The 114,843-nt window shown below is 60.5% G+C and carries 99 protein-coding genes and 1 pseudogene (2 of these 100 only partly in view); 55 read left to right on the top strand and 45 right to left on the bottom strand.

Going from position 1 to position 114,843, the window contains the following annotated elements:
- The 3 genes in view from ACU680_RS22765 to ACU680_RS22755 are tightly spaced (at most 12 nt apart) and all read right to left on the bottom strand, a layout consistent with a single transcriptional unit that may run on beyond the window.
- On the bottom strand, positions 1 to 599 hold the 5' portion of the coding sequence (locus tag ACU680_RS22765; RefSeq protein WP_448180569.1) for a GNAT family N-acetyltransferase. 73 nt of this gene lie to the left of the window's left edge; 599 of the gene's 672 nt are visible here — the first part of the coding sequence; its start codon is at positions 597 to 599; its stop codon lies beyond the left edge, outside the window.
- A 12-nt stretch (positions 600 to 611) separates the two neighbouring features.
- Positions 612 to 1,058: a GNAT family N-acetyltransferase gene (locus ACU680_RS22760; protein WP_367082125.1), complete on the bottom strand. Its 447-nt coding sequence runs from the start codon at positions 1,056 to 1,058 to the stop codon at positions 612 to 614.
- Between the two features lie 10 nt (positions 1,059 to 1,068).
- Positions 1,069 to 1,692, bottom strand: a complete 624-nt coding sequence (locus ACU680_RS22755; protein WP_367082124.1) for an FMN-binding negative transcriptional regulator — start codon at positions 1,690 to 1,692, stop codon at positions 1,069 to 1,071.
- A gap of 92 nt (positions 1,693 to 1,784) precedes the next feature.
- Between ACU680_RS22755 and pdxR the strand changes: the two genes are divergently transcribed.
- On the top strand, positions 1,785 to 3,338 hold the full coding sequence (gene pdxR, locus ACU680_RS22750; RefSeq protein ID WP_448180568.1) for a MocR-like pyridoxine biosynthesis transcription factor PdxR: 1,554 nt from the start codon (positions 1,785 to 1,787) through the stop codon (positions 3,336 to 3,338).
- Positions 3,339 to 3,341: 3 nt separating this feature from the next.
- Here the strand turns inward: pdxR and ACU680_RS22745 are convergent, their stop codons facing one another.
- The 9 genes from ACU680_RS22745 to aspA form a co-directional block, all read right to left on the bottom strand.
- Entirely contained in the window at positions 3,342 to 7,931 is a 4,590-nt protein-coding gene (locus ACU680_RS22745) for a hypothetical protein (RefSeq protein ID WP_448180567.1), read from the bottom strand.
- Between the two features lie 144 nt (positions 7,932 to 8,075).
- Positions 8,076 to 12,641, bottom strand: a complete 4,566-nt coding sequence (locus ACU680_RS22740) for a dermonecrotic toxin domain-containing protein (RefSeq protein ID WP_448180566.1) — start codon at positions 12,639 to 12,641, stop codon at positions 8,076 to 8,078.
- A gap of 147 nt (positions 12,642 to 12,788) precedes the next feature.
- Entirely contained in the window at positions 12,789 to 13,889 is a 1,101-nt protein-coding gene (locus ACU680_RS22735) for a polyamine ABC transporter substrate-binding protein (protein ID WP_448180565.1), read from the bottom strand.
- Positions 13,886 to 14,911: a histone deacetylase family protein gene (locus ACU680_RS22730; protein ID WP_448180564.1), complete on the bottom strand. Its 1,026-nt coding sequence runs from the start codon at positions 14,909 to 14,911 to the stop codon at positions 13,886 to 13,888. Before ACU680_RS22730 ends, ACU680_RS22735 begins: the two co-directional genes overlap by 4 nt.
- A 271-nt stretch (positions 14,912 to 15,182) precedes the next feature.
- The gene (locus ACU680_RS22725; RefSeq protein WP_367082118.1) at positions 15,183 to 16,178 is read right to left on the bottom strand and encodes an AraC family transcriptional regulator; all 996 of its coding nucleotides are present in this window, start codon (positions 16,176 to 16,178) and stop codon (positions 15,183 to 15,185) included.
- 103 nt (positions 16,179 to 16,281) lie between these two features.
- On the bottom strand, positions 16,282 to 20,904 hold the full coding sequence (locus tag ACU680_RS22720) for a hypothetical protein (RefSeq protein ID WP_448180563.1): 4,623 nt from the start codon (positions 20,902 to 20,904) through the stop codon (positions 16,282 to 16,284).
- 135 nt (positions 20,905 to 21,039) lie between these two features.
- Positions 21,040 to 22,044: an asparaginase gene (locus ACU680_RS22715; protein ID WP_448180562.1), complete on the bottom strand. Its 1,005-nt coding sequence runs from the start codon at positions 22,042 to 22,044 to the stop codon at positions 21,040 to 21,042.
- A 170-nt stretch (positions 22,045 to 22,214) separates the two neighbouring features.
- Complete coding sequence (locus ACU680_RS22710) at positions 22,215 to 23,660, bottom strand: alanine/glycine:cation symporter family protein (RefSeq protein WP_007962272.1); 1,446 nt, start codon at positions 23,658 to 23,660, stop codon at positions 22,215 to 22,217.
- A 606-nt stretch (positions 23,661 to 24,266) separates the two neighbouring features.
- Positions 24,267 to 25,691, bottom strand: coding sequence for an aspartate ammonia-lyase (gene aspA / locus ACU680_RS22705; protein ID WP_027610364.1), 1,425 nt, complete (start codon positions 25,689 to 25,691; stop codon positions 24,267 to 24,269).
- A gap of 180 nt (positions 25,692 to 25,871) precedes the next feature.
- Here aspA and ACU680_RS22700 point away from each other — a divergent pair, with 180 nt between their 5' ends.
- From ACU680_RS22700 to ACU680_RS22680, 5 genes are all read left to right on the top strand, one after another.
- Complete coding sequence (locus ACU680_RS22700; protein ID WP_007962273.1) at positions 25,872 to 26,780, top strand: LysR substrate-binding domain-containing protein; 909 nt, start codon at positions 25,872 to 25,874, stop codon at positions 26,778 to 26,780.
- 331 nt (positions 26,781 to 27,111) lie between these two features.
- Positions 27,112 to 27,603, top strand: a complete 492-nt coding sequence (gene purE, locus ACU680_RS22695) for a 5-(carboxyamino)imidazole ribonucleotide mutase (protein ID WP_003229641.1) — start codon at positions 27,112 to 27,114, stop codon at positions 27,601 to 27,603.
- A gap of 10 nt (positions 27,604 to 27,613) precedes the next feature.
- Positions 27,614 to 28,696: a 5-(carboxyamino)imidazole ribonucleotide synthase gene (locus tag ACU680_RS22690; protein ID WP_201236259.1), complete on the top strand. Its 1,083-nt coding sequence runs from the start codon at positions 27,614 to 27,616 to the stop codon at positions 28,694 to 28,696.
- A 114-nt stretch (positions 28,697 to 28,810) separates the two neighbouring features.
- Positions 28,811 to 29,056, top strand: coding sequence for a GlsB/YeaQ/YmgE family stress response membrane protein (locus ACU680_RS22685; protein WP_003229635.1), 246 nt, complete (start codon positions 28,811 to 28,813; stop codon positions 29,054 to 29,056).
- 102 nt (positions 29,057 to 29,158) lie between these two features.
- Positions 29,159 to 29,695, top strand: a complete 537-nt coding sequence (locus tag ACU680_RS22680) for a DUF3299 domain-containing protein (protein WP_448180561.1) — start codon at positions 29,159 to 29,161, stop codon at positions 29,693 to 29,695.
- A gap of 83 nt (positions 29,696 to 29,778) precedes the next feature.
- Here the strand turns inward: ACU680_RS22680 and ACU680_RS22675 are convergent, their stop codons facing one another.
- Both ACU680_RS22675 and ACU680_RS22670 read right to left on the bottom strand, forming a co-directional pair.
- Positions 29,779 to 30,678 (bottom strand): D-hexose-6-phosphate mutarotase, encoded by a 900-nt coding sequence (locus ACU680_RS22675; protein WP_448180560.1) that lies wholly within the window; start codon positions 30,676 to 30,678, stop codon positions 29,779 to 29,781.
- A gap of 58 nt (positions 30,679 to 30,736) precedes the next feature.
- Positions 30,737 to 31,141 carry an acyl-CoA thioesterase gene (locus ACU680_RS22670; protein WP_003229628.1) on the bottom strand — a complete coding sequence of 135 codons (405 nt, stop codon included), beginning with the start codon at positions 31,139 to 31,141 and terminating at the stop codon, positions 30,737 to 30,739.
- A gap of 377 nt (positions 31,142 to 31,518) precedes the next feature.
- Between ACU680_RS22670 and ACU680_RS22665 the strand changes: the two genes are divergently transcribed.
- A complete protein-coding gene (locus ACU680_RS22665) occupies positions 31,519 to 32,817 on the top strand; it encodes an MFS transporter (RefSeq protein ID WP_448180559.1) in 1,299 nt (432 codons plus the stop codon).
- A 14-nt stretch (positions 32,818 to 32,831) separates the two neighbouring features.
- Here the strand turns inward: ACU680_RS22665 and ACU680_RS22660 are convergent, their stop codons facing one another.
- Both ACU680_RS22660 and ACU680_RS22655 read right to left on the bottom strand, forming a co-directional pair.
- Positions 32,832 to 33,323, bottom strand: a complete 492-nt coding sequence (locus ACU680_RS22660) for a PIN domain-containing protein (protein WP_448180558.1) — start codon at positions 33,321 to 33,323, stop codon at positions 32,832 to 32,834.
- Positions 33,320 to 34,378, bottom strand: coding sequence for a helix-turn-helix domain-containing protein (locus ACU680_RS22655; protein ID WP_039765108.1), 1,059 nt, complete (start codon positions 34,376 to 34,378; stop codon positions 33,320 to 33,322). The genes ACU680_RS22660 and ACU680_RS22655 overlap by 4 nt, the downstream gene beginning before the upstream one ends.
- Positions 34,379 to 34,565: 187 nt before the next feature.
- Here ACU680_RS22655 and ACU680_RS22650 point away from each other — a divergent pair, with 187 nt between their 5' ends.
- From ACU680_RS22650 to ACU680_RS22620, 7 genes are all read left to right on the top strand, one after another.
- Positions 34,566 to 35,570: a phosphate ABC transporter substrate-binding protein PstS gene (locus ACU680_RS22650; RefSeq protein WP_086792482.1), complete on the top strand. Its 1,005-nt coding sequence runs from the start codon at positions 34,566 to 34,568 to the stop codon at positions 35,568 to 35,570.
- Between the two features lie 426 nt (positions 35,571 to 35,996).
- Positions 35,997 to 38,030 (top strand): ABC transporter permease subunit, encoded by a 2,034-nt coding sequence (locus ACU680_RS22645; protein WP_448180586.1) that lies wholly within the window; start codon positions 35,997 to 35,999, stop codon positions 38,028 to 38,030.
- A 15-nt stretch (positions 38,031 to 38,045) separates the two neighbouring features.
- Complete coding sequence (gene pstA, locus ACU680_RS22640) at positions 38,046 to 39,716, top strand: phosphate ABC transporter permease PstA (RefSeq protein WP_367082110.1); 1,671 nt, start codon at positions 38,046 to 38,048, stop codon at positions 39,714 to 39,716.
- Between the two features lie 184 nt (positions 39,717 to 39,900).
- Positions 39,901 to 40,734, top strand: a complete 834-nt coding sequence (gene pstB / locus ACU680_RS22635) for a phosphate ABC transporter ATP-binding protein PstB (RefSeq protein WP_007962289.1) — start codon at positions 39,901 to 39,903, stop codon at positions 40,732 to 40,734.
- Positions 40,735 to 40,804: 70 nt separating this feature from the next.
- Positions 40,805 to 41,566: a phosphate signaling complex protein PhoU gene (gene phoU / locus ACU680_RS22630; RefSeq protein ID WP_007962290.1), complete on the top strand. Its 762-nt coding sequence runs from the start codon at positions 40,805 to 40,807 to the stop codon at positions 41,564 to 41,566.
- A gap of 178 nt (positions 41,567 to 41,744) precedes the next feature.
- The gene (locus ACU680_RS22625) at positions 41,745 to 42,689 is read left to right on the top strand and encodes a response regulator (RefSeq protein ID WP_448180557.1); all 945 of its coding nucleotides are present in this window, start codon (positions 41,745 to 41,747) and stop codon (positions 42,687 to 42,689) included.
- Positions 42,690 to 42,873: 184 nt separating this feature from the next.
- On the top strand, positions 42,874 to 43,770 hold the full coding sequence (locus ACU680_RS22620; RefSeq protein WP_448180556.1) for a peptidoglycan DD-metalloendopeptidase family protein: 897 nt from the start codon (positions 42,874 to 42,876) through the stop codon (positions 43,768 to 43,770).
- Between the two features lie 171 nt (positions 43,771 to 43,941).
- Here ACU680_RS22620 and ACU680_RS22615 read toward each other — a convergent pair whose 3' ends face one another.
- The 3 genes from ACU680_RS22615 to phoB form a co-directional block, all read right to left on the bottom strand.
- Positions 43,942 to 45,282 carry a hemolysin family protein gene (locus ACU680_RS22615; protein ID WP_007962298.1) on the bottom strand — a complete coding sequence of 447 codons (1,341 nt, stop codon included), beginning with the start codon at positions 45,280 to 45,282 and terminating at the stop codon, positions 43,942 to 43,944.
- Between the two features lie 123 nt (positions 45,283 to 45,405).
- Complete coding sequence (gene phoR, locus ACU680_RS22610; protein WP_448180585.1) at positions 45,406 to 46,692, bottom strand: phosphate regulon sensor histidine kinase PhoR; 1,287 nt, start codon at positions 46,690 to 46,692, stop codon at positions 45,406 to 45,408.
- 74 nt (positions 46,693 to 46,766) lie between these two features.
- Positions 46,767 to 47,456, bottom strand: a complete 690-nt coding sequence (gene phoB, locus ACU680_RS22605) for a phosphate regulon transcriptional regulator PhoB (protein ID WP_003229608.1) — start codon at positions 47,454 to 47,456, stop codon at positions 46,767 to 46,769.
- Positions 47,457 to 47,607: 151 nt separating this feature from the next.
- Between phoB and ACU680_RS22600 the strand changes: the two genes are divergently transcribed.
- Positions 47,608 to 47,991, top strand: coding sequence for a COG4315 family predicted lipoprotein (locus ACU680_RS22600; RefSeq protein ID WP_108589142.1), 384 nt, complete (start codon positions 47,608 to 47,610; stop codon positions 47,989 to 47,991).
- Between the two features lie 83 nt (positions 47,992 to 48,074).
- Here ACU680_RS22600 and ubiA read toward each other — a convergent pair whose 3' ends face one another.
- Complete coding sequence (ubiA, locus tag ACU680_RS22595) at positions 48,075 to 48,965, bottom strand: 4-hydroxybenzoate octaprenyltransferase (RefSeq protein ID WP_007962302.1); 891 nt, start codon at positions 48,963 to 48,965, stop codon at positions 48,075 to 48,077.
- Entirely contained in the window at positions 48,965 to 49,525 is a 561-nt protein-coding gene (locus tag ACU680_RS22590; RefSeq protein WP_448180555.1) for a chorismate--pyruvate lyase family protein, read from the bottom strand. Before ACU680_RS22590 ends, ubiA begins: the two co-directional genes overlap by 1 nt.
- Positions 49,526 to 49,725: 200 nt before the next feature.
- On the opposite strand from ACU680_RS22590, the gene ACU680_RS22585 reads away from it, so the two are divergent.
- The 3 genes from ACU680_RS22585 to ACU680_RS22575 all read left to right on the top strand — a co-directional run bounded on the left by ACU680_RS22585 (position 49,726) and on the right by ACU680_RS22575 (position 51,528).
- A complete protein-coding gene (locus ACU680_RS22585) occupies positions 49,726 to 49,893 on the top strand; it encodes a rubredoxin (RefSeq protein ID WP_329696937.1) in 168 nt (55 codons plus the stop codon).
- A gap of 20 nt (positions 49,894 to 49,913) precedes the next feature.
- Entirely contained in the window at positions 49,914 to 51,062 is a 1,149-nt protein-coding gene (locus tag ACU680_RS22580) for an NAD(P)/FAD-dependent oxidoreductase (RefSeq protein WP_007962310.1), read from the top strand.
- Positions 51,063 to 51,252: 190 nt separating this feature from the next.
- Entirely contained in the window at positions 51,253 to 51,528 is a 276-nt protein-coding gene (locus ACU680_RS22575) for an HU family DNA-binding protein (RefSeq protein WP_003213368.1), read from the top strand.
- A 99-nt stretch (positions 51,529 to 51,627) separates the two neighbouring features.
- Here the strand turns inward: ACU680_RS22575 and ACU680_RS22570 are convergent, their stop codons facing one another.
- Positions 51,628 to 51,981 (bottom strand): hypothetical protein, encoded by a 354-nt coding sequence (locus ACU680_RS22570; RefSeq protein ID WP_448180554.1) that lies wholly within the window; start codon positions 51,979 to 51,981, stop codon positions 51,628 to 51,630.
- Between the two features lie 743 nt (positions 51,982 to 52,724).
- Between ACU680_RS22570 and tssA the strand changes: the two genes are divergently transcribed.
- The 27 genes from tssA (at position 52,725) to ACU680_RS22435 (ending at position 84,215) form a co-directional block, all read left to right on the top strand.
- Positions 52,725 to 54,287, top strand: a complete 1,563-nt coding sequence (gene tssA / locus ACU680_RS22565) for a type VI secretion system protein TssA (RefSeq protein WP_103368526.1) — start codon at positions 52,725 to 52,727, stop codon at positions 54,285 to 54,287.
- Positions 54,288 to 54,319: 32 nt separating this feature from the next.
- Positions 54,320 to 54,823 carry a type VI secretion system contractile sheath small subunit gene (gene tssB, locus ACU680_RS22560; protein ID WP_003229587.1) on the top strand — a complete coding sequence of 168 codons (504 nt, stop codon included), beginning with the start codon at positions 54,320 to 54,322 and terminating at the stop codon, positions 54,821 to 54,823.
- 25 nt (positions 54,824 to 54,848) lie between these two features.
- Entirely contained in the window at positions 54,849 to 56,324 is a 1,476-nt protein-coding gene (tssC, locus tag ACU680_RS22555) for a type VI secretion system contractile sheath large subunit (protein ID WP_003229584.1), read from the top strand.
- A gap of 9 nt (positions 56,325 to 56,333) precedes the next feature.
- A complete protein-coding gene (tssE, locus tag ACU680_RS22550; RefSeq protein ID WP_007920274.1) occupies positions 56,334 to 56,741 on the top strand; it encodes a type VI secretion system baseplate subunit TssE in 408 nt (135 codons plus the stop codon).
- Positions 56,742 to 56,752: 11 nt separating this feature from the next.
- Complete coding sequence (locus ACU680_RS22545) at positions 56,753 to 57,259, top strand: PAAR domain-containing protein (RefSeq protein ID WP_367082098.1); 507 nt, start codon at positions 56,753 to 56,755, stop codon at positions 57,257 to 57,259.
- A gap of 4 nt (positions 57,260 to 57,263) precedes the next feature.
- The gene (locus tag ACU680_RS22540) at positions 57,264 to 58,115 is read left to right on the top strand and encodes a hypothetical protein (protein ID WP_367082097.1); all 852 of its coding nucleotides are present in this window, start codon (positions 57,264 to 57,266) and stop codon (positions 58,113 to 58,115) included.
- Positions 58,112 to 58,489, top strand: a complete 378-nt coding sequence (locus ACU680_RS22535; protein ID WP_367086201.1) for a hypothetical protein — start codon at positions 58,112 to 58,114, stop codon at positions 58,487 to 58,489. Before ACU680_RS22540 ends, ACU680_RS22535 begins: the two co-directional genes overlap by 4 nt.
- Complete coding sequence (locus ACU680_RS22530; RefSeq protein ID WP_007962318.1) at positions 58,486 to 58,890, top strand: hypothetical protein; 405 nt, start codon at positions 58,486 to 58,488, stop codon at positions 58,888 to 58,890. The genes ACU680_RS22535 and ACU680_RS22530 overlap by 4 nt, the downstream gene beginning before the upstream one ends.
- A gap of 144 nt (positions 58,891 to 59,034) precedes the next feature.
- Entirely contained in the window at positions 59,035 to 60,822 is a 1,788-nt protein-coding gene (tssF, locus tag ACU680_RS22525; RefSeq protein WP_448180553.1) for a type VI secretion system baseplate subunit TssF, read from the top strand.
- Positions 60,786 to 61,793, top strand: coding sequence for a type VI secretion system baseplate subunit TssG (gene tssG, locus ACU680_RS22520; RefSeq protein ID WP_041071592.1), 1,008 nt, complete (start codon positions 60,786 to 60,788; stop codon positions 61,791 to 61,793). The genes tssF and tssG overlap by 37 nt, the downstream gene beginning before the upstream one ends.
- An 11-nt stretch (positions 61,794 to 61,804) precedes the next feature.
- Complete coding sequence (gene tssH / locus ACU680_RS22515; RefSeq protein ID WP_367082095.1) at positions 61,805 to 64,462, top strand: type VI secretion system ATPase TssH; 2,658 nt, start codon at positions 61,805 to 61,807, stop codon at positions 64,460 to 64,462.
- A 10-nt stretch (positions 64,463 to 64,472) separates the two neighbouring features.
- Positions 64,473 to 65,993, top strand: coding sequence for a sigma-54 interaction domain-containing protein (locus tag ACU680_RS22510; protein ID WP_448180552.1), 1,521 nt, complete (start codon positions 64,473 to 64,475; stop codon positions 65,991 to 65,993).
- 351 nt (positions 65,994 to 66,344) lie between these two features.
- Complete coding sequence (locus ACU680_RS22505; protein ID WP_003229566.1) at positions 66,345 to 66,485, top strand: hypothetical protein; 141 nt, start codon at positions 66,345 to 66,347, stop codon at positions 66,483 to 66,485.
- 18 nt (positions 66,486 to 66,503) lie between these two features.
- The gene (gene tagH, locus ACU680_RS22500) at positions 66,504 to 67,697 is read left to right on the top strand and encodes a type VI secretion system-associated FHA domain protein TagH (protein WP_448180551.1); all 1,194 of its coding nucleotides are present in this window, start codon (positions 66,504 to 66,506) and stop codon (positions 67,695 to 67,697) included.
- A gap of 5 nt (positions 67,698 to 67,702) precedes the next feature.
- On the top strand, positions 67,703 to 68,203 hold the full coding sequence (tssJ, locus tag ACU680_RS22495; RefSeq protein WP_007962325.1) for a type VI secretion system lipoprotein TssJ: 501 nt from the start codon (positions 67,703 to 67,705) through the stop codon (positions 68,201 to 68,203).
- A gap of 2 nt (positions 68,204 to 68,205) precedes the next feature.
- Positions 68,206 to 69,537, top strand: a complete 1,332-nt coding sequence (gene tssK / locus ACU680_RS22490) for a type VI secretion system baseplate subunit TssK (RefSeq protein ID WP_007962327.1) — start codon at positions 68,206 to 68,208, stop codon at positions 69,535 to 69,537.
- A gap of 5 nt (positions 69,538 to 69,542) precedes the next feature.
- The gene (icmH, locus tag ACU680_RS22485) at positions 69,543 to 70,418 is read left to right on the top strand and encodes a type IVB secretion system protein IcmH/DotU (RefSeq protein WP_003229559.1); all 876 of its coding nucleotides are present in this window, start codon (positions 69,543 to 69,545) and stop codon (positions 70,416 to 70,418) included.
- Between the two features lie 12 nt (positions 70,419 to 70,430).
- Complete coding sequence (gene tssM, locus ACU680_RS22480; RefSeq protein ID WP_097089475.1) at positions 70,431 to 73,970, top strand: type VI secretion system membrane subunit TssM; 3,540 nt, start codon at positions 70,431 to 70,433, stop codon at positions 73,968 to 73,970.
- Positions 73,970 to 74,698 (top strand): PP2C family protein-serine/threonine phosphatase, encoded by a 729-nt coding sequence (locus tag ACU680_RS22475; RefSeq protein WP_448180550.1) that lies wholly within the window; start codon positions 73,970 to 73,972, stop codon positions 74,696 to 74,698. Before tssM ends, ACU680_RS22475 begins: the two co-directional genes overlap by 1 nt.
- The gene (locus ACU680_RS22470) at positions 74,695 to 75,696 is read left to right on the top strand and encodes a serine/threonine-protein kinase (protein ID WP_448180549.1); all 1,002 of its coding nucleotides are present in this window, start codon (positions 74,695 to 74,697) and stop codon (positions 75,694 to 75,696) included. Before ACU680_RS22475 ends, ACU680_RS22470 begins: the two co-directional genes overlap by 4 nt.
- A gap of 28 nt (positions 75,697 to 75,724) precedes the next feature.
- The gene (locus ACU680_RS22465; RefSeq protein ID WP_448180548.1) at positions 75,725 to 77,767 is read left to right on the top strand and encodes a type VI secretion system Vgr family protein; all 2,043 of its coding nucleotides are present in this window, start codon (positions 75,725 to 75,727) and stop codon (positions 77,765 to 77,767) included.
- A gap of 51 nt (positions 77,768 to 77,818) precedes the next feature.
- Entirely contained in the window at positions 77,819 to 80,527 is a 2,709-nt protein-coding gene (locus ACU680_RS22460) for a hypothetical protein (protein WP_448180547.1), read from the top strand.
- A gap of 13 nt (positions 80,528 to 80,540) precedes the next feature.
- Positions 80,541 to 81,077 (top strand): hypothetical protein, encoded by a 537-nt coding sequence (locus ACU680_RS22455; protein WP_103521970.1) that lies wholly within the window; start codon positions 80,541 to 80,543, stop codon positions 81,075 to 81,077.
- A gap of 114 nt (positions 81,078 to 81,191) precedes the next feature.
- Positions 81,192 to 82,550, top strand: coding sequence for a lysozyme inhibitor LprI family protein (locus ACU680_RS22450; RefSeq protein ID WP_448180584.1), 1,359 nt, complete (start codon positions 81,192 to 81,194; stop codon positions 82,548 to 82,550).
- Between the two features lie 138 nt (positions 82,551 to 82,688).
- Positions 82,689 to 83,147 carry a cell division protein gene (locus ACU680_RS22445; protein ID WP_400764587.1) on the top strand — a complete coding sequence of 153 codons (459 nt, stop codon included), beginning with the start codon at positions 82,689 to 82,691 and terminating at the stop codon, positions 83,145 to 83,147.
- A gap of 38 nt (positions 83,148 to 83,185) precedes the next feature.
- On the top strand, positions 83,186 to 83,773 hold the full coding sequence (locus tag ACU680_RS22440) for a lysozyme inhibitor LprI family protein (RefSeq protein WP_400764586.1): 588 nt from the start codon (positions 83,186 to 83,188) through the stop codon (positions 83,771 to 83,773).
- Between the two features lie 13 nt (positions 83,774 to 83,786).
- Entirely contained in the window at positions 83,787 to 84,215 is a 429-nt protein-coding gene (locus tag ACU680_RS22435) for a hypothetical protein (RefSeq protein ID WP_400764585.1), read from the top strand.
- 57 nt (positions 84,216 to 84,272) lie between these two features.
- On the opposite strand, the gene ACU680_RS22430 is transcribed toward ACU680_RS22435, so the two are convergent.
- The gene (locus tag ACU680_RS22430) at positions 84,273 to 84,644 is read right to left on the bottom strand and encodes a DUF6124 family protein (protein ID WP_448180546.1); all 372 of its coding nucleotides are present in this window, start codon (positions 84,642 to 84,644) and stop codon (positions 84,273 to 84,275) included.
- Between the two features lie 520 nt (positions 84,645 to 85,164).
- Here ACU680_RS22430 and ACU680_RS22425 point away from each other — a divergent pair.
- A complete protein-coding gene (locus ACU680_RS22425) occupies positions 85,165 to 85,548 on the top strand; it encodes a helicase (protein WP_003229522.1) in 384 nt (127 codons plus the stop codon).
- A 261-nt stretch (positions 85,549 to 85,809) separates the two neighbouring features.
- On the opposite strand, the gene ACU680_RS22420 is transcribed toward ACU680_RS22425, so the two are convergent.
- From ACU680_RS22420 to exbB, 6 genes are all read right to left on the bottom strand, one after another.
- Complete coding sequence (locus tag ACU680_RS22420) at positions 85,810 to 87,210, bottom strand: aminoacyl-tRNA deacylase and HDOD domain-containing protein (RefSeq protein WP_007962347.1); 1,401 nt, start codon at positions 87,208 to 87,210, stop codon at positions 85,810 to 85,812.
- 79 nt (positions 87,211 to 87,289) lie between these two features.
- A complete protein-coding gene (recG, locus tag ACU680_RS22415; RefSeq protein WP_041071570.1) occupies positions 87,290 to 89,365 on the bottom strand; it encodes an ATP-dependent DNA helicase RecG in 2,076 nt (691 codons plus the stop codon).
- Positions 89,366 to 89,374: 9 nt separating this feature from the next.
- The gene (locus ACU680_RS22410; protein WP_007962352.1) at positions 89,375 to 90,304 is read right to left on the bottom strand and encodes a hydrogen peroxide-inducible genes activator; all 930 of its coding nucleotides are present in this window, start codon (positions 90,302 to 90,304) and stop codon (positions 89,375 to 89,377) included.
- Between the two features lie 212 nt (positions 90,305 to 90,516).
- Positions 90,517 to 91,263 (bottom strand): energy transducer TonB family protein, encoded by a 747-nt coding sequence (locus ACU680_RS22405; protein ID WP_448180545.1) that lies wholly within the window; start codon positions 91,261 to 91,263, stop codon positions 90,517 to 90,519.
- Positions 91,260 to 91,688 carry a TonB system transport protein ExbD gene (exbD, locus tag ACU680_RS22400; protein ID WP_448180544.1) on the bottom strand — a complete coding sequence of 143 codons (429 nt, stop codon included), beginning with the start codon at positions 91,686 to 91,688 and terminating at the stop codon, positions 91,260 to 91,262. The genes ACU680_RS22405 and exbD overlap by 4 nt, the downstream gene beginning before the upstream one ends.
- Positions 91,689 to 91,694: 6 nt before the next feature.
- Positions 91,695 to 92,648, bottom strand: a complete 954-nt coding sequence (gene exbB / locus ACU680_RS22395) for a tonB-system energizer ExbB (protein ID WP_448180543.1) — start codon at positions 92,646 to 92,648, stop codon at positions 91,695 to 91,697.
- A 188-nt stretch (positions 92,649 to 92,836) separates the two neighbouring features.
- Here exbB and ACU680_RS22390 point away from each other — a divergent pair, with 188 nt between their 5' ends.
- A complete protein-coding gene (locus ACU680_RS22390; protein ID WP_448180542.1) occupies positions 92,837 to 93,694 on the top strand; it encodes an SDR family oxidoreductase in 858 nt (285 codons plus the stop codon).
- Positions 93,695 to 93,831: 137 nt separating this feature from the next.
- Here ACU680_RS22390 and ACU680_RS22385 read toward each other — a convergent pair whose 3' ends face one another.
- The 6 genes from ACU680_RS22385 to ACU680_RS22360 form a co-directional block, all read right to left on the bottom strand.
- Positions 93,832 to 94,572, bottom strand: a complete 741-nt coding sequence (locus tag ACU680_RS22385) for a putative periplasmic lipoprotein (RefSeq protein WP_007962358.1) — start codon at positions 94,570 to 94,572, stop codon at positions 93,832 to 93,834.
- A 73-nt stretch (positions 94,573 to 94,645) separates the two neighbouring features.
- On the bottom strand, positions 94,646 to 95,026 hold the full coding sequence (locus ACU680_RS22380; protein WP_003229509.1) for a RidA family protein: 381 nt from the start codon (positions 95,024 to 95,026) through the stop codon (positions 94,646 to 94,648).
- Positions 95,027 to 95,050: 24 nt separating this feature from the next.
- Positions 95,051 to 97,156 carry a bifunctional GTP diphosphokinase/guanosine-3',5'-bis pyrophosphate 3'-pyrophosphohydrolase gene (spoT, locus tag ACU680_RS22375; RefSeq protein ID WP_025112705.1) on the bottom strand — a complete coding sequence of 702 codons (2,106 nt, stop codon included), beginning with the start codon at positions 97,154 to 97,156 and terminating at the stop codon, positions 95,051 to 95,053.
- 57 nt (positions 97,157 to 97,213) lie between these two features.
- Positions 97,214 to 97,477 (bottom strand): DNA-directed RNA polymerase subunit omega, encoded by a 264-nt coding sequence (gene rpoZ, locus ACU680_RS22370; RefSeq protein ID WP_003229503.1) that lies wholly within the window; start codon positions 97,475 to 97,477, stop codon positions 97,214 to 97,216.
- Positions 97,478 to 97,644: 167 nt separating this feature from the next.
- Positions 97,645 to 98,265 carry a guanylate kinase gene (gene gmk / locus ACU680_RS22365; RefSeq protein ID WP_003229498.1) on the bottom strand — a complete coding sequence of 207 codons (621 nt, stop codon included), beginning with the start codon at positions 98,263 to 98,265 and terminating at the stop codon, positions 97,645 to 97,647.
- A 10-nt stretch (positions 98,266 to 98,275) separates the two neighbouring features.
- A complete protein-coding gene (locus tag ACU680_RS22360; protein ID WP_448180541.1) occupies positions 98,276 to 99,139 on the bottom strand; it encodes a YicC/YloC family endoribonuclease in 864 nt (287 codons plus the stop codon).
- Between the two features lie 270 nt (positions 99,140 to 99,409).
- Between ACU680_RS22360 and rph the strand changes: the two genes are divergently transcribed.
- The 3 genes from rph to gltS all read left to right on the top strand — a co-directional run bounded on the left by rph (position 99,410) and on the right by gltS (position 102,129).
- Positions 99,410 to 100,132: a ribonuclease PH gene (gene rph, locus ACU680_RS22355; RefSeq protein WP_027610407.1), complete on the top strand. Its 723-nt coding sequence runs from the start codon at positions 99,410 to 99,412 to the stop codon at positions 100,130 to 100,132.
- Between the two features lie 29 nt (positions 100,133 to 100,161).
- Complete coding sequence (locus tag ACU680_RS22350) at positions 100,162 to 100,530, top strand: DUF4870 domain-containing protein (protein ID WP_003229492.1); 369 nt, start codon at positions 100,162 to 100,164, stop codon at positions 100,528 to 100,530.
- A gap of 390 nt (positions 100,531 to 100,920) precedes the next feature.
- Positions 100,921 to 102,129 (top strand): sodium/glutamate symporter, encoded by a 1,209-nt coding sequence (gene gltS, locus ACU680_RS22345; protein WP_448180540.1) that lies wholly within the window; start codon positions 100,921 to 100,923, stop codon positions 102,127 to 102,129.
- Positions 102,130 to 102,207: 78 nt separating this feature from the next.
- On the opposite strand, the gene crc is transcribed toward gltS, so the two are convergent.
- Positions 102,208 to 102,987, bottom strand: a complete 780-nt coding sequence (crc, locus tag ACU680_RS22340) for a catabolite repression control protein Crc (protein ID WP_003229491.1) — start codon at positions 102,985 to 102,987, stop codon at positions 102,208 to 102,210.
- A gap of 82 nt (positions 102,988 to 103,069) precedes the next feature.
- Between crc and pyrE the strand changes: the two genes are divergently transcribed.
- On the top strand, positions 103,070 to 103,714 hold the full coding sequence (gene pyrE, locus ACU680_RS22335; RefSeq protein WP_008078597.1) for an orotate phosphoribosyltransferase: 645 nt from the start codon (positions 103,070 to 103,072) through the stop codon (positions 103,712 to 103,714).
- Positions 103,715 to 103,882: 168 nt separating this feature from the next.
- On the opposite strand, the gene ACU680_RS22330 is transcribed toward pyrE, so the two are convergent.
- The 7 genes and pseudogenes from ACU680_RS22330 to coaBC all read right to left on the bottom strand — a co-directional run bounded on the left by ACU680_RS22330 (position 103,883) and on the right by coaBC (position 109,558).
- Positions 103,883 to 104,266, bottom strand: a complete 384-nt coding sequence (locus ACU680_RS22330) for a hypothetical protein (protein WP_448180539.1) — start codon at positions 104,264 to 104,266, stop codon at positions 103,883 to 103,885.
- Positions 104,253 to 104,912: a hypothetical protein gene (locus ACU680_RS22325; RefSeq protein WP_367082057.1), complete on the bottom strand. Its 660-nt coding sequence runs from the start codon at positions 104,910 to 104,912 to the stop codon at positions 104,253 to 104,255. The genes ACU680_RS22330 and ACU680_RS22325 overlap by 14 nt, the downstream gene beginning before the upstream one ends.
- Entirely contained in the window at positions 104,842 to 105,054 is a 213-nt protein-coding gene (locus ACU680_RS22320) for a hypothetical protein (protein WP_367082056.1), read from the bottom strand. Before ACU680_RS22320 ends, ACU680_RS22325 begins: the two co-directional genes overlap by 71 nt.
- A gap of 204 nt (positions 105,055 to 105,258) precedes the next feature.
- Positions 105,259 to 106,164, bottom strand: a complete 906-nt coding sequence (gene argB / locus ACU680_RS22315) for an acetylglutamate kinase (RefSeq protein ID WP_007962366.1) — start codon at positions 106,162 to 106,164, stop codon at positions 105,259 to 105,261.
- Between the two features lie 17 nt (positions 106,165 to 106,181).
- Positions 106,182 to 107,558 (bottom strand): annotated as a pseudogene (locus ACU680_RS22310) (phosphomannomutase/phosphoglucomutase); the annotation flags it as partial.
- 330 nt (positions 107,559 to 107,888) lie between these two features.
- Positions 107,889 to 108,344, bottom strand: coding sequence for a dUTP diphosphatase (dut, locus tag ACU680_RS22305; protein ID WP_047596787.1), 456 nt, complete (start codon positions 108,342 to 108,344; stop codon positions 107,889 to 107,891).
- 5 nt (positions 108,345 to 108,349) lie between these two features.
- Positions 108,350 to 109,558 (bottom strand): bifunctional phosphopantothenoylcysteine decarboxylase/phosphopantothenate--cysteine ligase CoaBC, encoded by a 1,209-nt coding sequence (gene coaBC / locus ACU680_RS22300; RefSeq protein ID WP_003229480.1) that lies wholly within the window; start codon positions 109,556 to 109,558, stop codon positions 108,350 to 108,352.
- A 135-nt stretch (positions 109,559 to 109,693) separates the two neighbouring features.
- On the opposite strand from coaBC, the gene radC reads away from it, so the two are divergent.
- A complete protein-coding gene (gene radC / locus ACU680_RS22295; RefSeq protein WP_367082053.1) occupies positions 109,694 to 110,368 on the top strand; it encodes a RadC family protein in 675 nt (224 codons plus the stop codon).
- 138 nt (positions 110,369 to 110,506) lie between these two features.
- On the opposite strand, the gene ACU680_RS22290 is transcribed toward radC, so the two are convergent.
- Positions 110,507 to 112,093, bottom strand: coding sequence for an ABC transporter substrate-binding protein (locus ACU680_RS22290; protein ID WP_448180538.1), 1,587 nt, complete (start codon positions 112,091 to 112,093; stop codon positions 110,507 to 110,509).
- Between the two features lie 445 nt (positions 112,094 to 112,538).
- Between ACU680_RS22290 and rpmB the strand changes: the two genes are divergently transcribed.
- Entirely contained in the window at positions 112,539 to 112,772 is a 234-nt protein-coding gene (gene rpmB, locus ACU680_RS22285) for a 50S ribosomal protein L28 (protein ID WP_003229474.1), read from the top strand.
- A gap of 11 nt (positions 112,773 to 112,783) precedes the next feature.
- Positions 112,784 to 112,939: a 50S ribosomal protein L33 gene (rpmG, locus tag ACU680_RS22280; RefSeq protein ID WP_003177274.1), complete on the top strand. Its 156-nt coding sequence runs from the start codon at positions 112,784 to 112,786 to the stop codon at positions 112,937 to 112,939.
- Positions 112,940 to 113,145: 206 nt separating this feature from the next.
- Here the strand turns inward: rpmG and ACU680_RS22275 are convergent, their stop codons facing one another.
- Positions 113,146 to 113,508 carry a cupin domain-containing protein gene (locus ACU680_RS22275; RefSeq protein ID WP_097089496.1) on the bottom strand — a complete coding sequence of 121 codons (363 nt, stop codon included), beginning with the start codon at positions 113,506 to 113,508 and terminating at the stop codon, positions 113,146 to 113,148.
- 234 nt (positions 113,509 to 113,742) lie between these two features.
- Here ACU680_RS22275 and ACU680_RS22270 point away from each other — a divergent pair, with 234 nt between their 5' ends.
- Positions 113,743 to 114,843, top strand: the 5' portion of a protein-coding gene (locus ACU680_RS22270; RefSeq protein WP_448180537.1) for an aldehyde dehydrogenase. 393 nt of this gene lie beyond the right edge of the window; only the first 1,101 of its 1,494 coding nucleotides appear in the window; it begins with the start codon at positions 113,743 to 113,745; the stop codon falls past the right edge of the window.

Genomic DNA, 114,843 nt, shown 5'->3' with positions numbered 1-114,843 from the left:
AACCCTACCGCAATCGCCGGCCACTCCGAATCCAGGATCGAATACCACGCGGTATCGCGGTTCTGCCCTTTGACCACCATGTGCTGGCGGAACACGCCTTCGAAGCTGAAGCCCAGGCGTTCGGCGGCGTATTTGGAGCGGGCGTTGCCGTTGTTGCACTTCCACTCCAGGCGCCGGTAGCCCAGCTCGAAAGCGTGTTTAGCCAGTAGATAAACGGCTTCGGTGCTCTTCGGCGAGCGTTGCATCGACGCGCCGAAGGTCACGTGGCCGATCTCGATGCGGCCTTGCGCCGGGATGATCGACATCAGGCTGAGGATGCCTTGCACCTGGCCTGTGGCGCGGTCGATCACGCTGAAGAAATATGGATCGCTGCTGGCCGCATGATTGTTCAGCCAGTCATTGAAAACGCTGCGCTCGGGGAACGGCCCATAGGGCAAGTAATCCCAGAGCTTCGGGTCGGCGCCGGGGCCTTCGAGGGCATTGAACAGATCGTCGCCGTGGCGTGCCGGATCGAGTCGTTCCAGACGGATGAAACGGCCTTCGAGCAAGGTCGCGGTGGGGGCGGGGACGCCTTTCCAGTCGGCAAGTGAAGTGGTCATGTACGCGGTTCCTTAAATGGCTTTGCGAAACTGGATGAATCCCGGGCGCTCGGCGATGCGCTCGTAGAGCTGGATCGCGGTGGCATTGGTTTCGTGAGTCAGCCAATGCACCTTGCAGCAACCATCGGCCTTGGCGGTGGCGTAGACGTGTTCGATCAGCAGGCGACCGACGCCAGTGCCGCGCGCGTGCTCCTCGACCAGCAAGTCTTGCAGGTAGCAGGAGTTTTCGATGCTCCAGTTCGAGCGGTGGTAGATGAAATGCACCATGCCCACTGCCTTGCCATCGGCCCAGGCGAGGGCGGCGTGGGTCGGTTCGCTCGGGTCGAGGAAGCGCTGCCAGGTACTGTGGGTCACTGCGTCTGGCAGTTCGCCTTTGTAGAAGCCCAGATAGGCTTGCCACAAAGGTAGCCAGGCGGCGTGGTCGCCGGCGGTGACAGGGCGGATGTCGATCTGACTCATGCTGATTTCCTTAACGCATCAAGTGGGCGAGGGTCTGGTCATTGATGTCGGGGCTGGCAGTCAGGCCTTCGCGCACGCCGGCAATGTCTTCGGCGCTGCGGTTCTGGCTGAGCTTGCGTTTGCCTTCGAGGCGGTCGATCGGGATGGCGAAACCGACGATGGCCTTGAGCATGCCGTCGATATAGTCGGCCGGCGCGTCGTCGACGTTCCACGGTTGCGCGCGACCGGCTTCATGGCGATCAGTCAGCGTGCTGACGATGTCGAGCAGGCGCCCGCCGTCGCTGAAGGTTTCGGCGTGACCGTAGGCGTGCACGGCGACGTAGTTCCAGGTCGGCACGACTTTGCCGTGCTCGGCCTTGCTCGGGTAAAACCCCGGGCTGACATAGGCGTCGGGGCCGGCAAATATCAGCATCGCTTCAGCGCCATCGCGCAGGTCTTTCCATTGCGGATTGGCTTTGGCCAAGTGCCCGTACAGCGTGCCGTTCGGGCCTTGTTCGCGGTGCAGCAGCACCGGCACATGGCTGGCTTGCAGACCGTTTTCACCGTTACTCACCAGAATCGCGAGACGGCTGGCGAGGATCAGTTCGTGCAGTTGCGACAGTTCGTCGATGGCAAAGGCGCGGGGCGTGTACATGGAGAGATTTTCCTTGGCGAATGCCTGCATCCTAGGCAGGCTATTGGTCTGTTGTAAGAGCCATTGATGACTAATTTCATAGGTCCATTGTCATGCCCGAATCGCCCACGCTGTCCATGCCATTCAATCCGGCCGGTATCGAACTCGACCGCCGTCAGGGTTTGAGCCGCCAGCTCTATCAGGCGCTGCGTCTGCGCGTGCTGGACGGGCGTCTGGCCAGTGGCACGCGGCTGCCGGCCAGCCGTGATCTGGCGGCGGCGTTGGCGATTTCCCGCAACAGCGTGGTGCGCGCCTACGATCAGTTGTACGCCGAAGGCTTCATCGAAGGCCGGGTCGGGGACGGCACGTACGTCGCCCAATTGCCGCAAAGCGCATTGCCCACGAAAAAACTGTCCACAAAAGTATCCACAGGGTTTTCAACAGGCTTACCCACAGCCTTATCCACAAATTGGCTGGATTTACCTGTGATTTCATCCAGTAAAGTTATCCACAGCTGTGCTGTGCAGCGCCTGGAAAACAACCATTTATCGTTGCCCCCCAGTGGTCCGCCGAAGGCATTTCGGGTCGGTGTTCCGGCCTTCGATCTGTTCCCGTTCGAGGTCTGGGCCAAGCTCAACGCGGCTTTCTGGCGCAAACCCGATCTGCAGCAATTGTGTTACGGCGATCCGGCCGGAGATCAGCGCCTGCGTGGATTGATCGCTGCGTATTTGCGCAGCTCACGCGGCATGCAATGCACCGCTGAGCAAATTGTGATCACCAGTGGCGCGCAGCAGGGCATCAGCCTTTGTGCACAGCTGCTGGTGGAGCCGGGCGATGCGGTGGGCATCGAGAATCCGGGCTACCGCGCGGCTGGCCATGCTTTTGCGGTGGCCGGCGGCCGGTTGCACGGGGTACCTGTGGATCAGGACGGCATTGATTGCACAGCGCTGGGGCAAATTGCCGACTGCCGCCTGGCCTATGTCACACCTTCCCACCAGTACCCGACCGGCGTGGTCATGAGCCTCGCCCGTCGGCTTGAGCTGCTGGCCTGGGCCGAGCGCAGCCAGGGCTGGATCATCGAAGACGATTACGACGGCGAGTACCGTTACAGCGGCGCACCGCTGGCTCCGTTGGCAGCGCTGGATCGTCAGGGCCGGGTGCTCTACGTCGGGACGTTCGGCAAGGTCGCTTTTCCGGCGTTGCGTCTGGGCTATCTGGTATTGCCGACGGGACTGGTGCAAGCCTTCGCGCGGCGCCGTGCGGTGGACGTGCGGCATTCGGAAGTCAGTACCCAGGCAGTGATGGCCGAATTCATGGCGGCCGGACATTTTCAACGGCATATCCGGCGCATGCGGCGCGCCGCCCTGAGTCGGCGCAACTGCCTGCTGGCGCATTGGCCGGACAACGTCGAGGGCGTCGCAGGCCTGCCCGCCGTGGCTGCCGGGTTGCACCTGACGGTCGCAGTGGACAACGTTGCCCGCGAGCGTGAGCTGATCGCCAAAGCCGAAAGTGTCGGGGTCGAGGTCAATGGCCTGAGCAGCTATTGGCTACCCGACTCCCAAACCCCGGCGGATCAGCGCGCCGGTCTGGTGCTGGGATTTGCCGCCGTGCCGGAGGTCGATATCCAGGGCGCTCTGGCACGGCTCCGCAGCGTCTGGTGCGACTGAGCGTCAGCTTTCGTCGGCTCCCGCATGGCGTGGGTGAAGGAACAGATCCCGCACCGCCGGACGAGTGATCCGGCGCAGCACGTTATCCACGGCATCGAAGCTGTCCAGTTCCTGGCGCACTTTCGCTGGCAGCTCCTGCAAAAAGCCATCGGCAACCTTTAGGTGAGCAGCCGTGAAGCGGTCGCTCGGATCGGTCAGCGTGTCGTAATGAAAGTGCGCGACCCACAACGGTTGGTCGTTGCGCGTCTTGTCGAGGATCCGGTACTCCTGAAAGAAGTCCTTGCGCTGCCGGGTGCGGATGCGTCCGCGCGGGTCTTTGACGATTTGCACCAGATGGTGTTCGTGCAGCCATTTCAGATAGCTCTCCCGGGGTTTGCGCGCGGTGAGCATGCTGCCGTAGACGTTGATGCCTTCACGACGCAGGCGGGCAGCGGCTTCTCGCAAGTCGGTCGTCAGTCTGCCGACTGGAAATTCAGCGCTTTTTCGGACAAGTATTGCCTGAACGTTTACCGCTGCCTGATCGAAACGGGTTGCCTGTTGATCGAACAGATCCTGCATGTCGGCCGGGATGCGCGAAGGCCGCTGCGCATCGGTGCGCAGGCGTTTGATGAAGGCGTCCAGTTCCGCGACCAGGGTCATCGCATTGCCGATCATCTGCGCATCGTCCAGCGTCGGGACGACGGCGGGGCGCTTGATGACGGAGCGGATCACCGGCATGTCTTCCGTCGCCTGGGGTTTGTCAGGGGACGCTGCCCGTGGTGTTTCGATGATGCGCGGCCGTGACTTGCTCACCTTGCCGATCCCGCGCGATGTCGACGGTGCCGGATCGAGCCTGGCCATGGCTGCGGTGGGAACCTCTTCCGGTTCCGGCAGAGCGATCAGCAGACGCTTGCGGGCCAACTGGTGAAAGTCTTCGACCAATTGCTGAACCCGCTGGAAGCGGTTCACTTCAAGTTGCGCGGAGGCGCTGGCCAACACCTCCTGCAAGCGGCGCTGGGCATCGGCCAGACGGTCGACCACGGCGCTCAGTTGCTCGACATCCAGTGCCCGGCTGTTGCGCCGCTCCACCAGCAGATGGCCGGCCTCGGCAGCCCCCTCGAACACCGGAACGATCAGTTGCCGCAGTGGATCGAGGACGCTGTCCGGTGCGTCGCTCAGCGACAGCTCGGTGGACATGCCGATTTCATTGGCGTGCAAATCGCGACGGGTGAACGAGGGCATCAGTCTGCGCAGCTCAGTCGCCACTTTGCGGGTTGCGCCGGTATGTTGGTCGAGTCTTTCCAGCGAGGTGTGCAACTGCGCAAGGCGCTCGACCATCTCGTCACTGACGGCGATGGCTTGGCGTGCGGCCTGCATCTGAGTCGCCCGCGAGCGGGTTTCTGGTGGTTCCGAGGTGCTCAGCTGCGGCGCGACGATGCGCGCGTATTCGCGCAACTTCATGCGCATCCAGCCGCTGAGATAGCGATGCTGTTCGACCGAGAAACGCATCAGTTGCGACTGGTAGAACACCCCGGCACCACCGGCCTCCCGCCACTTTTCCAGATCCTGCAGAGCCTGACCGTAGGCACTGGCCAGTTCGTCGGCCTTGGCGATGTACGCGATCACGGCAGCTTCGGACATAGGCTCCGCCGGATCGCTGTTCTCCAATGGTTGCAAGGCTTCGTCGAGGCTGGCCTTGCGCCGGGCTTCCTGTTCGATGAACCGGTGCAATGCCGCCCATGCCTCATCCTTGCGGGTGGCGCGCTCACGCCGCAGGGCCTCGATCCTTCCGGTCGGGCCGCCACCGCGCAGGCGCAGCTTGAGATCCCAGTTCCACAGAGCGGTCTCGGGATCGAAACGAATGCACAGACCGGAATGCCCCGCGTTGTGCGGATCGACGATCAGCACCGGTTCGTCGCCCTCGGCGCTGACTTGAAACCAGCGTGTTCCGACCCGCGCATAGAGTTTCCCCGAGGCCTCATACAGGTGGGCGGCATTGACGCGTGCATTTTCCGGCAGCGCCGGCCGTGGGACTTCCAAGCGGTCAAGGCGTTGCACAAAACTTGCGTGTGCATCAAACCGTACTGGCGCGGAGTGTGCGAGCAAGGACCGATGCGCCTCGGGCGGGCTGGCGCCCCACGCCGCGGTGTCCTGCGTGATAGTCGGCGTGTTGCCGGGGAGCAGCGGCGCTTTGGCGGGTTCTGCATAGTGTGTGCGAGTCGTCTGTGGAATTTCGTTGAGCGGCCCCGAGAGTCGAATGCGCCGTACTGACGCTTTCTGCGCGAGCAGGATGCCCAGTGCCAGCAGCACATCGCCGATCGAAGACCACTCGACCGCAGTATTGCCACGCTCATGGGCATCCAGTGCCTGCTGGACCTGGCTGACGGTCTGCCAGACCCAGACAGCCGTGCCCGCCGGTCCGCCGAGAAAGTTGCTGGCCACACCGAAGATGGTCCAGCCGCTGTCAGCCAACAGCGTCCAGCGCCGCTCGGCATTGGACGTCGATTGGCGATCGGCGAGGTCGGCCATGGCCTGGCTGTTGCTGGCGAACAGCTGCGAAAACACATCGCCGCTCAGGGGCGAATTCGCCAGGTCGACGGCGGAGGTCAGGTCAAGGTGCAGAAAGGGTTCGAACGCCAGTTCGGTAATCGTCCATGGCGAGGGCAGCCCGGCGGAAAACACATACTGGGCGTACTCGAAACTCAATGCCGGAGTGGGCAGCCAGGCCAGCACCGAATCGCGCAATTCACCCGCCTGGTAAAACGCGTACAGCATGTTCTGTTCCGAGGGGAACTGACGCAGCGATTGCTCAAGCAACGGTCGGTAAAGCAGGCATGGGCCACTGGCGCCGGCGCGCGGCCCGATGATGTACATGTTCGCCACCGTGTCCGGCGTACTGCCCAGGCGAAAGCGCGGGACGAAGGCCAGGGGCCGGATCTGCACCGGCCATTCGGAGGCGGGGGATTTGGCGGCGATGCAGTCGATCAATTGGCGAACCAGACGATAACCCTGTTCGTCGACATCACCCTTGCGCTTGAGCTTGCACTCCAGCGCCAGCATCGGCAGCAGCTGCGGCAACTGTCGGCTGTAACGGATCCTGTGGCGCCCGGCCTGCACCGGGTCGTCGATCAGGGTACGCTTGATCAGCGTTGGATAACGCTCGCCAATGTTGACCGCGCTGGCCATGCGTGACAGCAGTTTTACCGTCAGCCAGTCCGGCGTGGCGCTGCCGTCGGCGTAGGCGACCGTGGCGAGGTAAGGACGGGTGTTATGCAAGGCGAATTCGCCGAGGGTCTGGACACTGACGCTGGTCGGATCAGGCAGGGTCAGACCGCCGGCTTCGAAGCTTTGGGTCAGGGTGATCCGTACATCATCGAGGCGCAGTTGCAGGGTGTCGGCAGCGGGTCGCTCGGCAACGATGGCGGCGCGCATCTGTTGCTGGGCGTAGTCCAGAATCAACGGGACCTCGCGGTATTCGAAGCACTGGCTGTCGGGCTCGCCACGCAGGCTGCCCAGGTCGCTCAGATAACCGCTGTAGGTCTGGATGTCGTCCAGCGATCCTGCCAGCAGCCATTGCGGAATCGCCCTGTCCAGTTGCTCGATGCGCGCGTCGTCATCTGTCCTGGAGTCGGTATCCCCTTCGCGCGGGTGTGAAAAGAATTTGGCCAGGGGCGAGCGACTGCCCGGATCGAGGGCATCGATCGAGTCGATCTGACAGCTCACCAGCGCCTGGACCATGGCATCGAAAATATTCCCGTCGGGTTCATAGAGCCGCCATTTCAGACCCTGACCGCGCAAGTCGATGTCGATGCGCTCGGGCAGGGTGGCGCCCAATTGCGCCATGGAACCGAACGATTCATAGCCTTCTTCGATGGTGAACAGCGCAAGCAACTCGCGACCGCCCAGCGTTGCGCTGAGCACCAGCGCGCCGGCCAGCATCAAGTGCTGCGTCTGGCTGCTCTCGGCCTGATCAAACACCAGGTCGAGATCGATCAGGCGGGCGCGCACGTTCGTCAGTTCGGCGCTGGTCGAAGCGCGCGATGTGTTGTCCGGGTGTTGTGCGACGAGGCGGGCGAGGCGGCACTCGTGCGCATCCCAGCCATTTACCGATTGTACGTTCAGCGCCTGTTGCAGGGTGTCAGCCAGTTGTTGCCAGCGCGGTTTCTGCTCGATGGTTTGATTCCAGTAATCGAGTTGGCTCTGCGCGAAGCCGGTGAACAGTACCGGGGCATTTTCGTTGAGCAACGTCGTCAGTGCGTCCATGCCGGCCGGCAAATGCACCGGCTCGTCGGTCTGTGATGACAAGGTCAGGAAATGCTCACCTTCAATGCAGTTGGCCTTGGTCTGGGTGAACGCCAGGCGCGCCAGCATGTGAGTCAGCGATTCGTAACGACAGCTATGGCTGACCAGACTTTCGCCCTGTACCTGCCAGACCGGGGTCGCCAGCAAGGCGGTGCCGGGATCGATCTGCAGATCGGGAAACTGCGTAGTCAACGCCTTGCGCAAAAGTTGTGCTGCGGCGTCGTGCAAGACCGGTCCGCCGCTGGTCTGTTCGACCAGGCGGCTTTTGTTCAAGAGTTGGGGAGCAATGTTCGTGCGGATTGTTTCACTCATGGGATCGCAACCGTTGGGCAGGTGGAGAGTGCGGCAATTGCCGTGTGCAACCGACAGTAGCGAGCGGTCCAGCCCCTCGGGTGGTAGATATGTATAGGTTGAAACAAGCCCGCGCGTGGCGGGCTTGCGTCGAGGAACCGGCGATCAAGAAAAGAACAGCGCTTCAGCCTGTGAGCGGCTGATGCTGCTGCGATGGATCGCGATCAGCTCCTGGTTACTGCGATTCTCGCGCTCGACAAAGGCGCCGCCCAGGCGCCGTTGTTCAACGGTTTTCAGATGCGCGGCAGTGAAGGATGGCAACGGATCCGCCGGGTTGGTGTAGTGAAAATGGGCGTACCACAGGGCTTTTCCGCTCTTGCGGTCGAGTATCGGATATTCCAGCAGATAATCCTTGCGCGGGCCTTTGAGTCGGCGGCGCTCGGTGGTTTTACTGATCGTCACTTCGCCTTTGGCGAACAGCCATTGGACACGTGCAGCAGTGGGCGGCTGCTGTTTGGTGATGTCGATTCTGGCGGCGCGACCTTCGGCATAAAGGGCAGTGGCTTCGTTGTCGAGTTGCTGACGCAGGCTGCTGGCCGTGGACGTTTTGCCGTCGGTGTGATTGCCGGCGGTCAAGGCCTGATCGATTTTCTCCATGGCCTCGCGCAGTCGCGTGGCATGTATGTAGTAAATTTCCTCGATCTCCGTCGGATTGCGTTGCGCCCGGGCAATGTGCGCCTGAGTGCGTTTTCTGAAGTCTGCCAGACCATTGAGCAACACCTGTGCAGCCTGCGTGCTTTTCGGCAGGTCGGGGCCGGGACGTGGTGATACCGAAGGTTTGGCCGGCACCCGTTCCACCCAGTTGCCCGGGGATTTCTCGTGGAAGGTGGCAATCACTTTTCCGGTCAACGGGGCGATCACATCCACCAGGTCACCGTCCTGTCCGCCGGCACTGCGACGGGGTTGCCCGACCAGTGTGCCCTTGTAACGGGTCTTGATGATTTTGCGCGCCGGTGTGACCGGTGACCTGGACGGCCCGGCGACCGGTTCCACCAGGCGCTGCTCGCGCAGCAGGGTCGACAAATGTTGCATCGCGTCCTGATGGAATTCGGCAACGTGGCGCTTCACGCTTTCAAGACGCTCGGCATTCAGGTGCTGCGGATACTCGGCGACGAGGTCGACAAATCGCTGGTCGATGACGTCGAATTGTTCCACCAGATTATTCATCGCCTCGACGCGTTCGCCGAGTTGCTCCAGGCCCTGTTCGGCGCTCAGATCCAGAGCGCTCTGAATGTTCAGCGATGCGTCTTCAATCAGGGTTTCCAGCGCGACGCGGGCGCCTTCGCGAAACTCACCCGCTTGTTCATTGAGGCACAGCTCCTGGCCAAGAGTGATTTGCAGCAGCTTCAGGTCCTCCAGCGAGAACGTTGGCAGCCGGGCCTTGTACTGGCGAGTCACCTCTACGGCCTCTTTGCCCAGCAGGCTCAGTTCGGCAAAACGGGTGTGGGCGAATTCGATCTTGTCGATGATCCCTCGGGTCAGGTCGGACATTTTATCGAAGGGCTCCGAACGCGCGGTATCCGTTTCATTGCCCGGCGCATCGAGCAGCACCAGGGTCACTTCCAGGCTTTGGCGAAATGCCGAGTAGGTTTCATCGATCCAGGCCTGCATGAGGAACAGTTGCAGGGAGATCCGGTCGAGCATCGCGGTGCGGTAGTTGGGCACCGCTTCGAGGATGTTCAGGGCCTTCAGGCTATCGATGTGGGCGGTATATTCCTTGACCTGTGAGTCGAGCGTATCGAGAAACTGCTGCCGGGCGCTTGCTGCAGTTTCCGGCGTGGCTTCCAGCATGGCGCGGCGTACCGCGACCAACTGGCTGCGTTTGTCTGCCAGCCCGGCGTCGAATGCTGCGATTTCCTGCTTTTTCTGGCGTAACGATTCGGCGTTCTGTTGCTGCAACGCTTTGCGCCGACTTTTCAGCCCTCCGCCGCGCAGGCGCAAGCGCAGATCGACAAACCACTGTCCCCGCGCATTGGCGATCAGCAGCGGCCCGCGGCGTGGCGGTTGCTGACGGGTATCGATGATCTGCACGTCGTCATTATCGTTGAGCGCGACTTCGAACCAGCGCGCGCCGACCTCGGCGTACCACTTTCCCCCCGCCGTGCGCAGGTGACGGTACGCGCCGTCGGCAGCGGCCGTACTCAGGCCTTCGGGTTGGCTGATCTTGAGGCTGTCGAGCAACAGGCCCAGGCTGGAAGGAGAGGCGGCCGACAATGCGCCCTGGGTGTGCAGCGCCGGCGTGTGATGGTCCGGCAGTTCATGCCCGACAATATCGGGTAACCGCGCGACGCGAAGGGCGTCTGGCTTGGGCGGCTTGCTGACTTCTCGGGTTGGCTGGGTAATCGTGGAGGCACTGCGTTGCGGTTTTTTGCGCGTGGCCGCGCGGTGGGCGAGCGCCATGCCCAGCGACAGCAGGAGGTCGGTCAGTGCAGTCCAGTCCAGAGCCTGCTGTTGTTCTTGAACGTCGCTGACTTCTTGCAGGTCATCCATGATCTGCCAGATCCACGCTGCAGTGCCGACCCCGCGTCCGAGAAACGGCAGTGCGGCATTGAACAATGCCCAGCCGCCACGTTTGAGCGTGGCCCAACGCGCTTGAGCATTGGACACCGAGCTGCGATCAGCCTGCGCGATCAGCGCGTCGGCATTGGCCTTGTACAGGGTCGCCAGCAGATCCTGCTCGATGACCCGGCTGCCTAGCGTCAGGGTGGCGGCCGGTGCCGGTGCCGACGTCGGGTCGACCAGCAGCTGCGGTATCGTCCATACCGAAGGCAGTGCACCGGGAAATACATATTGCGAGTAATTGAAACGCACGCGGTCCGGCAGCCAGGCGAGGACCGACTGGCGCAGGGTGCGTGAATGGCGGATGGCATACAGCAGGTTCGCGGTTGACGGGAATTGCAGCAGTGGTGCGTCGAGCAGTGGCCGGTAGAGCAGGCAGGGGCCCTTGCTCATGTCGCGCGGGCCGATCATGAACATGTTGAGCACTTCGTCGGTCTGCCCGCCGGTGACGAACCCCAGCGGGCGAATCACGATGTCCTGACCGTCGACGCGCCTGTCCACCGGCGCGCTGGCCAAGGCTGCCAGGACATACCGATAGCCGAGCTCATCAAGCCCGGCCTGACCGCGGATTTTGTACTGCAACGCCAGCAGCGGCAGCTCGAGGGGCAATTGGCGGCTGTAGAGTTGTCGCAGGCGCAAAGACCGGGACGGGTCATCAACCAGCCTGTTTTTGAGCTCATCCGGATAGGTTTTGCCGATATCGACCGTGGTCACCAGGTTTTCCAGATAGGTCGGGGTCATCCAGGCCGGTACTGCGCTCGCCCCCTCGCGGTAGCGCACCGCAATGTTGCCCAGCGGCAGGCCGGCCAGATTCTGCAAGGCCAGTTCGACCAGTGACAGGGTCAGGGTCTGCTCCTGTTCGGGCGGAACGAAGGTACCCCAGACCACCACGCTGGTGACGGTGATTTCCACGTCTTGCAACCTGAAGTTCTGCGCCGGGGTCTGGCGGATGGCGCTGTTCAGTTTGCCCAGAGTGAAGGCCTGGATGCCGGGGAGCTCTTTTTGAAAGGTGCTTCCCTCGTTCTGCTGTTGCATGGCGACCAGATCCAGCAAGTGACGGCTGTAACGGGTCTGGTCGGCGGGTGCGGCGTTATCGAGCCATGGCGGCAACGAATGCTGGGTAACCGTAAACCGCGCAGGAGCTTGCTGCGCGCCAACGTCTGAATCGTCGGGCGCGCCATGGCGCGGAAGAAACACGGCGTCGGCAGGTCGCCGGAAAAAATCGATATCGCCAATTGCCTGGGCTTCCAGCGCAATCATCGCGCAGGCTTGCTGATCGAAAAAGTTGCCCGGCGGCTCGAACAATCGCCACCTGATGTCGATTCCGTCGACACCTGTCTCGACCGGCCATTGCAGTGACTTTTGCAGTTCCTCGAAGCTGTTGAAACGCTGAAAACCCTGAGTGATCGAGTGGCTGAGGATCAGCGTGCGTTCACCGACGGTGCCGACCAGCACGGCGGTGTCGAGGATGCTCAGATGGCTGCGCTGATTGCTCTCATCCAGATCCAGATCAATCAGACAGGCGCGGGTCTGGTAGGTGTCGGCAGGCAAGCGCAGGGTTTTCTCCGGCTGGTTGAACACGGCGCGGGTCATTGCCCGTTGATCCGCATCCCAGCCGTTGTCAGCGCTGACATTCCATACCTGCTGCAAGGTGCGTGACAGCTGGTGCCAGCGGGGTACGGCGGGGCTGACGGTTTCGTTCCAGTAATCGATCTGTTGTTCTTGCAGAGACTTGAACAGCAAGGGGGCGAGTTCGTTGAGCAGCGCACCCACGGTTTCCATTTTCACCGGCAGCTGGATTGCAGTCTCGACGCCGGGTTGTTCGGTGAGGAAGTGTTCGCCATCGATGAGCGTGACCGTCGTGCCGGACAGGGCCAGCCTGACCAGGATATCGGTCAGCGATTCGAACTGGCAGGGGCCGACATCGATCCGTTGTTTTTTGATCACCCAGGTCGGCGTACCGACCACGACCCGTTCCGGGTCGATCGCTTGCTGCGGGTACAGCCGCGTAAGGGCGGGCTTCAAGGCATTGGAAGCGACTTCGGTGAGGGAGGGGCCACTCACCAGTTGGGTGAGTATGTCGACAGCGCTGGGCGCGGTACTTTCGGGCATGACCATATCCTTGTCTGACGTTGGCGGCCTGCGGGCGCAGGGCCGGATGCAGCCAAGGTAGGACTGGGTTGCTGGCCTCGGGTGGTAGATAGATATCGCAGACAAAAAAAGACCCGCACGGCGGCGGGTCTTGTCGTCAGCGTCGGCTCAGGTGCCGGACTTGATCTTGGTCCAGGCCCGGGTGCGTGCCCGCTCGGCATCCCGCGGCAGCGGTTGCAGGGTGTAGAGCGTGCCCATTGCCGCATCGGTCGGGTACAGGTTGGTGTTGTTGCGGATCGCCGGATCGACCCGTTGCGTGGCGTCCTTGTTCGGGTTCGGGTACCCGACGAAGTCACTGACCGGCGCGATCACTGCCGGTTGCAGCAGGTAGTTGATGAAGGTGTAGGCGTCCTCCGAGTTCTTCGCGCCCTTGGGAATGGCAAGCATGTCGAACCAGATCGGTGCGCCTTCCTTGGGCAGACGCATGTCGACCACCACACCGTTCTTCGCTTCCTTGGCGCGGTTGGCCGCCTGCGAGAAACTGCCGGAATAACCGACCGCGACGCAGATGTCACCGTTGGCGATGTCGGCCATGTACTTGGAGGAGTGGAAGTAGGTGATGTACGGCCGGATCTTCATCAGCAGCGCTTCCGCCTTGGCATAGTCCGCCGGGTTTTTGCTGTTGGGATCCAGACCGAGGTGTTGCAGGGCCAGCGGCAGGATCTCCGACGGCGAGTCGAGCAGGGCGACGCCGCACTGCTTGAGCTTGCTGATGTTCTCCTCCTTGAAGATCAGGTCCCAGCTGTCCACCGGCGCATTCTCGCCCAGCGCGGCCTTGACCTTGGCCGGGTTGAAGCCGATCAGGATGGTGCCGTACATGTACGGCACGGCGAACTTGTTGCCCGGATCGTTGGCCTCGATCAGCTTCATCAGTTTCGGATCGAGGTGATTCCAGTTCGGCAGCTTGCTGCGATCCAGCGGCTGGAACACCCCGGCCTCGATCTGCTTGGCGAGGAATACATTGGACGGCACCACCACGTCATAGCCGGAGTTGCCGGTCAGCAGCTTGGCTTCCAGCGCTTCGTTGGTGTCGAAGATGTCGTAGACCAGTCTGGTCTGGGTGTTTTGCGCCTTGAAGTCTTCCAGCGCCTTGGGCGTGATGTAGTCGAACCAGTTGTAGACGCGCAGGGTGCGTTCTTCGGCGTGGACGGCGGCGCTGAGCAACGCCGCGCACAGGGCTGGCGCAATGCAGTGCTTGAGTCGGTTCATTGTTCGAACCCTTCGAGCACGTTCACTGCGTTGATGCCGATTTCCTCCACCGCGTAACCACCCTCCATGACGAACAGCGTCGGTTTGCCGAGGGCGGCGATGCGTTTGCCCATGGCCAGGTAATCCGGGCTGTCGAGCTTGAACTGCGAGATCGGATCGTCCTTGAAGGTGTCGACGCCCAGCGACACGACGATGATATCGGCGCCGTAGCTGTCGATCTCGTTGCAGGCCTGTTCCAGTGCCGCGCTCCACACACCCCAGCCGGAGCCGGCCGCTAGCGGATAGTTGAAATTGAAGCCTTCACCGGCGCCTTCGCCACGTTCATCTTCGTAGCCGAGGAAGAACGGAAACTCGGCTTCCGGGTGGCCGTGGATCGAGGTGAACAGCACGTCGCTGCGCTCATAGAAAATCGACTGGGTGCCGTTGCCGTGGTGGTAATCGACGTCGAGGATCGCGACCTTCTTGTGGCCCGCATCGAGGAATGCCTGGGCGGCGATGGCGGCGTTGTTGAGGTAGCAATAACCGCCCATCAAGTCGCTGGCGGCGTGGTGTCCCGGTGGTCGGCACAGGGCGAACGCACTGTGTGCGCCACGCTGGATTTCCGCCTGGGCAGTCAGCGCCACTTGCGCTGCACTGTAGGCTGCTTGCCAGGTGCCGGCGGTGATCGGCGCGCCGCCGTCGAAGCTGTAGTAGCCGAGCTGGCCGTGCAGGCTGGTCGGTTTGATCTGCCGCAGCGTGCGGGCGGGCCAGGTGTAGGGCAGCAGGTCGCCGTCGGTGTTGAATTCGGTCCAGCGCGCCCACGCACCCTTGAAGAAGTCGAGGTAGTCACGGCTGTGGATACGCGCGATCGGCTCCAGGCCGAAATCCTTCGGTGCTTCCACCGGACCGAGATTCCGGTGCTGTACTCGTTGCAGCACGTGGTCGGCGCGCGACGGCATCTCGAAGCACGGCTTGAGCTGGCCGTCGATGAGTTCGCAGCGGCCGTGGTGCAGGTGGTGATCGTCCGAGTAGATCGTCAGCATTTGTTGTTCTCCGCAGGGGGCTGATTCGGTTACCCCCAGTGTTGCGGCGCGCGGCGAATCGGAGAACGGCAGGAAAGGCCAAAAGGGGATCGATATGGCCAAAAACTCTGACCGCAATTCGCCCCTTGCTGGCGCAGGTTTGCACCTGCCATGGGCAGGCAATACACAATCCTTGTAGGAGTGAGCCTGCTCGCGATGGCGGTCTGTCAGCCAATATAAATGTTGAATGCTGGATGGCAATCGCGAGCAGGCTCACTCCTACAGGAGGTTCTCAGTGCGGGCGAAACTGACTCGGCGCCACGCCGCTCCAGCGCACGAACGCATGGCGGAAACTCGCGGTCTCGCTGAAGCCCAGGGTCTCGGCGATGCGGTAGATCGGCAACTGATCTTCACACAGCATCTGCTTGGCCCGCTCGAAGCGTAGTTCGTCGAGCAGCTCCTGATAACTACTGCCCATGTCCTTCAGGTGCCGGCGCAAGGTGCGCGGCGAACATTTCATCTGCTGGGCCAGCCCCTCCAGGCCCGGCGCGGCGTTGAGCTGCGCACTGAGCAGCTGACGAATCCGCCCCAGCCACGCCTGCCGCCCGGTGAACTCGATGTTCTGTTTGCGGCAGCGGTCGGCCATGGCCTGATGGGTGATGCTGTCGGCCAATGGCAACGGTTGATCGAGCCAGCGCCGGTCGAAGGCGAAGGCGTTGTCCTTGGCGGCGAAGTGCAGCGGGCTGTCGAAGTGTTCGGCGTAGCTGTCGCGATAATCCGGCGCGGCATGTTCAAAGCGTGTCGCCAGCAACGGCAGCGGATGCCCGAGCAGGTCGTCACAGATGACTTTCAACGACACCAGGCAGAATTCCGCGTTGAACACCGCCATTGACGGACTCTCGCGGTAATCGGCGGCGACGAACCAGACCTGCTCGCCATCGTCTTCCAGGCGCAGTTCGAAAAGTGTTCCCAGCAGCGCCGGATAGCGAATCGCCAGGCGCAAAGCGTCACCTAAGGTGGCACTGGTGAGCAGGGCGTAACCGAGGATGCCGTAGCAGGAAACGTGCATCCGCCGGCCCAGTTCCAGGCCAATGTCATGCTTGAGCGCGACCGCGTTGGCGCAGACCTGCATTTCCTGATTGGTGGTGATACGCGTATCGGCACGGGCCAGATCCGCCGCACTGATGCCGCTGCCGGCCAGCAGCGCGTCGCTCGACAAGCCTTCGGCCTTGAAGGTGTTGAGCACCAGAGAGACGGCGTTGAGCGTCGTCAGATGGGAGTGGAGCATGGGCGGCATCCGCTGGCTTTTGGCAAAAGTGCCAGCAAGTAGCGTGCCGCGCATGACGTCCCATACGCTGGCGAGACGTCATGCACGGTCATCGTCGGGTGCCTCAGCCTGCGCTGAAAAACAGCTGCCGGGCCTGCTCCACGCCGATCATGCTGCGGTAATAGGCCAGTCGTTGGGCGCGGCTCAGCCCGCGAGTGCTGTCGGCTTCGGATCCCAGTTGCTGCTCTTGCGGGGTTTTCAGGCGGGCAGAAAGAAAGGCTTTGTCCGGCACCCACGAGGTCGAATACAGAAAGTGCGCGTACCACAGCACTTTGCGGGTGGTCTGATCAGTGATGGTGTATTCGTCCAGGTAGAGCGCCTTGCCGCCCTTGAGGCGGCGCCGCCTGACGGTTTGCGCAATACGGATGCTGTCATTGGCTTGAAGCCAGGCGACAGCCGATGGCGTGGGTGATTGTGCCCGGGTCATCAGCGACATCGCGGTTTTGGCTTGCTGATACAGGCTGTCGACGGCATCGCTCAGCGCCTTGTTCAGCACCGCAGCCGAGCGCTGGCTGCTGTCGGTGGCGTTACTGTCGGTCAGGGCCTGTTCAACGGCCGCGCTGACGTGTTCCAGTTGCAGGGCGTGCTGGTGAAACAGGTACTCGATCCCGACCGCTGAGCGCCCGTCCCGGGTCATGAGTTCGTTCATGCGCAGGGTGAACGCCGGCAGGCCGTCGAGCAGGTTCTGCCCCTTGTTCAAACTGATTTCGAGCGCTGGCGTCGGCGTCGGCAAGGCAGCGCTGACACGTTCGACCCACACCCCGGGGGTTTTTTGATGAAAGGTCGAGATGACCTTGTCCGTGAGCGGTGACTTGATATCGACCAGGTCGGTTTCCAGGCCCTGTGCCGTCAGGCGCGGCTCGCCGATCAGCACGCCGTTGTAGCGGGTGCGGATGAACTTCTTTTTCGGCCTTGGCGGTTGCACGGGAGGCGCCGGGCGGCTGCGCAGGGTGTCGCGCTCTTCGAGCAACAGCACCAGGTTATGGCGGGCGCTGCGGTTGAATTGCTCAAGCTGTTGGCGCAGATTTGCCAGCGGCGCCTCTTGCACACTTTCAGCGTACGCGGACTTGAAGTCCGCCAGGCGCTCGTCGAGTACGTTGAATTGTTCGATCAGATCGTTGAGGCAGTCGATGCGTTCATCGAGCCGGGAAACGCTGCGCTCTTCCAGAGTGTCACGCAGTGCCTGAACGGCGATATCGGCGGTATCGACAATCTGGTCGAGACTGAGCCAGGCATCCGCGGCGGTCGCTACCGAGTGTTCGGGCAGGCAGACATTGCGCGCGAGTGTCACTTGCAGTGCCTTGAGATCGTCGATCGAGTACGCCGGGAGTGCCTTGCGGGTCAGTTGAATCAGGCGCAAGCCGTCTCTCTCGAACTCTTTGAGTTGCTCCAGTTGTGCCTGGATCTGCTCCAGACGCGTGATCATGTCCAGGTTGAGTTCAAGCATCTGCTGCGTCTCGGCAATATGCCGGTTCTGGGGCTGTTCAGCCTGGCCTTCGAGATGATTGAGCACGCTGCGCAATGTCGGCGTGAACAGGGTCAGCGCTTCGCGAATCCCCGCATGGATCAGTTCGAGCTGCGCCTTGAGGTAGCCCAGGGATCTCTGTTGGTAGTCAGCCGTTGGCGAGAATACATGCAACGCCTTGAGATCGCTCAGCGCCTGGGCATAAGCGACGCGTTGCCTGTCCAGAGACTGGAGAAAGAGCTGGCGATGGGCCGCAGCGGTCTGAGCGGTGGCGGCGTTCATTGCCTGGCGGACCTGTTCCAACTCGCCTTGCGCTGCCGCTTTACGGCTTTCAAAGGCGGTCAGGCGGGTGCGCAGGTTTTCCGCTTCGATCCGGCGTTGTGCGTCAGCCAGCTGGGTCAGGCCGGTCGAGCCGCCACCGCGCAGACGCAGTCGGCTATCGACGAACCATTCGCCACGCAGATTGCCGATCAGGGCTGGGCCGGTATGGGCTGGATCCTGCGGATCGATGATCATGACGGTGCCGTTTTCGTCCACCGCGACCTCGAACCAGTCACGGCCCACCGGGGCGTACCATTTGCTGTTGTAGCTGTAGAGATGGCGATAGGGCCCTGGCGTGGTGTTGGCGCTGGCCAGATGTTGCGGGCGAAGGATTTTGAAGCGCGCCAGCACGGTGCCCAGACTTGCCGGCGTGCGATTCGCGGCGCCGCTGATATTCAGGGTCTGCTGCAGGTCCGCGGTTTCATGGGGAGCGCTTTTTTCCAGTTGCTGCACGGTGATTTCCGTGGTCGTGGGTTCAGGGCTTTTCGGTGTTTCGCTTGCCGCTGCCTCATGGGCCAGTCGTGGTCGGGAGCGACCTGCGATGTGCAACGTGATTGCCATCCCCAGATTGAGCAGCACCTCGGTGAACGCTGACCATTGCGCGGAAGAGTCATCCTGCTCGCGGGCTTCCTTCAGGGCTTGCAGTTGCTCCATCACCTGCCAGATCCACGTCGCGACCCCCACCGTGCGTCCGAGGAACGGCAGGACGGCATTGAACAGGGTCCATCCGGCCCGTTTGAAACTGGCCCAGCGACTTTCCGCATTTGACACCGACTGGCGGTCGGCCAGCTCGACCAGCGCCGACGCATTGGCTTTGAACAGCGCGCCTGGCAGGTCGCCCTCCACGGTCTTTCTACCGAGACTGATCGGCCCGCTCATGACCCTCATTTTTTCCGCATCCACCAGAAATTCGGTGACGGCCCAGGGGGAAGGCAACGTGCCTGGAAACACATAGTTGGCGTAGTCGCTGCGCACGCGGTCCGGGAGCCAGGCGAGCACCGAGTCACGCAGGCTGGCGGATTGCTGGATGGCGTACAGCAAGTTGCTGGGGGAAGGGTATTGGGTCAACGGCTGGTCGAGCATCGGTCGATACAGCAGACACGGTCCGGCGCTCGGGTCTTCAGGACCGATCACGAACATGTTGGCGACTTCGTCATGGCTGCCGTCTGTTCTGCGTTGAGGAACGAAAGCCAGAGGCCGCATGACGATGGTCTGGTCCTCGACCATGCGATGGTTGCGGTCGGGGTCCAGCACCGCGACGACATAGCGGTAACCGCGTGCGTCGATACCGGCCTTGCCGCGAATTTTCGATTGCAGGGCCAGCAGCGGCAACTGGATGCGCAAGTGCTGTGTGAACAGTGCCTGTCGCCCGGCGGATGCTGGCGTGGTGTCGACCAACTGGCTCTTGATCAGCGCCGGGTAGGTCGTACCGATATCCGCGCGGGTTACCAGGTCTTCCAGATAGCTTACGGTCAGCCATGTCGGCAATGGCTTGCCACGGGTGGAGTGCAGGGTCTTGTTGCCTATCGGCACTGCAATCAGATTCTGCAAGGCCAGATCGGTGACGCTGAAATTGTAAGTCTCGATTTTTCCCGGAACAGTAAAGGTGCCCCAGATCACCGGACTTTTGACCCGCAACTGGATCGACTCCAGGGCTGTCTCCAGGTCGGCACGCTGCGCATCGGCGTGCTCGTGAAGGGTCTCGGCATGCAGGATGTTCATTTCGCTCAGCGCGTATTCGCTGATTGGCAGGATGCCATCCAGATAGGACTTGCCGGTGTTCTGGCTATGCAGCGCAGCCAGATCCTTCAAGTGCCGGGAATAGTTGTTCAGATCCGGCAGTGATGCAGCGCTGAGCCAGTCAGGCAGGGCATCCTGGAACCAGCTCAATGGCGGGCCGGGCTTTTTCGCCGCTGCGTCGACTTGCGGGGTGGCCGTGGACAATGGCTTGTCGAGTGGCGCAGGTGTGGCAGGAGAAAAATCCAGCGCGCCGATCACATCGATCTGAATCGAGACCAGTGCGCACGCCTGATAATCGAAAATGCTGCCGGAGGGTTCCAGTAATCGCCATTTCAGTTGCTGGTATGGCTGAAGGTTGCTGACATGCTCAGGCAAGGATTTGCCCAGTTCATCAAGAGCGTCGAACTTCTGGTAGCCCTTGAGCAGCGAGTGGGCGAGGATCACTGTTTTTCCCTGCTGTGTGCCGATCAGCACCGCCATCGATACTTCGTTCAAGTGCTTCACGGTTCCGTCATCGACCAGGTCAATGGCGATCAGGCAGGCGCTGCTCTGGTAGGGATCATCGATTTTCCTGCTGGCCAGATCCGCATTGCGATACAGCGCGCGGGCCATTGCGCAGTCACTCTCGCTCCAGCCCTGCACCTGATCGACGTTCCAGACCTCGCGCAGGGTGTCCGACAGCGCATGCCAGCGCGGGCCGCTGCTGTCGTCGGCGCTGTTCCAGTACGCCAGTTGTTGCTCCTGAAACGCCGTGAGCATGACCGGAGCCAGCAGGTTGAGCAGGCTGGCGATTTCGTCGATGCGTACCGGCAGGTGGACGGCCGGCTCGCTGATCGGTTGTTGCGTCAGAAAGTGTTCACCTTCGATACACAGCGTCGGTGTGCCCTGCACGACCTGGTTGGCGAGGATTTCGGTCAAGGCCTGGTAGGTCGGATTTCCGGCAACGATCTGTTCGTCAACGATGGACCATTGCGGCTTGCCGATCATGGTAATGCTCGGCTCCAGATCAAGCGTGGGGTACAGCTTGCGCAAATGCTCGCGCAACAGCACGCCGGCCACGTCGCGCAAGTCGGGGCCGACACTCAATTGAGTGATCAGGGCTTCGGTGGGATTGGTGCCGGCGGCCGTCTGCCGGGTGGAGCTTGTGGTTGCTGAACTCATCGTGCGTCCCTGCGTTCTGGTGATGGAGGCGATCCCGAGGTCAAGCTTTCGGGGTCGCTCCATGCTAGGGAGGCACGATGCAGCATGGGTGGTAGATATGTAGGGCGCCGGATTATTGCCGGCGCCGGACACGGCTCAGCGCAACTCACCACACAGGTCGAGTTCGATCAGACGTCGCACTTCGGTGTTGTCCAGGCCGGCACCGAGCAAGCCGTGCAGCTTGCCGAACGCCGCCTCGCGGGTCATGCCGCCACCGGACAGCACACCGACGCCACGCAGACGGCTGCCAGCTTCATACACATCCAGCTCGACCCCGCCTTCATGGCACTGCGTGACCGCGACCACTACCACACCGTTGTCCCGGGCGCGACCGAGGCTGGCGAGGAACTCGGGATTGTCGCTCGGCCCGGTGCCGCTGCCGTAGCACTCCAGCACCAGACCTTTGATACCGCTGGCCAGCAGGCCATCAACCACCTCGGCGTCGATGCCGGGGAACAGTGGCAGCACAGCAACCTTGGCCAGTTGTTTCGGCTGGTTGTAGTTCAGCGCGGCCGGAATCGACGGCGCTTTCATCCCGCCGCCCTGACGCTCCAGGCGCTTGAACGGATGACGGCCGAAGCTGCGCACTTTCGCGCAGCGCGTCGGCGCCAGCAGCTCGCCATGGAAATACAGGTGCACGCCCGGCGCCAGACCCTGACCCAGAGCAACCAGCGCGCCACCGAGGTTTTCCCAGGCATCGCTGTCGGTGACGCCGGCCGGCAGCATCGAGCCGGTGAAACACACACGGGCATGCAGGCCGAGCAACTGAAAACTCATCGCCGCGGCGCTGTAGGCCAGGGTGTCGGTGCCGTGCAGGATCAGCACGCTGTCGCAGCCTTGCACGTCCACCGCATCGACCACCGCTTCGCGCAGTTGCTGCCAGTAGGTCGGGGTCATGTTGGCGCTGTCGATCAGCGGCGACATTTCCCGAAAACGCCATTGCGGCAACACCAGCTCGGGCTGGCTGTGCAGATAGTCGCGCATGCGGGCTTCGAAACCGGACGCTGGGGCCAGACCGTTGGCACTGGCCTGCATGCCGATGGTGCCACCGGTGTAGAGCACCATGACGTGTTGGGCGGCGGGGAAGGTGTTGGCAATCATCTGAGGGTCTCCACAAGAGATGACATTGTAGGAGTGAGCCTGCTCGCGATAGCGGTTCATCATTCAACATTAATGTTGGCTGAAAGACAGCTATCGCGAGCAGGCTCGCTCCTACAGGTATTGCATCACAATAACCGACGGGCGCAGGGGATGCGCCCGTCATTCACCTGTCAGCGTTGCGCTGCAGGCACGCCTTGCGGCTCGGCTGCGGTCTTGCCCGCGGCTGGCGCGTCGACTGGCCAGGCCTTCAGGTCCAGATCCAGATCGGCAAATTTGCTGGCGTCGAACACTGGCTGCTTGATGCCGGCGCGGCGCTGCTCGTCGTAGTCACGCAGCACACGCATGCCGACCTTGAACAGCATCGCCAGGGCGATCAGGTTGACGAAGGCCAGGCAGGTCATGGTGATGTCGGCGAAGGCGAACACGGTCGACAGGTCCTGCATCGAGCCCCAGACCACCAGCGCCAGGACCAGGCCGCGGAAAATCATCAGCACAGCGCGGTTGCGGCTGAGGAACTGCAGGCTGTTCTCGCCCAGGTAGTAGTTGTAGAGGATGCAAGTGAAGACGAACAGCGACAGCGCGACGCTGACGAAGATGCGGCCCCAGTCACCGACCACGGCGGCCAGCGAGTTCTGGGTCAGGACGATGCCGTCACCTTCGAAGCCCGGGGTGTAGAAGCCCGACAACAGGATCAGCAGCGCGGTGCAGGTGCAGATCACGAAAGTGTCGAGAAACACGCTGAAGGCCTGAACCACGCCCTGAGCGCCCGGGTGTTTCACCGAGGCCACGGCGGCGACGTTCGGCGCACTGCCCAGGCCCGCTTCGTTGGCGAACACGCCACGCTTCACGCCCATGACGATGGCGCTGCCGAGCAGGCCGCCGAATGCCGGGTCGAGACCGAAGGCGCTTTTGAAGATGGTTTCCAGCATGGCGGGTACGTGTTCGATCTGGGTGCCGATCACGTACAGGGTCACGCCGATGTAGGCCAGGGTCTTGACCGGTACCAGCAGGTCGGACACCGCGGCGATGCGCTTGATGCCGCCGATGAAGGTGATGGCCAGCAGCACCGCCAGGACGATCCCGGTGTGGCTTGGGTCGAAGGCGAAGGCGTTTTGCAGCGAGTGGGTCACGGTGTAGGACTGCAGACCGATGAAGGCGAAGCCGTAGGTCACCAGCAGCAGGATCGAGAACACCACCGCCATGCCTTTGAGTTTCAGGCCGTGCTGGATGTAGTAGGCCGGGCCACCACGGTACAGACCGTCACCTTCGGCGCGCTTGTAGACCTGCGCCAGGGTGCATTCGAAGAAGCTGCTGGACATGCCGACCAGTGCGGTCACCCACATCCAGAACACCGCACCCGGCCCGCCGAGGGTCACGGCGATGCCGACACCGGCGATGTTGCCTGCACCGACACGGCCGGCAAGGCTGAGCATCAGGGCCTGGAACGAGCTGAGTTGCCCGCCGCTGCTTTTCAGGCTGTCGCGGAACACCGCGAACATGTGGAAGAAGTGGCGCAATTGAACGAAACGCGAGCGAATCGTGAAGTAGCTACCGAGCCCGACAATGAGCACGATCAGTACTTTCCCTGAGAGGAAGTCGTTGATGACTTCGAGCATGGATTTTTCCTCGCTGTTTTTTGTGTAAGCAAATGCCGGATGTTCAGAAACATCGCGTTACACCGGTTTGCGCGCGGCACAACAGGTGAGGCGAAGGTTTCGTCCCGGTCCATTTCGCGGGTTTGTTATTAGTTCGGGTTTCGCATGGGTTATGGCCTCGTTACCGACGACCGCTCACGCGAAGAGGGGCGGCACTATACCGATCAGTGACGCGCCCGTCTGCACGGTAGTGGTGCAAGCGACGAAACGAAGCTTTGAAACACCCGGCGTTACCGGCGCCGGGCTTGTGCGGGAACTGCGTTTCTGTAGATGCAAACCCTGTGGCGAGGGGATTCATCCCCGATCGGCTGCGAAGCAGTCGCAAATCATTGCACGCGGTGTACTTGTTACACCGCGATTGCAGGTTTTGGGGCCGCTTCGCGACCCATCGGGGATGAATCCCCTCACCACAAGGGCTTATCTCTACATTCTTCAGTCCCCAGACATACGGGTCTCAGGATCAGAAAGTTAAAAAAAAGGGCTTGGGGACAAATCCCCAAGCCCTCAAAAGGTGAGAGGTGTCTAGTCCCTCGACCTGGTGAGCGGTGCTACAAGTAACGCGTCGGCTCAGGCTTTGAGCGGAACCAGACGCGGGGCAATCATGTTTTCCGGGCGCAGGATGTCGGCGAGCATGGCTTCGTCGAGCAGACCTTCTTCGCGCACCAGTTCCAGCACGCCGCGGCCGCTTTCAAGGGCGATCCGGGCGATGCGGGTGGCATTTTTGTAGCCGATGTACGGGTTCAGCGCGGTGACCAGACCGATCGAGTGCTCGACCAGTTCGCGGCAGCGGGCTTCGTTGGCGGTGATGCCGACGATGCAGTGCTCGCGCAGCATGTCCATGGCGCGTTGCAGCAGGCGGATCGAGTCGAGGATCTTGAACGCGATCAGCGGCTCCATCACGTTCAGCTGCAGTTGGCCGCCTTCGGCTGCCATGGTCAGCGCCAGGTCGTTACCGATGACCTGGAAGGCCACCTGGTTAACGGCTTCCGGAATCACCGGGTTGACCTTGCCAGGCATGATCGAGCTGCCTGGCTGACGCGCTGGCAGGTTGATCTCGTTGATGCCGGTGCGTGGGCCGCTGGACAGCAGGCGCAGGTCGTTGCAGATCTTCGACAGCTTCACGGCGGTACGCTTGAGCATGCCGGAGAACAGCACGAAGGCGCCCATGTCGGAAGTGGCTTCGATCAGGTCGGCGGCTGGCACCAGCGGCTGACCGCTGATCAGCGCCAGACGCTGAACGGCCAGCGCCTGATAGCGCGGGTCGGCGTTGATGCCGGTGCCGATCGCGGTGCCGCCCAGGTTCACTTCGGTCAGCAGTTCCGGGGCCAGCGTCTTCAGACGGGCCAGGTCTTCGCCCATGGTGGTGGCGAAAGCACGGAACTCTTGACCCAAGGTCATCGGCACGGCGTCTTGCAGCTGGGTACGGCCCATTTTCAGAACGTGATCGAATTCTTTGCCCTTGGCCGCGAAGGCCTGAATCAGGCTGTCGAGGCTGGCCAGCAGCGCGTCGTGACCCAGCAGCAGACCCAGACGGATCGCGGTCGGGTAGGCGTCGTTGGTCGACTGCGCCATGTTGACGTCGTCGTTCGGGTGCAGGTACTGGTACTCGCCTTTCTGGTGACCCATTGCTTCGAGCGCAATGTTGGCGATCACTTCGTTGGCGTTCATGTTGGTGGAAGTACCGGCGCCACCTTGAATCATGTCGACCACGAATTCTTCGTGAAAATCACCGCGGATCAATCGGGCACAGGCTTCGCTGATGGCAGCGTGCTTGGCTTCGCTCAGATGACCCAACTCACGGTTGGCGTCAGCGGCGGCCTGTTTGACCATCGCCAGACCGACAACCAGTTTCGGATAATGCGAAATCGGAACGCCGGAGAGACGGAAGTTGTTCACCGCTCGCAGGGTCTGGATGCCGTAATACGCTTGAGCCGGTACTTCGAGGGCGCCAAGCAGGTCGTTTTCTGTGCGGAATGATGCAGCGGAGGACATGATAGAAATCATCTCGATATGGACCCGGTCTATGCCGGAACGCTGCGAATGCTAGGCTTCTGGGATTTTTTGGGCCAATGCTGTTAAACACTGCCCTATGCACATTCGGCATAATGCCCGTGTGACGCCGCGTGCGCGGCAGACGTGTGACCTGTTTTGGTGCGTGTCCGGGAGGACGTGATGAATCTGGAAAGCAAATGGCTCGAGGACTTCAGTGCCCTGGCCGCCACCCGCAGCTTCTCGCAGGCGGCCGAACGGCGCTTCGTGACTCAGCCGGCGTTCAGTCGGCGAATCCGCAGCCTGGAAGCGGCGCTTGGGCTGACGCTGGTCAACCGCTCGCGCACGCCGATCGAACTGACGGCAGCCGGGCAGCTGTTTCTGGTGACCGCGCGCACCGTGGTCGAACAGCTCGGCGAAGTGCTGCGGCATCTGCATCACCTGGAAGGCGGGCAGGGCGAGGTGATGCAGGTCGCCGCCGCGCACTCGCTGGCGCTGGGCTTCTTCCCGCGCTGGATCGCGCAACTGCGCAATGAAGGGCTGAACATCGCCACGCGGCTGGTGGCGACCAACGTCGGCGACGCGGTGCACGCGCTGCGCGAAGGCGGCTGCGACCTGATGCTGGCGTTCTACGATCCGGACGCGGCGATGCAGATGGACCCGGAAATTTTCCCCTCGCTGCACCTGGGCCAGACCGAAATGCTCCCGGTGTGCGCGGCGGATGCCGACGGTAAACCACTGTTCGATCTGGAAGGCGAGGCCAGCGTGCCGCTGCTGGCGTACAGCGCCGGGGCGTTTCTCGGGCGCTCGGTGAATGGTTTGCTGCGTCAGCGTCAGCTGCGCTTCACCACCATCTATGAAACCGCCATGGCCGACAGCCTCAAGAGCATGGCCCTGGAGGGCCTCGGTATCGCCTGGGTGCCACAGCTGAGCGTGCGCGCCGAACTGGCCCGTGGCGAACTCGTCGTCTGCGGCGGCCCGCAATGGCACGTGCCGCTGGAGATTCGCCTGTACCGCTGCGCACTGGTGCGCAAGGCCAACGTGCGGTTGTTGTGGCGCAAGCTTGAAGGGGGCGCTGCACAGGCTTCCTGAACCCACCCAACAACCCTGTGGGAGCTGGCTTGCCAGCGATAGCGGTGGGTCAGTCACTGCCTGTGGTTACTGATCCGACGCCATCGCTGGCAAGCCAGCTCCCACAGGTATCGAGTGATGCTGGAGCGCTGACCTTCAAGTCAATAAAACCGGGCCTTTCGCTGATTTGACAGATGGTCGTTTCGGGGGCTGTTTATTGCTTTCTTTGCGGTATACTGCGCGGCCTTCGGCCGGTACGTCCGGCCATTTTTCGTACAATCAAGCCACGCAATCCTGCGTGGCTTGTTGTTTTTGACGCGCCTGCGGGCGCCCAGAGAGAAGAGGCGCGACGATGAGTGCACTGGTTGGCGTGATCATGGGCTCCAAGTCCGATTGGTCCACCCTTAGCCACACCGCCGATATGCTGGAAAAGCTCGGCATCCCGTACGAGGTCAAGGTGGTTTCTGCCCACCGCACCCCGGATCTGCTGTTCCAGTACGCCGAAGAGGCTGAGGGCCGCGGCATCGAGGTGATCATCGCCGGTGCCGGTGGCGCAGCTCACCTGCCAGGCATGTGTGCGGCCAAGACCCACCTGCCGGTGCTGGGCGTTCCGGTGCAGTCGTCGATGCTCTCGGGCGTCGATTCGCTGCTGTCGATCGTGCAGATGCCGGCGGGCATCCCGGTTGCCACCCTGGCCATCGGCAAGGCCGGCGCGATCAACGCCGCGCTGCTCTCGGCGAGCATCCTGGGTGCCAAGCATCCACAGTTCCACGCGGTACTGAAAACCTTCCGTGCCGAGCAGACAGACAGCGTCCTGGACAATCCAGACCCACGTATTGCCTGAGGTTGTTGAGATGAAGATCGGTGTAATCGGTGGCGGCCAGTTGGGTCGCATGTTGGCGCTGGCGGGTACTCCGCTGGGCATGAACTTCGCTTTCCTCGACCCTGCGCCGGACGCTTGCGCCGCGGCACTGGGCGAACACCTGCGGGCCGATTACGGCGATCAGGATCACCTGCGCCAACTGGCTGACGAAGTCGACCTGGTGACCTTCGAGTTCGAAAGCGTCCCGGCGGAAACCGTGGCGTTCCTCTCGCAGTTCGTCCCGGTCTATCCGAGCGCCGAAGCCCTGCGCATCGCTCGCGACCGCTGGTTCGAGAAGAGCATGTTCAAGGACCTGGGCATCCCGACCCCGGCCTTCGCCGACATTCAATCGCAAGCCGACCTGGACGCCGCCGTGGCTGCCATCGGTCTGCCGGCCGTGCTGAAAACCCGCACCCTGGGTTACGACGGCAAGGGCCAGAAAGTCCTGCGCAAGCCGGAAGACGTGGTCGGTACATTCGCCGAGCTGGGCAGCGTGGCCTGCCTGCTGGAAGGCTTCGTGCCGTTCACCGGCGAAGTTTCGCTGATTGCCGTGCGTGCCCGTGATGGTGAGACCAAGTTCTATCCGTTGGTGCACAACACCCACGACAGCGGCATTCTCAAACTGTCGGTCGCCAGCACCGATCACCCGCTGCAGGCGTTGGCCGAAGACTATTCCAGCCGCGTGCTCAAGCAGCTCGACTATGTGGGCGTGATGGCGTTCGAGTTCTTTGAAGTCGACGGCGGCCTCAAGGCCAACGAAATCGCTCCGCGTGTGCACAACTCTGGGCACTGGACCACCGAAGGCGCCGAGTGCAGCCAGTTCGAAAACCATCTGCGCGCCGTTGCCGGCCTGCCGCTGGGTTCGACCGCCAAGGTCGGCGAGAGCGCGATGCTCAACTTCATCGGCGTGGTGCCGCCGGTAGAGAAAGTCATCGCCATCGAGGATTGTCATCTGCATCACTACGGCAAAGCCTTCAAGGCCGGGCGCAAGGTCGGTCACGCCAACCTGCGCTGCGCCGACATGGCCACGCTGCAGGCACAGATCGTCAAGGTCGAAGCGCTGATCGCCGAGTAAACAGTTTCATGTGGCAGCGGCGGAACCTTCGGGAGCCGCCGTTCTCTCATGGCAGGATGCCAAAGTCTGACTAGGCTTTGGCATATCTACCATTCAGAGTCAGAGGGAAATGCCATGGGAATTATCGGAACCATCTTTATCGGCTTGATCGTCGGCCTGCTGGCACGCTTCCTCAAACCGGGCGATGACAGCATGGGCTGGATCATGACCATCCTGCTCGGTATCGGCGGTTCGCTGGCGGCCACTTACGGCGGCCAGGCCCTGGGTATCTATCAGGCCGGTCAGGGCGCAGGCTTCATCGGTGCGCTGGTCGGCGCGATCGTGCTGCTGGTGATCTACGGCCTGATCAAAAAGAACTGATCCAAGCGACCAAGTCCTCTCTGCCAACGCGGCAGGGAGGGCTAGAATGCTCGGCGATTCAACGTCCTTCCTTTATCCGAGCATCTTTTACCGAGCACCTTCATGCGCCGTCTTCTGTTGACTCTCCTTTTGCTGGGCAGCGGCCTGGCCCACGCCGGCGAACTGCCGGAAACCGACTGGCTGGAACTGATGCCCAAGTCGGACCAGAAAGCCCTCGAGGCCATGCCCGAAATTGACCACAACTCCCCGGAAGCCACCGGCACTTTCACCGAGAAGGGCGGGATGAAACAGGCCAAGGGCCTGCCGGCGGTGATGTATTCGACCAAGACCGTGGCGGCGATGAACGACAAGCACATTCGTATCGGTGGTTATCCGGTGCCGCTGGAGTCCGATGCCAAGGGCCGCAGCACGCTGTTCTTCCTGGTGCCGTACCCTGGCGCGTGCATCCACGTACCGCCACCGCCACCGAACCAACTGGTACTGGTGCGTTATCCAAAGGGCTTGAAGCTGGATGACATCTACACGCCGTTGTGGGTGACCGGCACGCTGAAGATCGAAAAGGTCAGCAATGATCTGGCTGATGCGGCGTATGCGCTGGACGCGGACAAGGTGCGGGTGGTGCAGGAGTCCGATCTCTAAAGCAAAAGATCGCAGCCTTCGGCAGCTCCTACATTGGAATGCATTTCCCTGTAGGAGCTGCCGAAGGCTGCGATCTTTTGATCTTAAAGCGGTTTGCTGCCGATGCTGACGCCCATGGTATGGCTCGCCCCCGAGGCCAGCGTGACCACATCATCCATCACATTCGCCGTCTCGATGCACAGCATGCGCTGCCAGCCATCGTTGTCCATGTCACTGAACGCGGCGGCGCGGTCGGTCCACGGGTTCCAGATCACCGCGGTGCGTGAGCCGCTGGCGCTCAATACGATACGTCGTTCCCAGGTCGGATCGACGATGCTCAGTTGCGGCGGAGCGTCGAGGTAGATGCGGTCGGTTTCCCCGGCAAAGCGCAGTTCGCCTTGCTGGCGGTGGGTGTTCCAGTTATCCAGGGTCTCGATGTAATCCAGTCCTTCAACACCGTCGACGTGCACGTTGCGCACATCGCTGACGGCGTAATAGGTATGCAGCGCCTGACTGAGGCTGACGGTTTCGGCACCACGGTTATGGCTGGTCAGGCTGATGTTCAGCTGATCATTCAGGTGCAGGGTCAAGGTCAGGTCGACCTGATGCGGCCAGCTCGGGAATCCGCCTTCGGGATACGGCAGCCTGAATTCAACCTTGACCCCATGGTCCTCGGCTTCGATCCCGCCCAGCTCCCAATCCATCGCCCGGACAAAGCCGTGGGCCTGTGCCGGTTCATCGCTGACGCGCATCGCTTTGACGCTTTGCGGGTTGCGCTCGAAGATGCCAAACCAGGGCCAGCACACCGGCACGCCGGCGCGGATGCTCTTGCCGGTCTTGAACACGGCCTTGTCGTTGAGCCAGATGATCGGCGGCTGGCCGTCGATCTGGTAACTGAGGATGTGCGCGCCTTGCTGGGCCACCAGCACTTCGGCCTGACCGTGGCGAATGCGCCAGCAGTTCAGTTCATCCAGTTTCACGGCTTCAACGTTGGGCGTGTTCATGGGACAGCTCTCGATCAGACACTTGGGACGACTATCGACCGCAAAACCGCGGCAATGTTTAACGCGCGCGTGGCGGCACCGAGCGAGTACGACCGCTGCCGTCGATGGCGACGAAGACGAATACCGCTTCGGTCACTTTACGCCACTCGCTGGACAGCGGGTCGTCGCTCCACACCTCGACCATCATCTGGATCGAGCTGCGGCCGATTTCCAGGGTCTGGGTATAAAAGGACAATTGCGCGCCGACCGCGACCGGCACCAGAAAGGCCATGCGGTCGATGGCGACCGTGGCTACGCGACCACCGGCCACGCGGCTGGCCATCGCGGTGCCTGCCAGATCCATCTGCGCCACCAGCCAGCCGCCGAAAATATCGCCAAAGCCGTTGGTTTCGCGCGGGAGTGCGGTGATTTGCAAGGCCAGGTCGCCTTGCGGGATCGGATCTTCTTGTTCGAGCTCTATCATGCCGGGGGTGCCTCTGACCCGTGACTCTTCGTTGGTATTGCTGGTGGTAGCCGTCTTCAGGAAAAACGATTCAGCACCGAACATACTGCGTTCGTCACGTTTTCCATAGGCGTCTAAAGGGGAAACTCTGCGAAACCGGCTGATCCCGTTCAAAGGCCGGGCCAACGACGTTTTCGCACAGCAACCCCCTACAAACCGGAGCAAGGTTGCGAGTATATCGGTCGGTAGACTCCGCGACGACCATCGGGTTCTGATTTTGACCGGCAAATACGCGCCTCTATGTGCTTTTTCGAACAATTTGCTATGGTGCCGAACCTGCCCAAGCCACAGCCAGCGTTGTTGTGGCGGTAGATCCGCCTATAAGAGAAGCCCTTGCCATGACCACAGCGCCTTCGAGCCTCGCGCAGCCCGAGCAACCTGCACGCCCCCTGACCCGCAATGACTACAAGACTCTGTCGCTATCGGCCCTGGGCGGTGCGCTGGAGTTTTACGACTTCATCATCTTCGTGTTCTTCGCCACCGTGGTCGGCAAGCTGTTCTTCCCGGCCGACATGCCCGAGTGGCTGCGCCTGATGCAGACCTTCGGCATCTTCGCCGCCGGGTACCTCGCGCGGCCGCTGGGCGGTATCGTCATGGCGCACTTCGGCGACCTGCTGGGGCGCAAGAAGATGTTCACCCTGAGCATTTTCATGATGGCCGTGCCGACCCTGATCATGGGCCTGTTGCCGACCTACGCGCAGATTGGCCTTTGGGCGCCGATCCTGCTGTTGCTGATGCGGGTGATCCAGGGTGCGGCGATTGGTGGTGAGGTGCCGGGGGCGTGGGTCTTCGTTTCCGAACACGTGCCGCAAAAGCACATCGGCTATGCCTGCGGCACCCTGACCAGCGGCCTGACGGCGGGCATCCTGCTCGGCTCGCTGGTCGCCACCGCGATCAACAGCATTTATACGCCGGTGGAAGTCGCGGATTACGCCTGGCGGATCCCGTTCCTGCTCGGTGGCGTCTTCGGCCTGTTCTCGGTGTATCTGCGCCGCTGGTTGCACGAAACCCCGGTATTCGCCGAGCTGCAACTGCGCAAGGCGCTGGCCGAAGAAGTGCCGCTGCGCGCGGTGCTGCGTGACCATCGCGGGGCGATTGCGATCTCGATGCTGCTGACCTGGCTGCTGTCCGCCGGCATCGTCGTGGTGATCCTGATGACCCCGACCGTGCTGCAGACGGTCTATCACTTCTCGCCGACCGAGTCGCTGCAATCGAACAGCCTGGCGATCGTGTTCCTCAGCGTCGGTTGCATCATCTCCGGTGCGCTGGCCGACCGTTTCGGTGCCGGCCGGGTGTTTGTCTTCGGTTCGCTGGGCTTGTTGATCAGCTCCTGGACCTTTTATCACAGCCTCGCCGACCACCCGAACTGGCTGTTCCCGCTGTATGCCCTGACCGGTCTGCTGGTCGGCACCATCGGTGCGGTGCCGTACGTGATGGTCAAGGCGTTCCCGCCAGTGGTGCGCTTCAGCGGATTGTCGTTCTCGTACAACGTGGCGTACGCGATCTTCGGTGGCCTGACGCCGATGGTGGTCAGCCTGCTGCTTAAAGAGAGTGCGATGGGCCCGGCCTACTATGTGGCTGTGCTGTGCGGGATGGGGATCATGGTTGGCGCGTGGCTGTGGAAGAAGGGACGCTGATTTAGTTCCAGGACTCAGGGCTTTCGCCAGCGCGAAAGCCTTGTTTCACACTCGCCAATCGGCAGGCGAGCACCGTGTTCGAGCATGTGAGCCAAAGCATTTGCAGCTTCTGTTTCGTCGATGACTTGGTGCTCTACCATTAAATCGAGCAGCCATAGCGCGCCGTGTACCTGTAACCCATCTCTTTGGGCCTGACGGCGCAACCTGCCATCTCCGGTGAGTAAAGGGCGGCCCGTTTCCTGCGCAAGTAAGTAACAGGAGACGTCGGCTAAAGAGCTGTTGTTGTGCTCGATCCTCAGCCCCGACAATCTTATTACACCTGCCTCATCGAACGATTCGACAATCAATCCTCGGTTGAGCAGTTCGTCGTGTGAAAAGTCGTCGAGTTCGTACATTACGAAGTCAGTGCAACACAGCGTAAACGGCAAACTGAACATCTGCTCCAGCAGTCCGGCATTTCTGAAGTCGATCCAGATATTTGTATCACTGATATAGATCAGACTCATGCACTCTCCAGTGAGCCCAAGAAATTGGGGTCAAGTGCGCTCACTGGTTTGCGCAGGAGTTCAGCAGCCCGCGACTTGGTGATCAATCCTTCCGCCAATCCCCAGAACACCAGCGAATCAAAGCGCTGGGGCGGTTTGCACGGCATAGGTTCGGGCTCTGCTTTGCGCCAGCCGTTGGCACTGAATTGAATAGTGAGGGATTTGTAGCCACTTTCGCTAAGTAGCTTCAGATCCTTCAGTCGTCTCAACGCAGCGTGCATCGATATTCCGTATTGGCGTTTGGCGATCAGTAGCTCTCGTGGATGGACTCTGGACCGGGGATGGCTGCCGAAATCGCCGGTTACGCTTTTGGCGGGGTAGAGAAATGCGCCGGCAAAACGGTGACAACAGTTTTCTTTGTCTCTCTCCGGCATGTCTCCAGGCAACGCCATAACCCAATGGCCGAGCTCATGAGCAGCCGTAAATCTGATTCGCTCACCTGGACGGTCAGCATTCAAAGCAATTAGTACGTGTTCGCCGTCACCGGTAGCAGCACAAGCGCCATCGAAATCATCTGGGCCGTTCAGCATTGCAACCTTGATGCTGTGCTCTTCCAGTTGCTCAGTCAGATTGGCGATGGGATCGCTACCGATTCCCCAAAACTGGCGAAGCTTCTCGGCTGCTAGCTCGGCCTCTTCGAGGGTTGAAACCGGGAGCATCTGTGCGGGGGTGGCAGGGGTCTGGATATCTGCTGGATCGAAACATTGCTCAAGTGAAATGTAGCGCTCGAGATGTTCCCGAATTTTTTCTTCAACTTGAGCTTGGCGATACTTGGGCATTCTGGCCAGCTTTCGAAACTCAAGAGGTGCCAGAGGAATAACCTCCGCGCGGAAAAAATATTCGGGGCTGACCTGAAGTGCCTTGGCCAGTTGCAGCAGGCGAGAAGAGTTTGGAGTGCTCAACCCTTTCTCATATTTGCTTAACGCTTGTTTGGTGATATCGCCAAGCTGGGCCGCCAGACCCTCTAGGGTGAGGCCTCGTTGCAGGCGGGCGCGGCGAATTCGGTCGTTTATCATGAGTTCCTCTCGTGGTTGACAAGGCTATCTTTTGGATTTGATTTGTCAACCTGCTGCGGAATTCATTTTTTGTGACACCCCGGATGCTGGCCTTTCATCCAATTGTCATATTTCAGCCATAGAGTGTTCACACGGCCTGCTGATACTTGGCCCCGAATTAACACACCCTATCTGCTAGGAGTAAGGCATGAAACTGAAGCGTTTGATGGCGGCAATGACTTTTGTCGCTGCTGGCGTTGCGACTGCCCACGCGGTAGCCGCTGGCGTTGACCCGGCAATTCCGGCTTACACCAAGGTCACCGGTGTATCGGGCAACTTGTCCAGCGTTGGTTCCGACACTCTGGCCAACCTCATGACCCTGTGGGCTGAGAACTACAAGAAAGAATACCCGAACGTAAACATCCAGATTCAGGCCGCTGGCTCCGCCACCGCGCCACCTGCGCTGACTGAAGGCACCTCCAACCTCGGCCCGATGAGCCGCAAGATGAAGGACACCGAACTGGCGGCCTTCGAACAGAAATACGGCTACAAGCCAACCGCTATCCCGGTGGCCGTGGACGCCCTGGCGGTGTTCGTGCACAAGGACAACCCGATCCAGCACCTGACCATGGAACAGGTTGACGCGATCTTCTCGTCCACCCGTCTGTGCGGCGCCAAAGCCGACGTGAAAACCTGGGGCGACCTGGGCGTGACCGGCGACCTGGCCAACAAGCCAGTGCAACTGTTCGGTCGTAACTCGGTATCCGGCACTTACGGCTACTTCAAGGAAGAAGCCCTGTGCAAAGGCGACTACAAGCCTAACGTCAACGAACAGCCAGGTTCGGCGTCGGTTGTGCAGTCGATCAGCTCCTCGCTGAACGGCATCGGTTACTCGGGCATCGGCTACAAGACTGCCAGCGTGAAGACCGTTGCCCTGTCGAAGAAAGGCAGCACTGACTTCATCGAAGACACCGAAGAAAACGCCCTGAACGGCAAGTACCCGCTGTCGCGCTTCCTCTACGTTTACGTGAACAAGGCCCCGAACAAGCCTCTGGCCCCGCTGGAAGCCGAGTTCGTGAAACTGGTTCTGTCCAAACAGGGTCAGGAAGTGGTGGTGAAAGACGGCTACATCCCGCTGCCGGCCAAGGTTGCTGCAAAAGCACTGGCTGACCTGGGTCTGCAGGAAGGCGGCGCTGAAGTCGCAAAAAAGTAACAAACTGAGTCCGGGGGTGAATCCCACCGGACTCAGGTAAAAGGCCGGATCTGCCAGCAGACCGGCCTTTTACACACCTCAAATTTTCAATCCTCTGCCAGTCCCGCTGGCGGTGGATTTGGTGCGTCACTGCATTGTCATCTTTCTGTCATACAGGATCGCTAGGGTGAGCGCATGAATGATCTGGCCAATTCCCCAATGACTACGACTTCCCCTCCCAAGCGCATTGATTTCAATACGCCTGAGCTGCAACGCAAGCGCCGCATCCGCGCGCTCAAGGATCGCTTCACCCGCTGGTACGTCCTCGTTGGCGGGCTTGCGGTGCTGGCAGCCATCACCCTGATCTTCTTCTTTCTCGCCTACGTTGTTGCACCGTTGTTCCACGGTGCCAGCCTGACCGCGAAAGACGCCATTACCCCAGCCTGGATGCAGGACGCCGGCAAGCCGCTGATGATTTCGCTCGAAGAGCAGAATCAGGTGGCGATGCGCGTTTCCGACAAGGGCCAGGCGCTGTTCTTCGATATCGACAGTGGCGCTGAACTGAAGCGCGTCGATCTGCCGGTGCCTGCCGGCGCTACCGTAACTTCCATTGGTGAAGATCAGCCAGGTCATCCGCTGGTGGCGGTGGGCCTGTCCAACGGCCAGGCGCTGGTGTTCCGTCACACCTATAAAGTCAGCTACCCCGATGGCAAGAAAACCATCACTCCAGCCATCGAGTTTCCTTACGGCAACACACCGATCGCAGTGAACGATAGCGGCGGGGCGTTGGAGCACGTCAGCCTCAACGCCACCGATTCGACCCTGATGCTGGTGGGTTCGACCGGTTCGCAACTCAATGTGCTGTCGCTGACCAGCGAAGAAAACATGATGACCGGCGAAGTCACCAACGAGCAGAAGCGTATCGAGCTGCCGCAGATGACTGAACCGGTGAAAAACATCTTCGTCGACCCGCGCCAGCAATGGCTGTACGTGGTCAACGGGCGTGCCCAGGCCGACGTGTTCAGCTTGCGCGACAAGAGCCTTAACGGTCGCTACAAACTGCTGGAAAACGCTGACGCCGAAGTCACCGCGAGCACGCAACTGGTGGGCGGCATCTCGCTGATCATCGGTGACTCCAAGGGTGGCCTGGCCCAGTGGTTCATGGCTCGCGATACCGATGGCGAGCTGCGCCTGAAGCAGATCCGTACCTTCCAGATGGGCTCCGCGCCAATCGTTGAAATCACCGCCGAAGAGCGTCGCAAGGGCTTCGTTGCTCTCGATGCCAGCGGCAAGCTCGGCGTGTTCCACAGCACCGCGCACCGCACTTTGCTGGTCGAGCCGGTTGCCGAAGGCCAGGGCCTGTTCGGCCTGTCGCCACGCGCCAACCGGGTGATCGTCGAGGCCGGCGGCAAGCTGCAACCGCTGCTGCTCGACAACCCGCACCCGGAAGTGTCGTGGAGCGCGTTGTGGAGCAAGGTCTGGTACGAGAACTACGACGAGCCTAAATACGTCTGGCAATCGACCGCCGCCAACACCGATTTCGAACCGAAGCTGAGCCTGTCGCCACTGACCTTCGGCACCCTGAAAGCCGCGTTCTACGCCATGCTGCTGGCCGCGCCACTGGCGGTTGCCGCCGCGATCTACACCGCCTACTTCATGGCCCCGGGCATGCGCCGCAAGGTCAAACCGGTGATCGAGCTGATGGAAGCGATGCCGACGGTGATCCTCGGGTTCTTCGCCGGTCTGTTCCTCGCCCCGTATGTGGAAGGGCATCTGCCGGGCATCTTCAGCCTGCTGATGCTGTTGCCGATCGGCATTCTGGTGGCCGGTTTCACCTTCAGCCGCCTGCCTGAGTCGATTCGCCTGAAGGTCCCGGACGGCTGGGAAAGTGCGCTGCTGATTCCGGTGATCCTGTTCGTCGGTTGGCTGTCGCTGTACATGAGCCCGTACATGGAGAACTGGTTCTTCGGCGGTGACATGCGCATGTGGATCTCCCACGACCTGGGCATCACCTACGACCAGCGCAACGCTCTGGTGGTTGGTCTGGCGATGGGTTTTGCGGTGATCCCGAACATCTACTCGATTGCCGAAGACGCCGTGTTCAGCGTGCCGCGTGGCCTGACCCTCGGTTCCTTGGCGCTCGGTGCCACGCCGTGGCAGACCATGACTCGCGTGGTGATCCTCACCGCCAGCCCGGGGATCTTCTCGGCGCTTATGATCGGCATGGGCCGTGCGGTCGGCGAAACCATGATCGTGTTGATGGCCACCGGTAACACTCCGGTCATGGAAATGAACCTGTTCGAAGGCCTGCGCACCCTGGCCGCCAACGTCGCGGTGGAAATGCCCGAGTCGGAAGTCGGCGGCAGCCACTACCGCGTGCTGTTCCTCTCGGCGCTGGTGCTGCTGTTGTTCACCTTCGTCATGAACACCCTGGCAGAACTGATTCGTCAGCGTCTGCGCAAGAAATACTCGTCGCTTTAAGAAAGGTAGAAGTCTGTGAAACAGAACTCCCTGAATGGATGGTTCAAGAGCGGCGCCCCGGGCGTCTGGATCAGCGGTGGCGCGGTGTCCATCGCGGTCATCATGACCATTGGCCTGCTGGCGGTGATTGCCGTGCGCGGTCTCGGTCACTTCTGGCCGGCGGACCTGATCCACGCCAGCTACGACGTACCGGGCCAGGCCAATCACCTGGTCATCGGCGAAGTGGTACAGAAGGAAGAAGTGCCGCGTGCCCGCCTGAAAAGCGCCGGCCTGCCGGTGCCTGATCAAGGCCCGGAATTCATGACCCGCGAGCTGATCAAGGTCGGCAACCGTGACCTGAACGGCAACGACTTCACCTGGGTGGTCGGCGAGTGGCTGACCAACCAGACCACGCCGCAGGAACTGATGGCGATCGAGCGTCGCGAGTGGGGCAACTTCTACGGTTACCTGGTCAACGTCAAACAGGACGGCAAGGTGATCGCCGAGGGCGAAGCGGCCTGGCCTGAGCTGCAAGCGCGAATCAACCGTGTGAACGGTCTGGCGGCGCAACTCAAGTCGCTGGAAAAGACTGATATCGGTGCGATCAACGCAGGGCTGGAACGCATCCGCCTGCACGGGCGCAAACTGGAACTCGACGGCAAGCTCGACGCCACCGCGCAAGCGGACATGGACGCCGAACGTGCCGAGCTGAACGCGCGTTATCAGGACATCGAAGCCCGTCTGAGCGATCTGCATGCGCAGTTTAACCGCGACGCGCTGACCGCCCGCGATGCCAACGGCAAAGAGATCGAAATCAGCCTGGGCAAAGTGGTTCACGCCTATCAGCCGAATGCCATGGGCACGCTGACCAAGATCGGTTTCTACTTCAGCAAGGTCTGGGAGTTCCTGTCCGACGACCCGCGTGAAGCGAACACCGAAGGCGGGATCTTCCCGGCGATTTTCGGCACCGTGATGATGACCCTGATCATGGCGATGATCGTGACCCCGTTCGGCGTACTGGCGGCGGTCTACCTGCGCGAATACGCCAAGCAGAACGCTCTGACCCGGATCATCCGCATCGCGGTAAACAACCTCGCCGGCGTTCCGGCGATCGTCTACGGCGTGTTCGGTCTGGGCTTCTTCGTCTACGTGCTGGGTGGCTCGGTCGACCGTCTGTTCTTCCCCGAAGCACTGCCGGCGCCGACCTTCGGTACTCCGGGTCTGCTCTGGGCCTCGCTGACCCTGGCGCTGCTGGCGGTGCCGGTGGTGATCGTGGCGACCGAGGAAGGTCTGGCGCGTATCCCGCGCACCGTCCGTGAAGGCTCGCTGGCACTGGGCGCGACCAAGGCCGAAACGCTGTGGAAGATCGTTCTGCCAATGGCCAGCCCGGCGATGATGACCGGCATGATCCTCGCCGTGGCCCGCGCCGCCGGTGAAGTGGCGCCGCTGATGCTGGTGGGTGTGGTGAAACTGGCGCCGTCGCTGCCGGTGGACGGCAACTACCCGTACCTGCACCTGGACCAGAAGATCATGCACCTGGGCTTCCACATCTATGACGTCGGCTTCCAGAGCCCGAACGTCGAAGCGGCACGACCGCTGGTGTACGCCACGGCGCTGCTGCTGGTGCTGGTGATCGCCACGTTGAACCTGTCGGCGGTGTGGATTCGTAACCACCTGCGCGAAAAATACAAAGCTTTGGACAGTTAATACAGACCCTGTGGGAGCTGGCTTGCCAGCGATGCAGGCGACTCGGTCTGCCAGTAACACCGCGGTGATGCCATCGCTGGCAAGCCAGCTCCCACAGGAGTCGCGACAGACACAGAATTTGAGTAACCCGCTGGCGTTGTCCGGCGGTTCAACGAACCGAATTTGTTAGCACAGGGAGCCTCCCATGCAGCACGAAACACATACCCACGGCATCAATATGTCGGCCCTGGGTCGCGACAAGCAGAGCCTGAGCCTCGAGCAGGAAACCGTGGCCATCGAAGTCCCGGGCCTGAGCCTGTTCTACGGCGAGAAGCAGGCACTGTTCGACGTCAGCATGAACATCCCGAAACAGCGCGTGACCGCTTTCATCGGCCCGTCCGGCTGCGGCAAGTCCACGTTGCTGCGCACCTTCAACCGCATGAACGACCTGGTTGACGGCTGCCGTGTCGAAGGTGCGATCAACCTGTACGGCAACAACATCTACCGCAAGGGTGAAGACGTTGCCGAACTGCGTCGCCGCGTCGGCATGGTGTTCCAGAAGCCCAACCCGTTCCCCAAGACCATCTACGAAAACGTGGTCTACGGTTTGCGCATTCAGGGCATCAACAAGAAGCGCATTCTCGACGAAGCGGTCGAGTGGGCGTTGAAAGGCGCGGCACTGTGGGATGAAGTCAAAGACCGGCTGCATGACTCGGCACTCGGCCTGTCCGGTGGTCAGCAGCAGCGACTGGTGATCGCCCGCACCATCGCGGTTGAGCCGGAAGTGCTGCTGCTCGATGAACCGTGCTCGGCCCTCGACCCGATCTCGACCCTGAAAGTCGAAGAGCTGATCTACGAGCTGAAGTCCAAGTTCACCATCGTCATCGTGACCCACAACATGCAGCAGGCCGCGCGGGTTTCCGACTACACGGCGTTCATGTACATGGGCAAACTGGTGGAATTCGGCGACACCGACACCCTGTTCACCAATCCGGCGAAGAAACAGACCGAAGACTACATCACCGGTCGTTATGGCTGACAGTTGCGGTTATTCACAGAATTGACGCTGCGGCCCACCGCACCTTACCGGACGCTCCAAGGACGCCAACATGATTAGTAAAGAAGGCCTTACCCACCACATCTCCGCGCAGTTCAACGCCGAGCTTGAGGAAGTGCGCAGCCACCTCCTGGCCATGGGCGGGCTGGTCGAGAAGCAGGTCAACGACGCGGTCACCGCGCTGATCGAGGCCGACTCGGGTCTGGCCCAGCAGGTGCGCGAGATCGACGACCAGATCAATCAGATGGAACGCAACATCGACGAAGAATGCCTGCGCATTCTCGCCCGTCGGCAGCCGGCGGCGTCCGACCTGCGGCTGATCATCAGCATTTCCAAGTCAGTGATCGACCTGGAGCGCATCGGCGACGAAGCGACCAAGATCGCCCGTCGCGCCATTCAGCTGTGCGAAGAAGGCGAAGCGCCGCGCGGTTACGTCGAAGTGCGTCACATCGGCGACCAGGTGCGCAACATGGTGCGCGATGCGCTGGACGCGTTTGCCCGCTTCGACGCCGATCTGGCGCTGTCGGTGGCGCAATACGACAAGGTCATCGACCGCGAATACAAGACTGCCCTGCGCGAGCTGGCGACCTACATGATGGAAGACCCGCGCTCTATCTCGCGGGTTCTGAGCATCATCTGGGTCCTGCGTTCGCTGGAGCGCATCGGCGATCATGCGCGCAACATCTCGGAGCTGGTGATTTACCTGGTGCGCGGCACCGATGTGCGCCACCTGGGCCTCAAACGCATGAAAGAAGAAGTTCAAGGCACAAGCGGCGAAACCGCTAATGTTCCGGGCGATGCTGACGATAAGTAAGATTGCCTGAGAAAAGCGCCCGGCCCTTTGGCCGGGCGTTTTTGTTTATGGTGCTTGAACAGCGAATCGAATTAAAAAGCAGCACCCGCGAACGAAAAGTCCCGGCGTGACTGAAGATTGTTGGCAATGTGCCATCAGCAAAGCGGTATGCTTGCCGGGATTTTTATAGGGGTGTTGGATGAGCAAGATCAGTGTGTTGGTCGTGGACGATGCTTCGTTCATTCGCGACCTGGTGAAAAAATGCCTGCGTAACTATTTTCCGGGGATCCGCACCGAGGATGCCATCAACGGTAAAAAGGCCCAGGCCATGCTGGCCAAAGAAGCGTTCGACCTGGTCCTGTGCGATTGGGAAATGCCGGAAATGTCCGGTCTTGAGCTGCTGACCTGGTGCCGTCAGCAAGACAATCTCAAGTCGATGCCATTCATCATGGTCACCAGCCGTGGTGACAAAGAGAACGTGGTGCAGGCGATTCAGGCCGGCGTTTCCGGCTATGTCAGCAAGCCGTTCACCAACGAGCAACTGCTGACCAAGGTCAAGCAGGCGCTGAACAAGGTTGGCAAGCTCGACGCCCTGATGAACAGCGCGCCAACCAAGATGAACTCGGCGTTCGGCAACGACTCCCTGAGTGCATTGACCGGCGGCAAGCCTGCCGTGGTTGGTGCCGCGCCGGCGGCCGCTGCTGCGGTCAATCCGTTCGCCAAGCCTGCTGCAGCTGCTGCGCCGTCGCGTGGTCTGCTCAACAGCCCGCCGGTGCAGGCTCCGGCTGCCTCGAAAGCGCCGGCCGGTGGTCGTGGCCAGGGTCAGTTGCGCCTGCCAAGCGGCATCCAGCAATGCGTGATCAAGGCCCTGAGCATCAAGGAAGCGCTGTTGGTGGTGAAACGCACCGACACCCTGCCGCAGATCCTCGACAGCGCCGTGCTCGATCTGGAGCAGGGCGACAACGCCGAAATCGCCCGCCTCAATGGCTACCTGCACGCCGTGGTCGCCCACGAGCCGAAGCCGGACAGCGAATGGCTGCAATTGACCTTCCGCTTTGTCGATCAGGACGCGCAGAAGCTCGACTACATCTCCCGCCTGATCGCTCGCGGTACGGCGCAGAAGCACTTCGTTCCAGGCGCGTAAGCGGCGCATCGAAAAAGATCGCAGCCTTCGGCAGCTCCTACAGGATCGCATTCCGATGTAGGAGCTGCCGCAGGCTGCGATCTTTTGCTTTGTGCGCTGCCCAATTTGAAACATCTGTCGACTAGCCTGGTCTGTCTCAGCTGCTAGGCTCATTTTCAGGCCTTCCTTCGACAGACTCTTGCCCATGCTCGCGCGCCTGCTGTTTTTCTGTGGTCTTTTCCTGGCCTCCACCTCGACTGTGGCCATGACCATTTACAAATCCACCGATGCCAACGGCGTGGTCTCGTACAGCGACCGGCCGAGCAAAGGCTCGCAGGTGTTCGTGTTTCAGCACCGCATGGTCGAGCACCTGGAGCGTCAGGTGTATCTCGATATCAAGAAGCAGAAGGGCAGCGACGTGGTGTTCGTGCGCAACGATCTGTATGCGCCGGTCGAGATTGCACTGGCGTTCACCGGCCTGAGCAATGTGCGTGGTGCACCGGCGCAGACGATTCGCCGGGTGCTGCCGGCGCGCAGCAACACGCGGTTGGCGCTGTTGACGGCGATTACCCGCGGTCAGCCGTTGGTATATTCCCCGCAATTCCAGTATTCGCTGGGTGATCCCACAGGCGCCGCGCAGAGCTATCGCTACCCGCTGCCGTGGCGGGGCGGGCCGTTCCGTCTCAGTCAGGGTGCCAATGGCCAATACAGCCACTATGGGCTGAAGAACCGGTATGCGATGGACATCGCCATGCCGGTGGGCACACCGATCATTGCCGCACGGGCCGGGGTGGTGGTGAAAACCGAAAATTCACAGAGCGGACGCGGTAACGATGCCTCCGGCAATTTCGTCCGGGTGCTGCACGACGACGGCACGATGGGTGTGTACCTGCATCTCAAGCAAGGTTCGGTGAGCGTACGCGAGGGGCAGCGGGTGACGGTTGGCAGCCCGCTGGCGCTGTCCGGCAATACCGGCAACAGCAGCGGCCCGCACCTGCACTTTGTGGTGCAGCGCAATACCGGGCAGGGGCTGGTGTCGATTCCGTATCAGTTCAATCAACCACTGGGGGCGTTGCCCAACTTTGCGTTGGGCAAACAGTAAAACCAGTGGAGCTCAACTGTGGCGAGGGAGCTTGCTCCCGCTGGGCTGCGAAGCGGCCCCAAAACCCTGAAACCGCGTTCGATCAGATATACCTTGCACACTGCTCTGCGACTGCTGCGCAGCCGAGCGGGAGCAAGCTCCCTCGCCACAAAAGCTGTCCTGCAATCGCGATCAATCCAGCATCAACACCTTCGCCAGTACAATCTTCGGCCCTTTCATCTTCTTGATGATGATCCGCAGGCCTTCGACTTCCAGCACTTCTTCCTCTTCCGGTACCCGTTTCAGGGTCTCGTAAACCAGCCCGGCGAGGGTTTCGGCTTCGATGTGATCCAGGTCGATACCGAGCAGGCGTTCAACCTTGAACAGCGGCGTGTCGCCACGTACCAGCAGCTTGCCCGGCTGATACGCTAGGATCCCGCGCTCGGCCTTGCGGTGTTCGTCCTGGATGTCGCCGACCAGCACTTCCAGCACGTCTTCCATGGTCAGGTAGCCGATGATGTTGCCATCGGCCTCTTCAACCACGGCAAAGTGCGAGCCGCCCTTGCGGAACTGCTCCAGCAGTTGCGACAGCGGCATGTGCCGCGATACGCGCTCCAGCGGGCGGGTCAGTTCAGCCAGGTTGAACGACTCGGGAATGTGGTCCAGCGCCGCCAGCTCCAGCAGCAGGTCCTTGATGTGCAGCAGGCCGACAAACTCTTGGCGCTCGCTGTCGTACACCGGATACCGGCTGAACTTGTGGCGACGGAACATTGCGAGGATTTCTTTCAACGGCGCGTTGAATTCCAGGGTGATCAGGTCTTCGCGGGAGTTGGCCCAGTCGACCACCTCCAGTTCGCCCATCTCCACCGCCGAGGCCAGCACGCGCATGCCCTGGTCGCTCGGGTCCTGACCACGGCTGGAGTGCAGGATCAGTTTCAGTTCTTCGCGGCTGTAATGGTGTTCGTGGTGCGGGCCGGGTTCGCCCTGGCCAGCGATGCGCAGAATCGCGTTGGCGCTGGCGTTGAGCAGGTAGATCGCCGGGTACATCGCCCAGTAGAACAGGTACAGCGGCACCGCCGTCCACAGCGACAGCAGCTCGGGTTTGCGGATCGCCCACGACTTGGGCGCCAGTTCACCGACCACGATGTGCAGGTAGGAAATGATGAAGAACGCGGTAAAGAACGAAATGCCTTTGACCACTTCCGGCGACTGCACACCGACCGCGCTCAGCAGCGGCTCGAGAAGGTGCGCGAACGCCGGCTCACCGACCCAGCCCAGGCCGAGGGAGGCGAGGGTGATACCGAGCTGACAGGCCGATAGGTACGCATCGAGCTGACTGTGTACGGTGCGCAGGATGTGTCCGCGCCAGCCGTTCTTGTCGGCGATGGCCTCGACCCGGGTCGAGCGCAGTTTGACCATGGCGAATTCCGCCGCAACGAAGAAGCCGTTGAGCAAAACCAGGATCAGAGCGAAAAGAATCATGCCGAAATCGGCGAAAATCGTAGCGAGGGACAAGCCAGGGGAAGGGTCCATGATGGAGTTTTGCAGGTTCCGTGTGATTCGTAAGAGAGAAGAAATCGCGCCTGAAAGGCAGACGCAAGTCAGCCAATGTAGCGGCTGACATGGCGATTGCCTAGTGGCGCGTGCTGGCCGGTATCACTCGGCGGCGCTGATAGCCCGTGCCTGGGCCACCTGGGCCGGGGCGAAATGACAGGTGAACGTGCTGCCATGACCGGGCACGCTGCTGATCTCCATCCGCGCGCGGTGGCGCAGCAGCACGTGTTTGACGATCGCCAGGCCCAGCCCGGTGCCGCCAGTGTTGGAGTTGCGGCTGGAGTCGACGCGGTAGAAGCGTTCGGTCAGGCGCGGCAGGTGTTTGCTGTCGATGCCGATCCCGGAATCCTGCACGCTCAGGTGCGCGCCTTGCTCGTCGCCCCACCAGCGAATGTGGATATTGCCTTCGGCCGGGGTGTATTTCACCGCGTTGAACACCAGGTTGGAGAAGGCGCTGCGCAGCTCCGCCTCGCTGCCCTTGAGCAGGATCTTCCCGTCGGCTTCGAGGGTGATTTTCTGGTTTTTCTGCCCGGACAACTGCTGGGCGTCGCTCTTGATCGATTGCAGCAGGGTATCGATCTGCACCGGCTGGTTGTCCGACGGGTAGTCGGTGGCTTCCAGTTTCGCCAGCAACAGCAGGTCGTTGAGCAGCGTCTGCATGCGCCCGCCCTGTTGTTGCATCTGCTGCAGGGCGCGGCTCCAGCGCGGGTTCACTTCCTCGACGTTGTCGAGCAGGGTTTCCAGATAGCCGCAGATCACCGTCAGCGGCGTGCGCAGTTCGTGGGAGACGTTGGCGATGAAGTCTTTGCGCATCTGTTCCAGCTGATGGATGCGCGTGACGTCGCGCACCAGCATCAAGTGTTCGTTGTTGCCGTAGCGCGTCAGGTACAGCTGAATGCGCACCCGATCATTGGTCGGCGAAGGGATTTCCAGCGGTTCGGCGTAGCTTTCCTGCTCGAAGTATTCCTTGAAGCGCGGATGGCGCACCAGGTTGGTCACCGGTTGGCCGCTGTCTTGCGGGGTCTTGAGGCCGAGCAGGGTTTCGGCAGCGCGGTTCCACCATTCCAGGTTGCCGTCGCTGTCGAGCATGATCACAGCATCTTTCAGCGCGGCGGTGGACTCCTGCACCCGGTCGATCACCGCTTGCAGGCGTCCGCGTACCCGTTGGTCGCGGCGTTGCAGGTGGTAGATGCTGTCGAATACCTCGCCCCACAGGCCATAGCCGTCGGGCGGTGCTTCATCGGGTTGGTGCAGGCGCAGCCATTCGTGCAAACGCAGCAGTTGCTTGAGCGTCCAGGCCAGGTAAATCCCCAGGCCGGCAGCGAGGCTCCAGCCGTAATAGCCGGTGATCAGGCCGATCACCAGACACGCTGTGACCAGCAACAGCATGTGGCGAATCAGGGTGCCATGCCAGTTTTGATTCACGGAAAATACGGTCCTTGTCAGCGAGTCTGGCGGTCGGATCAGGCCTTGGTGGAAAACCGGTAGCCGGTGCCGCGCACGGTTTGTACCAGATTTTCGTAGGCGTCGCCGAGGGCCTTGCGCAGGCGCCGGATGTGCACGTCGACGGTGCGCTCTTCAACATAGACGTTGCCGCCCCAGACCTGATCCAGCAACTGGCCGCGGGTGTAGGCGCGTTCCTGGTGGGTCATGAAGAATTGCAGCAGACGATATTCGGTCGGGCCCATCTCGGCCGGACGCCCGTCGATGGTCACGCGGTGGCTGATCGGGTCGAGCAGCAGGCCGCCGACTTCGATCGGCGCTTCGCCATCGGTCGGGCCGGCGCGGCGCAGCACAGCCTTGAGGCGGGCGACCAGTTCGCGTGGGGAAAACGGTTTGGTGATGTAGTCGTCGGCGCCGACCTCAAGACCCTGGATCTTGTTGTCCTCTTCGCCTTTGGCGGTGAGCATGATGATCGGGATGTCCCCGGTCAGCTCGTCGCGCTTGAGACGGCGGGCCAGTTCGATGCCGGAGGTGCCGGGCAGCATCCAGTCGAGCAGGATCAGGTCCGGTTTGCGGTCAACGATGATGGCGTGAGCCTGCTGCGAGTTCTCAGCCTCGAGGCAGTCATAGCCGGCCATTTCCAACGCAACGGCGATCATTTCGCGAATGGGCGCTTCGTCGTCGACGATCAGAATGCTCCTGCCAACCATGCCTTAATCCTCTTGTCATTTAACTGTCTTGCGCCGCATTAGATAACGGAATTATTGCAGTCGTGTGACAGTATTTTAGTCGCCCGGCGATTGTCCGGATCCTGGACTAAGCTCTAAGTCCGAATCCTGACAACCACAAAAGAAGGTTTCCATGACTCAAATGACTGCTTCTTTCAAAGCTCTGCTGCTGGCTGCTGCCGTTGCTTTACCGACCATGGCGTTTGCTGCTGAGCCAGCGATGGAGAAGGACGGCATGTTTACCGATCACAAGGGCATGACCCTGTATACCTTCGCCAAAGACTCGGCGGGCAAGTCCATGTGCAACGACAAGTGCGCGGCGAACTGGCCACCGTTGATGGCTGCGGCGGGCGACAAGTCCATGGGCGACTGGACCGTGATCAAGCGCGATGACGGCAAGATGCAATGGGCCTACGAAGGCAAACCGCTGTATACGTTCGTGATGGACAAGAAGGCCGGTGACATGACCGGTGAGGGCAAAATGGACGGCGCCTGGCACGTCGCCAAGGCCAAATAGCGCAAAAGATCGCAGCCTTCGGCAGCTCCTACACTGGAATGTGTACACCCTGTAGGAGCTGCCGCAGGCTGCGATCTTTTCAATCAGCGCAACGCGTAATCCAACACAATCCCGACAAAAATTGCCAACCCCGCCCAGTGGTTGTGCAGAAATGCCTTGAAGCAACGCATCCGGTCGCGATCGCGGGTGTACCAGAACTCCCACGCGTAACAGCCAGCGGCCACCAGCAAGCCGAGATGGAACCACACGCCCAGCTCGAACTTCGAGCCTGCCAGCAACAGGCAACCGAGCGACAGCGCCTGCAGGGTGAGGATGATTATCCGATCGGCATCACCGAACAGAATCGCCGTGGATTTCACACCGATCTTCAGATCGTCGTCACGGTCAGTCATCGCGTAATAGGTGTCATAACCCACCGTCCACAGCAGGTTGGCGATCCACAGCAGCCATGCCGCCGCCGGCAGCTCACCGGTCTCGGCGGTAAATGCCATCGGCATGCCCCATGAAAACGCTGCGCCCAGCACCACTTGCGGGTAATAGGTGTAGCGCTTCATGAACGGATAGGTGAACGCCAGTGCCAGGCCGCCGAGCGACAACCAGATGGTCGGCGCATTGGTGCACAGCACCAGCAGGAAACTCACGCCCATCAGCAGCGCGAAGAACACCAGCGCCTCTTTCGAGCTGATCTTGCCGCTGGCCAGCGGTCGTTGCGCGGTGCGTTTGACGTGGCCATCGACCTTGCGGTCAGCCCAGTCGTTGATCACGCAGCCGCCGGCGCGGGTCAGCACCACGCCGAGGACGAAAATCACGATGTTGGCCAGCGATGGCGAACCCTTGCCGGCAATCCACAGCGCCCACAGTGTCGGCCACAGCAGCAGGTAAATGCCGATCGGCTTGTCCATGCGCGTCAGCTGAATGAAATCCCAGGCGCGCGGGTTCAAGCGGTTCAGGGACTTGAGCAGGCTCTGGTACATCAGCAGTTCTCCGGATGGGCGCGGGCGGCGCTCCACAACGTCGGCAGGAAAATCTCCGCCACCAGCACGCTCAAGGCGCCACGGTCGAAGCGCGAGCGCCGGCCCCACAGCTCGGGGGCGCGGCACGCTGGCGGCAGCCAGTCCTGCGGGTAGTGACAGACCTCGATGGCGCGGCGCTGGAAGGCGTGGTCGCAAAACAGCAGTTCGCCCAGCGAACGGCTGCCCAGTTCATCCATGTGCAGGCCGTCGCCTTGGAGGGCGGCGCGCGACGCCACGCTGCGGGCGAACACCCAGGCCTCGCCATGCCCGCGCAGATAAACCTCGCGCACCCAGCCTTCGCTGCCTTCGGCCAGCGCCAGCGCCGCGCATTCGTCGCTGCGCAGGGTGTCCCAGCCTTCGAACAGCGGCGTGACGCTGAAGCCGTCATTCGACAGCCGCATCAGGCGGCGGGTCAGCGAGCCTTCGTCGAACAACCAGTTCAGGGTCAACGAATCGGGAAGGGGCGTCAGTCGGCTTTGAGTCAGCCAGAGCGGGGCCGGGCAGGCATTTGAATGTTGCACAATGAGTCATTATTGGCCGCAAATGAGGCGGCGAGCTTAACATGGCGTGCTGCGAATTTGATGGATCCGGGTCGCCGTTGCGCCGAACAGGCTTGCATCTGCCCGGCACCCTCAGTACAAAACGCCCTGAGCCGGATGGCAGCGCAACCACCATCGACCGTCCGCGCCGACAAAAGCCTGAATCCTGAGGAAGTAACTGAATGAAAAAGTGGCAATGCATCGTCTGCGGCCTGATTTACAACGAAGCTGAGGGTTGGCCGGATGACGGCATCGCGCCGGGCACCCTGTGGCAGGACGTGCCGGAAGACTGGCTGTGCCCGGACTGTGGCGTCGGCAAGATGGACTTCGAAATGATCGAAATCAACTGAGAAAAACCAAGGAGTAAGGCATGAACGCACCTGTCGTAATCGTCGGCACCGGGCTTGCGGGTTACAACCTGGCCCGCGAGTTTCGCAAACTCGATGGCGAAACCCCGCTGCTGCTGATTACCGCCGATGACGGGCGCTCTTACTCCAAACCGATGCTCTCCACCGGTTTCGGCAAGAACAAGGACGCCGATGGCCTGAGCATGGCCGAACCGGGCGCGATGGCCGAGCAATTGAAGGCCGAAGTGCGCACCCACACCCGCATCAGCGGCATCGACGCCGGCCACAAGCGCCTGTGGATTGGTGAGGAAGCGGTGTACTACCGCGACCTGATCCTCGCTTGGGGCGCGGAAACCGTGCGCGTGCCGATCGAAGGTGATGGCGCAGATCTGGTGTTCCCGATCAACGATCTCGAAGACTACGCGCGCTTTCGTGCCGCCGCTGCGGGCAAGCGCCGCGTCTTGCTGCTGGGGGCGGGCCTGATCGGCTGCGAATTCGCCAATGACCTGATCCTCGGTGGTTACGAGGTGCAACTGGTGGCGCCGTGCGAGCAAGTGATGCCGATGCTGCTGCACCCGGCCGCTGCGGCCGCCGTGCAGGCCGGGCTGGAAAGCCTCGGCGCGCGTTTTCACCTCGGCCCGGTGCTGACCCGCCTGCAAAAAGTCGCAGACGGGCTGGAAGCGCATCTGTCTGACGGTCAGGTGATTGCCTGCGATGTGGTGGTGTCGGCCATCGGCCTGCGTCCGCGTATCGATTTGGCGGCGGCTGCCGGCGTGCAAGTCAACCGTGGCGTAGTCGTCGACCGGCACCTGAAGACTTCCCACGCCAATATCTATGCCCTGGGCGACTGCGCCGAGGTCGATGGGCTGAATCTGTTGTACGTGATGCCCCTCATGAGCTGTGCGCGTGCGCTGGCACAAACTCTGGCGGGCAATCCGACGGCGGTGAGTTACGGCGCGATGCCGATCACGGTAAAAACCCCGGTGTGCCCGTTGGTCGTTTCGCCGCCTCCTCGGGGCAGCGAAGGCGTCTGGACCGTCGAAGGGCAGGGCGCCGACATCAAGGCCCTGTGTCACAGCGCCGATGGTCAGTTGCTTGGTTACGCGCTGACCGGCGCGGCAGTGATGGAAAAACTCGCCCTGAACAAACAGCTTCCGGCCTTGCTGGCGTAAATACCGGTCGTTCTGTCGGAATCACCCCGCTTTTGCCCCTACAAAGGTCGCGGGGAGACTGGCGCCGCCGGTATCCGCGTGCCATTCTCACTCCCGTCTGCCGCAGAGTAGAGCCTGCGGCGCCTTGGGCGCTGTTCCAACGAGAACAGCACGGACATAACAACAAAAAACCGTCAAAGGGGCTTCACTAATGCGTAAACCAGAACTCGCCGCTGCAATCGCTGAAAAAGCGGATCTGACCAAAGAACAGGCCAACCGCGTTCTCAACGCCGTCCTCGAAGAAATCACCGGCGCTCTGCACCGCAAGGACAGCGTCACGCTGGTGGGCTTCGGCACCTTCCTGCAACGCCATCGCGGCGCCCGCACCGGCAAGAACCCGCAAACCGGTGAACCGGTGAAAATCAAGGCCAGCAACACCGTGGCATTCAAGCCAGGCAAGTCGTTGAAAGACAGCGTCAATCCTTAAATTGCGGCGAACTCCCTGAGTAGCGGGGAGAACTGCAATAAAAAATGGGCACACCGATTGCGGTCGGGTGCCCATTTTTTGTGGTTGAAAATCGGCTGGTTAACGCCGGAAGCAGGCCTTGCCGTTGCCGAAATCCACGGCCAGGCAGTTCGGCTCGATCGCCAGTTGCAGATCCTGGAACAGGCCGGACAAATCGCTGTTGGACGCGGCTTTGGTTTCGCTCTTCAGCGTCACGGTGTCGTTTTCTACCTGCCAGGTACCCTTGGCAAACCCGTCTGCACTGCCATAAGCCACGCCCGCATCAAACGTGCCGTCCTTGCGCAGCAGCAGTTCGGCGCCCATTTCCATCGCACCGGTCAGATAGTAATGACCGTCAAGTGGCGGGGTGTCCGCAGAAGCGTGAGTGACGGGAAGCCACAGCAGTGCGGCGAACAACAGAGGTTTCAATTCCATGAGGTAAAGCTCCTTGGCGGCTCCGGGTTCAGGAGCCGAATCAGATGCAGGCTTCCGACTGTGGCTCAACCGTCAGCCGGCCTGGTTGACATTGCCGGGCGAAAAGAACTTACCAAAGCAAGCTGGCAACGTGGGAAATAAATCGATGTAAGAATTATCCCTGGAATCTGTCAGAGTATTTTCGGTGTGGAAGTGTTGCGAGAGTGGGATCGGACCGCACTTCGATAATTATTGAGTTGGCACTGAAGTACAGCATTCACGAGATGAATAAAGTTTCAAAAAAATGAATTGCCATCAAATTGATGGCACTTTTGTTGTTGGGCGTTGTCGCCAGTGAATTGTTTGTAAAATCCAGCGGTTTTTCGGAAGAATCCTACTTCTATTTTTTTCGAGAGTTGTCATGCTGGCCGCCGTGTAATGGGACGTACGTTCGTAGCGATTCGTGAAGGCTGGATCGGGCCGCTCTGGATCAAGGGTTCTGAGGCAGCAGGGCAAATGCGGGCAATATAATTCGCCATCAGGGATTCCCCTGCCACATATAGGGCGATCTCCTACACAGCCCAATGAACACTTCGTCTTGTTGTTTAAGCAGATGCTTGCTAGTGGCCATCATAGTGATTACGATGCGCCCACTTGAAAGAGCACATCTCAATTGGATGAGTCGCTTCACCGCTCTTCGATACTGTCCCGCGCCGCGGTTACTCCAATAGGCGCATGACTGTAATCCTAATTAAAGGCCATGGATGTCCTACTCAAGCAAACTTTCCGCCCATTACCTCGAACTCGCAAAAGTCTCTGTTTCCAAAGAGAATTTCGCGGGCGAAGACGTTCGTTTTTCGAGCGAATTCGAGGCGCTGGAAAGCGAGCTGGCGAAAGCCTCGTCGATGCACGAAAGCGGGCAGATCGACTGGCTGAAAATCCGTGAAAACAGCGAAAATCTGCTGCGTACCCAATCCAAGGATTTACGTGTTGGCGCCTGGCTGACCTGGTCGTTGTACCAGCGTGAATCCTTCCCCGGGCTGCTGGCCGGCCTCGGTCTGCTGCACCATCTGTCGGAAAACCACTGGGCCGACGTTCACCCGCTCAAACCACGCACCCGTGCCGCCGCTATCGGCTGGCTGGTGCCGCGTCTGGAGCAGGTGCTCACCGAAAACATTGCGATCAAGGAACAGTTGCCGATGTTCCGGCAGTTGTCCGAGCATCTGGCCGGCCTCGATGCCGCGTGTACCGAACATCTGGGTGACGACGCGCCGCTGTTGCTGCCGCTCTCGCGTCGCCTGAAAACCATGATCCAGCGTGCCGCCGACAATCAGCCGGCCCCCGGTGTGGTGGGCGCAGCAGTGGCGCAGGTCAAGCAGGCCGCGAGCCAGTTGCTGACCCCCGGCGCACCGATCGACAACGAAAAAGACGCCTACAAGGCTCTGCGCGCGCAGCAGGAAAGCGCGCGTCCGTTGTGTGCCTGGTGGCTCAAGCAGAAGGCCACCGACCTGCGCGCCCTGCGTCTGAACCGCACCTTGCTCTGGCTGCCGATCGACGCGGTGCCCGAACGCAACGCTGAACAGATCACCGTGCTGCGCGGCCTGCCGGTGGACAAACTCAAGCAGTATCAGGATCGCTTCGATCAGGGCAAATACGCCGACCTGCTGGTGGAACTGGAGGCGAGCCTGGCGAAGGCGCCGTTCTGGTTCGATGGCCAGAGGATGGTCTGGGAATGTCTCCAGAACCTCAACGCCGAGATGGCAATGCGCGAAGTGGAAATCCACTTCGCGCTTTTGGTTCAGCGCCTGCCCGGCATCATCGAATGTCGTTTCCATGACGGCGCGCCGTTTGCCGATCCGTCCACCCGGGCGTGGATCGCCGGCAATGTCATGCCGCACCTGCAAAGCGCCAGCGCGCCGCGCAAGGTCGAAACCGACGACGTCGAAACCCAGCCCGCCTGGGAAAAGGCCCTGCAGGACGTGCTGCCGCTGCTGCGCAAGGAAGGCCTCAAGCCTGCCGTGCAGACGCTCAAGCAAGGACTGCAATCGGCCCACGGCGGACGCGAGCGGTTCTTCTGGCAGTTCGCCCTTGCCCGGCTGTGCTTCATGGCCAAGAAGTACGAACTGGCCAAGAACCAGCTCGAAACCCTCGATCAGACATTACAGGACTCAGGCCTGCACGCCTGGGAGCCCGATCTTGCATTGGAAGTGCTGCACCTGCTGCACAGTTGCTGCGAGCTGTTGCCGCAGAACCATGCAGTGCGTGAACGCAAGGAAGAGATTTATCGCAGGCTGTGCCACCTCGATCTCGAAGTGGTACTCGAATAGGCCCCAGGGCCACAACCGCAAGGAGAAAAGCCATGGCCAAAGAAGGCTCGGTAGCCCCCAAGGAACGCATCAACGTCACCTTCAAACCCGCCACCGGCGGTGCTCAGGAAGAGATTGAACTGCCGCTGAAGCTGCTGGCAATCGGTGACTACACCCACCGCAAGGACGATCGCAAAATCGAAGATCGCAAGCCGATCAGCATCGACAAGATGACCTTCGACGAAGTGTTGGCCAAGCAAGAACTGGGTCTGACGCTGAGCGTGCCGAACCGTCTGCAGGAAGATGGCGAGGCCGACGAGCTGGCTGTGCAATTGCGCGTCAATTCGATGAAGGACTTCAACCCGGCCAGCCTGGTCGAGCAAGTGCCTGAGCTGAAAAAACTGATGGAACTGCGCGATGCGCTGGTGGCCCTCAAAGGCCCGCTGGGTAACGCACCTGCGTTCCGTAAAGCGATCGAAGGCGTGCTCGCCGACGACGAATCCCGCGGTCGCGTACTCGGTGAGCTGGGCCTGAACGCCGCAGCCCCGGACGCCTGAGACTCCAGCCAAGGAAGCCAACACAATGAGCACTAGCGCAGCACAAGAGAAGAGCGCCGAAAGCGGCGAGTACAGCATTCTCGACAGCATCATCGCCGAAACCCGTCTGACTCCGGACGACGAAGCCTACGACATCGCCAAGCGTGGCGTGTCGGCGTTCATCGAAGAACTGCTCAAGCCGCAGAACAACGGTGAGCCGGTCAAGAAAGCCATGGTTGACCGCATGATCGCCGAGATCGATGCCAAGCTCAGCCGTCAGATGGACGAGATCCTGCACCACCCGGACTTCCAGGCACTGGAATCGTCGTGGCGTGGCCTGCAGTTGCTGGTCGACCGCACCAACTTCCGCGAAAACATCAAGATCGAAATCCTCAACGTCTCCAAAGAAGACCTGCTGGACGATTTCGAAGACTCGCCGGAAGTCATGCAGTCGGGCCTGTACAAGCACATCTACACCGCTGAATACGGCCAGTTCGGTGGTCAGCCGGTGGGCGCGATCATCGCCAACTACTTCATGTCCCCAAGCTCGCCGGACGTGAAACTGATGCAGTACGTGGCCAGCGTTTCGTGCATGTCCCACGCGCCGTTCATCGCTGCGGCCGGCCCGAAATTCTTCGGTCTGGAAAGCTTCACCGGCCTGCCGGACCTGAAAGATCTGAAAGACCACTTCGAAGGCCCGCAATTCGCCAAATGGCAGAGCTTCCGTACTTCGGAAGACTCCCGTTACGTTGGCCTGACCGTGCCGCGTTTCCTGCTGCGCAACCCGTACGACCCGGAAGAGAACCCGGTCAAGTCGTTCGTGTACAAGGAAACCGTTGCCAACAGCCACGAGCACTACCTGTGGGGCAACACCGCGTTCGCGTTCGGCACCAAGCTGACCGACAGCTTCGCCAAATTCCGCTGGTGCCCGAACATCATCGGTCCACAGAGCGGTGGCGCGGTTGAAGATCTGCCGTTGCACCACTTCGAAAGCATGGGCGAAATCGAAACCAAGATCCCGACCGAGGTTCTGGTCTCCGACCGCCGTGAATACGAACTGGCCGAAGAAGGCTTCATCTCCCTGACCATGCGCAAAGGCTCCGACAACGCGGCGTTCTTCTCCGCCAGCTCGGTGCAGAAGCCGAAGTTCTTCGGCATCAGCGCAGAAGGCAAGGCGGCAGAGCTGAACTACAAGCTCGGCACCCAACTGCCGTACATGATGATCGTCAACCGCCTGGCTCACTACTTGAAAGTGCTGCAGCGCGAGCAACTCGGTTCGTGGAAAGAGCGTACCGACCTCGAGCTGGAACTGAACAAGTGGATCCGCCAGTACGTGGCCGACCAGGAAAACCCGAGCGCCGAAGTGCGTGGCCGTCGTCCGCTGCGCGCTGCGCAAGTGATCGTCAGCGACGTTGAAGGCGAGCCGGGCTGGTACCGCGTCAGCTTGAACGTGCGTCCGCACTTCAAGTACATGGGTGCCGATTTCACCCTGTCGCTGGTTGGCAAGCTGGACAAAGAGTAAGAGCGACTCATGGACGGATACGGCAGCCTGTTCGAGCGCCTCAACGGCGACGCGCAACTACGCAAGGGTAACAGCCTTGAGGCTTGTGCCATGGCGTCAGTGGCTGCCCATCTGGCCAAAATGCTCAGCACCCGGGCCGGCAGCGTGCAAACGCTGGCCGACTACGGGTTGCCCGATCTCAATGACATGCGTCTGAGTCTGCACGACTCCCTGAGTCAGGCCCGTCTGGCCATCGAAAACTTCATCGAAGCCTACGAGCCGCGCCTGAGCAACGTGCGTGTCATTTCCCTGCCGCGTGACCACGACCAGCTACGGCTGGCCTTCAGCATCGAAGGTCTGCTGGAAGTCGAGGGTTTCAAGCGTCAGGTCAGTTTTTCCGCGCGCCTGGATGGCAGCGGTCAAGTGAAGGTCACCTAAGGAGATTCCCGATGTCTGGCAAACCCGCAGCACGCGTATCCGACCCCACCGCTTGCCCACTCCCAGGCCACGGCACCAACCCGATCGCCGCCGGTTCCGGTGACGTGTTCTTCGACGGCCTCGCGGCCGCCCGCCAAGGCGATGCCTCGGCGTGTGGTGGTGCGTTGGTTGGCGATCTGGCGACCACGGTTTTGATCAATGGCAAACCTGCCGCCACCGTAGGTTCAGTCGGGGCCCATGGCAACAAGGTCACTGCCGGCTCCGGGACGGTGATTATCGGTAATTCGCATTCGCCGGCGCCGTTTGTGCCGCCGGAGCCGTTAGTCATTCCTGGAGTCTTCAACCGTGTTTTTTCTTTCCATACAGCGGACGGACAGCCAGTAGCAAACCTCAATTACAGAATGCTTTCTGACAGTGGCTTAGAGAAAGCAGGATGTTCATCGGCGGCTGGAGGCACAGGGTGTTTCTCCACTGGAAAACAAGCCGAGATGGTTACCATCTACGTGTCGTCGGAGTAATCGCGTGGAAACCTCTATTGTCATCGACGGCGTTGCGCACATTTTCGAGACTTCCGATGGAAAAACGGAACTGAAAATCAAAGCCGAAACTACGCCGAGTGAAGATAAAAAACCGAAACAGCTTCCATTGCCTCACGTCTGGTTAATAACCAGAGGAAATGGGGTGCCACTTTTTGCTCTAAAACCGAATGCAACAGATGTTCAGTTCAGGATCATGAAAGCTGAGAAACTGTATGCGGAAGCAATTCAGTGGTTTGAGCCGTTGGCTGATAATTACCGGAAGAAAATTTGGGTGAATCCCGAGTCTAAAACTGCCGGTACAGACGCCTACAACGCCTATAAACAGTTTAGTTGGGCGCAAATTATCAAATTTGCAATTATTGACCGGATGTCAATTAGCTTTGCCCCGACAATGCCCGGTGATTGGAAAAATAGTTCTGAGGGTGGTGCCGGATTTTTAATGGTCATGATTGATGGTGAGCCCTATTGGGCTGACGGGGTTGGGCAAATACCGTTCGCGACCGATACATATCGTTTATATCTGGAAGAAACCAAATCTTTGGAAGCTGCCATTAAGAAAACCGTTGAAACCGGTATGAAGTATGGTGATGGTCTTCCTATATTTCCAAAGGAGGACAAGACCAATGAGTACGATAATTATATGGTGCTGCGTGGGGCTTTATGGGCTTCGGAAAATTTTGAACTACGCACTGAAACGGTAAGAGTATTTGCCGGACGAATGGGCTATCGCGAGAAAGTGGTGACCAGTACGGTTTATCTCGGCACATCCGATCAGAAGTTAAGAACCTCCATCACACAAGGCTCTGTAGATAAGTATGGAGAGTGGAAAAGATGATGGTGAGGCTAGCGGCGGGTTTATTAGTACATTTTTTTGCCTGCGTCATTTATGTCGTGGTTAATTACTATGGTGTTTCGCTGTACAAGTTTTTATTTGGTGGGCTGACCTCGCGTGGTGCTTCCATCGGGATTGCCATGTATATGGTGTTTTATCTGTTTGTTTTTGTAAATTTAGTTGTTGCTGTAATTCCAAGGCGAATGGTGAAAGTTAGCATTGTTTTTCTAATGGTTGCATTGATATTGGTTTATCTGTTGCCGCTTTATCCTGTTCGCGCGGCCGCTTATAGCGTTTTAACGGGTGGACTAACTATTTTGGCGATATGGCTGGCTGGCAAGCTTGACAAGATGTTGTTGGCTCGGGTCATGACATGAAGTTTTTTTGCGGGCACGGCTCAATGAAATCAAGGGCGTGGCAATGCCTTGCCACTTTCCTCTGCTCGGTCGGTTTGCTGACGATTCTGGTCGGCTTCGCATTGCTGTTGCGAATGGAAAGCTCGACCGAACCGAAGCTCTTCGCTAATCCCCACGCGTTGTGGATTGGCGCCGAGGATGGCGGGGTTTTTGTCGAGATCACCAAGCACGAAGCGCCCAACTATTACGTGGAAATTCGTCACGAAAATGGTGAGATGTGGACAGAAGGCTGGGTTCGATATGGCACCCGGGATAGCCATCCACTCAGCGCTGCGGCAATTGGTGGCTACGGCGGCAAAGAGCTCTATGTGTATACGGGCGTCGAGATCACTCCGCAAAAACAAGGAGCCGCACAGCGATGAATTTCTACGTGCGCGTCGCGCAGACGATCCCTCATTCTGCCATCAACACCCGGAACCGCATCGCCAGGAGACGCTGTATGTCCGCAACGACAATCGTGCTCCAAAGAATGTTTTTCATGCGATCCACTACCAGGCAGGTAACCCGTGTCCTTTAACCACTACTACCAAAGCGAACTCACCGCACTGCGCCAACTCGGTCGCCGTTTCGCCGAGCGTAGTCCGGCGTTGGCGCCGTTCTTGGGCCAGGCCGGGCGGGATCCGGATGTGGAGCGGTTGCTGGAAGGTTTTGCGTTCTTAACCGGGCGTCTGCGGCAGAAGCTCGAAGATGAGCTGCCGGAGCTCAGCCATTCGCTGATGCAACTGCTGTGGCCGAACTACATGCGTCCGCTGCCGGCGTTCAGCATTCTGCAGTTTGATCCGCTGAAGCGTTCCGGGCCGGCGCTGGTGGTCGAGCGCGATACGCCGATCGAAAGCAAACCGATCGAAGACGTGCGTTGCCGCTTCCGCACTTGCTACCCGACGGAAGTCTTGCCGCTGGATCTGGCAGCGCTGAACTATTCGGTAAAGGGCGACGGTTCGCTGCTCAGCCTGCGTCTGGAAATGAGCGCTGACGGTCACCTCGGTGAACTGGAGCTGAGCAAACTGCGCTTGCACTTCGCCGGCGAGCGCTACATCAGCCAGATGCTGTATCTGAGCCTGCTGCGCAACCTGGAAGGCATCGAACTGATCCCGCTCGACGGCGCCGGCAAGCCAATCGATGGCGTGGCGGGCAAGCCGATGGCGTTCAAGATTCCGGGTGACCGGGTCAAGCCAGTGGGCTTTGCCGAAGAAGAAGCGTTGATCCCGTATCCGCTGAACACCTTCCGTGGCTATCGCTATCTGCAGGAATACTTCGCCTTCCAGGACAAGTTCCTGTTCGTCGACGTCAACGGTCTGGACATCCTCAAGGCGCTGCCGGAAGACACGCTCAAGCAGATGCGCGGCCTGGAATTGCGTTTTGATATCCGCAAGAGCGGGATCATGCGCATGCGGCCGACCCTGGATAACGTGAAGCTGTTCTGCACGCCGATTGCCAACCTGTTCGCCCACGACGCGCTGCCGATCCGCCTCGATGGCAAACAGGATGAATACCTGCTGCTGCCGGCGGAATACGATCTGGAAAACTGCGGCGTGTTTTCGGTGGAAACCGTCACCGGCTGGAAGCCCGGCGGCCTCGGTTATCAAGAGTACGTGCCGTTCGAATCGTTCGAGCACGACCCGAGTTTCGACGTGCCCAACAGCCGTCCGCATTACAGCATCCGCCAGCGTTCGTCCTTGCTGCACGACGGCCTCGACACCTACCTGAGCTTCGGCATCCGCCATACCGAAGCCCACGAAACCCTGTCGATCGAGCTGATCTGCACCAACCAGAACCTGCCGCGCAAGCTCAAGCTCGGCGACATCTGCATGGCCTGCGAAGAGACGCCGGAGTTCCTGAGTTTCCGCAACATCACCCCGGCCACTTCGAGCTTTGCGCCGCCGCTGAACCGTGACTTCCTGTGGAAGCTGATCAGCAACATGTCGCTCAACTATCTGTCGCTGGCCGACGTCAACGCGTTGAAGGTGATTCTCGAAACCTACGACCTGCCGCGCTACTACGACCAGCACGCGGAGAAGGTCAGCAAACGCCTGCTCGGCGGCCTCAAGCACATCAAGCACCACCACGTCGACCGGCTGCACCGTGGCTTGCCGGTGCGCGGTCTGCGCACCGAACTGACCATCGACCCGGAAGGGTATATCGGCGAAGGCGACCTGTTCGTTTTCGCCTCGGTTCTTAACGAGTTTTTCGCGCTTTACGCCAGTCTCAATTCGTACCACGAGCTGCGGGTAAAAAGCACACAGGGAGAGGTGTACCAATGGACACCACGTATGGGCCTGCAGCCCCTGCTTTAAGCGGGCTGACCAAGGTAATACGCGAGTACTCGCTGTTTCAGGCCGTGCTGCTGGTGATCGACCGGCTGCGCGAGGCGCACCCGTACCTGAGCGAAGACGATCTGTACGATCAGGTGGAGTTTCAGGCCAACCCGAGCCTGGGCTTTCCGCGCAGCGACGTCGATCGCGTGGAGTTTTTCGAAGAGCACGGGCAAATGCGCGCGCGCATGCGTTTCAACCTGATCGGGCTGGTCGGCTCCGGCTCGCCGCTGCCGGCGTTTTACGGCGAGCAGGCTCTGGGCGACAGCGAGGACGGCAACCCGACGCGCAACTTCCTCGACCTGTTCCACCATCGCCTGCAACGGCTGATGCTGCCGATCTGGCGCAAATACCGCTATCGCGCCAGCTTCCAGAGTGGCGCGATCGACCCGTTCTCCTCGCAGCTGTTCGCGCTGATCGGTCTGGGTGGCGACGAGATCCGCAAGGCCAAGGAACTGAACTGGAAACGCCTGCTGCCGTACCTCGGTTTGCTCAGCTTGCGCGCGCACTCGGCGGCGCTGATCGAAGCCGTGCTGCGTTACTACTTCAAGCACGAGGACCTGGTCATCGAGCAGTGCATCGAGCGTCGCGTGGAGATCCTCGACGAGCAGCGCAACCGCCTCGGACGCGCCAACAGCCTGCTCGGTGAAGACCTGGTGCTGGGCGAGCGGGTGCGCGACCGCAGCGGCAAATTCCGCATTCACATCACCGAACTCGACTGGGAGCGATTCCACGAATTCCTGCCGATCGGTTTCGGTTACCAGCCGCTGTGCGCGCTGGTGCGGTTCACCTTGCGTGACCCGCTCGATTACGACATTCGCCTGGTGCTGCGCCCGGAAGAAATCCGCGAACTGCGCATTGGTGAGAAGAACGACTGTCGCCTGGGATGGACCAGTTGGCTGGGCTGCGAAAAAGCAGACGGCGTGGTCACCCTGGGCAGCAAAATTCATTAAGGACGTGAGCCATGATCAACGTAGACCTGCAACAACTCATCCAGGCGCTGGACGCCGAAACCCGTCGTGACCTGGAGCGTTCGGCCGAACGTTGCGTGGCCCGTGGCGGCAGCAAGATCCTCGTCGAAGACCTGCTGCTGGGCCTGCTGGAGCGTCCGCACGGCTTGCTGTCGCGTGCGTTGCAGGATGCGGATGTCGATGCCGGTGAACTGAGCGCCGCACTGCAATCTCGCGTTGAACACAGCGCCTCGCGCAACCCGGTGTTCGCCCCGGAACTGGTGCAGTGGCTGCAAGACGCGCTGCTGGTGGCCAACCTCGAACTGGGCCAGACCCAGGTCGAAGACGCCGCGCTGATCCTTGCGCTGCTGCGCAACCCGATGCGCTACGCCGGCAGCCGTTATCAGCCGCTGCTCGCCAAACTGAACATCGATCGCCTGAAGGAATTTGCCCTGTCGCAACAGGAGCAACCGGCCGCCAACGGCAAGCCGGCCGCTCAAGGCGAATCGCTGCTGCAGCGTTTCACCCACAACCTGACCCAGCAGGCGCGCGACGGCAAACTCGACCCGGTGCTGTGCCGCGATGGCGCGATCCGGCAGATGGTCGACATCCTTGCCCGTCGCCGCAAGAACAACCCGATCGTCGTGGGTGAGGCCGGCGTCGGTAAAACCGCCATCGTCGAAGGCCTGGCCTCGCGCATCGCTGCCGGTGAAGTGCCGCAGGTGCTCAAGGGTGTTGAACTGCTGTCGCTGGACATGGGCCTGCTGCAGGCCGGCGCCAGCGTCAAAGGCGAATTCGAGCGTCGTCTCAAAGGTGTGATCGACGAGGTCAAAGCCTCGCCGAAACCGATCATCCTGTTCATCGACGAAGCCCACACCCTGATCGGCGCGGGCGGCAATGCCGGCGGTTCCGACGCGGCCAACCTGCTGAAACCGGCGCTGGCTCGCGGTGAACTGCGCACCATCGCCGCGACCACCTGGGCCGAGTACAAGAAATACTTCGAGAAGGACCCGGCGCTGGCCCGGCGTTTCCAACCGGTGCAGTTGCACGAACCGACCGTCAGCGAAGCGGTGACCATCCTGCGTGGTCTGGCGCAGGTCTACGAGAAGAGCCACGGCATCTACCTGCGCGATGACGCGGTGGTCTCGGCGGCGGAATTGTCGGCGCGTTACCTGGCAGGTCGGCAGCTGCCGGACAAAGCCGTCGATGTGCTCGACACCGCGTGTGCCCGCGTGCGCATCAGCCTCGCCGCTGCCCCGGAAAGCCTTGAGCGCCTGCGTGGCGAACTGGCCGAAGGTGGCCGTCAGCGTCAGGCCCTGCGCCGCGATGCCGAGGCCGGTCTGCTGATCGACCACGAAGCGCTGGATGCGCTGGAAGCGCGGCTGGACGAAGCCGAAAGCGAAATGGTCGCGCTGGAAAGTCTGTGGACCGAACAGAAACAACTGGCCGAGCGCCTGCTGGAACTGCGTCAGCAACTGGCCAAGGCCCGCGAAGCAGCTGCCGTCGAGCCGACCGTCAGCGTTGAAGAAGACGCCGAAGGCACGGTGATCGAAACCATCGCCGCCGAGGTCGAGGAAGGCCAGAGCGTCGAAGCGCTGGAAGCCGAACTGCACCAGACCCACAGCGCCCTCACCGCTGCTCAAGTCAAAGAACGTCTGGTCAGCTTCGAAGTCTGCCCGCGCCTGGTGGCCGAAGTGATCAGCGCCTGGACCGGCGTGCCGTTGGCGCAACTGGCCCGCGAGCACAACGCCAAGGTCGCGAGTTTCGCCACCGATCTGCGCACGCGTATCCGGGGTCAGGAACAAGCCGTGCACGCACTGGATCGCTCGATGCGCGCCACGGCGGCTGGCCTGAATAAACCTGATGCACCGGTCGGCGTGTTCCTGCTGGTTGGCCCGAGCGGCGTCGGCAAGACCGAAACAGCACTGGCCCTGGCTGACCTGCTGTACGGCGGCGACCGTTTCATCACCACCATCAATATGTCCGAATTCCAGGAGAAGCACACCGTCTCGCGTCTGATCGGTGCGCCACCGGGCTACGTCGGTTACGGCGAGGGCGGCATGCTCACCGAAGCGGTACGGCAGAAGCCGTACTCGGTGGTGCTGCTCGATGAGGTCGAGAAGGCTGATCCGGACGTGCTCAACCTGTTCTACCAAATCTTCGACAAGGGCGTGGCCAACGACGGCGAAGGTCGCGAAATCGACTTCCGCAACACCCTGATCCTGATGACTTCGAACCTCGGTAGCGACAAGATCAGCGACCTCTGCGAAGACGGCGCGCGCCCGACCGCCGAGCTGCTGGAAGAGACGATTCGCCCGGTGCTGAGCAAACACTTCAAACCGGCGCTGCTGGCGCGGATGAAAGTGGTGCCGTATTACCCGGTCGGCGGCCCGGTGCTGCGCGAGCTGATCGAGATCAAACTCGGTCGTCTCGGCGAACGCCTGAACCGTCGTCAGCTGGATTTCAGCTGGTGCCAGAACCTCGTCGATCACCTGTCCGAGCGCTGCACGCAAAGCGAAAGCGGCGCGCGCCTGATCGACCATCTGCTCGATCAGCACGTGCTGCCGCTGGTGGCCGACCGCTTGCTCGACGCAATGGCCACCGGTGAAAGCCTCAAGCGTGTGCATGCCACGCTCGACGGCAACGCCAGCGTGACGTGCGAGTTCGCCTGAGGTGGGTGTGATGTTCACTCAAGTGCCGCAGCCACTGGTCTATGCCGAAGCCTTGCTGGCGCAGTTCGCCAGCCTGTCGCGCGCGGCGGACGGTGCTGCGCTGCTGGGTGACTTCGTGCGCGGGTTGGCCGAGCTGAGCGGTTGCGAACTGACACAGCTGTACCTGCTCGACGCTACCCACACCTGCCTGGGAATGAACGCCGAATGCCTCGACGGCGCGCTGCAACCGCGCGCCGCCACCAGCCTGCCGGCGGACTACAACGGTGAGCAGCTGCTGCAGTTTGCCCTGTGCCAGAACCGCGTGGTCTGCCTCGACGATCTGGGCGCCAGCCTGCACGAGACCAGCTTTTTGCCGGCCACCGCTGGTGCCTGGCAATCGCTGCTGTGCGTGCCACTGGTCAATCAGCAGAAGGCGGTTGAAGGCTTGCTACTGTGCGCCAGTCGCCGTCACGTCGACCTGCAGGGTTTTGCCGATTCCCTTGGCCAGCTCGGCTCGTTCGTTCTTGGTCAGCTGCATTTGCTGCAGCGTCTGCGCCAGCCGCCGGCAGAGTCGGCCACGGTGGCGCGCAGTGTGCCGAGCATCAACGGCTATGGCCTGATCGGCAAAAGCGCCGCCATGCGCCAGACCCACTCGTTGATCAGCAAAGTCCTGCACAGCCCGTACACCGTGCTGCTGCGCGGCGAGACCGGCACCGGCAAGGAAGTCGTGGCCCGGGCGATTCACGATTGCGGCCCGCGCCGCTCTCAGGCGTTCATCGTGCAGAACTGCGCAGCAGTCCCGGAGAACCTGCTGGAAAGCGAGCTGTTCGGCTATCGCAAAGGTGCCTTCACCGGTGCCGATCGCGACCGCGCGGGGCTGTTCGATGCGGCCAATGGCGGCACGCTGTTGCTCGACGAGATCGGCGACATGCCGCTGTCACTGCAAGCGAAGATATTGCGCGTGTTGCAGGAGGGCGAGATCCGTCCGCTGGGTTCCAACGACACGCACAAGATCGACGTGCGCATCATCGCCGCGACGCACCGCGATCTGTCGACGCTGGTCAGCGAAGGCAAATTCCGCGAGGACCTGTATTACCGCCTCGCGCAGTTCCCGATCGAGCTGCCGGCCCTGCGTCAGCGCGAAGGCGACATTCTGGAACTGGCTCTGCACTTCGCCGAGAAGACCTGCGCGTATTTGCAGCGTGATCCGGTGCGCTGGTCGAGCGCGGCGCTGGAACACCTGTCCGGTTACACCTTCCCCGGCAACGTGCGCGAACTCAAGGCACTGGTCGAACGCGCGGTGCTGTTGTGCGAGGGCGGCGAATTGCTGGCCGAGCATTTCTCCCTGCGCATGGAGCCGATCCCCGAAGACCACAGCGGCCTGAACCTGCGCGAACGCCTGGAAAAAGTCGAACGCACGTTGTTGCTCGACTGCCTGCGCAAGAACGACGGCAACCAGACCCTCGCCGCCCGCGAACTGGGCCTGCCACGCCGCACCCTGCTGTACCGCCTCGGGCGGTTGAATATCAACCTGGGTGACTTCGATGGTTGATCTGAAATTGATCGCCGCGTCGAGCCGTATTCCTGTGGCCAATGATTTGCTTGGGGCTTGCAGATTACCTGTGGCGAGGGAGCTTGCTCCCGCTCGGCTGCGAAGCAGTCGCAACCAGATGAACCCGGTTTCCCTGAGGCACCGCAGTGTCTGGTTTTGGGGCTGCTGCGCACCCCGGCGGGAGCAAGCTCCCTCGCCACAGATTGCGCACTGGCCACAGGAGGTGCGTTCACCTCGCTGGTCTGGCTCAAGGCCCCGATGCAGAGCCTTCGAGACCACCCAAAGAATTAATTTCAGCGCCGCCCGCAAGGGTCGGCGCTTTGTGCTTTGTCTACCCCTGGAGACCCTCTGATGTCTGTTCGTCACTGGCACGCTGTCCTGCTGACCCTCGTCGTTCTATGCGGCCTTGGCGGCTGTAGCGGCAATTACAAATTCAACGACAACGACTATCGCCCGTTGGGTGATCCGCAAGCGGTCAATCGCGGCAAGTGACCGCAAGGAGCATCAAACATGGAACTGGTTTTCGAAATGCTGAACACCAAGCAGTTCGTGCCCACCGAGTTGTGCCAGAAGACCTTCAAACAGGCCGGCGGCGTGATCGGGCGAGGGGAGGACTGCGACTGGATCATTCCTGACCGCAAGCGTCACCTGTCCAATCACCACGCGATTGTCAGCTACCGCGAAGGCACGTTTTTCCTCACCGACACCAGCAGCAACGGCGTCCAGGACGGCGGCAGCGGCGCACGCCTGCACAAGGGCGAGCCGGTGCGCATCGAGCACGGCAGCACCTACGTGCTCGGCGACTTCGAGATTCGTGCGCGGCTGGTGCGCGATCCGGCGACCTTCGACGGCGAAGTCGGCCGGCCGCGTGCCGCCGGCAGCATCATCCCGGACGACGCCTTCCTCGACCTTGATCCGCTGAACGCGATCGAACAGCAAGAGCGCGTCTATTCGGAAATCGACGAACTGTTGGCCCCGACCGCCAAGCCCGAAGACTCCCGTCAGCGCGCCGACTATGCGCGCATCGACATGGAAAGCCTGATGGTGCCGGAGCTGATTGCCCCGGTTGAGCCCGAGCCAGCTCCGGCCCCGAAGGTCGTCGAGCGGCAGAGCGAGGGTTTCTGGGAGCATTTCGGTGCGGCGCTGGGCGTTGACGTCAAAGGCCTCGATCACGACGCCCGCGAAGCTTTGGCACTCAATGCCGCACGCCTGTTGCGGCAGAGCATCGGCGGTTTGCAGCAGAGCCTGCGCACCCGTTCGGAGCTGAAAAACGAACTGCGTCTGGCTCAGACCACCGTGCAAGGCACCAACAAGAACCCGCTGAAATTCGCCGTCGATCCGAGCGAAGCGCTGCAGATTCTGTTGCAGCCGCACAAGCCCGGTCATTTGCCGGCCGAGCAGGCGATCTCCCGTGCGTTCCGCGATTTGCAGGCGCATCAGGTAGCCTTGCTCACCGCCAGCCGCGCCGCCGTGCGCGGCACGCTGGAGCACTTCTCGCCGGAACAACTGACCCTGCGTTTCGAACGCGACAACAAGCCGTTGATCGCCACATCGGGCGGACGCTGGAGAGCGTTCGGCCGGTACCACCAGGCCCTGCGTCAGGACGATGACTGGAGCGAGCGTCTGCTGGCCCGCGATTTCGCCCAGGCCTACGAAGAACAGATTCGCCTGATCTCCACCCTCCACACCGACCACCAAGGATGATGCGCATGTCTCGCCGCTCGACCGCTTTTTTCAAGACGCTGACTGCGCTCACCGTGCTGGTGCTGCTCGCCGGTTGCTCGTCGCTGTCGCCGTACTCGAAAGTGACCAAGATCAACCTGAAACTGACCGGCAGCGATCAGCTCAACCCGGACCTCAACGGCCGTCCTTCGCCGATCGTCGTGCGCCTGTTCGAGCTCAAGCACCCGGTGACCTTCGAGAACGCTGATTTCTTCAGCCTCTACGAGCGCGCCAAGGAGTCCCTCAACCCGGATCTGGTGGCCAGCGAAGAACTCGAACTGCGCCCGGGTGAAACCGTGGAAATGAAGCTCAGCGTGGAGGAGGGCAGCCGCTACGTTGGCGTCCTCGCTGCGTACCGCGATCTGCCGGAAACCAAGTGGCGCTACACCGTTCAGGTCACCCCGCTGGAGCTGACCGAGGCCGATCTGACCCTCGATCAGGCTGGTATCCGCAACACCCATGAAGCGCTCGCCAAGGCGGATGACTGAACATGAATACCCATAAAGTCATTTGGCAGGAAGGCATGTTGCTGCGGCCGCAGCACTTCCAGCACAACGATCGCTATTACGATCACCAGATGAAAACCCGCACTCAGTTGCTGGGTGGCTACACCTGGGGTTTCCTCAATCTGGAGATCGACCTGCAGTTCCTCAACATGGGCAAACTGGTGATCAGTGCCGCCTCGGGGATCCTGCCGGACGGCAGCCTGTTCGAACTCGGCGGCAACACCGAGCCGCTGGCGCTGGACGTACCGCCGAACACCGGTAACACGCCGATTTACCTGGCGCTGCCGTTGGTCACCGGTAACCACATCGAGGCACGCCGTCCGGAGCAGTCCGATGTGCTCGCGCGTTACACCGCGTACGACGCCGAAGTGGCCGACTCCAACGCCGGCGATGATTCCGCCAGCCAGGTCAGCTGTGGTCGCCCGGATTTCAAACTGTTGCTCGGCGAGCAGCAGAGCGATCAGGCCTACGTGAAGCTGAAGATCTGCGACGTGCTCGACACCACGCCGGACGGGGTGATCAGCCTCGACCCGGATTTCGTGCCGACCTACATCCAGGCCCACGCGTCCAGCTATCTGCTGTCGTGCCTCAAAGAAGTCATCAGCATGCTCAACCACCGGGGCGACACGATTGCCGAGCGGATTCGCTCCAACGGCAAGGTCGGCGGTGCGGAAGTCGGCGACTTCATGATGCTGCAACTGATCAACCGTACCGAACTGCTGCTGCGCCACTACCTCGGTCTGGAGCAGGTGCACCCGGAAGAGTTGTACCGCACGCTGCTGACCATGCTTGGCGATCTGGCGACCTTCTCCAGCGACAGCAAGCGCCCGCGTCTGGACAGCCGCTATTCCCACGCCGATCAGGGCGCGAGCTTCCGCAAACTGATGGAAGCGATTCGTCAGGTGCTGTCGATGGTGCTCGAACAGCACGCCATCGAACTGATCCTGCAAGCGCGTCAGTACGGCATCATCGTGTCGCCGTTGCACGACCACAAACTGCTCGGCTCGGCATCGTTCGTGCTGGCGGCGAGTGCCAACTGCGACTCCGAAGAACTGCGCCACCGCTTGCCGGCGCACCTCAAGGTCGGCCCGGTGGAGCGCATCCGCCAACTGGTCAACCTGCACTTGCCGGGGATCAAGGTCAAACCGTTGCCGGTGGCCCCGCGGCAGATCGCGTTCCACTCGAACAAAACCTACTTCATCCTCGAACTCAGTTCCGAAGACCTGGCGCAACTCGAGCGCTCCGGCGGCTTCGCGTTCCACGTGTCCGGCGAATTCGCCGAGCTTGAACTGAAATTCTGGGCCATCAGGAACTGACCGACATGATCAAGGAAACGGATTACAACCAGGACGACAAAACCGTCCTGCTCGATCGTCAGGGCCACGGACCGGCAGCCAGTCCGCTGACCGACTTCGCCGCGCCGCCGCGCTTCGAGCAACTGGAAGAACGGATGATCTACGCCGCGCGCCTGCGCCCGGCGGAGGCGTTCAACATCAGCCTCAATTCGCTGGTGGCGGCGTCGTCCGAACTGCTCTCGGAAGTGGTGCGCCTCAAGCACAGTGAAACCCGCGAAGACCTCTACGCGCTCAACGAGCGCCTGACCGCCGGGCTCAAGCTGTTTGAAGTGCGCGCGTTGCACAACGGCGCCGAAAGCAGCCAGGTGATGGCCGCGCGTTACGTGCTTTGCACCGTGGTCGACGAAGCTGTGGTGACCACGCCGTGGGGCAACGAAAGCGAGTGGTCGCAGATGAGCCTGCTCAGCAGCTTCCACAACGAGACGTTCGGTGGCGAGAAGTTCTTCCAGCTGCTTGATCGGCTGTCGAAGAACCCGGTCAAGCACCTGCCGATGCTTGAGCTGATGTACCTGTGCCTGTCCCTCGGTTTCGAAGGCAAGTACCGCGTGCAGGCGCGTGGCATGCTCGAGCTTGAAGGCATCCGCGACGCCCTGTACCGGCAGATCCGTCAGTTGCGTGGCGACGTGCCGCGCGAGTTGTCGCCGCACTGGGAAGGCCTCAACGACCAGCGCCGCAACCTGGTGCGCATCGTGCCGGCGTGGATGGTGGTGCTGTTCACGTTGGTCTGCCTGGTGGTCATGTATTCGGGCTTCGCCTGGGTCCTGGGCGAGCAGCGCGACACCGTTCTGCAACCTTATCAGCCGCTTGATCCGGCCGCGGTTCAACCGCAGTCGCAGCCGTAACAGGGACGTGTGATGAAAAAGTTTTTCAAGAAAGTCGGCGCCTTCCTGCGCCAGACCTGGGTCTGGACCTTGCTGCTGGTGCTGTTCGTGGCGCTGCTGGTGTGGTTCGTCGGCCCGTTGTTGGCGGTGGATGACTACAAGTTCTGGGAAAGCGCGACCTCGCGTCTGCTGACCATCGCCGTGCTGTTCCTGATCTGGGGCCTGACCATGGTCTTCGTCAGCTGGCGCGCGGGCATCCGCAAGAAAGCCGTCGAAGAAACCGAAGATGGCCAGGATCGCATCCGTCGTGACGAGCTGATCGAAGAAGAGCAGAAAGAGTTGAAGGCGCGCTTCAAGGACGCGCTGAAAACCCTGAAGACTTCGAGCCTGTATCGCGGCCGCAGCGAACGCTGGCGCAACGATTTGCCGTGGTATCTGCTGATCGGTCCGCAGGCTTCCGGCAAGACCAGCCTGCTGGACTTCTCCGGGCTGGAATTCCCGATCAACAAGATCGACCGCAAGCTGACCCGCGACACCCTCGGCACCCGTCATTGCGACTGGTACTTCGCCGATCACGGTGTGCTGATCGACACCGCCGGACGTTACACCACCCAGCCGGACGCGGAAGTCGACGGCAGTGCCTGGACCACCTTGCTCGAGTTGCTGCGCAAGCGTCGTCGCGGGCGTCCGTTGAACGGTGTGCTGGTGACCATTCCGGTGGAATCCCTGATCGGTGGCAGCGAGCAGGACATCGACACCCTGGCGCGCCAGGTGCGCGGTCGTCTGCAAGACGTCTATCAGAAACTGCACGTCGATGTGCCGGTGTATCTGGTGCTGAGCAAGGCTGACAAGCTGCTCGGTTTCGACGAGTTCTTCGATCAACTGACCCGCGAAGAAAGCGATCAGGTGCTGGGTACCAGTTTCCGCAAGGATCAGGTCGGCACCGACGTCGCGGTACTGCGCGGCGAGTTCGAAGAGCTGCTGCGACGCCTGAACAATCAGGTGATCATGCGCATGCACTCCGAGCGCGATACCCAGCGCCGTGGCCGCATCCTCGACTTCCCGCATCAACTGGGGCAGATCGGCGAGCGTCTGTGCCTGTTCGTCGACATGGCGTTCACTGGCAACCGCTACCAGCGCGCGTCGCTGCTGCGTGGTTTCTACCTGACCAGTGCTCCGCACCTGACGCAGGAAATGGACGCGACCACCGCCGGCATCGGCGCCAGCCTCGGCATGAGTGCAGGCGTGCTGCCGACCCTGCGCAGTGGCCGTTCGCGCTTCATCCATCATCTGTTCAGTCGAGTGATTTTCCCCGAGTCGGATCTGGCCGGCCTCGACAAGCGCGAGCGCAGCCGCATCCATTGGGGCCAGCGTGCGTTGTACGTCGGCGCACTGGCGGCACTGGCGCTGTTCGGCATGCTCTGGGCCGGTGGTTTCTCGGCCAACTATGAGCGTCTGGAAAACCTGCGCACACTGGCGCAGAACTGGACTCAGCAGCGTTCGGCGCTGACCCCGCGTGATGATGCAATGGGCGTGCTGAAAACCCTCGACACCAGCTATGCCGCGACTCAGGTGTTCCCGAAGAAGGGCGACGTCTCGTACCACGAGCGTGGCGGTCTGTATCAGGGCGAAGACGTCAATCCGGTGGTCAGGCAAGCCTACGAGCACGAGCTCGAAGCGCAATTGCTGCCACGGGTCGCGACAATGCTCGAAGGGCAGATCCGCGCCAACATGAAGGACCGCGACAAGCTGCTCAACAGCCTGCGTGCGTACCTGATGCTGAACATGAAAGACCGTCGTGACGCGGTGTGGCTCAAGGACTGGGTCGCCACTGACTGGTCTCAGCGCTACACCGGCAACACCGCGGTGCAGAACGGCTTGAACACCCACCTCGAGCGCCTGCTGAAGCAGCCGTTCATCTACCCGCTGAACGATCAGCTGGTGACTCAGGCACGTCAGGTGCTGCGTGCCGAATCGCTGGCCACCGTGGTTTATCGCATGCTCCGCGAGCAAGCGCGCAACCTGCCGGAGTACCGTTTCAGCCAACACCTCGGCCCGCAGGGCTCGCTGTTCATCGGCACCGAATACGTGATCCCGGGGTTCTACACCCAGCAGGGTTATCAGCAGTACTTCTCGGTGCAGGGTTCGGCGCTGGTCACCGACATCCTGCGTGACAACTGGGTGCTGGGCGAAGGCGCGGGCATCAGCGACATGGACTTGCGTCGTCTGATGGTCGAGCTGGAGCAACTGTACTTCCGCGACTACGCCAACTACTGGAGCGAGGCCGTTGGCCAGGTGGCCTTGCCGCCGATCAGCGACGCCGGTGAAGGCGCCGAGCAACTGGCGGGCCTGACTTCGGCCAACTCGCCGGTGCTGGCGTTGCTCACTGAAGTACGCGAGAACACGCGCTTCCCGGCGGCTGCCGATCCGGTGGATGAAGCCGGTGATGCTGCCGATGCACTGGCAGGGCAGAAGGGCAAACTGGGCAAGGTCGGCAAACTGGCGTCTGCCGTGGCGGACAAGGCTTCGGCGATGGCCGTGGCGAAAAGCCTGCCGGACACCGCGAAGAAGTCGCTGCAACGCCGCTTCGAACCGCTGCATCGTTTGCTCGATGACAACAACGGCCCGGCCGCAGACCTGACCCCGGCCATCAGCGCGCTCAACGACCTGCAGCTGCAACTGTCCGGTCTGGCCCGTTCCAGCACGCCGGAACAAGCCGCGTTCGAAATGGCGAAAACCCGCATGAGCGGCCAGCGTGATGCGCTGACCAACCTGCGTGCGGCCTCGGGTCGCCTGCCGCGTCCGCTGAGCGTGTGGTTCAACGTGCTGGCTGAAGACTCGTGGCGCCTGGTGCTCAACGACGCTTACCAATACCTGAACGGCCGTTATCAGAACGAGCTGTACAGCGTGTATGGCAAAACCATCAGCAAGCGCTATCCGTTCAGCGCCAGCAGCACCAGCGACGTGGCGATCAGCGACTTCCGTGAGTTCTTCCGCGCTCAAGGCACCGTCGACCGCTTCTTCGACAGCTACATGCGTCCGTTCGTCAGTGGTGATCCGGGCAACTACCGGATGCGCAGCGTCGACGGTCACAGCCTGCCGGTATCGAAGATGTACCTCGACCAGATGGCAGCAGCCCTGACCATTCGTCAGAGCTTCTTCTCGATCAACCCGGCCGAGCCGACCGTGCAGTTCAAACTGGAGCCGTACACCCTCGACCCGGCCGTCAGCCGTTCCGAGTTCAAGTTCGGCGACAAGACCATGGAATACCGCCACGGTCCGATCCTGCCGATGACGTTCAAGTGGCCGACCGATGCTGAAGACGGTCGCACCAGCCTGGTGATGGACAAGATGGCGGGGCGTCCGATCGGCATCGAGAAGAACTCCGGCCCATGGTCGCTGTTCCGTCTGTTCGATTTGATGCAGACCGAGTACCTGACCGGTCGCGACGTGCTGGTGCTGAAAGCCGACGTGGGTGGCCTGCGTGCCAACTACCTGCTGACCAGCCAGCGCACGCCGAACCCGTTCGACATGGGCGTGCTGCGTACCTTCCGTATGCCGGTGCAGCTCTGATGCTGGTGGCCAGTCCCTGGCGCAGCGCGGCGCGTACCGACCCGGGCAAGGTGCGGGCGCGCAACGAAGATGCCTTCCTCGACAATCCGCAGCAGGGGCTGTGGGTGGTCGCGGACGGCATGGGCGGTCATCAGGGTGGCGACATCGCCAGCCAGTTGATCGTCGCCAGCCTGGCTGAACTGCCGCAACACGAGGACTTCGACGAACGCCTCAAAGCCATCCGCCAGTGCCTGCACTGGCTGAACCGGCGTTTGGGGCAGGAATTGACGGTCACCGCCGGGCGTCACGACAGCATCATGGGCAGCACCGTCGTGGCGCTGCTGGTGGAAGGCAATCGCGCGGCCTGCATCTGGGCCGGTGACAGCCGTTGCTACATGTGGCGTGGGCAGCGGCTGTATCAGCTGTCCAAGGACCATTCGCTGCAACAGCAACTGATCGACGAGCAACAGATGAGCGTCGAACAGGCCGCAGCGCACCCGGCGGCTCAGGCGTTGACCCGAGCCGTCGGCGCCGCCGAACAGCTGACCCTGGATGTCCTCGAACTCAAGGTTTATCCGGGCGATGCGTTTTTGCTGTGCAGCGATGGTTTGTATCAGGGCCTGAGCAGCGATGCCCTTGGCAACGCCCTCAGCCTCAGCGCGCCGCATGTGGCGCTGGAACGTCTGTTCGACGGCGCCCTGCGTGGCGCCGCCCGGGACAACCTGACTGCCGTGGTGATCCGCCAATGACTGAAATCGAATCCTCAGTCGATGACTTGCTGATGAGCGAAGAGCAGGCCAGCAACCTGACCTACTTCGCCTTCGCCAAGGCAAACAACGCCGAGCCGTTGCTGGCGCCGACCAAGGCCAGCATCGGTGCATTGCCGGACGTACTCGCCGGCCGCTACCACCTCGAGCGTCTGCTCGGGGCGGGCGGCATGGGCGCCGTTTACCGGGCGCGAGATCTGCTGCACGAGCAGTTCGGCGATCCCGACCCTTACATTGCGCTGAAAATCCTCAGCGAAGAATTTGCCGAATCGCCGGACGCCAGTGCCTTGCTCTACAGCGAGTTCGCCCTGACCCGACGCCTGCGCCACGACAACGTCGTGCGTGCGCACACTTTTGAAGTCGATACCGACTGCCAGCGGGCCTTCATCACCATGGAATACATGCGTGGCCTGACCCTGGACAAACTGCTCTGCGAGCGGCCCCTCGGCCTGCCGTGGAAAGAAACGCGCGACATCGCGCTGCCGCTGCTCGATACGCTGGCCTACGCCCACCGTCGCGGCGTGCTGCACGGTGACATGAAACCGAGCAACGTCATGCTCAGCGAAGACGGCCTGCGCCTGTTCGACTTCGGTCTCGGCCAGGCAGACGAGGGCGTGTTGCCCGGCCTGCCGCACCTGAGCCGCGAGCGTTTCAACGCCTGGACCCCGGGCTACGCCGCCCCCGAACTGCTTGAGGGCCAACCGTTGTCGGCCAGCGCGGACGTGTACGGCGTGGCCTGCGTGATCTATGAACTGGCGAGCGGCAAACACCCGTTCCGCCGCTTGCCCTCGACCCAGGCCCGCGACGATCACCTGGAGCGCGAGCTGCAAGCCCCGGCGAACCTGCCGAAACACGGCTGGCCAGCGCTGCGAACCGCGCTGAGCTTCAATGCGGCAGAACGCACCATCACTGCCGATCAATTGCGTGACGCCTTGGGCGCCACTTCGTCCTGGCTGCAACGGTTGCGACTTCGGGCGTAACGGACGACATTCGAACAGGGAGCGCTTTATGTTCAACCCAGCTAACGAAACCCACTTCAGCCTCAAGGTCGAAGACTACGTGGGCGACCTGCAAGTGCTGTCGTTCACCGGCACCGAAGGCATCAGCCAGCCGTTTCGTTTCGACCTCGAACTGGTCAGCGAAAACCCCGATCTGGACCTGGAAAAACTCCTGCACAAGCAGGCGTTTCTCGCGTTCGATCCACAGGGCTCGGGCATCCACGGCCAGATCTACCGCGTCGCCCAGGGCGATGCCGGCAAGCGCCTGACCCGCTACAAGGTCTCGCTGGTGCCGCAACTGCAATACCTGCATCACCGCACCAACCAGCGCATTTACCAGCAGATGTCGGCGCCGAAAATCATCGCGCTGATCCTCGACGAACACGGGATCAAGGGTAACGCCTACAGCTTCCAGCTGAGCCAGCCGTGCCCGGATCGCGACTACTGCGTGCAGTACGACGAAACCGATCTGCACTTTGTTCAGCGCCTGTGCGAAGAGGAGGGTATTCACTACCACTTCCAGCACAGCGAAAAGGCTCACCTGCTGGTGTTCGGCGACGACCAAACGGTGTTCCCCGACCTCGGCCAGCCGACTGCTTACATACAGGGCAGCGGCATGGTCGCCGAAGAGCCGGTGATCAAAGGCTTCAAACTGCGTCTGGAAACCCGCACCAGCCGCACCACGCGTCGCGACTACGACTTCGAAAAACCGCGCCTGCAGATGGAAGCGGCTTACAAGCCGGATGGCGAGAGCACTGAACCGGATCTCGAAGACTACGACTACCCGGGCCGCTTCATCGACCGCGCGCGCGGCAAGTTCCTCAGCCAGCGCGCCCTCGAACGCCACCGCGCCGACTACCGCCAGGCCGAAGGTCGCGGCGACCAGACCAAACTGGTCAGCGGCCACTTCATGGCCATGTCCGACCACCCGCGCAGCGAGTGGAACGACCTGTGGCTGCTCACCGAAATCTTCCACGAAGGCAAACAGCCGCAAGTCCTCGAAGAAGGCGTGACCAGCGACACCACCGACAACAAGGACGACTTCCACCAGGGCTACCGCAACACCTTCCTCGCCACCCCGTGGGACGTGTTCTACCGCCCGGCCCTCGAACACCCGAAACCGCGCGTGCTCGGCAGCCAGACCGCCATGGTCACCGGCCCCAAAGGCGAAGAAATCCACTGCGACCAATATGGCCGCATCAAAGTGCAATTCCACTGGGACCGCGAAGGCCTGGCCGACGACAAAACCAGCTGCTGGCTGCGCGTCTCCAGCTCCTGGGCCGGCGACCGCTACGGCGCGATCAGCATTCCGCGCATCGGCATGGAAGTCCTCGTCACCTTCCTCGAAGGCGACCCCGACCAACCCCTCGTCACCGGCTGCCTGTACCACAAGGAAAACCCGGTGCCGTACGCCTTGCCGGCAAACAAAACCCGCAGCGTCTTCAAAACCCTCAGCTCCCCGGGCGGCGGTGGCTACAACGAACTGCGCATCGAAGACAAAAAAGGCGCGGAGCAGATCTACATCCACGCCCAGCGTGATTGGGACGAAAACATCGAGCACGACCAGAAGATTCGTGTCGGCAATGAACGCCACGACACTGTAGTGAAGAACACTTACACCGAGCTGAAGGCCGAAGAACACCGCACCACCATCAGCGATCGCAAGATTGAAGCGAAGCTGGATGATCACCTCACGGTTGGGCAGAACCAGCATGTGAAGCTGGGCACGGCGCAACTGACCAGCGTGGGCAAAGAGATTCACCTCAAGGCTGGGGACAAGATTGTTATTGAGGCGGGGACGGAGCTGACCATTCTTGGGGGTGGGAGCTTTATCAAGCTCGATGGTGGTGGGGTGACGGTGGTTGGGCCGGTGGTGAAGATTAATGCCGGTGGCTCGCCGGGGAGTGGGACTGGGATCGGGATTAAACCGCCGGTACTGCCGGGGGCGGCAGATAAGGATAAGGCGGGGAGTTTGATGGATCAGGCGTTGGGGAATTCGTCTGAGGAGAAAATCAAACGCAAGCCGAAGCGGATGCTCAATTTTTCCGGGTAAGACATTGACGGCAATCCAAGCCACCAGGGATCAGAATTCAGGTAATTGGTAATGACAGAGACAACCAGCAAGAAAGTAGAAAAATGGTCGTATCCATTAAAAGTTGGAGCGGCAGGGACGACGGATCCGCAGCAGTTCTACAAGGCCTTAGCCAAGGCCAAAGATGGTTTCTACCCGTTGGGTGCCAATGGTCTTTGGCATGGTGGTATTCATTTCGATGAAGCCTCGGGTTTAGTGCCGGACCTGGCAGAAGTCAAATGCATCGCTGACGGTGAAGTAGTCGCTTATCGCATTGATAGCACGTACCCGAAATCCGCCTACGGTACGGCTGAGGCCGAGTTTTCGACGGGTTTTGTTTTGGTTAAGCATCGTTTGGAAGTGCCGGTGCAACCTGCGACCCCAGCTCCTGCTGGATCGCCTGCTTCGCCGTCAGCACCTGGTCCAAGCCTGATTTTTTTCAGCCTTTACATGCATTTGTTGCAGTGGAAGAACTACGAGGAAACTCCGGCATTATCGCGACCGTCCTTTTGGGGAGGTGGTACGTTGCAAGTCAAAGCAACGGCCGACGACGAAATCCTCGGTTTGCGCGTTCGTCAGGAACCGCGTGGCAAGCCTGGGTACGCAACCGTGCTAACGGTTTTGAGTCGCGGTACGGTCGTCGAGACGGGGGAAGAGCAAAACGGTTGGCTCAAGGTGGTCAGCGTCACGCCGGCTAATACCAATCTCCAACCCGGAGCAGGCTGGGTTTTCAAGAGAGAAATGACGGCGGGCCCGACACCCAACACTTACGTCATTGGCGCCGCTGCAAAAGACCCGATGAACCCACCTCAGAAAGGTTTGGTTGTTCGCGCTTCTGCAAGCCGATCTGGCGCTGAAAAAGCCATTTTGCCCCACGGCACGCAAGTCAGAATCGGGAACGATGGGACGCGTGGTAAGTACCAGAAACTGTTGGAGATTGTCAGCGGGAGTGCTATTCCTCCGCTGGCGCCTGCTGAAGTGCTCGGGTATGTCTGGGAGGGGAACCTTGAAGCCAAAAGTGAGCCAGCCGAGAAGGACTCGGTACATGTTTTGGCGACTCCATTCCCGATTACGGCGGGGAGCCTGATCGGTCACGTAGGCAAATATCAAAACCATTCGGATTCGGCGCCCAAGAATCTGTTGCACGTTGAGGTGTTCAGCTGCGAGGACGTAAAGGCATTTACTGAACTGAGTAAAGAGAAAGCTGCGGGAATGCCTGCCGCTGGAAAAACGCTCGTAAAGATTCCAAAAGACAGTGTGTTGGTTACTCACACGCAAGGAATGAGCGCAACAAATCCTCCGAAAGTGACCGATCCCCACAAAAAGGTTGGCTATGACTTCTTTATCCCAGTCGGAGTATTGGAAGCGCTACCCGCGGAAAAAAAGATAAAAGTTCCTGTTGTGATGGGTGGAACCACTACCTATACGCTTTGGTGGCGTCTGGATGGGTTGCTGGGGGATGCCGAAGGGAATGAAATCAGCGGTTGGTTTGCAGAGCCGGATACTGCGTTGTCACGCCATTCACCATTTGAGTGGGAGGGTTTTAGTTTTATAGATGAAGCTGGGAGTAATGTGGATCATTTGGCCGCGTTTCTTCATGCGCAGGAAAGTCTTAGTGAGGAGGAGCAAGTTAACTATCGGCCTAATATCGGTAATGCCGAAGAAGGTTCTACAAAGCAAAATCTTTACAAAATTCTAGACAGAAACGGCGATAAAAAACTCACGCCTTCGGAAATAAAAGAGGCTTTGAGTAAACCATGGTTCGCTCAGCCGATTTCTCAGATGGTTACACGCTATGAAAACGAGTGGCAATTCAAACAAGAAAAATGGGATTCTCTGGATGAGTTAATGGGTCACACTGAAACAGAGCCACACAATGAATGGATTGAAGAAAAAGCAAGAATTAAGACGTTGAGTTGGTGGGACAAGCTTATCGGGCAGCATGGAATTACCAGTGATACAAATGTTCGGCATATTCACCCGATTGCACTTATTGGAAGTTTCACTGCGCCCCGAGACCTGATTACCTTGGAAATGCTTAGGGCCGCTAACCCAGCAGGGGCTGAATCACATCATTCGAGTATTTTGCCGTATCTCAATAAATATGCCGCGGCGTATAAGCTTGAGCAACCTAAAGCTATTGCGCATTTCCTTTCCCAAGTCGGCCATGAAAGTCAATTCAGGATTATTGAAGAGGGCTTGAATTATAGTGCCCGGCAAATGAAGAAGACCTATGGGTGCCGACGGCAAAACAATGTGAATGGCTATAATGAGCAAACGGATAGCTGCGATTTTGGTGTGTTGAGAAGCAAGCTTTGGTCAGAAACAAGTCATTACGCGATGAATGCTGAAAATCTTGCCAGTTACGTCTACGCGGATCGAATGGGTAACGGTAATGAGGCTAGTCGAGACGGCTACCGATATCGCGGACGCGGCATGTTGCAGGTAACGGGAAAGTCGGAGTATCAACGGTTTACTAACGTGCATAATCAACGGAACCCTACGGATATTCAGGATTTCGTGGCAAATCCGGATCTTCTGATCTCCTCTACCGAATACGGTGTTGAGTCCGCCTTTGTCTTCTGGTTCACGAAAGCTGGTCAGGGAGGCACAAGATTGTGCGAAGTCGCCAAGACAGGCAGTGTTGTCGACGTAACACAAATGGTGAATGGCGGCCAAAATGGATATGCGGACAGGAACAGTAGGTTTCAAGCACTCGCTGCACTTATGAACATTAACTAAGAGGTCGTTCTATATGCTCCGTGTATTTATGTTTGCTTTTGTTTTCCTTCTGGCAAACTCCAGCAGTGCGCAAGATGTAGACTATCTTCAGGGAACGGTAATCCAAGGGCCGTTTAGAACTGACGTCGTAAATGGGGGTGAATTATCATTCCTGCAGACGACGAGCGAGGAGTTTCCTGTTTCTCTGGTCCTGGATGTTGTTGGGGTCGACAATAAAAAAAATAGAAGTCTTGTCGATAAATACGATGTGGCTGGGTCAGACCCAAAAATTGAGTCGATTTTCTTTTATCCAGTTAAGGGTAAAAAAAATGTGCTTGTTTTGGTTTCTTGGGAAATTACGAGCAGAGGAATTGGAACGTACGGGACCCTTTATCAAGTTTATGGGTATGAAAAAAGTGCGGACAATAAATTGGTTGTGAATAAGCTTGTCCGATTTGATAAGAATCTGAGTGGGATGGAAGGATATCAAGAAGGTGAGGAGCAACATTTTCCTTATGTTAATGCAGGGTTGATAAAATCTTATATCAAGAAAATAAATGGCGCTAAATAGCGATGGCTGCCAATGTTTTGCGTTTAATAGGGCAGGCTACTCTTTATTATGCGTGAACGTGGTTTGGCCCCGGCTCGCCGAGCGCAAAGCCTGAATGACTCAAGGATGAACACAGTGAACCGCTTTGTTTTTACGCTGTTGGTCGCACTACTACTGCCGGTTTCAGCGGCCTATGCGCAGGACGACTGCAGCCATGTAGCCTCAAGCCTGGAAATGGTGCCCTGCTCGGAGGCGGCGAAGAAGGCTGCCGATACGCAGTTGAACCTCAGCTACAAGCAATTGATGGCGCGGCTTGAGTCTGATTATCGAGCGGATCCGGCATTGGGAGCGGAGTACGCAGCGAAGGTTAAAGAATCGCAACGTGCATGGCTGAAGTTGCGCGATGCGAACTGCCCTTTGGAGGCATTCGAGATCGAGACGGGGATGCCGGCGCATGTGTTCGCGGTTAACTCGTGTATCGCCAGAATGAGCCGTGAGCGCTCGGCGTATCTGGACAAGATCGTCCCTGCTCTTGCATCCGATAAGAGCACTTCGACAGCGCCGGCCAACGGCGCTTGTCCTTCGGAGGAATTCTCTGCGTTCCTGACAGCGTTTTCCGCCAGCAGTGAATCACAGCGTCGTCTCACTGCGATGACGGTCAAGTCGCTTGTGTTGAAGCCGGTAGCAGGTAAGGACCGTAGTACCTTTGAGCCTTCGACCTCGGGCGTCAGCGGAGCTTCCTTCACCTACCCGCTGATGGCCGCCATCACACCCGGCAAGACACCGGGAGTTGAGATTGAAGAGGCCGACGACAGTCACGTCAATGTGGTCGATAAGCGGGCGGGAAACAGCAATGTAAAAATCTTCAATTTCTCTCGTCAGGCATGTTGGGTACTTGAGGGCGTCGAAGACTGGTCGATCAGCGAGAATGATCTTGTCGCAACACGTAAACCCGGAATGAGCCGCGCCGAGAACTTCTGCGAACAACGTGCCGAGGCTTTAGGAGGGTTAGGGTTTCTTGAGCAGTACCGTCTAATTGTGGAGTTGATTGAAGCGTCTCTGGAAAATTATGTCTGCGCAGCAGAGTCGGGTGATCCAGAGGCGAGCGAGTCAGCGGCAAGACTGAGCCTTTCGCAGATGGCGTCCCAGCTGGAAACCAGCAAAGTTGAGGCGTTGTTCAAAGCCGCGTCAAAGACGCCGAGTGGTGCATTGGGTTATGCCTCGTTTTTTTGTATGGGGAACTCCACCGATTACGACGGTCCTTGCCTCCACCCCAAGCAGGCAGAAGAGCAGGTCATTCGAGCAATCAACATGGGCTCCACAGACGCGATGAGTTATCTGGCTTCTACTTTTGAGGGTGGTGAGTTGGGAACGAAGGATATGTCCCGAGCGTTAGCCTGTTATCAAATGGCGGCTGACAAAGGTGATCAGCCGAGCATTGACAGCGTGAAGCGATTGGGATCGCAGCCTATCAAAGCCAGTCACTGCATCTGAAGGTCGGGGTGACATTTGATGCGCTTCCGCACGTGTTGAGCCTGAGTCCGTCACGCTCAAACGTTTAATACTTGAGCATCTGACGACCGGGATTTTCCTTTAAACTTCCCGCCCCAAGGAATGCGCTCAGGACACGGAATGCCAGCCCTCTCTACCTCGCTCCGCCCAGCGTTAGTGCTCTGGCTTTACGCAGCCGCAATGGCGCACATACTCGCCGGTCTCACCCTGACCTGGGCCGGGCATGCTGGATTACTCGACGGCTACCTGCACACCCTCGAACTCGCATTCTGGGGCGCAGATGAAATTCCCGCCGCCGGCCACGAACAACAAGTCTGGTGGCTCGCGCTGTTTGGCGCGACGCTGCAAAGCTATTCGTTGTACATGCTTGCGTTGGTGCACTTGGGTAATCGCTTGAAAGCTCCAGCAGTGTGGGGATGGTTGATCGCCGGCATCCTGTTATGGGCGCCGCAGGACATGTGGCTTTCAGCGCAACGGCAGGTCTGGTCGCATCTGTGGCTCGATGGTTTTGCGTTGCTCGTGCTATTGCCGCCGTTGATCTGGCTGTATGTCCAGGACCGCCGAAAAATCGCTCAATAAATGCGCATTGGGCATATTGGTATCGAAGGAGTTATAGCGTGAAAGGATTTTCGATTCTTCTCTGCTGCTTGGCATTGGCAACCTCTACTGCGGCACTTGCCGCAGAAGTGTGTAATCCAGACAGCTTTTCCAACCCCGACTTGATCATTTGCGGGCAGCAAACCTTCGAGAAGGTCGACACTGTGTTGAACGAGCAATATAAAAAAGCGCTGACGAGTTTGGCTCCTGCGGAGCAGAGCCATCTGAGAGATGTGCAAAAGAACTGGGTGCGTTTCAAAGAGTCGTTTTGCGAGGAGCTTTATCAATCCACTTTGCCGGGCGCTGAGGCGCCAATCGAGAGGCTTGGGTGCCTGGTGCAAACGACCAATGCCCGGTTGGGAGAGTTGATTGCTCTGCAGACGGGCTTAACGCTAGATGGCTTTTATAAAGCCGCATCTGCGATTGCGGGGAACGATCGTGAGAGAAATTTAGCGGCCGCGATTGAGCGACTGGGAGGGGATGAGTTCGATGATCCGCTTTGGAAGAGGTACGCAGACGGGCATTGTGAGATGGCTGGCCGTCTGTTGCGTGAAGACGTCGCCTACTGCGCGGTGAGGGTGCGCTTTCAATTACCCATGAACCGCTAAAGGAATGATCGGTTTGAAATCTTCGTCTGCGTTTATTTCTGCGCTTCTTTTGATACCGCTGACTGCCCACGGTGAGGTTACTACCGAGGTTTCTTGCTTCCGTTCGTTGGAAGGCAACAACATCAATTTCGAGTTTCGATCCTATTACGACACGGTCTCCCGGTGGAGTGGAGCGGGGGTTAGGTACACAAAGTCCCCAAAGGCGATTCCTCTTGTCTACCGGAGTGTCGAAGAGGAAGTCATGGAGGAGGGGCGCCCCTCTCAGTTCACGATAATCTGGGTGGAGGTTTCCGAAGGGTCGCTGACAGGCGAATACGAAATGGTCAGCCAAGGTGCCCGAATCTACGGGATGACCTACACGAACTACAAATCCGGTAAGAAGTATTCATTCGATCAAGACATCACCATGGACGCTACGCCAGAAACAGGCTGTCAGTGGTGAGCCGGGGTTCATTGAGAAAGGGGACTTAACGTCCCCTTTTTTCATCCGCAAATCCCGCTACGACTTGGCTGCCAGGTTCTGCACTTCAATATGGTCGAGCGTCCCTTCCACCATCAATCGCACCCCGTCCGCCATTCTGCTCAGGGCCAGTGCTACCGAGCGGCGGGAGCCGTGGAGGTCGTCGGCGAGGTCGCAGGCGATGGCGCTGATGGACAGGAGGTCTTCGGAGGCGTTGGCCATGAGGGCTTCGGCGTCGGTGCCGGGGGAGAGGCTGAAGAGGCCGGTTTCGCGTTTGGGTTGGGATTCAGTGCGCGGTTTGAAGTGGTGGTCGAGGGCGCGTTCGGCGGCTTCGTGGAATTTCTTGGATTCCAGTGATTCGTAGGGCGATATGTCTGGGGTTTCGGGGGGATTGGGTGTTGGTTTGATCATGGTGCAGCTTCCTGGAGTTGTGAGGCCGACACCTATTCGCTTTGCACTTCGAAAGGTGGCAGCTGTGCGTTGGTGTGCAAGACCGGTCCAGGTGGCCGGCAGACCCGAAGGTCTCCGACGCACAGCCGCCATAACGATCCGCGAGCATAGGAAAACGCTCGGCGAAATGCCATCAACGAATGTGCACCTGAACCGGACTTGCACGTCCGAGTCACCGATTTTGCGGCGACACACAGAGGCTATCGACGAACTGCCAACCTGCCTAGTTCATAGGTATCGCGGCACTTTGCAGGAAATTTCCCATAGGTTTGCAGGCTGGAAGATCAAAAGATCGCAGCCTTCGGCAGCTCCTACAGGGATGTGTTTCAACAGGTGTAGGGCGGTGGGTGCAGAAGTGTGACTTGGCGGTCATCGTGCGGGAAATGGGCTGCATCATCTTCCAATGGCGGTCGATAGTGGCGTTATCGTCTGAATCCCTTACACTGCCCCGGCCGTTCATTTTCCTTTTGAGGCTGTGCGCATGAAATTTCGTTTTCTTCTGTGGATGATGGGTTTGTTGATGGGGAAGGCCAGCCGGACAAATCCTGCGTTCCAGCAGCAGTTGGGTGACAAGGATCTGGTGTTTCAGTTGCAGACGCTGGACGGGAAAGTGGCGCGGCATTTCGTGGTGAAGAATCAGCGCGTTACCAGCAAGTCTGGGGTGGTGGCGGAGCCGGCGTTTGCGATTGCGTTCAAGGATGCGGGTTATGCCTTTGCCACGATGCAGGCGAAGAACAAGCAGTTGGCGTTTATGCAGGGGATTCAGGACAAGTCGATTCAGCTGAAGGGGAATCCGGCGCTGGTGATGTGGTTTCAGGGGTTGATGAAGTATTTGAAGCCGAGGAAGGCGAAGCCTAAGGCTTGAGCCGAGTCTTGATGAGAAGAGCTTTTGTGGCGAGGGAGCTTGCTCCCGCTGGGCTGCGGAGCGGCCCCAAAACCTGAAAGCCGAGTTTTGCCTGACACACCCTGCTGGCTGGTTTGCGACTGCTGCGCAGTCGAGCGGGAGCAAGCTCCCTCGCCACAGGGTTCAGTACATCCAGGAAACCGAGGTGGATTCTTCGCGAGCAAGCTCACTCCCACAGGAGGTCACCGAAACCTTGTGGGAGCGAGCTTGCTCGCGAAGTTTTCAGGCCTGGCTGAATTGCGAAGCCAGCTCACGCAGCAGGACTTCGGCTTCGAGGACTTTACTGACTACGTCGTTGGCCTTGTCGCGGGTCAGGCCGACGCGTTCGAGCAGGGCGTCGGGGATGTCTTCGTCTGGGCCGGAGCCGATGCCGCGGCTGCGCAGCAGGCGCACGGCCAGGCAGACGAGATTCGGGTATTCGGCGTAGGCGCCGTCGTAGCTTGGGTCGTGCTGGAAGCGCAGGGCGGTGGCCAGTTCATCGGGCATGTCCCAGTAGCGCATCAGCCACGAGCCGATCTGTTCGCGGCTGATGCCCAGCAGGTGTTGCTCGATGTAGCTGTGGCACAGGTGCGGGTTGACCTCCAGGTGGCGGCAGATCAGCGAGAAGTGCGGCGGGAACACGTGGGCCAGCAGCAGGTAGCCGAAGTTGTGCAGCAGACCGGCCAGATAGGTCAGGCCGGCTTCCGGGCGCTGGGCGCGCGGCATGGCGCGGGTCAGGCCTTCGATGACGGCGGCGGTGTAGATCGACTGCTGCCAGTACGGCGTGGTGTGTTGTGGGTGGTCTTTCGGCAGGCTCAGGGTCTTGCCGAGGGCCAGACCCAAGGCGAGGTTGATCACCAGATCGAAACCGAGCACGCGAACGATCGCGTCTTCCACCGAACGGATCTTGCCCGGCGAGGCGTAGTACGGCGACGCCGCCCAGCTCACCACTTGTGCAGCCAGCGCCGGGTCGGTTTCGACCACGCCGGTGATGTCGTCGATGGTGGCGTTGGGGTCGACGCGCAGCTTGATGATTTTTTGCGCGGTCTCGGCCAGCGGTGGAATCTCGATGGTCGCTTCCAGACGCTGCTGAATCCGGCGTGCAGTGAACGCCTGTACGGCCTGGGTGATTTCCTCGCGGTCATCGTCCGGGCGGTCGAGGTTCGGGCGGATGCTGCTCAGGGCTTCGCCGAAATTGGCGGCGCTGGCCTTGGTCAGCATGGTCTTGAAGGCTTCGCTGGTGATTTCCAGCAGCACGCCCGGCTCGCCGGAGTTGATCAAGAGCTTCGGCTCGCGCAGCAGGCTTTCTTCGTAGAGGCACGGCGAACTGGTCAGCGCCGGCAGGCCCGGCAGCAGGCTCAGGCTGTGTTTGCCGAGCATCTTTTCCAGGCGCTCGGTGGACACGGCAGTCAGGCGCCGGCCAGTGAGTTCGGCGAGGCGGTTGAGGTCGAGCAACTGGCTCTGCGGAAACAGCACCATCAGCGCGCCGACGGCATCGTCCAGCAACACGGCTTGTACCTTGCGCGAAGCGTTGAGGCCGTGGTGGTCGAGCACTTCTTCGTAGGCGATCCCCAGCTTGCCGAGCAGCAGCCGAATTACAGACGGCGCGTGCGGAAGTTCAGGGGCGAGAGCTGCGTCAGTCATGGTCTGTATCCGTTTTTGAAACAATGGCAGGAGTATAACCAGCTCTGTCGGAACGATCCTGCACAAACTGCGACGGTGCTCACACTTGGCCGTATTGCTGCCCATGGCGCAGCCAGCGGTCGAGCAATGGGCTGACGTGAGTCGGCCAGCGTTCCAGCAGCGCTTGCGCGGCATCGCGTACGGCAGGCAGCAGGTCGGCGTCGCGCATCAGGTCGGCGACCTTGAATTGCAGCAGGCCGGTCTGACGCGTGCCGAGCATTTCGCCGGGGCCGCGCAGTTCGAGGTCTTTTTCGGCAATGACGAAACCGTCGTTGGTCTCGCGCATGATGCCCAGGCGCTGACGGCCGATCTGCGACAGCGGCGGATGGTAGAGCAGCACGCAATGGCTGACCGCGCTGCCCCGGCCGACGCGACCGCGCAACTGGTGCAACTGCGCGAGGCCGAGGCGCTCGGGGTTTTCGATGATCATCAGGCTGGCGTTGGGCACGTCTACACCGACTTCGATCACCGTGGTGGCGACCAGCAGTTGCAGGTTACCGGCCTTGAATTCGGCCATGACCGCGGCTTTCTCGGCAGGCTTCATGCGCCCGTGAATCAGTCCGACTTTCAGCTCGCCGAGGGCGGCTGTGAGGTCTTCGAACGTGGTTTCGGCGGCCTGACAGGTCAGCTCTTCCGACTCTTCGATCAGCGTGCACACCCAATAGGCCTGACGCCCTTCGGCGCAGGCGCTGCGCACCCGTTCGATGACTTCGACGCGGCGGGTGTCGGTGACCAGCACGGTGTTGACCGGGGTGCGACCGGGCGGCAGTTCGTCGAGGATCGAGGTGTCGAGGTCGGCGTAGGCGCTCATCGCCAGCGTGCGCGGGATCGGCGTGGCGGTCATGATCAATTGATGCGGGCACATGCGCCCGCCGACGCCTTTCTGCCGCAGCGCCAGACGTTGCTGCACGCCGAAGCGGTGTTGTTCGTCAATGATCACCAGTGCCAGATTCTTGAATTGCACTTCGTCCTGAAACAGCGCGTGGGTGCCGACCACCATCGGCGTGCCGCTGGCGATTTGTTCCAGCGCGGCGACGCGGTTTTTGCCTTTAAGCTTGCCGGCCAGCCACGCGACGTCGATGCCCAGCGGTTCGAGCCAGCGCTTGAAGGTGATGAAGTGTTGCTCGGCAAGGATTTCGGTCGGCGCCATCAGTGCGACCTGATAACCGGCCTCCAGCGCTTGCAGCGCCGCGAGGGCGGCGACCACGGTTTTGCCCGCGCCGACGTCGCCCTGAATCAACCGCAGCATCGGTTCGTGCTGGCTGAGGTCGTAGGCGATTTCGTTGCCGACGCGTTGCTGAGCACCCGTCGGGTTGAAGCCGAGGTTGGCGAGGTATTTCGGTGGCAACTTCGTCGCTTTCGGCATCGCCGGCGCGCGCAGCGAACGCATGCTCTCGCGCAGACGCTGCTGCGACAGTTGATGGGTCAGCAGCTCCTCGAAGGCCAGCCGATGCTGCGCCCAGTGATGACCGAGGGCCAGCTCATCGACGTCGGCGTCGGCGGGCGGGTTGTGCAGGTAGCGGATCGCATCGGCCAGCGGCGCCAGTTGGTAGTCGCGGGCCAGTTCGGTCGGCAACCAGTCGGGCAGGGTGTTCGGCTTTAGCAGCGTCAGAGTCTGCATGCACAACTGACGCAGGCGCTGTTGGGTCAGGCCCTCGGTGAGCGGGTAGACCGGGGTCAGGGTTTCATCCACGGGCGGCGGTTCGTCACCGGTGATGGCGCGGTATTCCGGGTGGTAGATTTCCAGCCCCGAGGCGCCGGGGCGCACTTCGCCGTAGCAGCGAATCCGCGTGCCGCGCTTGAGGCCTTCTTTCTGTGCATTGCTGAAATGGTAGAAGCGCAGGCTCAGGCCACCGGTGCCATCCTGCATGCGCACGACGAGGCTGCGCCGCCGGCCCATGACCACGTCGGCACCGCTGACGGTGCCTTCGACCACCGCGTCCTGGCCCGGTCGCAAGTGGCCGATCGGCACCACGCGGGTGCGATCCTGATAACGCAGCGGCAGGTGAAACAGCACGTCCTGGAGGTTTTCCAGGCCGACCTTGGCCAGTTTCTCGGCCATGGCTTCGCCGACACCCTTGAGTGCCGTCACCGACACTTGCGACAGCTCAGTCATGACGCTCGCTTAACCGGCCGTAACCGGCGCGGCGGGCTTTGCCACCGAACACAGGCGAACGGAGTCGGCGAGGATCTCGATGGCTTTCGGCCGCGGGAAGCTGGCGCGCCAGGCAATCGCCACGGTGCGGAATGGGACCGGCGCCGACAGCGGCCGTACTTCGATCACGCCCGGGGCGTAGTGATGGCTGTCCACCGCCGACAGCGGCAGGATCGAGATACCCAGACCGGACGCGACCATGTGACGGATGGTTTCCAGCGAGCTGGATTCCACCGTGGTGTGCTTGGCGCCGTCGTTGCCCTTGGTCAGGGTCGGGCAGGCTTCGAGCACCTGGTCGCGGAAGCAGTGGCCTTCGCCGAGCAGCAGCAGGCTCTTGTCGTTGAGCAGGCCCGGGTCGATGGATTCTTTTTGCGTCCACGGGTGCTGGGCCGGCATCAGCACGTAAAACGGCTCGTCGTACAGCGGCAGGGTCAGCACGTCGGCTTCGTTGAACGGCAGGGCGATGATGATCGCGTCGAGCTCGCCGTTGCGCAGTTTGTCGCGCAGCACGTGGGTGAAGTTTTCTTCGATGTACAACGGCATCTGCGGGGCGACCCGGTGCAGTTGCGGAATCAGGTGCGGGAACAGGTACGGCCCGACGGTGTAGATCGCGCCGACTTTCAGCGGGGCAGTCAGCTGGTTCTTGCCGGCCTGGGCCAGTTCACGGATGCCTTGCGCCTGTTCCAGGACTTTCTGTGCCTGGGCGACAATGCCTTCACCGACCGGGGTCAGGCGCACGGCGCTTTTGCTGCGCTCGAAAATCAGCACACCGAGTTCGTCTTCAAGTTTTTTCACGCCCACTGACAGGGTCGGCTGGCTGACGTGGCAACGCTCGGCGGCGTGGCCGAAGTGCTGCTCTTGGGCGAGGGTAACGATGTAGCGTAATTCTGTGAGGGTCATAGCAAGCGTCCATGAAGTTGCGGGCCAAGCATAACGGCTGCAATCGATAGACGCACGTTATCAGACTGAGTGAGGAATGCGACACCGGGCAATGTGGGTTTGCCGTTTGTGGATGAGCTGAAAACAAAAGATCGCAGCCTTCGGCAGCTCCTACAGGGGAATGTGGATACCTGTAGGAGCTTCCGAAGGCTGCGATCTTTTGATCTTGCTACTTAGCGACGACGTTCGAGGGAGTACACAAACGGCGCAACAATTTCGATCGAGCCGTTGGTCAACATGTCCGCCGGTGGCTTGGGCAGCGGTTGCGCGCGGCGGATCATTTCCAGGGTGGCCCGGTCCAGATCGGCGTTGCCGGAGCGGCCCACCAGTTCGAACGACAGTACATTGCCTTCGGCATCAACCACGAAGCGCAGACGGTTCAAGCCTTCCTTGCCTCGTGCCTGAGCGCTGGCCGGGTACTTCTTGTACTTGGCCAAGTGCGCGAGCAGGGTGCCTTGCCAACTGGCCTTGGCAGCCATTTGCGCTGGCGACGGGCCTGGTGCCGGCTGGGCGGATTTCTCCGTCGGTGCCTGGGTCGGTTGCGTGTCGGCCGGTTTCTCCTCGGAAGGTTTTTCCTTCGGCGGTTCTGGCTTCTCTACCGGTTTAGGCGGCTGCGGTTTCGGCTTTGGCTTGGGTTTGGGCTTCGGTACGGCGATCTCGGCCTTGGGTGCTTCAGCCAGTTTCGGAATCGGCAGCTCTTCAACCGGAGCCGGTGGCTGCGGCGGTGTGACGACTTTCGGCGGAGCAGGCGGTGGCGGGGCCGGAACCGGTGCCAGCTCGACCATCATTGCCTGCGGCGGCAGTTCGATGGGCGGGCGGGCGGTCCAGTTCAGCGCCAGCGCGATGGCCAGCGCGTGAACGCCCAGCACCACGGCCAGGCTACCGCTGTAACGCGTCAGCTTATGGCGCGTCGTGATCATTTCTTGGCTGCGCTCTCAAGGCCCACCAGACCGACCTTCAGGTAACCGGCCGAGCGCAGTTTATCCATCACGCTCATCAGGTCGCCGTAGTCCACACCCTTGTCGGCCTGGAAGAAGATGGTGGTGTCTTTCTTGCCCTGGGTCTTGGTGTCGAGCACGGCGCCAAGGGTATCGGCGTTGACTTCGTCGTCGCCGATGTACAGGCGCTGATCGGCTTTTACGCTAAGGAACACCGGTTTCTCAGGGCGCGGCGCCGGTTTGGCGGTCGAGGCCGGCAGGTCGACTTTGATGTCCACGGTCGCCAGCGGCGCGGCCACCATGAAGATGATCAACAGCACCAGCATCACGTCGATGAACGGCGTGACGTTGATTTCGTGGTTCTCGGCCAGATCGTCGTCTGCGCCTTCTTTCAAATGCAGGCCCATGGCCGATTACCCCACTTTGACCATGTGCGGCTGCGAGCTGCGCTCAGGCTGGTGGTCGAGATCGCGGCTGACCAGCAACAGGACCTGCGCCGAAGCGTCGGACACCTGCGCCTTGTAGCCGGCGATGGAGCGGGCGAACACGTTGTAGATGACTACCGCAGGAATTGCGGCAACCAGACCCAGCGCGGTCGCGAGCAAGGCTTCGGCGATGCCCGGCGCCACGACGGCAAGGTTGGTGGTCTGGGTCTTGGCGATGCCGATGAAGCTGTTCATGATGCCCCATACGGTACCGAACAGGCCGACGAACGGTGCTGTGGAACCAATGGTGGCGAGGACGCCGGTGCCGCTGCTCATGTTGCGACCGCAAGCAGCCACCAGGCGCTCGAGGCGGAAGCTGACGCGCTCCTTGATGCCTTCTTTTTCACGGCTGTTGACCGACAGGCGCATTTCTTCAAGTGCATCGTGGACCAGCAGGTTGGCGAGGGTGCCTTCCTTCGCCGCAGTGGCGCTGGCTTCCTTGAGCGTTGCAGCTTTTTTCAGGGCGGCGATTTCGCCCCGCAGACGACGCTTGGCGCCCATCAGCTCAAAGCCTTTGGCGATCCAGATGGTCCAGGTGATGATGGAGGCGATGGCCAGACCGATCATCACGATTTTCACGATGATGTCGGCGTTTTGGTACATGCCCCATGGCGACAGGTCGTGGGCCATGCCCAGGGTGTTGTCGGGTTCGAGCACTTCAGGGGCGTCGGCCGGGCTGGCGTCTACAGCCTGCACCGGGTCGGTGGCGGCTGGCGCAGCGGCGGCGGGGGCGTGCTGTTCGGTGGCAGCCGGGGCGGCTGGCGCCTGGGCATCAGCGAAGGCGGCGGTCGGCGCCAGCATCAGGCTGAGCAGCAGGGCCGCCACCGCGCTGAAGGCGCGAGGTCGTTTGGTTGGCGAAGCGGGGATTTGATTACGTGTCATGCTGGCCGGACCTGAAGTAAAAAACGGTTGATGCTCTTCCAGGCCTCGTGAGGCCGAGAACAAAAGTGGGGTGCATTATTGCAAGTAATTCTTGTTAACAAAAGTAATAGAGTTTCTTTTTTTCCTTCATTGCTAGCCGTTCGTCCTTTGTGAGGGCTAGTCTGTTCCTTTCGTCTGGGAGTTTTTTGATGTCCGCGCCTTCTGTTTTGATTGCCGGTTGTGGTGATGTCGGCAGTCGTCTGGCTACGCAATTGTTGGCCGCCGGCTGGGAGGTGCATGGTCTGCGCCGTGATGTTTCGCGCTTGCCGGATGGCGTCATCGGCGTCGCCGGTGACCTGTTCAAGGAAGATTGCCCGGAAAACTGGCCGTTCGGAGCGGTGGATTACCTGGTGTATTGCGCGGCGGCCACCGATCACGATGAAGCCGGTTATCGCGCCGCCTACGTGCAGGGTTTGCAGAATGTGCTGAGCTGGCTGGATGACTTTGGGCAGGCCCCTGAGCGGCTGCTGTTCGTTTCCAGCAGCAGTGTGTACGGGCAGCAGGAAGGGGAATGGGTCGACGAGCAATCAGAAACCGTGGCTAGCGGATACTCCGGCCGGGTGATGCTTGAGGCCGAGCAAGTGGCGCTGAACAGCGGCATCCCGGCGAGCATTGTGCGCCTGACCGGTATCTACGGCCCGGGACGTGAGTGGCTGCTGACTCAAGTGCGTCGCGGTTATCGGGTGGCGGTCGAGCCGCCGCTGTACGGCAATCGCATTCACGCTGATGACGCAGCAGGGCTGATGGCGATTCTGCTGCAGGCGGCTCATCGCGGCGAGCCATTGCAGGATATCTATATCGGTGTGGATGACGCGCCGGCACCGCTTGCCGAGGTGGTCGCGTGGCTGCGGGACTATCTGGGCGTTACCGAGTGGGCGGAAGACGCCAGCGTACGCCGCACCGGCAGCAAGCGCTGCAGCAATGCCCGGGCGAAGGCGCTGGGCTGGACGCCGACTTATCCGAGTTATCGCGAAGGTTATGCGGCGATTCTTGAAGGCAAGTGCTGACCTTCTAACGCCACAAACCACTGTGGGAGCGGGCTTGCCCGCGATGGCGGCTTGGCAGTCAACTAAGGTGTTGAGTCTGATGGCCTCATCGCGGGCAAGCCCGCTCCCACAGGGTTATATATTGTTCTCAGGCGCGGTTACTGCTTCTCAAGCAACCACTTGCGCTCACCCGGGGTGAACTGCGGCATTTCATCCGCCAGTGCGCTGTTCACTGCCTGGAAAATCTCCAGCGCCTTGCCTTTGCGGGCGAAGATCCAGTTGTTGCCCTGGCCGTTGAGCTGCAGCCACATGCTGTCGTGGTCGCTGTTCATCGAGGCGCAGTCGCCTGCCAGGCACAGGGCATAGCGGTCGGCGCCGGGCAGACCGGAGACCTGGCCATCGGCCTGGAATTGCACGGTGTTGCCTTCGCCGTCGCCGCTGGCAATTTTCCAGCTGCCGCCCAGATAGGCTGAATACAGTGCGCGTTCGAAGCTGGCGCCAATCGGTGCGCCTTCCGGCACTGGGATTTGCGCGCGGTCGAACAACTGGTCGGGTTCGTTTTCGGTGGCGGCTTGCTTCATCCGGCCGCCGTCGCGTTTCAGCTCACTGCCGGAGCTGCCATAGAAGTCGACTTTCCAGGCGCCGGACTGTTCGCCCTGCAGCCGTCCTTCGACGTTCTCGAAACCGTTGGTGTAGCGGGCCTGACCGGCCTTGGTGTTGACGTCCCACTCCAGGTTCGGGCCATAGGCCTGAAGCGCTTCGCGCAGGGGGCCGCCCTTGGCCGCAGCATCGATCGCCACCTGGTTGATCCAGGTGCCGCTGATGTCACGGTCGGCGGGGTCGCTGGCACAGCCGCCGAGGAAAATGGCGAGCAGCGAGAGAGCAAGCGCTTTGCGCATGGTGGAATCCTTTCAAAACCTTTTCTTTACCGCAGAGCAGTCGGCGCAGCGTTTGAAGGCTGCGCCGTATGCATTACTCGATGACCAGGATGGCATCCATTTCGACCTGCGAACCCTTCGGCAGGGCAGCAACGCCGATGGCGGCGCGCGCTGGGTACGGCTGATCGAAGTACTTGCCCATGATCTCGTTGACCTTGGCGAAGTGGCTCAGGTCGGTGAGGAAGATGTTCAGCTTGACGATGTCCTTGAACGAACCGCCGGCAGCTTCGGCTACGGCTTTGAGGTTCTCGAACACCTGGACGGTCTGGGCTTCGAAGCCTTCAACCAGTTCCATGGTCTTTGGGTCCAGAGGGATCTGACCCGACATGTAGACAGTGTTGCCGGCCTTGATCGCCTGGGAGTAGGTACCGATGGCGGCTGGGGCCTTGTCGCTGGTGATAACGGTCTTGGTCATGTATGACTCCTTGTTAGGTGTGAATTAGGCACGCATGCGGGTGATGCGGATGACCCCGGTCAGGGCGCGCAGTTTCTTGATCACGCGGGCCAGGTGCACACGGTCGTGGACGCTGACCACCAGCTGGACGACGCTGATGCGGCCATCGCGTTCGTCCATGCTGATTTTCTCGATATTGCCGTCGGCCGCGTTGACGCTGCTGGCCAGCAGCGCGATCAGGCCGCGCTGGTGCTCCAGCTCGACGCGCAGCTCGACGTTGAATTCGCCGGTGACATCCTTGGCCCACGAGAGCTGGATGCATTTTTCCGGGTTGTGCCGGATTTCGCTGATGTTGCGGCAGTTGTCCAGGTGCACGACCATGCCTTTGCCCGCCGACAGGTGCCCGACAATCGGGTCGCCGGGGATCGGTGTGCAGCACTTGGCATAGCTCAGGACCAGACCTTCGGTGCCGCGAATCGCCAGTGGCCCTTCCGGGCTCGGCAGCTGTTCGCCTTCGCCGAGCAGACGGCGCGCCACGACATAGGCCATGCGGTTGCCCAGGCCAATGTCTTCGAGCAAATCTTCAATCAGTTCGAGGCGATACTCGCTGAGCATCGCCTTGACGCGCTCGGCCGGGATCTTCTCCAGCGAGCTGTCGAAACCGTTGAGTACTTTGTTCAGCAGGCGTTCGCCAAGGCTGATGGACTCGGAGCGGCGCTGCAGTTTCAGCGCATGGCGGATGTGCGTACGGGCCTTGCCGGTGACCACGAAGTTGAGCCACGCCGGATTCGGCCGCGCGCCAGGGGCGCTGACGATCTCGACCGTGGAGCCGCTTTGCAGCGGTTCGGACAGCGGTGCGAGTCGGCGGTTGATCCGGCAGGCGATGCAGCTGTTGCCGACGTCGGTGTGCACCGCGTAGGCAAAGTCGACCGCGGTGGAGCCTTTGGGCAGCTCCATGATCCGGCCTTTGGGCGTGAACACGTAGACCTCGTCCGGGAACAGGTCGATCTTCACGCTCTCGATGAATTCCAGCGAGTTGCCGGCACGTTGCTGCATTTCCAGCACGCCTTTGACCCACTGGCGGGCGCGGGCGTGAGTGCCTTTCGGCTGCTCGTCCCCGCTGGATTTGTACAGCCAATGGGCGGCAATGCCGTTATTGGCCATCTCTTCCATTTCGCGGGTGCGGATCTGGATCTCGATCGGCACGCCATGCATGCCGAACAGCGTGGTGTGCAGCGACTGATAGCCGTTGGCCTTGGGAATCGCGATGTAATCCTTGAAGCGCCCCGGCAACGGTTTGTACAAATTATGTACAGCACCCAGCACGCGGTAGCAGGTATCGACCTTGTCGACGATGATCCGGAACGCGTAGACGTCCATGATCTCGTTGAAGGCCCGACGCTTGCCGCGCATTTTCTTGTAGATGCCGTAGAGGTGTTTCTGACGACCGCTGACTTCGCCCTGGATGCCGTCGATCGCGAGGCAATGGCCGAGGGACTCTTCGATCTTGTTGACGATTTCCTTGCGGTTGCCCCGGGCGCGCTTGACCGCCTGGTAGATCCGCGCGGAACGCATCGGGTGCATCGCCTTGAAACCGAGGTCTTCGAATTCGATACGAATGGCGTGCATGCCCAGCCGGTTGGCGATGGGCGCGTAGATTTCGAGTGTTTCCTTGGCGATCCGGCGGCGTTTTTCCCCGGACAGCACTTCCAGCGTGCGCATGTTGTGCAGACGGTCGGCAAGCTTGACCAGGATCACGCGAATGTCGCGGGCCATGGCCATGGCCATCTTCTGGAAGTTTTCGGCCTGGGCTTCGGCCTTGGTCTCGAAGTTCATCTGGGTCAGTTTGCTGACCCCGTCGACCAGTTCGGCCACGGTTTCACCGAACTGCGCTTGCAGCGCTTCTTTGGCGATACCGGTGTCTTCGATCACGTCATGCAGCATCGCGGCCATCAGGCTCTGATGGTCCATGTGCATGTCGGCAAGAATATTCGCCACTGCAAGAGGATGCGTGACGTACGCCTCGCCGCTGCGACGGCGCTGACCGTCATGGGCTTGTTCGGCGTAGAAATACGCTCGGCGGACCAGGTTGACCTGGTCGTTGCCGAGGTAGGTCGATAAGCGATCGGCGAGGGCGTCTATGCTCGGCATGATGACTCCTGCCGTAGGCTGTGTTCCCGCGCCGTGCTACGTCGACCAGGCATAGGCTTAGACGGCCTCGTTGGACTCGTCCTCGAACGCAGCGAAGACCGGGTCTTCGTGGACGATTTCCTGCTCGGCGATGAACTCGTAGCTCATCAGGCCTTCTGCGATTTCACGCAGGGCGACAACGGTCGGCTTGTCGTTTTCCCACTGGACCAGTGGCTCTTTGCCGCCGGTGGCCAGTTGACGGGCACGCTTGGTAGAGAGCATGACCAGCTCAAAGCGGTTTTCCACGTGTTCTAGGCAGTCTTCAACGGTTACGCGGGCCATGGTATTCCTCGGAGCGAATGCAATATGCGCGCTGCCCGGTTGGGCGAGCGGACTGAGCAGTTTAAAAAATCACCAGCGATTAGGGAAGCGCTGATTTTTTGACCAGACCCTTCAACGCGCTGCAAGCACCAATGTAAAGCCCTTGCAGCGGTTTTGGGAAGAGTTGATTAACCGAGCAGTTCGGCCAGTAATTTGCCGAAACGTACCTGCTGACGCTTCTGTTGCAGCTGATTGGCGCGGAAAATCGCCTTCAGATCGTCCAGTGCATGGGCGAAATCGTCGTTGATGATCAGGTAGTCGTATTCGACATAGTGGCTCATCTCGCTGACGGCTTCGCGCATCCGGCCATCAATGATCTCGTCACTGTCCTGGCCGCGGTTGGTCAGGCGCTGGTGCAAGGCCTGCAACGACGGCGGCAGGATGAAGATCGAGCGTGCCTGCGGCATCAGCTTGCGCACTTGCTCGGCGCCTTGCCAGTCGATTTCCAGAATCAGGTCATGACCTTCGTCCAGCGTCTGCTGCAGGCGGCTTTGCGAGGTGCCGTAGAAGTTGCCGAAGACTTCGGCGCGTTCGAGGAAGTCGCCGTGCTCGCCCATCTTCACGAACTCTTCGCGGGTCACGAAGTGATAGTTCACGCCGTCCACTTCACCCGGACGCATGGCGCGGGTGGTGTGGGAGATCGAGACGCGGATCTCCGGATTGGCATCGGTCAAAGCCTTGACCAGGCTGCTCTTGCCTGCGCCCGATGGCGCGGAAATGATGTACAGGGTGCCGGTGCTGTGGGTCATGTCTGTTGCCTTACTCAATATTCTGCACTTGTTCGCGCATCTGCTCGATCAACACCTTGAGGTTGACGGCGGCCTGGGTGCTGCGCGGGTCGAAGGCCTTGGAGCCCAGTGTGTTGGCTTCGCGGTTGAGCTCCTGCATCAGGAAGTCCAGGCGCCGACCGGCGGCACCGCCGGACTTGAGCACCCGGCGCACTTCGATGATGTGGGTGCTCAGGCGATCCAGTTCTTCGGCCACATCGCTCTTTTGCGCGAGGATGACCATTTCCTGTTCCAGGCGCTGCGGATCCAGTTCGGCCTTCATGTCGTTGAAGCGGTCGAGGACTTTCTGACGCTGGGTCGCGAGCATCTGCGGCACCAGTTCACGCAGGGTCACGACGTCCTCTTCAATGGAGGTCAGGCGCTCGTTGATCAGGCGTGCCAGCTCCGCGCCTTCGCGCTCGCGGCCGGCCTTGAGTTCCTTGAGACCTTGATTGAACAGTGTCAGCGCCTCGGCGTTCAGCGCCTGTGGGTCAGTGGCATCGGCCACCAGTACGCCGGGCCAGGCCAGCACTTCCAGCGGGTTGAGTGCTGCCGGGTTGTTGATCAGGCCGGCAACGGTTTCGGCGGCGGCGACCAGTTGCGCGGCGCGCTCGCGATCAACCTGCAACGGCTTGCCGGTGCTTTCTTCAGTGAAACGCAGGGTGCATTCCAGTTTGCCCCGTGACAGGCCTTGGCGCAGGGCCTCACGCACGGCGCCTTCGAGGTCGCGGAACGACTCCGGCAGGCGCAGGTGCGGTTCCAGATAGCGGCTGTTGACCGAGCGCAGCTCCCAGCTCAGGGTGCCCTGGACGCCGGCTTTTTCGACGCGGGCGAAGGCGGTCATGCTGTGCACCATGGCGGTGACCTCGCAATGCAGATCGGCGCAGAAGGGATGTTCCGCAGGCTCGATATCAATGAATTTAAGCCGACTGGCAGCAAAGGCGCAGGATTGTAGCGCAGTGCGGCGGATGCGCCCAAACACACGGTGTGACAAAGGGCTGCAGGCCGTCGGTTATGCGCGTTTCAGGGCGTTGTGTCGACGGCCGGAATTTTTAACCCGTGCCCAGGCACGGTGCAGCGCTCTATAATGCTCGGCAGTTTTCCGTCCCCAGTACAGGTATTCCCTATGAAACGTCCAAGTGGTCGCGCTGCCGATCAGCTCCGCTCGATCCGCATTACCCGCAACTACACCAAACACGCCGAGGGATCCGTACTGGTCGAATTCGGTGATACCAAAGTCATCTGCACTGTCAGCGTCGAAAACGGCGTGCCGCGCTTCCTGAAAGGGCAAGGTCAGGGTTGGTTGACCGCCGAATACGGCATGCTGCCGCGCGCTACCGGCGAGCGTAACCAGCGTGAAGCGAGCCGTGGCAAGCAGGGCGGTCGCACCCTGGAAATCCAGCGCCTGATCGGCCGTTCGCTGCGCGCTGCGCTGGACATGTCCAAGCTGGGCGACGTCACCCTGTACGTCGACTGCGACGTGATCCAGGCTGACGGCGGCACCCGCACCGCCTCCATCACCGGCGCGATGGTTGCCCTGGTCGATGCACTGAAAGTGATCAAGAAGCGCGGCGGCCTGAAAGGCGGCGACCCGCTCAAGCAAATGATCGGCGCGGTGTCGGTCGGCATGTATCAGGGTGAGCCGGTGCTGGATCTGGACTATCTTGAAGATTCCGCCGCCGAGACTGACCTCAACGTGGTGATGACCAGCACCGGTGGCTTCATCGAAGTCCAGGGCACCGCCGAAGGCGCGCCGTTCCAGCCTGAAGATCTGAACGCCATGCTGGAACTGGCGAAGAAAGGCATGAACGAAATCTTCGAACTGCAAAAGGCTGCACTGGCCGACTGAGCAGGTTCGTAACCCGCAAGGAGGACGCGATGAGTGATGAGCAAGAGTTGCTGCCCAAGCCGAGCCAGGAGGTTCGTCAATGGGCGATGTTTTGTCACTTGTCCGCCTTGCTGGGGATCTGGATTCCGTTCGGTAATTTGATCGGGCCGCTGATCCTGTGGCAGATGAAGCGCGAGACCGATCCATTCATCGACGCTCAGGGTAAAGAAGCGCTGAATTTTCAGATCACCGTGGCGATTGCTGCCGCGATCTGTCTGCTGCTGATGGTGTTGATCATCGGCTTCTTCTTGCTGGGCCTGCTGGCCATCGGTGCATTGGTGCTGACGATCATCGCCGGGGTGAAGGCGAACGAAGGCTTTCCCTACCGTTATCCATTCACTTGGCGACTGATCAAATAACGATCAATGCTAGACCCTGGTGACTCGCAAAGTTTTAATACAAATGCCCTGACTTGTCAGGGCATTTGTGTTTCTGCAACTCGAATAATTACTCTTTCGTGTAGGAACAGTTCTATCTGCGACAAGCGGTAGTGGATATTTTTTATATATTTAACGCCTACACTTTTAGTCACAACTGCAATGCTTTAACGCGATCTCAGTCCTTGGCAATAGGACTTGGCGATTGTTAAGGTTACTCCGCATAACGTTACTTCAGAAATATCTCGATATATTCAAGCCATCGAAGGCTATTGAATTCCAAATCAATCAGTGTTGAGACAATCAGCCGATTCAATGGGCGTGCGCGGGTAAAAAGTGCGCCTGATGAATATATAGCCAAGAATAACCCCAATGATCCAGCTCGATTTTTATGGAACGCTCGTGGCCGCCTCTCTAGTGCTTTTACTGGGGCGCGGACTTATTGCACGAGTCGGTTTTCTGCGTAATTACAATATCCCTGAACCCGTCGCCGGTGGACTGGTGGTTGCGCTGGGTTTATTGATGTTGCGAACTTTTGATATGGAAATCAGATTTGATACTTCACTGCAGACGCCGTTGATGTTGGCGTTCTTTGCCACAATCGGTTTGAGCGCAGACTTTGCCAGCCTGAAAAAAGGTGGTCGCGTAGTCGGCATATTTCTACTGGCGGTTACCGGGCTTCTGGTGGTTCAGAACGCTTTGGGCATTGGCCTTGCCAAAACGTTGGGTCTTGATCCGTTGATGGGGCTCCTGACGGGTTCGATCACGCTTGCGGGCGGTCACGGTACGGGGGCGGCGTGGGGCACGGTATTCAGTGAAAAGTACGGTCTTGCTTCGGCCTCCGAGCTTGCAATCGCCTCGGCAACCTTCGGCCTGGTCCTGGGCGGTTTGATTGGTGGGCCGGTGGCTCGCCTGCTCATCAAGCGCGTTGCGGTGCCCGGTTGCCAGCCTCAACAAACGCCACGGATGCCAAAGGGTTTCGAGCAGCCGAACAAGGAGCGTTCGATCACGCCCTTTTCGTTTATCGAGACACTGGCATTGATTGCGGTGAGTTTATTGGCTGGCAATCTGCTGAATGGTTTTCTGCACGGAACCGCATTCGAGTTGCCGACGTTTGTCTGCGTTTTGTTCGTGGGAGTGGTGCTGCGTAATGGGCTGTCGGCGCTGGGCCTGTATCAGGTATTCGAGCGGGAAGTGTCGGTGCTGGGTAATGTCAGCCTGTCGCTGTTTCTGGCAATTGCCTTGATGTCTCTCAAACTCTGGGATCTGGCAGCGTTGGCACTGCCGATATTCATCATCCTGGCTGCGCAAACGTTGGTCATGGCGCTGTTTGCGATTTTTGTGACATTCAGAGTGATGGGCAGTAACTACGACGCGGCGGTTCTGGCGGCGGGGCATTGCGGTTTTGGCCTGGGCGCAACGCCAACGGCCATTGCCAACATGCAGGCGGTGACGCAGCGTTTCGGCCCTTCGCAGATTGCGTTTCTGGTGGTGCCGATGGTCGGTGCATTCTTCATCGACATCATCAACGTGATCGTCATCAAGCTCTACCTGGCCTTGCCGTTTTTTGTCGCCGTCTGAGGTCTGGACTGCTTCAGACGCGGTATAAAAAATGCCCGTATCTCGCGATACGGGCATTTTTTAACGACGAATCGACGCTTAGATGGTCAGCGTCCAGTCGTAGTCGACGATCAGCGGCGCGTGCTGCGAGAAGCGTGGCTGCCGCGGCAGGCGTGCGCTGCGTACGAAACGGCGCAGGCCCGGGGTCAGCAACTGGTAGTCGAAGCGCCAGCCCAGATTCAGCATCTCGGCCTGTTCGTTGTCCGGCCACCAGCTGTACTGGTCGCCTTCGCGGCTGACTTCGCGCAGGGCATCGACATAGCCCATGTTGCCGACAATCTCGTCCATCCAGGCGCGTTCTGGCGCCAGGAAGCCCGGGGATTGCTGGCTGTCGCGCCAGTTCTTGATGTCGAGCTTCTGCTGCGCCACGTACAGCGAGCCACAATAAATGTACTCGCGACGTTTACGCCGCTGCTTGTCCAGGTACTTGCCGAAGTCGTCCATGAGCTTGAACTTCTGGTTCAAGTCCTCATCGCCGTTCATCCCCGAAGGGAGCAGCAAGGTGGCAATACTGACTTTGTCGAAATCTGCTTGCAGGTAGCGCCCGTAGCGGTCGGCCGTCTCGAAACCGAGACCGCTGATGACAGCCTTCGGTTGCAACCGCGAATACAAAGCCACGCCGCCTTGGGCAGGGACTTCAGCATCGCAGGCATAAAGGAAGTAGCCATCCAGTTGGAAGGCTGGGTCATCCAGTTCAAAGGCGGAGGCACGGGTGTCCTGCAGGCAGATGACGTCGGCATTCTGTGCTTGCAGCCAACTGAGCAAACCACGCTCGACTGCAGCCTGAATACCATTGACGTTCACACTGATGATCCGCATAAATGGCCCCAAAAATCGCGTGCGTGTATGATACACGGCGTCAAGCTAATTAGCTAAATCCGTGGTATTTGGGGTTTTTTTCATGCAAGCGTATCAGCGCGATTTCATTCGTTTTGCCATCGATCGCGGCGTTTTGCGCTTCGGTGAGTTCACCCTGAAGTCCGGGCGCACCAGTCCTTACTTCTTCAATGCCGGCCTGTTCAACTCGGGTTCGGCCCTGGCGCAGCTGGGGCGTTTCTACGCGGCAGCCATTGCCGAAAGCGGCATTCCGTTCGACGTGCTGTTTGGCCCGGCCTACAAAGGCATCCCGCTGGCAGCGACCACCGCTGTCGCGCTGGCCGAGCATCACGACCGCGACCTGCCGTGGTGCTTCAACCGCAAGGAAGCCAAGGCTCACGGCGAAGGCGGCAGCCTGGTCGGCGCACCGCTGACCGGTGACGTGCTGATCATCGACGACGTGATCACCGCCGGCACCGCGATCCGCGAAGTGATGCAGATCATCGCCTCGCAGGACGGCGCCAAGGCCGCCGGCGTGCTGATCGCCCTGAACCGTCAGGAGCGTGGCAACGGCGAGTTGTCGGCAATCCAGGAAGTTGAGCGTGACTTCGGTATTCCGGTGATCAGCATTGTTTCGCTGAACCAGGTGCTGGAATTCCTCGCCGACGATCCGCAGCTCAAGCAGCATCTGCCAGCCGTGGAAGCGTACCGCGCGCAGTTCGGCGTCTGATGGCCTAGGCGCTTTTGTGGCGAGGGAGCTTGCTCCCGCTTGAGTGCGCAGCGCTCAAAATATTTTGGGGCCGCTTCGCAGCCCAGCGGGAGCAAGCTCCCTCGCCACAAGTGATTCACAGTGGAAGACCCCGTTCAGTCAGGCTGAACGGGGTCTTTTGTTTGAGGTTTAACGCAGCTTTCGCCATTTTTTCAGCAGTTTAAGGGTCAACTCTACGTTGATCAGCGCAAACGCCAGCAACGCCAGCACCACCATCACATACAACGTGCGATCAACATCAAAATCCCACAGATCCAGCGTGCTGCTGCGAATTATCCGCACCGCAGCCGGCAAGTTGACGTAAAACAGCACCGTAAACGCGCACGTCAGCGGCAGCGCTCGCGAATAAAACGCCTTCCATACTTTCTCTCGACTGCGCCTGCGGTTCTGTGGGCCGGATTGATATTCATCCAGTGCCAACGCTTCACTGAGCTTCGGCCAAGCCAGGTTGAACAGAAAAGTGGTCAGGGTCAGCAGCAAGCCGCTGACCGCGACGATGTCACTGAACGGCATTGAGCCCCAGCGTTGCGCACAACAAATCGTGAGAGTCCTCGCTGATCTCAAACTGTCCGGCGCTGCCTTTGCGCTTGATGATAGGTTTGAACGTTGGTTCGTTTTGCGTGATGAGCATGTTCAGCTCATCGCGAATCACGTCCGAACTGATGACCACCAGATAGACATCTTTCGCGTGCTCCGCAGACGCCACGACCGCCCGCATGCTGTGCTGCAGGATGTCATCGAGCTGATTGCGAAAGCGCGACACGGTGTTTTTCAGCAGGGTCTTGCTTTGACTTTGAGTCAGCTGAAAGATCGTCGAGATTTGCGATTCCGTCGGTAGAGTCTGTCCGAAGTAGCTTTGAATCAGGTACAGCAGGCGATCCTGCTTGGCCTCATCGGCCCGGCTGGGCATTCCGCCCTCGACCAGCATTTTCAGGTATTCGGTCAGACTGGCCTTGGCGATGCGCTGAAGAGCGTTGGCAATTTCCGCGTCGCCGATACGCAGGGTCTTTTTGACCGGTTCCTTTTGTTCCTGCTCGAAAGCGTCCGCGTCGATATTGAAAGATATCTGCATGGCTCGTCTCCCTTGTTTATTTGGAAGATTGGCCCGGATACGGATCGGCAGCAGCGTCGCCCTGGCCCGCCAGGATGTTCCAGCCATTGAGCACGTGGGTGCTGGGTTGGTAGTCAGGGCAGGGCGGCAGTGAAGTTTTCGACTGATTGGAATACTCGCGTCCGCAGTCTGCACATTCATAGGTGCCTGCGGAAACATCGCTGCCGTACGGTACGCGGTCTTTTTGCATGGGGAAGATCTCCTGTGGGTTCAGGGAAGATCCTAGGGCGATTTGTTCTGAGGAGATGTCGGACGTTTCGCTGAGTGGAGTCAGACGTTTCTTGCGCGCATAAAAAAGATCGCAGCCTGCGGCAGCTCCTACAAAAGCAAATTTCGTGTGCGTGAAATTTCTGTAGGGAGCTGCCGCAGGCTGCGATCTTTTGCGTTTCAGCTATCAGTGACGCTTGCGATTGCTGATCAGCGTGCCCACACCGGTGTCGGTGAAGATTTCCAGCAGGATCGCATTGGGTACGCGGCCATCGATGATCAGCGAGCTGCCAACGCCGCCCTGAACCGCTTCCAGTGCGCAGCGGATCTTTGGCAGCATGCCGCCGTAGATGGTGCCGTCGGCGATCAAGTCGTCGACCTGCTGGGTGCTCAGGCCGGTCAACACGGTGCCGGACTTGTCCATCAGGCCGGCGATGTTGGTCAGCAGCATCAGCTTCTCGGCTTTCAGCGCTTCGGCGACCTTGCCGGCCACCAGGTCGGCGTTGATGTTGTACGACTCGCCGTTCTCACCGACGCCGATCGGTGCGATCACCGGGATGAAGTTGCCTTTGACCAGCAGGTTCAGCAGTTCAGTGTTGATCCCGACCACTTCGCCGACTTGACCGATGTCGATGATTTCCGGCTGGGTCATCTCCGGGGTCTGACGGGTGACGGTCAGTTTCTTCGCACGAATCAGCCCGGCGTCTTTACCGGTCAGGCCGATGGCGCTGCCGCCGTGACGGTTGATCAGGTTGACGATGCTTTTGTTGACCTGACCACCGAGGACCATTTCCACCACGTCCATGGTCGCGGCGTCGGTGACGCGCATGCCATCGACGAAGTGGCTTTCGATCGACAGGCGCTTGAGCAGATCACCGATCTGCGGGCCACCGCCGTGAACCACCACCGGGTTGATGCCCACGGCCTTCATCAAGACGATGTCGCGGGCGAAGCCGGTTTTCAGCTCCTCGCTTTCCATCGCGTTGCCGCCGTATTTGATCACCAGGGTCTTGCCGACATAACGTCGGATGTAAGGCAACGCTTCGGACAGGACCTGGGCGGTGTGGGCGGCGGCTTCGCGTTCGAGGGTCATTCAGGGCTCCGGGTGAATCAGAACGGTAGTTGGAGATCAGGTGCGACGCGTTTCAGCTGGGCGTGGAACACAGCCTTGATACGCGCAAGTTCTGCCTCGTCATCGGCCTCGAAACGCAGCACCAGCACCGGTGTGGTGTTGGAGGCGCGCACCAGGCCCCAGCCTTTGGCGTAATCGACTCGCACGCCGTCGATGGTGGTCAGGTCGGCGCCTGGGCCCCACTGTGCGTCGTGCAGTGCATCAATGATGCTGAATTTGCTCTCTTCGGTCACATGGATATTGATTTCCGGCGTAGAAATATCGTTCGGGAAGGTCGCAAACAGCTCTTCGGCGGTGGATTTTTCCTTGCTGAGGATCTCCAGCAACCGTGCGGCGCTGTAAATACCGTCGTCGAAACCGAACCAGCGCTCCTTGAAGAAGATGTGCCCGCTCATTTCACCGGCCAATAGAGCACCGGATTGTTTCATTTTCTTTTTGATCAACGAATGGCCAGTCTTCCACATTAGCGGACGACCACCGTACTCCTTGATCAGTGGCACCAGGCGGCGGGTGCATTTGACGTCGAAGATGATTTCCGCGTCCGGGTTGCGCGCCACCACGTCGCGGGCGAACAGCATCAGCAGACGGTCGGGGTAGACGATGCTCCCCGTGTTGGTCACTACGCCGACGCGGTCGCCATCACCGTCGAAGGCCAGACCGATGTCGGCGTTGGTTTCCTTGACCTTGGCGATCAGGTCGACGAGGTTCTCGGGCTTGCCCGGATCCGGGTGATGGTTGGGGAAGTTGCCGTCGACTTCGCAGAACAGCGGGATGACTTCGCAGTTCAGCGCTTCGATCAGTTGCGGAGCGATTACGCCGGCCGCGCCGTTGCCGCAGTCGACCACGACTTTCAGGCGTCGGGCCAGTTTGACGTCCTTGACGATTTCGGTGGTGTAGCGGTCAAGGATTTCGACCTGGGTCACGCTGCCCTGACCGCTGGTCAGGTCATTGGTCTTGATGCGCTCGTGCAGCACCTGGATCTGCTCGTTGGCCAGGGTGTCGCCGGCGATCACGATCTTGAAACCGTTGTAATTCGACGGGTTATGGCTGCCGGTGAGCATCACCCCCGACTTGCCGGTCAGCACATTGGCCGCGTAATACAGCGCAGGCGTCGGGACCAGGCCGACGTCACTGACGTGGCAGCCGCTCTCGGCAATACCGCGGATCAGTTCTGCAACCAGCTCCGGGCCGGACAGGCGACCGTCGCGACCGACGGAAACGTTCGGCTCGCCTTGAACCAGGCTCTGCGAGCCAATGGCGCGGCCGATCCAGTAGGCGGTTTCGGCATTGAGGAATTCCGGCACGGTGCCGCGAATGTCATAGGCGCGGAAGATGCTGTCGGGAAGCTTCGGGGCGATCTTGGCGGGGGTGCTCATCTGCACAAATGCTCCATCTCGAAAGTGGCGGGACACACCGACGATTCACTCGGCGGCAGGCTCAAACTGAAGGGTATGACGGCGTTTTCCACAGAGAGTTCGTGGTGTGAAAGGGCCATGACGCCTCGGCTGGCGTGGCTTGTGGCCGGCAAAACCTTGATTTTCGGTGCTAAAACCTGCTGCCGATGTAGCGCATTTTTTGTGGCGAGGTAGCTTGCTCCCGCTTGGGTGCGCAGCGCCCACAAGATTTTGGGTCTGCTGCGCAGCCCAGCGGGAGCAAGCTCCCTCGCCACAATGATGTATATCCGTTTATTTGGTGCCGGTATGGCCAAAGCCGCCCGCGCCGCGCTCGGTTTCGACGAACTCTTCCACCATTTCGAAGTGCGCCTGCACTACCGGCACTAGCACCAGTTGCGCCAGACGCTCGCCGACGGTCATGGTGAAGTCGTTCTGACCACGGTTCCAGCACGACACCATCAGCGGGCCCTGGTAATCCGAGTCGATCAGGCCGACGAGGTTGCCCAGCACGATGCCGTGCTTGTGGCCCATGCCCGAGCGCGGCAGGATCAGTGCGGCGAGGTTCGGGTCGCCGATGTAGACCGACAGACCGGTAGGGATCAGTACGGTTTCACCCGGCTTGATCACGATGTCCTGCTCCAGCATGGCGCGCAGGTCGAGGCCGGCGGAGCCCGGGGTGGCGTATTGCGGCAGCGGGAATTCAGTGCCGATGCGTGGGTCGAGGATCTTGGCTTGCAAAGCGTGCATGTAAATTAAACCTGGTTCAGACGTTCGGCGATAAAAGTGACCAGTTGGCGAGCGATCTTGCTCTTGCTGGTCTGGGCGAAAACAGTGGCGTGAAGCTCTCGGTCGATCACGCTGCAGGCGTTTTCTTCGCTGTTGAAACCGATGCTCGGGTTGGCGACGTCGTTGGCGACGATCAGATCGAGATTCTTGTCTTTCAGCTTGCGTGCAGCGTAGTCGAGCAGGTGTTCGGTCTCGGCGGCGAAGCCGACACTGAACGGACGGTCGGGGCGGGTCGCGATGGTGGCCAGGATGTCCGGGTTGCGCACCATTTGCAGGACGAAGCCGTCGCCGCTTGTAGGGTCTTTCTTGAGTTTTTGCGGGGCAACCACTTCCGGGCGGTAGTCCGCCACTGCTGCCGAGGCGATGAACACATCACACGGGATCGCAGATTCGCACGCTGCGAGCATGTCGCGGGCACTGACCACGTCGATGCGCGTGACGCGATCCGGCGTCGGCAGGTGCACCGGGCCGCTGATCAGCGTGACGCGGGCGCCGGCTTCCACCGCGGCTTCAGCGAGGGCGAAGCCCATTTTCCCGGAGCTGTGGTTGGTGATGTAGCGCACCGGGTCGATGTTTTCCTGAGTCGGGCCAGCGGTGATCACCACGTGCTTGCCGGTCAGCGCCTGACGCTGGAAGCAATCCGCCGCGCACTGCGCCAGATCGGTGGCTTCCATCATCCGGCCCATGCCGACGTCGCCGCAGGCCTGGCTGCCGGAGGCCGGGCCGAAGGTCTTCAGGCCACGGCTTTCCAGAAGTTGCAGGTTGGCCTGGGTCGCCGGGTCGCGCCACATGGCCTGGTTCATCGCCGGCGCGACCGCCACCACGGCGTCGGTGGCCAGCACCAGGGTGGTCAGCAAATCGTTGGCGATGCCTTGGGCCAGACGCGCAATCAGGTCGGCGGTGGCGGGGGCGATCAAAACCAGATCGGCCCACTTGGCCAGCTCGATGTGGCCCATGGCCGCTTCGGCGGCCGGGTCGAGCAAGTCGAGGTGAACCGGGTGCCCGGACAGCGCTTGCATGGTCAGCGGGGTGATGAACTCGGCGCCGCCATGGGTCATGACCACGCGCACTTCGGCGCCCTGGTCGATCAGGCGACGAACCAGATCGGCGCTCTTGTAGGCCGCAATGCCGCCGCCGACGCCCAGAACGATGCGTTTCCGATACAGCCGCTGCATAGGTCTGCCTTTCATTTCGTGGGTGACATACGTGGCGAAACCCCCTCCCCAGGGTGAATTCGCCCGCAAAAAAGATGGGCTACGATATCACAGCGACCGCTACGGAACAGCGGCGCCCACAGACAAGGAATGTGTATGAGTATTCGCGATTGGCCTGCGGCGGAACGGCCGCGGGAACGGTTATTGGAACAAGGTTCGGCGAGTCTTTCGGACGCCGAGTTGCTGGCCATATTTTTGCGCACTGGAGTGGCGGGAAAAAGCGCAGTAGATCTGGCGCGACATCTGTTGAATCAGTTTGGCAGTCTGCGTTTGCTGCTTGAGGCCGATCTGGAAGCATTCAGCAGAGAGTTGGGCCTGGGGCCTGCAAAATTTGCCCAATTGCAGGCCGCTCAGGAAATGAACAGGCGGCACCTGGCCGAGCGTTCACGCGAAAAAACGGCGCTGGAAAACCCGAAAGCCGTTCGCGATTACCTGAAATCCATGCTGCGCCACGAGCCACACGAGGTGTTTGGCTGCCTGTTTCTCGACTCCAAGCATCAAGTGCTGACGTTCGAGGCGCTGTTTCGCGGCTCGATCGACAACACCAGCGTACATCCTCGGGAAGTGGTGAAACGCGCATTGGCCAACAACGCGGCGGCGGTGATTCTCTGTCACAACCACCCGTCGGGGAACAGCGATCCGAGCCAGGCGGATCGACAGCTGACCAAGCGCTTGCAGAAAGCGCTGGACCTGATTGATGTGCGGGTGCTGGATCACTTCATCATCGGCGACGGTGAGCCGTTGTCGATGGCGGAGTGTGGCTGGATGTAAAACGCAGAAGTGCACTCTTGTGGCGAGGGAGCTTGCTCCCGCCGGGCTGCGCAGCGGCCCTGAAAAGCTTGTGAGCGCTGCGCACTCAAGCGGGAGCAAGCTCCCTCGCCACAGAGGTTTTTCCCACAGTAACGTGGGTTATTTCAGGTTGACCTTCGAGTAGTCCTGCCGCCCGAACGGGCTTACGGAATAACCCTGCACATCCTTGCGCGTCAGCGCATAGGCAGTCGGGTGTGCCAAGGGCAACCACAGCGCCTGCTGCTGAATCTGCGCCTGCGCCTGTTCGTACAGCTTGGTGCGCACGCCCTGTTCGCTGGTGGTCTTGCCGGCGCTGATCAGCTTGTCCAGATCGGCATTGCAGTAGCGGGCGAAGTTGGTGCCGGACTTGACCGCCGCGCAGGAAAACTGCGGCGTGAGGAAGTTGTCCGGGTCGCCGTTGTCGCCGGCCCAGCCCATGAACAGCAGGTCATGCTCGCCAGCCTTGGCGCGGCGAATCAGTTCGCCCCACTCGATCACGCGGATTTCCGCCTGAATGCCGATTTCCGCCAGATCCGATTGCAGCAATTGCGCGCCCAGACTCGGATTCGGGTTAAGCAGACTGCCGGACGGGCGGGTCCAGATGGTGGTCTGGAAGCCGTCCTTGAGTCCGGCCTTGGCCAGCAACGCCTTGGCTTTGGCCACGTCGTGCGGATAGCCCGGCAGGTTCTTCGCGTAGCTCCAGGTGTTCGGCGGGTAAGGGCCGTAGGCGGGTTCGGCGGTATCTTCGAACACGGCTTTGACGTAGTTGGCCTTGTCGAAAGCGAGGTTGATCGCCTGGCGGACTTCCGGTTTGTCCAACGGTGGGTGCTGGCTGTTGATGCCGACGAAAGCGGTCATGAACGCGTCAGTCTTTTCTACTTTCAGCGTCGGCTCTTCCTGCGCAGCCTTCACGTCCAGCGGTTTTGGCGACAGGGCGATCTGGCATTCGTTGCGCCGCAACTTTTGCAGGCGAACGTTGGCGTCCGGGGTGATGGCGAAGATCAGCGGATCGACCGCCGGCTTGCCGCCAAAGTAGTCCGGGTTGGCCCGGTAGCGCACCGAAGCGTCTTTCTGGAAGCGCGTGAACACAAACGGACCGGTGCCGATCGGCTGGCTGTTGAGCTTGTCGGTCGCATCGGCCTTGAGCAGCTTGTCCGCATATTCGGCGGAATAGATGGAGGCGAAACCCATGCTCAGGGTCGCGAGGAACGTCGAATCCGGGTGGTCGAGGGTAAAGCGCACGGTCAGCGGGTCGAGCGCGTCGATCTTCTTGATCAGCGCCGGCAACTGCATGGATTGAGCGTGCGGGAAGCCGCTTTGCGCGACTTTGTGCCATGGGTTGGCCGGATCGAGCATGCGGTCGAAGCTGAATTTGACGTCTTCAGCGGTCAGCGTACGGCTTGGTTTGAAATAGTCAGTGCTGTGAAACTTCACCTGCGGGTGCAGTTTGAACACGTAACTGAGACCGTCGGGGCTGACTTCCCAGCTATCGGCCAGGCTCGGCACGACTTTGCCGCTGGCGGTGTCGAAGTCCACCAGGCGGTTCATCAGCACGTCGGCCGAAGCGTTGGTGGTGGTCAGCGAGTTGTATTGCACCACGTCGAACCCTTCGGGGCTGGCCTCGGTGCAGACGCTCAGGGCGGCGGCCTGGGCCAGGGGGCTCAGCAGAAGCGGGGCGAGCAACAGGGGTAGGGCAGCGAGGCGCATGGTCGGCTTCCTTTACAGATCGAAGGCCATCTGCAGGTGCAGTCTGGAAAAGGGTTACCCTAGAGGGCTGGATTGCAAATGACTATCCCCTTTTTGTATTTTTGGGGCAGGTCAGTGGCGTTTTTCTGACCGCGACGCGCTGCGAAAAGTCAGAAACGTCGGTAAGGGCGGTTTTCTGCGACGAGTGGTCAAAACTCGCCTCAGCCTTTATCCAAAGCGTCCGCAGGTGGAAAATGCGCCTTTTTGCCGGTTGATTGCACATCCATTGTTGTTGCACCCCGGTCTTTCTGGTATAAAGCAGCGCTCTTTTCTAGGGGCCCGGTTCCTTCACTGTAGGTGTAGCCGGTAAGACCTCTAAAGAAACGCGGCGCCTGGCGCCAAATGACTGAGAGATTAAGCGGCCAACCCATGCCGGGTTGGGCATGTGGTTTTAGAGGGCTGAGGCATGTCGAGAGTATGTCAAGTTACCGGTAAGGGTCCGGTAACCGGGAATAACATTTCCCACGCAAACAACAAAACCCGTCGTCGTTTCCTGCCGAACCTGCAGCATCACCGCTTCTGGGTTGAAGAAGAGAAACGTTTTGTGCGTCTGCGCGTATCTGCCAAAGGCATGCGCATCATCGACAAGCGTGGCATCAGTGTCGTGCTCGCCGAACTTCGCCGCGATGGCAAGATTTAAGGGAGCTAATCATGCGTGAATTGATTCGTTTGATCTCGAGCGCCGGTACTGGTCACTTCTACACTACCGACAAGAACAAGCGTACTACTCCGGACAAAATCGAGATCAAGAAATATGATCCGGTTGTTCGCAAGCACGTGATCTACAAGGAAGGCAAAATCAAGTAATTGATTTTTCCCGACTTACGAAAAAGGCCCGTATCTCACGATACGGGCCTTTTTTGTTGCCTCGGATTTCTGCGGTGTCTCGTCGGGCCTCATCGCTGGCAAGCCAGCTCCCACAATGATCGCCGGTATGCACAAAATTTGTGTTCACCACAAAACCTGTGGGAGCTGGCTTGCCAGCGATAGGGCCAGATCAGCCAGCGGAAGACTCAGGCCTTCTGTTCAAAGATCACATAGATCTTGCGGCAAGCCTCCAGCACTTCCCAGGTGCCGCGAAAGCCGGCCGGAATCACAAAGCGATCGCCAACACGCAAGGTCTTGGCATTGCCATCGCTGTCACGCAACACCGAGACCCCCTGCAGGATTTCGCAGTATTCATGCTCGGTGTAGTTCACCGTCCACTGCCCGACCGCGCCTTCCCACACGCCAACACCCATTTGCCCACAAGGGCTGTCGTACTGATTGAACACCGCTTGCTCTGGGTCGCCCTTGAGCACTTTGGCCGGGTCCGGGCGATAGCGTTCGGCTTCGCTGCTGGTCAGGCTGATGTCGACGACGTTCTGGATGTTCATTGTTGTTTTCTCCCGTGATGACGGCGCGGTGGCTTGAAAGGGCCAAAGTCTATGTTTATTAAAATGAACACCGCAAGGGCGTATGGCGCGCTTATGTCAAATATATTGAAACAACCCCGGCCGCTGGTTTAGGGTGGCGGGTGCCTTGGGCCGAAAAGCAGGCTGGCCGGGCAGCATTCCTGAAGACGACCGCGAAGAACGCGGCGCTCTATTCAACAAGAGGAGGACACTCGAATGACCACCCTGACTCGTGCCGATTGGGAACAACGTGCTCGCGACCTGAAGATCGAAGGCCGCGCCTACCTCAACGGTGAATACACCGACGCCGTCTCCGGCCAAACCTTCGAGTGCATCAGCCCGGTCGATGGCCGTCTGCTGGGCAAGATCGCCAGCTGTGACGCCGCCGACGCCCAGCGCGCCGTGGAAAACGCCCGCGCCACCTTCAATTCCGGCGTGTGGTCGCGCCTGGCGCCGACCAAACGCAAAGCCACCATGATTCGTTTCGCCAGCCTGCTCAAGCAGCACGCTGAAGAACTGGCGCTGCTCGAAACCCTCGACATGGGCAAGCCGATCAGCGACTCGCTGTATATCGACGTCCCGGGCGCGGCGCAAGCGCTGAGCTGGAGCGGTGAAGCAATCGACAAGATTTACGACGAAGTCGCCGCCACGCCGCACGATCAACTGGGTCTGGTGACCCGCGAGCCGGTGGGCGTGGTCGGTGCCATCGTGCCGTGGAACTTCCCGTTGATGATGGCCTGCTGGAAACTCGGCCCGGCGCTGTCGACCGGTAACTCGGTGATCCTCAAACCGTCGGAAAAGTCCCCGCTGACCGCCATCCGCATCGCTGCGCTGGCCGTTGAGGCCGGCATTCCAAAAGGCGTGCTCAACGTGCTGCCGGGTTACGGCCACACCGTTGGCAAGGCGCTGGCCCTGCACAATGACGTCGACACGCTGGTGTTTACCGGTTCGACCAAGATCGCCAAGCAGTTGATGATCTACTCCGGCGAATCGAACATGAAGCGCGTGTGGCTGGAAGCCGGCGGCAAGAGCCCGAACATCGTCTTCGCCGATGCGCCGGACCTGCAAGCCGCTGCCGAATCCGCCGCCAGCGCCATTGCCTTCAACCAGGGCGAAGTCTGCACCGCCGGTTCGCGTCTGCTGGTCGAGCGTTCGATCAAGGACAAATTCCTGCCGATGGTGATCGAGGCGCTGAAAACCTGGAAGCCGGGCAATCCGCTGGATCCGGCAACCAACGTCGGCGCGCTGGTCGATACCCAGCAGATGAACACCGTGCTGTCGTACATCGAATCCGGTCACAGCGATGGCGCCAAACTG

It is taken from the genome of Pseudomonas sp. LF020, from assembly GCF_053456425.1.
This window is presented reverse-complemented; position numbering and strand designations above follow the sequence as displayed.

What these genes read in the sequence shown, in the direction of transcription:
- ACU680_RS22760 (WP_367082125.1), bottom strand. Translation starts at nt 1,058, where the DNA reads ATGAGTCAGATCGACATCCGCCCTGTCACCGCCGGCGACCACGCCGCC.
- ACU680_RS22755 (WP_367082124.1), bottom strand. Translation starts at nt 1,692, where the DNA reads ATGTACACGCCCCGCGCCTTTGCCATCGACGAACTGTCGCAACTGCAC.
- pdxR (WP_448180568.1), top strand. Translation starts at nt 1,785, where the DNA reads ATGCCCGAATCGCCCACGCTGTCCATGCCATTCAATCCGGCCGGTATC.
- ACU680_RS22745 (WP_448180567.1), bottom strand. Translation starts at nt 7,931, where the DNA reads ATGAGTGAAACAATCCGCACGAACATTGCTCCCCAACTCTTGAACAAA.
- ACU680_RS22740 (WP_448180566.1), bottom strand. Translation starts at nt 12,641, where the DNA reads ATGCCCGAAAGTACCGCGCCCAGCGCTGTCGACATACTCACCCAACTG.
- ACU680_RS22735 (WP_448180565.1), bottom strand. Translation starts at nt 13,889, where the DNA reads ATGAACCGACTCAAGCACTGCATTGCGCCAGCCCTGTGCGCGGCGTTG.
- ACU680_RS22730 (WP_448180564.1), bottom strand. Translation starts at nt 14,911, where the DNA reads ATGCTGACGATCTACTCGGACGATCACCACCTGCACCACGGCCGCTGC.
- ACU680_RS22725 (WP_367082118.1), bottom strand. Translation starts at nt 16,178, where the DNA reads ATGCTCCACTCCCATCTGACGACGCTCAACGCCGTCTCTCTGGTGCTC.
- ACU680_RS22720 (WP_448180563.1), bottom strand. Translation starts at nt 20,904, where the DNA reads ATGAGTTCAGCAACCACAAGCTCCACCCGGCAGACGGCCGCCGGCACC.
- ACU680_RS22715 (WP_448180562.1), bottom strand. Translation starts at nt 22,044, where the DNA reads ATGATTGCCAACACCTTCCCCGCCGCCCAACACGTCATGGTGCTCTAC.
- ACU680_RS22710 (WP_007962272.1), bottom strand. Translation starts at nt 23,660, where the DNA reads ATGCTCGAAGTCATCAACGACTTCCTCTCAGGGAAAGTACTGATCGTG.
- aspA (WP_027610364.1), bottom strand. Translation starts at nt 25,691, where the DNA reads ATGTCCTCCGCTGCATCATTCCGCACAGAAAACGACCTGCTTGGCGCC.
- ACU680_RS22700 (WP_007962273.1), top strand. Translation starts at nt 25,872, where the DNA reads ATGAATCTGGAAAGCAAATGGCTCGAGGACTTCAGTGCCCTGGCCGCC.
- purE (WP_003229641.1), top strand. Translation starts at nt 27,112, where the DNA reads ATGAGTGCACTGGTTGGCGTGATCATGGGCTCCAAGTCCGATTGGTCC.
- ACU680_RS22690 (WP_201236259.1), top strand. Translation starts at nt 27,614, where the DNA reads ATGAAGATCGGTGTAATCGGTGGCGGCCAGTTGGGTCGCATGTTGGCG.
- ACU680_RS22685 (WP_003229635.1), top strand. Translation starts at nt 28,811, where the DNA reads ATGGGAATTATCGGAACCATCTTTATCGGCTTGATCGTCGGCCTGCTG.
- ACU680_RS22680 (WP_448180561.1), top strand. Translation starts at nt 29,159, where the DNA reads ATGCGCCGTCTTCTGTTGACTCTCCTTTTGCTGGGCAGCGGCCTGGCC.
- ACU680_RS22675 (WP_448180560.1), bottom strand. Translation starts at nt 30,678, where the DNA reads ATGAACACGCCCAACGTTGAAGCCGTGAAACTGGATGAACTGAACTGC.
- ACU680_RS22670 (WP_003229628.1), bottom strand. Translation starts at nt 31,141, where the DNA reads ATGATAGAGCTCGAACAAGAAGATCCGATCCCGCAAGGCGACCTGGCC.
- ACU680_RS22665 (WP_448180559.1), top strand. Translation starts at nt 31,519, where the DNA reads ATGACCACAGCGCCTTCGAGCCTCGCGCAGCCCGAGCAACCTGCACGC.
- ACU680_RS22660 (WP_448180558.1), bottom strand. Translation starts at nt 33,323, where the DNA reads ATGAGTCTGATCTATATCAGTGATACAAATATCTGGATCGACTTCAGA.
- ACU680_RS22655 (WP_039765108.1), bottom strand. Translation starts at nt 34,378, where the DNA reads ATGATAAACGACCGAATTCGCCGCGCCCGCCTGCAACGAGGCCTCACC.
- ACU680_RS22650 (WP_086792482.1), top strand. Translation starts at nt 34,566, where the DNA reads ATGAAACTGAAGCGTTTGATGGCGGCAATGACTTTTGTCGCTGCTGGC.
- ACU680_RS22645 (WP_448180586.1), top strand. Translation starts at nt 35,997, where the DNA reads ATGCAGGACGCCGGCAAGCCGCTGATGATTTCGCTCGAAGAGCAGAAT.
- pstB (WP_007962289.1), top strand. Translation starts at nt 39,901, where the DNA reads ATGCAGCACGAAACACATACCCACGGCATCAATATGTCGGCCCTGGGT.
- phoU (WP_007962290.1), top strand. Translation starts at nt 40,805, where the DNA reads ATGATTAGTAAAGAAGGCCTTACCCACCACATCTCCGCGCAGTTCAAC.
- ACU680_RS22625 (WP_448180557.1), top strand. Translation starts at nt 41,745, where the DNA reads ATGAGCAAGATCAGTGTGTTGGTCGTGGACGATGCTTCGTTCATTCGC.
- ACU680_RS22620 (WP_448180556.1), top strand. Translation starts at nt 42,874, where the DNA reads ATGCTCGCGCGCCTGCTGTTTTTCTGTGGTCTTTTCCTGGCCTCCACC.
- ACU680_RS22615 (WP_007962298.1), bottom strand. Translation starts at nt 45,282, where the DNA reads ATGGACCCTTCCCCTGGCTTGTCCCTCGCTACGATTTTCGCCGATTTC.
- phoR (WP_448180585.1), bottom strand. Translation starts at nt 46,692, where the DNA reads ATGCTGTTGCTGGTCACAGCGTGTCTGGTGATCGGCCTGATCACCGGC.
- phoB (WP_003229608.1), bottom strand. Translation starts at nt 47,456, where the DNA reads ATGGTTGGCAGGAGCATTCTGATCGTCGACGACGAAGCGCCCATTCGC.
- ACU680_RS22600 (WP_108589142.1), top strand. Translation starts at nt 47,608, where the DNA reads ATGACTCAAATGACTGCTTCTTTCAAAGCTCTGCTGCTGGCTGCTGCC.
- ubiA (WP_007962302.1), bottom strand. Translation starts at nt 48,965, where the DNA reads ATGTACCAGAGCCTGCTCAAGTCCCTGAACCGCTTGAACCCGCGCGCC.
- ACU680_RS22585 (WP_329696937.1), top strand. Translation starts at nt 49,726, where the DNA reads ATGAAAAAGTGGCAATGCATCGTCTGCGGCCTGATTTACAACGAAGCT.
- ACU680_RS22580 (WP_007962310.1), top strand. Translation starts at nt 49,914, where the DNA reads ATGAACGCACCTGTCGTAATCGTCGGCACCGGGCTTGCGGGTTACAAC.
- ACU680_RS22575 (WP_003213368.1), top strand. Translation starts at nt 51,253, where the DNA reads ATGCGTAAACCAGAACTCGCCGCTGCAATCGCTGAAAAAGCGGATCTG.
- ACU680_RS22570 (WP_448180554.1), bottom strand. Translation starts at nt 51,981, where the DNA reads ATGGAATTGAAACCTCTGTTGTTCGCCGCACTGCTGTGGCTTCCCGTC.
- tssA (WP_103368526.1), top strand. Translation starts at nt 52,725, where the DNA reads ATGTCCTACTCAAGCAAACTTTCCGCCCATTACCTCGAACTCGCAAAA.
- tssB (WP_003229587.1), top strand. Translation starts at nt 54,320, where the DNA reads ATGGCCAAAGAAGGCTCGGTAGCCCCCAAGGAACGCATCAACGTCACC.
- tssC (WP_003229584.1), top strand. Translation starts at nt 54,849, where the DNA reads ATGAGCACTAGCGCAGCACAAGAGAAGAGCGCCGAAAGCGGCGAGTAC.
- tssE (WP_007920274.1), top strand. Translation starts at nt 56,334, where the DNA reads ATGGACGGATACGGCAGCCTGTTCGAGCGCCTCAACGGCGACGCGCAA.
- ACU680_RS22545 (WP_367082098.1), top strand. Translation starts at nt 56,753, where the DNA reads ATGTCTGGCAAACCCGCAGCACGCGTATCCGACCCCACCGCTTGCCCA.
- ACU680_RS22535 (WP_367086201.1), top strand. Translation starts at nt 58,112, where the DNA reads ATGATGGTGAGGCTAGCGGCGGGTTTATTAGTACATTTTTTTGCCTGC.
- ACU680_RS22530 (WP_007962318.1), top strand. Translation starts at nt 58,486, where the DNA reads ATGAAGTTTTTTTGCGGGCACGGCTCAATGAAATCAAGGGCGTGGCAA.
- tssG (WP_041071592.1), top strand. Translation starts at nt 60,786, where the DNA reads ATGGACACCACGTATGGGCCTGCAGCCCCTGCTTTAAGCGGGCTGACC.
- tssH (WP_367082095.1), top strand. Translation starts at nt 61,805, where the DNA reads ATGATCAACGTAGACCTGCAACAACTCATCCAGGCGCTGGACGCCGAA.
- ACU680_RS22510 (WP_448180552.1), top strand. Translation starts at nt 64,473, where the DNA reads ATGTTCACTCAAGTGCCGCAGCCACTGGTCTATGCCGAAGCCTTGCTG.
- ACU680_RS22505 (WP_003229566.1), top strand. Translation starts at nt 66,345, where the DNA reads ATGTCTGTTCGTCACTGGCACGCTGTCCTGCTGACCCTCGTCGTTCTA.
- tagH (WP_448180551.1), top strand. Translation starts at nt 66,504, where the DNA reads ATGGAACTGGTTTTCGAAATGCTGAACACCAAGCAGTTCGTGCCCACC.
- tssJ (WP_007962325.1), top strand. Translation starts at nt 67,703, where the DNA reads ATGTCTCGCCGCTCGACCGCTTTTTTCAAGACGCTGACTGCGCTCACC.
- tssK (WP_007962327.1), top strand. Translation starts at nt 68,206, where the DNA reads ATGAATACCCATAAAGTCATTTGGCAGGAAGGCATGTTGCTGCGGCCG.
- icmH (WP_003229559.1), top strand. Translation starts at nt 69,543, where the DNA reads ATGATCAAGGAAACGGATTACAACCAGGACGACAAAACCGTCCTGCTC.
- tssM (WP_097089475.1), top strand. Translation starts at nt 70,431, where the DNA reads ATGAAAAAGTTTTTCAAGAAAGTCGGCGCCTTCCTGCGCCAGACCTGG.
- ACU680_RS22475 (WP_448180550.1), top strand. Translation starts at nt 73,970, where the DNA reads ATGCTGGTGGCCAGTCCCTGGCGCAGCGCGGCGCGTACCGACCCGGGC.
- ACU680_RS22470 (WP_448180549.1), top strand. Translation starts at nt 74,695, where the DNA reads ATGACTGAAATCGAATCCTCAGTCGATGACTTGCTGATGAGCGAAGAG.
- ACU680_RS22465 (WP_448180548.1), top strand. Translation starts at nt 75,725, where the DNA reads ATGTTCAACCCAGCTAACGAAACCCACTTCAGCCTCAAGGTCGAAGAC.
- ACU680_RS22460 (WP_448180547.1), top strand. Translation starts at nt 77,819, where the DNA reads ATGACAGAGACAACCAGCAAGAAAGTAGAAAAATGGTCGTATCCATTA.
- ACU680_RS22455 (WP_103521970.1), top strand. Translation starts at nt 80,541, where the DNA reads ATGCTCCGTGTATTTATGTTTGCTTTTGTTTTCCTTCTGGCAAACTCC.
- ACU680_RS22445 (WP_400764587.1), top strand. Translation starts at nt 82,689, where the DNA reads ATGCCAGCCCTCTCTACCTCGCTCCGCCCAGCGTTAGTGCTCTGGCTT.
- ACU680_RS22430 (WP_448180546.1), bottom strand. Translation starts at nt 84,644, where the DNA reads ATGATCAAACCAACACCCAATCCCCCCGAAACCCCAGACATATCGCCC.
- ACU680_RS22425 (WP_003229522.1), top strand. Translation starts at nt 85,165, where the DNA reads ATGAAATTTCGTTTTCTTCTGTGGATGATGGGTTTGTTGATGGGGAAG.
- ACU680_RS22420 (WP_007962347.1), bottom strand. Translation starts at nt 87,210, where the DNA reads ATGACTGACGCAGCTCTCGCCCCTGAACTTCCGCACGCGCCGTCTGTA.
- recG (WP_041071570.1), bottom strand. Translation starts at nt 89,365, where the DNA reads ATGACTGAGCTGTCGCAAGTGTCGGTGACGGCACTCAAGGGTGTCGGC.
- ACU680_RS22410 (WP_007962352.1), bottom strand. Translation starts at nt 90,304, where the DNA reads ATGACCCTCACAGAATTACGCTACATCGTTACCCTCGCCCAAGAGCAG.
- ACU680_RS22405 (WP_448180545.1), bottom strand. Translation starts at nt 91,263, where the DNA reads ATGATCACGACGCGCCATAAGCTGACGCGTTACAGCGGTAGCCTGGCC.
- exbD (WP_448180544.1), bottom strand. Translation starts at nt 91,688, where the DNA reads ATGGGCCTGCATTTGAAAGAAGGCGCAGACGACGATCTGGCCGAGAAC.
- exbB (WP_448180543.1), bottom strand. Translation starts at nt 92,648, where the DNA reads ATGACACGTAATCAAATCCCCGCTTCGCCAACCAAACGACCTCGCGCC.
- ACU680_RS22390 (WP_448180542.1), top strand. Translation starts at nt 92,837, where the DNA reads ATGTCCGCGCCTTCTGTTTTGATTGCCGGTTGTGGTGATGTCGGCAGT.
- ACU680_RS22385 (WP_007962358.1), bottom strand. Translation starts at nt 94,572, where the DNA reads ATGCGCAAAGCGCTTGCTCTCTCGCTGCTCGCCATTTTCCTCGGCGGC.
- ACU680_RS22380 (WP_003229509.1), bottom strand. Translation starts at nt 95,026, where the DNA reads ATGACCAAGACCGTTATCACCAGCGACAAGGCCCCAGCCGCCATCGGT.
- spoT (WP_025112705.1), bottom strand. Translation starts at nt 97,156, where the DNA reads ATGCCGAGCATAGACGCCCTCGCCGATCGCTTATCGACCTACCTCGGC.
- rpoZ (WP_003229503.1), bottom strand. Translation starts at nt 97,477, where the DNA reads ATGGCCCGCGTAACCGTTGAAGACTGCCTAGAACACGTGGAAAACCGC.
- gmk (WP_003229498.1), bottom strand. Translation starts at nt 98,265, where the DNA reads ATGACCCACAGCACCGGCACCCTGTACATCATTTCCGCGCCATCGGGC.
- ACU680_RS22360 (WP_448180541.1), bottom strand. Translation starts at nt 99,139, where the DNA reads ATGGTGCACAGCATGACCGCCTTCGCCCGCGTCGAAAAAGCCGGCGTC.
- rph (WP_027610407.1), top strand. Translation starts at nt 99,410, where the DNA reads ATGAAACGTCCAAGTGGTCGCGCTGCCGATCAGCTCCGCTCGATCCGC.
- ACU680_RS22350 (WP_003229492.1), top strand. Translation starts at nt 100,162, where the DNA reads ATGAGTGATGAGCAAGAGTTGCTGCCCAAGCCGAGCCAGGAGGTTCGT.
- gltS (WP_448180540.1), top strand. Translation starts at nt 100,921, where the DNA reads ATGATCCAGCTCGATTTTTATGGAACGCTCGTGGCCGCCTCTCTAGTG.
- crc (WP_003229491.1), bottom strand. Translation starts at nt 102,987, where the DNA reads ATGCGGATCATCAGTGTGAACGTCAATGGTATTCAGGCTGCAGTCGAG.
- pyrE (WP_008078597.1), top strand. Translation starts at nt 103,070, where the DNA reads ATGCAAGCGTATCAGCGCGATTTCATTCGTTTTGCCATCGATCGCGGC.
- ACU680_RS22330 (WP_448180539.1), bottom strand. Translation starts at nt 104,266, where the DNA reads ATGCCGTTCAGTGACATCGTCGCGGTCAGCGGCTTGCTGCTGACCCTG.
- ACU680_RS22325 (WP_367082057.1), bottom strand. Translation starts at nt 104,912, where the DNA reads ATGGCTGGAACATCCTGGCGGGCCAGGGCGACGCTGCTGCCGATCCGT.
- ACU680_RS22320 (WP_367082056.1), bottom strand. Translation starts at nt 105,054, where the DNA reads ATGCAAAAAGACCGCGTACCGTACGGCAGCGATGTTTCCGCAGGCACC.
- argB (WP_007962366.1), bottom strand. Translation starts at nt 106,164, where the DNA reads ATGACCCTCGAACGCGAAGCCGCCGCCCACACCGCCCAGGTCCTGTCC.
- dut (WP_047596787.1), bottom strand. Translation starts at nt 108,344, where the DNA reads ATGCACGCTTTGCAAGCCAAGATCCTCGACCCACGCATCGGCACTGAA.
- coaBC (WP_003229480.1), bottom strand. Translation starts at nt 109,558, where the DNA reads ATGCAGCGGCTGTATCGGAAACGCATCGTTCTGGGCGTCGGCGGCGGC.
- radC (WP_367082053.1), top strand. Translation starts at nt 109,694, where the DNA reads ATGAGTATTCGCGATTGGCCTGCGGCGGAACGGCCGCGGGAACGGTTA.
- ACU680_RS22290 (WP_448180538.1), bottom strand. Translation starts at nt 112,093, where the DNA reads ATGCGCCTCGCTGCCCTACCCCTGTTGCTCGCCCCGCTTCTGCTGAGC.
- rpmB (WP_003229474.1), top strand. Translation starts at nt 112,539, where the DNA reads ATGTCGAGAGTATGTCAAGTTACCGGTAAGGGTCCGGTAACCGGGAAT.
- rpmG (WP_003177274.1), top strand. Translation starts at nt 112,784, where the DNA reads ATGCGTGAATTGATTCGTTTGATCTCGAGCGCCGGTACTGGTCACTTC.
- ACU680_RS22275 (WP_097089496.1), bottom strand. Translation starts at nt 113,508, where the DNA reads ATGAACATCCAGAACGTCGTCGACATCAGCCTGACCAGCAGCGAAGCC.